This is a genomic window from Microbacterium sp., from assembly GCF_035556355.1.
Taxonomy (GTDB): Bacteria; Actinomycetota; Actinomycetes; order Actinomycetales; family Microbacteriaceae; genus Microbacterium.
Genome location: NZ_DATMFG010000023.1, coordinates 1 through 96,363, shown reverse-complemented (window position 1 = coordinate 96,363; position 96,363 = coordinate 1). Strand labels below are relative to the sequence as shown.

Below are 96,363 nucleotides of genomic sequence, written 5' to 3'. Positions count from 1 at the left end.
AGCAGCGTTAGCGTGGGACACGAAGGCCTCCTGAGTGCGTGAAGCGGTTCCTAGACAGCTCCACTCTCGCAACGGGAGGCCTTCGCCCGTCAGCAGATCACACGCGATTCACGCAACAACGTCCCTGGACATCACAACTAGGACGCGAGAGGCCGACGCCGCACGCGCGGCGCCGGCCTCTCGAGGTCACTGACCCGCGTAGGTCTCGACCTTGACGATCTCGACCGCGATCTCACGGCCGTTGGGAGCGGTGTAGGAGGTCTTGTCGCCCTCCTTGAGGCCGATGATGGCGGCGCCGAGGGGCGACGCCTCGCTGTAGACGTCGAGCTCGGAGCCCGAGGCGATCTCGCGGTTGCCGAGGAGGAACACCTCTTCGCCGCCGGCCACGATCGCCGTCACGACGGTGCCGGGCTCGACGATGCCCTTGGACTCGGGCGCCTCGCCGACCTTGGCGTTCTTGAGCAGCTGCTGGAGGGTGCGGATGCGCGCCTCCTGCTTGCCCTGCTCGTCCTTCGCGGCGTGGTAGCCGCCGTTCTCCTTCAGGTCGCCCTCTTCGCGAGCGGCCTCGATGCGCTTGGCGATCTCTTCGCGGCCGACGGTCGACAGGTGCTCGAGCTCGGCGGCGAGGCGGTCGTAAGCATCCTGGGTGAGGAACGTCACCGGTGCGTCAGTGGACACGTCGGTCTCCTTCGTTCGGGGGGTGACGTCGATAAGCCAAACGCCCCGGCTCACGGCCAGGGCGCGATCGACGTACGTTGACTCCAGGTTACGTCACCCAGCAGGAGTTGACCAAACCCGTCGTCGCCTGTGCGACCGTCGGCACGGTCTCGCTGAACGCTCGGCCGGGCTCGTCGGATGCCTCGTATTCGACGACCTTCCACCCGACGATGCCGTGCTGCTCGTCCTGCGCCTCGATCGCACACGCGATCGGGCGGCCGGTCGGCGCGGTGAGCTGGAAGTTCACGACGACGGAGTGCCGATCGACGACGCGGTACGCCGTCGTGCGGGCTTCGACGGTGTCGGCGGCGGCGGCGATCGCGATCCACGCGATCGCGGCGACGACGACGATGCCGAGCGCGATGGCGACGGCGATCGTCCACCGGCGGCGCGGGGACGGCGTGCGTCCGTAGCGGTCGTCGAGCACGTCCTGCGTCGTCATGGCTTCCCGTCGGAACTAGGCTGGACTTCAAGGCTATGCGCTCCCACGCCGGAACGAGGACACACCATGATTCGATCGCTGGCCGCGCTCGCCGCGACCCCCGCTCCGACTGACCAGGTCGACCCCGACCTCGTCACGCCGGGGCCATGGGGCTTCGCGGTCATCGTGTTCATCGCGATCGCGGTGATCCTGCTCGTGTGGGACATGATGCGCCGCATCCGTCGCGGTCGCGTCCGCGCCGACATCAACGAGCAGCTCGAGGCCGAGGAGCAGGCGGCCGCCGCGATGCGGGCGACCGAGGTCGACGACGAGTCGACGGATGCCGCGGGCGACGACCGCTCGAGCTGAGCGGATGCCGCGCCGACGCGCCGTCAGCCGGCGTGATACGCCGGGTCGAGGGCGATGAGCAGGCACGCCGTCCAGTGGCACAGGAACGCCAGGACGGTGCACACGTGGAAGATCTCGTGGAAGCCGAAGTGGCCCGGCCACGGGTTCGGCTTCTTCATCGCGTACACCACCGCGCCGACGGTGTAGAGCACGCCGCCCACGATCACGAGAGTCATCATCACCGCGTTCGCCTCGAACAGGTCGACGATGTACATGACCGCGGCCCAGCCGAGCACGAGGTACAGCGCGACGTACAGCCAGCGCGGCGCGTGGAGCCAGAAGACGCGGAACAGGATCCCGATGATCGCACCGCCCCACACGAGCGACAGCAGCAGGATCGTCTTCTGCGTCGGCAGGGCGAGCACGGCGATCGGGGTGTAGGTGCCGGCGATCAGCAGCAGGATGTTCGCGTGGTCGATGCGCTTCAGGACCGCCTTGGTCTTGGGGCTCCAGTCGAAGCGGTGGTAGAGCGCGGAGTTGCCGAACAGCAGGAGGGACGTCGCCATGAAGACCGCCGACGCCCACTTCGCGGGCCCGCCCTGCGCGAAAACGATGAGCACGATGCCTGCGGCGATGGCGACGGGGAACGTGGCGGCGTGGATCCAGCCGCGCCACGTGGGGCGGATCTCAGGTCTGGCCGCATCGACATCGGCGGCGTCCATGAGCGGGAGCACCGGAACCTCCGGGGCGGGTGGGATCACTCGGCGCTTGCGGCGGCTCATCTGTCAAGGCTAAAGCCATGCGCATGCCGGAAAGGGAACATACCGGGTGTCGCGTGTCGTGGCACCGGGTTCCAGCCTTCACTCGCGGCCCGTGAGCGGTAGCGTAGGGGAGTGGCACCGACGAGGTCGAACGAAGGGCGAGGACCCCTCTATCGCCTCTACATCAATCGCCTCCGCCGGAGCCTGACGCCCGAGGTCGTGCCGCACCACGTCGCGATGATGATCGACGGCAACCGGCGCTGGGCGCGCCAGCTCGGATACGAGTCCGCCGCGCACGGGCATCGAGCCGGCGCCGCGAAGATGCGCGAGTTCCTCGACTGGTGCGACGTCGTCGGAGTCAAGGTCGTGTCGCTGTACCTCCTCTCGAACGACAACCTCGCCAAGCGCGATTCCAAGGAGCTGTCCGACCTCATCGAGATCATCGCGGAGCTCGCCGAGGAGCTGTCGCGGGGGACCGACCGGCGCGTGCGGCACGTCGGCCGCGCCGACCTCCTGCCGAAGGAGCTCGCGGCGGTGCTGAAGGCCGCGCAGGACCGCACGCGCGACAACACCGGAATGCACGTCAACCTCGCCGTCGGATACGGCGGACGCGGCGAGATCGTCGACGCAGTGCGCAGCATCATCGCGAAGCACGACGAAGAGGGCGGGTCGCTCGAAGAGCTCGCGGCGAGCCTGACTCCCGAGCAGATCGGCGAGCATCTCTACACGGGCGGGCTCCCCGATCCCGACCTCGTCATCCGCACGTCCGGCGAGCAGCGGCTGAGCGACTTCCTGCTGTGGCAGAGCGCGCACAGCGAGTTCTACTTCGTCGAGGCGCTGGGGCCCGATCTGCGCGAGGTGGACTTTCTGCGGGCGATCCGGGATTACGCCCGCCGCGACCGCCGGTACGGGGGCTGACGGCCCCGAGATCCGCGGGATTCCGGGCGATCCCGGTGTGCGAAACCCCAGGGGCATGTGCGTGACCCCCGCATGCCAGAATGTGTCCGTGATGGATCTGGAGTCCTATCAGGCCTCGTTCGACGGCGAGCCCGGCTATCTGGATTGGGCGCGGTTCGGGCCGCTGTCGCCGTCGGTGCGATCCGAGTCCCATGCCGACGCCGAGCTGCTCGGATCGGGTCGTCGCACCGGCATCGACCTCGTCATGGAGCACGAGGCCGAGGCGCGCGAGCTGCTCGCCGAGCTGCTCGGCGCCGAGCCCTCGCACGTCACCCTCCAGCCGTCGACGACGTACGGTCTCATGCACGCGCTGTACGGCCTCGCCGAGGGCGGCGTCATGCTCGCACGCCAGGACTTCCCCAGCATCACGGTGACGGCCGCACGAGCGGCGGATGCCTTCGGCAAGGCGCACCTGCAGTGGCTCGACCCCGAGACGGGGTACGTCACGCCCGAGGTCGTCCGCGAGGCGCTCACCGACGAAACGACCGCCCTCGCGGTGAGCCTCGTCGACTACCGCACGGGCTACCGGGCCGACCTCACCGCCTTGCGCGAGGTGATCGGCGACCGGCTGCTCATCGTCGACGCGATCCAGGGCTTCGGCGTCGTCGACGCCGACTACGCCGCCGCCGACGTCGTGTGCGCGAACGGCTACAAGTGGCTGCGCGCGGGCCGAGGGACGGGCTTCGCGTGGTTCGGGGAGCGCGCCCTCGAGCGCATCGCACCGGTGCTGTCAGGGCACGCGGGAGCAGAAGGAGAGCCCACCGCCTCGGGCGTGCCGCCGGCCGCGGCATCCGCTCGCGCGTTCACCGTAAGCGCCCCCGACCACCTCGCCGTCGCACGACTGGCCACCGCCCTCCGCGACGTGCGCGACGTCGGCGTCGACGTCATCGAGCGCGAGATCGCGGAGCGCACGCGAGATGTGCTCTTCTTCGCCGATCGGTACGAGATCCCCGTGATCACGCCGCGAGAGCCCGAGCACCGCGCGGGCATCATCACCCTCGCGCCCGCGGCTCAGGATGCCGCGCCGCTCGCGGCGTCGCTCGCGAACCACGGCCTCACCGTCACCGTGCGGGCGGGGCTCATCCGCGTCTCGCCCCACGTCGGCACCGCGGCCGACACGCTGCGGCTGTTCGGCGACGCGCTCGCGGCGTTCTCCTCCGCACGCGTGTGGTGAGAATCCGCCGCGTGTCGCCGACCGGAACCGTCGCCCCGGCGCCGTACGGTCAAGGCATCGGGTAGAGCACCCGATCGAGTCGGCCGCAACGGATCGCGACTCGTGACTCAGACGGTCGACTCGTGACAGCCGGGTCTGCGAAGGCCCGGGGCAGGAGCGGGTTGTGACCTCACAAGCACCTCACCAGCAGCGGAACCGCCTCGACCGGGCGGAGCACGAGCCGATCGAACAGCAGGACGACCTGCGGACCTACGTGCTCGACACGTCGGTCCTGCTGAGCGACCCTCGCGCACTCTTCCGCTTCGCGGAGCACAACGTCGTGATCCCCGTGGTGGTGATCTCGGAGCTCGAGGGCAAGCGTCACGACCCGGAGATCGGATACTTCGCGCGCCAAGCGCTGCGGTACCTCGACGAGCTGCGAATCGAGCACGGGCGCCTCGACTTCCCGGTGCCGGTGGGCGAGGGCGGAACACTTCGGGTCGAGCTCAACAACACCGACTCGTCGGTGCTGCCGTCCGGCATCCGTCTCGCAGACAACGACTCGCGGATCCTCGCGGTCGCGATGCACCTCGCAGCCGACGGGGGTGACGTCACCATCGTCTCGAAGGACCTTCCCATGCGCGTGAAGGCCGCGTCGCTGGGCATCACGGCGGAGGAGTACCTCGCCGAGCAGGCCGTCGACTCGGGCTGGACGGGCATCGCCACGATCGACGTCTCCGGTGACGAGGTGAGCGACCTCTACGAGAGCGAGGTCGCCACGAGCGACGATGTGCGCGGCCTTCCCGTCAACACCGGACTCATCATCCACTCCGAGCGCGGGTCGGCCCTCGGCCGCGTCACGGGCGACGGCGCGTACCGGCTCGTGCGCGGAGACCGAGAGGTCTTCGGGCTGCACGGGCGCTCGGCCGAGCAGCGCATCGCGATCGACCTGCTGCTCGATCCCGACGTCGGGATCGTGTCGCTCGGCGGCCGCGCGGGTACGGGTAAGTCCGCCCTCGCGCTCTGCGCGGGCCTCGAAGCCGTGCTCGAGCGGCAGCTGCAGAAGCGTGTCGTCGTGTTCCGGCCGCTGTTCGCTGTCGGCGGGCAGGAGCTCGGATACCTCCCCGGCGATCAGCAGGAGAAGATGAACCCGTGGGGTCAGGCGGTCTTCGACACGCTCGGGTCCGTCGTCTCGGCGAACGTCGTCGAGGAGGTCATCGCCCGCGGCCTGCTCGAGGTGCTGCCGCTCACGCACATCCGCGGCCGCTCGCTCCACGACGCGTTCGTGATCGTCGACGAAGCGCAGTCGCTCGAGCGCAACGTCCTGCTCACGGTGCTCAGCCGCATCGGCCAGAACTCGCGCGTCGTGCTGACCCACGATGTCGGCCAGCGCGACAACCTCCGTGTCGGCCGCCACGACGGTGTCGCGTCGGTGATCGAGACCCTCAAGGGCCACGAGCTGTTCGGCCACGTGACCCTCGTGAGGTCGGAGCGTTCGGCGATCGCGGCGCTCGTGACGGACCTTCTGGAGGGCGGCGAAGCCCTCTGAACGATGAGAGGAGTCTCATCGCAGTCTCCTTCCAGTCTCATGAGACTCTGCGACCATTGAAGGAGGACGGATACTCCGCGCCCTTCTGATCGGGGAGAAGGACATGCAGACCCAGACACGGTTCGTCGTCGGCGGCGCCATGAGCGTCGCGGCGAGCGTGGCTGTCGCCTGCGCTGTCGCCCTCACCCACTCCGCGGCGCTGGCCGACGAGGCCGGCGTGGCGATCGGGGCAGGAGCGATCGTCGTCCCTTCGCACGCCAACGCGACGCCGCAGCCGGTCGCGACCAGCCCGTCTGCGCCGGCGAGCACGCCCGTGACGGTCCCGGCCCCCGAGCCGCGCGAGGTCACGGTCTCCCCTCAGGCCGATCAGATCCCGGACGTTCAGCCCGCGGCGCCGAGTGCCGCCGACGAGGAGGCGCTCGTCCGCGAGGTCGAGCGCACGGGCTCGTGGGAGCGGGTGCGCGAATGGGCCCGTGACCGCGGGTGGGGCGAAGAGCGTGTGCGCGAGTTCATCGATCGCCTGCGCGACCGCGGCGGAGACCGCGTCGGCTCACGCGACAAGGATTCCGCCGGAAACGGCGGGCGACCCGGAGACCGTCGAGACTGGCGGCCCGGATCGCGAGAGGATCAATCGCGCTATTCCCCAGACAGACGCGATTGACGGCCGGTGTTCCCCAGCCCCGGCCCTTCCCAGGCCCCCGGCGTTCCCCAGCGTCGGGGGCCTTCTCATGCCCGGCGCAAGGTGCGCGCGTCGCACCGCGCGGGCGGTCGGGCGCGCGATCGGCGTCATTCCCAGCGGTAGCCCACACCCCGCACGGTCGCGATGTGCTCGGGCCCGAGCTTGCCGCGCAGGTAGCGCACGTAGACGTCGACGACGTTCGATCCCGGATCGAAATCCAGTCCCCACACGCGGCTGAGCAGCTGCTCGCGCGTGAGCACTTGACCTGGATTGCGCAGGAACTGCTCGGCGAGAGAGAACTCCCGCGCGGACAGGTCGACCTCGCGGCCGCCGACCGTTGCGCGGCGCGCGAGGATGTCGAGGACGACGTCGCCGTGCGTGAGCGTCGTCGGCTGGGCGCCGGCGGTCTCACGAAGGCGTGAGCGCACGCGCGCGAGCAGCTCGTCGAAAGTGAACGGCTTCGACACGTAGTCGTTCGCGCCCGAGTCGAGCCCCTCCACGGTGTCTCGCGTGCTGGAGCGGGCCGTCAGCATGATCACGGGAATCGTCGAGCCCTGTCCGCGCAGGTTCCGCAGCACTTCGAAGCCGTCCATCGTCGGCAGCCCCACATCGAGGAGCACGAGGTCGACCTCGCCCCGCAGGATGACCTCGAGCGCCTCGGGGCCGTCGTCGACGATCGTGGTCTGGTACCCCGCCGACTCCAGCCCGCGGCTCACGAACGCGGCGATCCGCGGTTCGTCCTCGACGATGAGGATCGTCGTCATCCGGATGCCTCCCTCTGCAGCACGACGTCGCCGGCGCGCACGGGCGCCGGAAGCCCGGCGGTCGGCAGCGGCAGCCCGATCGTGAATGTAGCGCCGCCTCCCGGCGTGTCGGTGACGACGCACTGACCGTTGTGCGCCTTCGTGATCGCATCGACGATCGCGAGACCCAAGCCCGACCCGCCGACCGAGCGCTTGCCGTGCGCGCGGTCGAAGCGGCGGAAGATGCGGTGCCGCGCGGCGGGCGGGATGCCCGGCCCGTGGTCGCGCACCCACAGCCGCGCCTCGGTGTCGTCCAGTGCGCTGCCGATCTCGATCGGCGACCCCTCGGGCGTGTACTTGGCCGCGTTGTCGGCGAGCTGGAGCCACGCCTGCAGCAGGCGGTCCTGGTCGCCCATCACGTGCCCTTCGGCGCACGCCTCGACCCGCCACTCGTGCCCCGGGATCACGGCGACGAGCTCGCCGATGCGGGCGGTGAGCGCGGCGAGGTCGACCTCCTTCATGTCGAAGGCGTCGCCCTCGACGGCCGCGAGCAGGTCGATGTCCTCGACGAGGCGCGTCATGCGGTCGAGCTCGGCCATGCCGATCGCGCGCGTGCTCTCCACGTCGGCCACGTTGCGCGGGTCCATCATCTCGAGGTGCCCGCGCACGATCGTGATGGGCGTCTTGAGCTCGTGACGCACATCGTCGAGCAGCTGCCGCTGCACGTCGACGGAGCCTTCGAGCCGGTCGAGCATCGAGTTCACGGTGCGCGTGAGGTCGGCGATGTCGTCGTTGCCCTGCGTCGGAAGTCGCGGAGACAGGTCGCTGATCGTGATGGCGTCGGCCGCATCGCGCAGCTGGCGGATGGGGGACAGCAGACGACCGGCGACGAACCAGCCCACGACGCCGACGGCGGCGAGCACCGCGAGCGCCGCGATCCAGTACGTCATGATCGCGATCGTGACCGGCTGCAGCTCGGCCGCGAGATCGACCGCGCGGATGTACACGCCCTGCGCGTCGTCGTCCGGCTTCTCGACCGGGATGGCGATGTACCGCAGCGAGCCTTCGTCGGTGACCGCCGTGCCCAGGACGCCGTCACGGCTCCTCTGCGCCTCGGCGACGGCGCGTTCGATGAGCGTCTCGTTCGCCGAGATGTCGAAGCCCGAGAGCGTCGTCGGCCGGAACCTCGGTTCGCCGTCGATGACTCCGAGGCCTCCCTCGTTGCGTGCCGGCACGAGGCGTCCGACTGCCACCTTCATGAACTCCACGACACTGTCGAACTCGTCGATGTCGATCGTCTCGCGCGCGGTGGATGCGGATCCGTCCGACGTGTCTGCGTCCGTGTCCTCGGTGTCCCCGCTGATGATCTTCAGCTGCTCGACCTGGGACCTCAGGCGGTTGTCGATCTCGTTGATGACGTTCTCGCGCTGCACGAGGAACGTCACGCTTCCGACGATCGCGAGGCCCACGCATGCGACCGCGAGGATCGCACCCAGGATCCGGGCACGAGCCGAGATCGGGCGGGGAGTGCGGCTCACCCCCTGATTATCGCGCCAGGGGGCCCACTGCGGCATCCGATTCAGCCGGCGCGTGTCATAGACAGCAGATCGAGCTTCTCGTCGAGCTGCTCGAGGGTGATCTCACCGCGCTCGACGTAACCCAGGTCGATGACCGCCTCGCGGATCGTGATGCCGTTCGCGACCGCGTGCTTCGCGATCTTCGCCGCCGCCTCGTAGCCGATGACCTTGTTCAGCGGCGTCACGATCGACGGCGACATGCCCGCGTAGGCCGCCGCCCGCTCGACGTTCGCCTCGAGGCCGTCGATCGTCTTGTCGGCGAGCAGGCGCGAAGCGTTGGCGAGGAGCTCGATCGACTCGAGCAGCGCTGTGCCCATGACGGGGATCGCCACGTTGAGCTCGAAGAGGCCGGATGCGCCGCCCCACGCGATCGTCGCGTCATTGCCGATGACGCGCGCGCACACCATGAGCACGGCCTCGGGGACGACGGGGTTGACCTTGCCGGGCATGATCGACGAGCCGGGCTGCAGGTCGGGGATGCGCAGCTCGCCGAGGCCGGTGTTGGGGCCCGAGCCCATCCAGCGCAGGTCGTTGTTGATCTTCGTGAGCGACACGGCGATCGTGCGCAGGGCGCCGGATGCCTCGACGAGCGCGTCGCGGTTGGCCTGCGCCTCGAAGTGGTCCTTCGCCTCGGTGATGGGCAGCTCGGTGTCGGCGACGATGAGCTCGAGCACCTTCTGCGGGAAGCCCACCGGCGTGTTGATGCCCGTGCCGACGGCGGTGCCGCCGAGCGGGACCTCCGCGACGCGGGGGATGACCGCCTGTACGCGCTCGATGCCGAGGCGGATCTGTCGCGCGTAGCCGCCGAACTCCTGGCCGAGCGTGACCGGCGTCGCATCCATGAGGTGGGTGCGGCCGGACTTGACGACGTCCTTCCACTCGTCGGCCTTCTTCTCGAGCGACACCGCGAGGTGGTCGAGGGCGGGGATGAGGTCGTCGATGATCTCCTGCGTGACGGCGATGTGCACGGAGGTGGGGAACACGTCGTTGGACGACTGCGACGCGTTGACGTGGTCGTTCGGGTGGACGGGGCGGCCGAGGTCCTGGGTCGCGAGCGTGGCGAGGACCTCGTTCATGTTCATGTTCGACGACGTCCCGCTGCCGGTCTGGTAGACGTCGATCGGGAACTGGTCGGCGAACTCGCCGGCGATGATGCGGTCGGCGGCGCGGACGATCGCGTCGGCGATGTCGCCGTCGAGCGTGCCGAGCTCCTTGTTGGCCTGGGCGGCCGCCTTCTTGATGCGCGCGAGGGCGACGATCTGCGCCGGCTCGAGCGGGTCGCCCGAGATCGGGAAGTTCTCCACTGCACGCTGCGTCTGTGCGGCGTACAGGGCGTCCTTGGGCACGCGCACCTCGCCCATCGTGTCGTGCTCGATGCGGTACTCGATGTCGGTCACTTCGTCGTTCCTCCGGTGTTCAGGATGCGAGGGGCTCCGCGTCGGCGGGGCCCACGATGATGTCGGGCACCGCTGTGCCCTCTTCGAGTCGGTAGTTCGCCCCGACGATCGCGAGGCGGCCTTCGGCGATGGCGTCGCTGATGAGCTCGGACGAGTGCAGCAACTCCGCGACCGTGTCGCGCAGGTGTTCTCGTCCGACGTGCTCGGCGTCGATGTCGTCGACCGGGTGCCCCGCCTTCGACAGCTCGCGCTGCACGCGACGCACGGCGGGCACGATCGGCGCGATGAGCCGCCAGATGTGCGGGGGGAGAGGCGCGGCATCCGGATTCGTGCTCTCGATCGCCGCCGCCACCGCGCCGCACTCGTCGTGGCCGAGCACCACGATCAGCGGCACCTCGAGCACCGCCACCGCGTACTCGAGGCTGCCTACAACGGAGTCCGACACGACCTGCCCGGCGTTGCGCACGACGAACAGGTCGCCCAGGCCCTTGTCGAAGATGATCTCGGCGGCCAGGCGCGAGTCGGAGCAGCCGAACAGCGCGGCGCGCGGCCGCTGATGATGCGCGAGCTCGTGGCGACGATCGACGTCCTGACGCGGATGCCGCGGCTCACCGCTCACGAAGCGGGCGTTGCCGCGCCGCATCTCGTCCCACACCTTGCGCGGTGTCGGCCGCCCGTCGGTCACTCCGCGGCCTCCTGAAGCTCGCGCACCTGCCCGGAGACGGACTCGGCGGTCCGCTCGATGTCGGCCTCGGGCGCGTTCCCGTAGACGAGCACGACGTCCGGGCCGGCCTGGGCGCTGAGCGCCCGCGTCACGTTGCCGGCGGCTTCGGGGTCGGCGATGTCGTACCGCGTCCACTCGACTCCGTCGATCGTCACGGTCTCGTCGGCGTCGGCGCCGCGGAGCACGCGCGTGGTCCACGCGGCGTCGGCGTCGAAGCCCTGTGCGACCCGCACGAAGCCCTGCTCCTCGCCGGGCACGTAGACGATCGTCCACGCGCGGGTGGTGTCGCCCTCGACGCGCGCGAGGTTCACGCGCCAGTCGTCGGGGACGCCCGGCACGACGAGCGTGCGCCCCTCGTTGTCGGAGATGCGCTCCGCGACGGCGGCGACGTCGATGTCGTCCTGCGGGGCCGGCGTGCCGCGCGGCACCGCGAAGACGACGACGAGCACGACGCCGAGCGTCACGATGAGGGCCGCGATGAGGTTTCGGACGTTCTGGCTCGACCGGTACGCGGCCGAGTGGGCCGCCTTGCGCTCGGCCGCCTCCTCGGGCGTCTCAGGGCGCCCGAGCTCGGCGACGATGCGCGGCTGCTTGGCCATCACGATCCCGTTCCCGGGCCCGTCTCGGCCGACGCGCGGGCGGCGTCGAGCCGGCGCTTCGCTCCGACGAGCCATTCCTCGCAGCGGGCGGCGAGGGCCTCGCCGCGCTCCCACAGCGCGAGGGACTGCTCGAGCGTGGGAGCGCCCTGCTCGAGCTCGTGCACGACCCGCACGAGCTCGTCGCGGGCCTGCTCGAAGGAGAGCCCGGACACGTCGACGTTCTCGTTCGGCGCGGTCATGCTTCCATCCTAGGTTCCCGCTCCGCGGCATCCGTCCGGGCCGTCTCGCCGTCGCCCTCGTCGACGGGACCGTCGGATCGCGCCGAGAACGACCCCCGCCCGACGCGCACGAGCACGGTCGACCCCGCGGGCGCCTGCTCGGCGTCGCGCACGATGTCGCCGGCGGGCAGGTGGGCGATCGCGTATCCGCGAGCGAGCGTCGCGGCGGGAGAGAGGGCGCGCAGCGTCGCGCGCAGCTCGGCGGTCGCGCGCGCTTCCTGCGACAGGCGCCGCTCGATGACCTCGCGGCCGCGCGAAGTGTGCATCCACAGCTGCTGCGTGCGCGAGTCGATCATCGACTCGGGCGCGCGCAGCACGGGGCGCGAGCGCAGCTGCTCGAGCTGTGCGATGTCGTGCGACAGGCGCTGCGTGAGGCGGGTCGTCATGCGCGAGCGCAGCTGCGCGACGAGCGCGCGCTGCTCGGCCACGTCGGGGACGACGCGCTTGGCGGCATCGGTCGGCGTCGAGGCACGCAGATCGGCGACGTCGTCGAGCAGCGGGTGGTCGTTCTCGTGCCCGATCGCGCTCACGACGGGCGTCTGCGCCGCGGCGACCGCGCGCACCAGCCGCTCGTCGCTGAAGCCGAGAAGGGTCTGCGGGTCGCCGCCGCCGCGCGCGATGATGATGACGTCGACGTCGGGCGCCGCGTCGAGCGCCTTGAGCGCCGCGATCGTCTCGGGCACGCAGCGATCGCCCTGCACGGCGGCGTACTTCGTGCGGAACGTCACCTGGGGCCAGCGCAGCTCGGCGTTGCGGCGCACGTCTTTCTCGGCATCCGAGTTCTCGCCCGTGATGAGCCCGATCACATGCGGCAGGAACGGGATCGGCTTCTTCCGCGCGGCGTCGAAGAGCCCTTCGCCGCGCAGCTGGACGCGCAGCCGCTCGAGCCTCTCGAGCTGGTCGCCCAGGCCGACGTGCCGCATCGACGACACCGCGAAGCTGAACGCGCCCGTCTTCGGGTAGTAGTCGGCCTTGACGCACGCGATCACGTGATCGCCCACCTTGAGGTCGCCGGGCAGGCGCTGGCGTGTGCTCGACCAGATGCGGAACTGGATGGCCGCCTCGGTGCCGAGGTCTTTGAGACCCCCGTAGACGGCGCCGCCGCGCACGTTCCACGACGTGATCTCTCCCTCGACCCAGACCGAGCCCCACCCGTCGATGAAGCTGCGGATCGTCTCGTTGAGCCGCGAGACCGACGTCGGCGCATGCGGAGTCGAATCGCGCGGGTGCACGGAGTCGGGCGGGGGAGCCTCGCCGGGAACCTGCTGCGCCGAGAACGCGGGGCCGCCGCGCCCGTTCGACCCGGGGGGCTGGGACGTCGTCATGCGATCCTCTCGGACGTGCGGGTGTTCGCGGGGGCGGGAGCGCTCGGCCGGTGCACAGGGCCCGCCACGTAGACTCGAGGGGTGACTTCTCAGGCCGTACGGATGCCCGTTCCCCGCGTTCCGCGGCGGCGGGAGCGCCTCAAGGATATCCCGGTGGCCGGTCGCAAGCGGGTGCTGCTGGCCTCACCTCGGGGGTATTGCGCCGGTGTCGACCGCGCCGTCATCGCTGTGGAGAAGGCGTTGGAGCGCTTCGGGTCACCGGTCTACGTGCGCAAGCAGATCGTGCACAACATCCACGTGGTGACCGAGCTCGAGGCGAAGGGCGCGATCTTCGTCGACGAGGTCGACGAGGTCCCCGAGGGCTCTCACGTCGTGTTCAGCGCGCACGGCGTCTCGCCCGCGGTCGTGGCCGCGGCATCCGATCGCGGCCTTCAGGCCATCGACGCCACGTGCCCGCTCGTGACGAAGGTGCACCGCGAGGCGGTGCGCTTCGCACGTGACGACCACGAGATCCTCCTGATCGGCCACCTCGGCCACGAAGAGGTCGAAGGCACGGCGGGCGAGGCGCCCGACCACGTCACGATCGTGAACTCGCCCGACGAGGCCGACACCGTCGAGGTGCGCGACCCGTCGAGGGTCGTGTGGCTGTCGCAGACGACGCTGTCGGTCGACGAGACCATGGAGACCGTGCGGCGCCTGCGTGCCCGGTTCCCGCAGCTTCAGGACCCGCCGTCCGACGACATCTGCTACGCGACGCAGAACCGCCAGGTCGCGGTCAAGAAGGTCGCGCGCGAGGCGGATCTCGTCATCGTCGTGGGCTCGGCGAACTCGTCGAACAGCGTGCGGCTCGTCGAGGTCGCGCTCGAGAACGGCGCGAAGGCCGCATACCGGGTGGACTACGCCGACGAGGTGCAGCAGGAGTGGCTCGACGGCGTCGAGACGGTGGGTGTGACCAGCGGCGCATCCGTGCCCGAGGTGCTCGTGCAGGAGGTGCTCGCCGAGCTCGCAGGCGCCGGCTACGCCGACGTCGAAGAGGTTCGCACCGCCGAGGAGGACCTCATCTTCTCGCTGCCCAAGGAGCTGCGCCAGGACCAGTCGGGCCGCCGCGACGAGCGCGCGCTGGGCGGACGGAGCCGCTCGTGACCGACGGCTCGCACCGCGACGAGCGTCCGCGTCCGCGCTACGGCGAGTACGCGACGCCCGAGGAGCAGCGCGCGCGCATCCGCGATCCGCAGGCCGCGTGGGTGTACTCGCCCGGCGCGGATGCCGTCGCCTCGCCGCCTGCGCCGAGCGTCGCGCCCGGCGTCGATCCGCAGGGACCCGTGCTGCGCCCGCACCCGGCCGACCGCATCGCGACGATCGCCCTCCTCGTCTACGGCGCGATCAACGTCGTGCTGACCGCGATCTCGTTCCTCGACCTGCCTTCTGTCGCCGAGCGCGCGATGCAGATCATGGGGATCCCGGGCGACTTCACGAACGTGGACTCCGCCCGGTCGTGGGGCCTGATCGCCGCGATGCTGCTCGTGGTGGGCTACATCGTGACGGCACTCCTCGCCGTCCGCAGGCTCCGCAGCGGCCGCCTGACGTGGTGGATCCCCCTCGTGGGCGCTGTCGTCACCTACGCGGTCGTCTACGTGTGCATCGCGATCCCGCTGCTGGGCGACCCCGCGTTCTCGCAGTACATCTCGAACCCTCCGACGGGCTGAACCCATCCGGGCGCCGTCTCGTGAACTCAACGAGGAGGAGGTGACGGATGCCGCCCGACGACGACGCCCGCCTCACGGCGCTGTTCGAAGCCCACGCCAAGCCGGTGTGGCGCTACGTGGTGCACTTGACGGGCGACCGCGCGGGTGCCGACGACATCGTGCAGGAGACGCTGCTTCGCGCGTGGCGCACGCCTCGGATCCTCCAGCAGGACCCGTCGACGACACGCGCGTGGATGATCACGGTCGCACGTCACCTCGTCATCGACGAGGCCCGGAGCGCACGTCGCCGTCATGAGCGCGTCGTCGCCGAAGTGCCCGACAGCGAGCAGCGGGACGACACCGACGCGCTCTTCGAGACGCTCCTCATCGAGGAGGCGCTCGCCGCGTTGAGCGCCGAGCATCGGGCGGTCATCGTCAAGGCGTACTACGGCGGAATGAGCATCGCGCAGACCGCCGCCGCGCTCGACATCCCGCAGGGGACGGTCAAGTCGCGGCTCCACTACGGCCTTCGCGCGCTGCGCCTCGCGCTCCAGGAGAGGGGGGTGACCCGATGAACCCCGATCACGCGTTCTTCGCCGAGTGGGACGCCGCGTACGTGCTGGGCGCCCTGTCGTCGGCGGACCGCCGCGCGTACGAGGCGCACCTCGACGAGTGCGCGATCTGCCGGCGAGCGACGGCCGAGCTGACCCCCACGGTCGGCCTCCTGTCGCGCGTCTCGCCCGAGCGGGCCGAGCGCATCCACGAGGGGGAGGAGGCGCGAGACGCGGATGCCGGCCAAGGCCGCGGGCTCGACGACGACGCCGTGCGCGCGGGCATCGCGTCGCTGACACGGGCGCGCCGCCGGCGCCGACGCACGTGGTGGGCGGTCGGGGTCGCCGCGGCGCTCGCGCTCGTGGTCGGGATCGGCGTGCCGATCGCCGTCTCGTCGCTCACACCGCGACCGACCGCCGAGTTCGTGCTCGAAGATGTCGCAGGCGTGCCGATCGAGGCATCCGTGCGTCTGACTTCCGTCGCGTGGGGAACGCGCATCGATCTCGAGTGCAGCTACCCGGAGTCGGATGCGGGCGACGCGCCCGCGGACGGATGGGTGTACGTGCTCGCGGTCGTCGGAGCGGACGGCACCGACGAACCGGTGTCGACGTGGCGCGCGGGTCCGGGATCTTCGGCACGGCTCTCGGCGGGCACGGCGATGGACCTGGACTCGATCAGCGCGATCGAGGTGCGCGCGTCGGACGGGACGGTGCTGATGCGCTACGACGACGTCGTGGCGGGCTGACGACCACCGCGCGTGCGGGGACGAGGATGCCGCGCTCCGTCCGTGGACGGGGGGCCGCGGCATCCGTCGAGTCGGTCAGGCCGCCAGGCTCTTGCCGTGCGATCCGAGCTGCTTGGTCGCCTCGACGACGCGGGCGGCCATCGCCGATTCGGCGATCTTGCCCCACGCGCGCGGGTCGTAGGCCTTCTTGTTGCCGACCTCGCCGTCGACTTTGAGCACGCCGTCGTAGTTCTGGAACATGAAGCCGGCGACCGAGCGCGTGAACGCGTACTGCGTGTCGGTGTCGATGTTCATCTTGACGACGCCGTGAGAGACGGCGGTCGCGATCTCTTCGTCGGACGAGCCGCTGCCGCCGTGGAAGACGAGGTCGAGCGGCTTGGGTCCGGTGCCGAAGCGCTCCGCGATGCCCTGCTGGATCTCGCCGAGCAGTTCGGGGCGGAGCTTGACGTTGCCGGGCTTGTAGACGCCGTGCACGTTGCCGAACGTGAGCGCCGAGATGTAGCGGCCGTTCTCGCCGAGGCCGAGCGCCTCGACGGCCTTCGTCACGTCGGCGACCGTCGTGTAGAGCGCCTCGTTCGAGCCCTCGTGCTTGATGCCGTCCTCTTCGCCGCCGACGACGCCCACCTCGATCTCGAGGATCGCGTTGATGTTGCGCATGCGGGGGAGCAGGTCCTTCGCGATCTGGATGTTCTCGTCGAGCGGCACGGCCGAGCCGTCCCACATGTGCGACTGGAACAGCGGGCCACGACCGGCCTTGATCTCTTCCTCGGAGGCCTCGATGAGCGGAAGCACGAAGGTCGGCAGCGCCTCCTTGGGGCAGTGGTCGGTGTGCAGGGCGACGGTGATGGGGTACGACTTGGCGACCTCGGTGGCGAACTTCGCGAACGCGATCGCACCGGTCGCGCGGGCCTTGACGGTGTGGCCCGCGAAGTAGTCGGCGCCGCCCGTCGAGACCTGCAGGATGCCGTCCGAACCGGCCTCCGTGAGCCCCTGCAGCACGGCGTTGATGGTCTGCGAGCTCGAGACGTTGATCGCGGGGTACGCGAAGCCGCCTGCCTTCGCGCGGTCCAGCATGTCGGCGTACTGCTCGGGGGTGGCGACGGGCATGTGTTGCTCCTTGCTTGTCGTGCGCGCCGGGGTGCGGGGCACGGTCGTTTCGGCCTGCACGGTCACTCTAGCGAAGCGCCTTCGGCGAGGCGGATGCGGCGGCCGCCGCATCCGCGAAAGCCGACGCCCGTTCTGCCTCCGGTGAAAGAATCGGAATTCCTTCACGCGCGAACGACGATAAGCACGTGGGTTCGCGACATCCGGAGATTAGGCTGAGCCATATGGTGAGCCTGACCGCCGACATGAGTCCGCTTCGTCCCGATCGCAACCTCGCACTCGAGCTCGTGCGCGCCACGGAGGCGGCGGCGATCCGCTCCGTTCCGTGGATCGGTCGGGGTGAGAAGGAGAAGGCGGACGGCGCGGCGGTCGACGCCATGCGCGCGTTCTTCACGACGGTCAACTTCGACGGCCGGATCGTGATCGGCGAGGGCGAGAAGGACGAGGCGCCGATGCTCTTCAACGGAGAGAAGGTCGGCACCGGACGAGGTCCGCAGTGCGACGTCGCCGTCGACCCGATCGACGGCACGTCGCTGACGGCGGCCGGGCGCAACAACGCCCTGTCGGTCATCGCGGTGTCTGACCACGACACGATGCTCGACGCCTCGAGCGTCTTCTACATGGACAAGCTCGTCACGGGACCGGCGGGGGTGGGAGTCGTCGACATCCGGCTGCCGATCGGCGAGAACATCCGCCGGCTCGCGAAAGCACTCGGCAAGCCGGTCGACGAGATCGTGGTCTCGGTGCTGAACCGGCCGCGTCACGACCAGCTCATCAAAGAGATCCGCGAAGCGGGCGCGGGCACGCGCCTCATGACCGACGGCGACGTCGCGGGCGGCATCAACGCGGCGCGCCACGACGCACGCACCGACATGTGCGTCGGCATCGGCGGCAGCCCGGAGGGCATCGTCACGGCGTGCGCGATCAAGGCGCTCGGCGGTCACATCCAAGGCCGGCTGTGGCCGCGCGACGACGATGAGCGCCAGCGGGGCATCGACGCGGGACTCAAGATGGACGGCTATGTGTACGAAGCCGACGAGCTCGTGCGGGGCTCGAACACGATCTTCGTCGCGACCGGAGTCACCGACGGGCAGCTGGTCGCGGGCGTGCGTCGCGAGGGGGACTACGTCTACACCGAGAGCGTCGTGCTGCGCGGCGCATCGGGCACGCTGCGGCGCATCTCGTCGGAGCATCTCACGTCGAAGTGGCTGTGACGGGAGCCGATCGGAACGATTCGGCCGTGACCGCTTCGTGATCGGTTCGTGACTCCGGCATCCGCCAGATGTCCAGATTCGTCTGGCAAAATCGAACGAGTCGTCGGCGTTGACGCAGTCCGTTTCCGCAGGCTGGAGGAGTTAGACGATGACCGCACCGGTGAGCGAGCCCAAGCCGCAGACCGGCGCACACGCCGTCGTGGCGAATGCCATCGACCCGGCGCGTCGCCCGGACGTGTTGCTGCGCGTGCGGCGCGAAGAGGGTCAGGAGCTCTCGCCGTGGTGGATGATCGGCGCATTCGTCGTCATCTCGGGCACTGTGATCGCCCTCATGAGCCTCATCCCGGGCGGGGTCTAGCCCGAAGCCCTGCGCCCACTCGGCCCGGCATCGGCCTCACGGGCCGATGCGATGGCGCACCTCTCCGACGTCGGCCCCGATCGCGGGCGCGTCGAGCGCGGGTGGCTCATCGAGCACCGGCGGTCCTTCGAGCACGGGCGGTTCTTCGAGCACGGGCGGCTCCTCGTCGATCGCAAGCGCGTCGAGCAGCTCGGGCGCGGTGAGCCGGCGCGGCGACTTGTCGATCGTCTCGGGCTCCGCGAGGGCGTCGAGCTTCGTCTCGTCGATCCCGGGGAACCGGCGCGCGCTCACGAACACCCGCGATTCGAGCGACCCGGCGAGCTTGTTGTAACTGTCGATCGTGCGCTCGATCGCCCGCCGCAGGTCGTCGGCGTGACCTGCGAGGCTGCCGAGCCGCTGGTACAGCTCATTGCCGAGGTCGAACAGCCGGCGCGCCTCGTGCGACACATCCTGCTGCGTCCACGCGTAGGCGACGGTCTTGAGCACAGCCCACAGGTTCACGGGCGACGCGAGCGCGACGCGCTTGCCGAACGCGTAGTCCAGCAGCGCGGGATCCTCTTCGAGCGCGGCGGCGAGCAGCGATTCGCTCGGAACGAAGCACACGACGAACTCGGGGCTCGACGGCAGACCCTGCCAGTAACTCTTCTTCGCGAGCGAGTCGACGTGGGCGCGGACGGCTTTCACGTGGCGCTCGAGGAGCGCGCGGCGACGGGCGGCCTCGGCGCCGACCGCGGTGAACGGGATCGCACTCGCCTCGAGGTACGCATCGAGCGGGACCTTCGCGTCGACGGCGATCGCCTTGTCGCCGGGGAGCCGGATCACCATGTCGGGGCGGCCGGCCCCGGCATCCGTCTTCACCGTCGTCTGCAGGTCGAAGTCGACGTACCGCGTGAGACCGGCCGCTTCGACGACCCGCCGCAGCTGCGTCTCGCCCCACACGCCGCGCGTCGCTCCTGACTTCAGCGCGCTCGCGAGCGACTCGGTGGTCGCGCGAAGCGCCTCGTCGGACTCGTGCGCGCGCCGCAGCTGCTCGGCGAGCGTGCCGAACTGGGCGTGGCGCTCGCGCTCGAGCTCGTCGACCTTGAGCTGCATCGTCTGCAGCGTCTCTTGCACGGGTGCGAGCGCGCGCAGCACGGCCTGCTCGCGCCGCTCGCGCTCTTCGCGTGCGGCCTGGTCGGATCGCGTCTGCGCAGCCAGCTCGCGGTAGAGGTGCTGCTGGTGCTCGAGCTGCGCCTGGACGCCCGCCCGTGCCGCCTCGGCGGCCGCGAGTCGTGCGCGCAGATCGGCGTGCTCGCGTGCGGAGCGCGCGGCGGCGCGCGCGAGACCGGCAGCCCACCCGGCGAGCGCACCGGCGGCGAGACACGCGATCACGACCGCGACGATGACGAATGCGTCCATGCGACCAGGATGACGGAGCCTTCCGACATCGCATTCGCACGGCGCCGCGCGCCGGTGGTTCAGGCGAACTCGAAGAGCGTCTGCTGCTCCCACCGGAGGAGGGGCGCCGCGGACGGGGTCTCCGGCGCGACGGGCGCCTTCTCGACGGGCTCCGGCACGGCGATCCGCGCGACGCCCACGCGGGCGAGCTTCGCGAGCGACCGGATGTCGTGTGCGCCGACCCGCCGCGCGGCGTCGATCATGATGTGCGCGCACGCGAGGGCGTCGGCGGCCGCGTCGTGGTGGGCGAACTCCGCGAAGCCCGCCTCGGCGGCCACCGAGGGGAGCCGGTACGACTCGAGGCGGTACACGCGCCGCGCGAGCTGGAGGCTGCACACGTACTCGTACGGCGGGCAGTCGTCGCCCGTCACCTCGCACGCGCGCCGGATCACGGTCATGTCGAAGCCGGCGTTGTGTGCGACGAGCACATCCGACCCGCAGAACTCGCGGAGATCGGCGAGCTGCTCGCTCCACGTCTTCGCGCCGACGACGTCTTCGGCCGTGAGCCCGTGGATGCGCGTGTTGAGCTCGAAGAACTGGTCGTGCGGGAAGGGCGGCTGGATGAGCCAGCCCTTCGTCTCGACGACCTCGCCGCCGCGCACCCGGGCGAGGCCCACCGCGCACGCCGACGCACTGCTGGAGTTCGCCGTCTCGAAGTCGATCGCGGTGAAGTCCAGTGGCACCTGTTCAGCATCACCCGCACCTCCGACGTCGCGCGGCAGGCACGCCGGACGAGCGCCGTGTGCGCAACTCCGGAGAAGACGGATGCCGCAGCCCGCGCCGCCGCGCAGCGACGGGGTGCGCGCCCGGCGGTCGGCGCGGAACTCCGGAGAACCGCGCGTGTCGGGGCGGGGTCGTAGGGTCGAGGCATGGCCACGCGCGAAGAGATGTCGAGGTCGTTCGGGTCCGCGGCATCCGTCTATGAATCAGGACGACCCGAGTACCCGGCCGACCCGGTCGGATGGCTGCTCGCCCCCGCCCGCCGCGACGGGCACAGCCTGCGCGTCGCCGACGTCGGGGCGGGAACGGGAAAGCTGACGCGTGCGATCGTCGAGGCGGGTGCGGAGGTCGTCGCGATCGATCCGGATGCCGAGATGCTCGGCGTGCTGCGTGAGAACGTGCGCCGCGTGCCGACGTTCGTCGGGACGGCCGAGAGCCTTCCGCTGCCCGACGCGTCGCTCGATGCGGTCGTGCTGGGGCAGGCATGGCATTGGGTGGACCCCGTTCCCGCGTCGGCCGAGGTCGCGCGCGTGCTGCGCCCGGGTGGCGTGCTCGGCCTCATCTGGAACGTGCGCGACGACGACGAGCCGTGGGTGCGGCGCCTCACCGCCATCATGCACGGGAGTCGTGCCGAGGAGATGATGGCGGAAGGCGGCCCGACGGTCGCCGAGCCGTTCACTGGGGTCGAGGCGCGATCGTGGCGGTGGACGCGCCCGATGACACGGGACGCGCTCTTCGACATGGCGCGGTCGCGCAGCTACATCATCACCGCGCCGCCCGACGAGCGGGAGCGCATCGAGGCGGGGCTCGCCGAGCTCTTCGACGAGCTCGGGGCGGTGGGCGACGCGACCGTCGACCTGCCGTACGTCACGAGGGCGTACCGGGCGGTGCGACCATGAGCCCGCGCACGCTGACCGTCTGCAACTTCGTCACGGTCGACGGGCGGTACGAAGACGACACGCACGACATCGTCTCGTTCTTCGAGAACCAGCACCCCGACTACCGGGGCGCAGACACGTTCGACCACTACACGACCAGCCTCCTGCGCGAGTCCGACACGCTCCTGCTGTCGGGCCGCCGATCGTTCCTCGGCAACATGACGTACTGGAGCGGAGTGCGCGAATCGGCGGATGCCACGCCCATTCGCCGCGAGTTCGCAGACCTCATCCTCGCGGTCGAGAAGGTCGTCGTCTCCGACACTCTGACCGAGGCCGACATCGCGCCGTACGAGAACACGCGGATCGTGCGCCTCGAGCACGCGCGGCGAGAGGCCGCCGCGCTGAAGCACATGGAGGGCCGTGGCATCCTCGTGCTCTTGGGCCGCCTGCTGTGGAACGACCTCATGGAGGCGGGGCTCGTCGACGAGCTGCATCTCGTCACCTTCCCGCTCATCGCCGGCCGCGGCGTGCCGCTGTTCGACACGCGGCCGCCCGTCGCGCTCAAGCTGCTCGAGACCCGCGCGTGGGAGGAGTCGGGGAACGTCCTCATGCGGTGGCGCGTCGACCCCGTGGCGGGTAGCGATGAGTGATCCCGCGGCGTCGTTCGACTCGGTCGCGGCGGGGTACGACGCCGCGCGCCCGTCGTATCCGCGCGAGTCCGTCGATTGGCTCGTGGGCGATGACGCCGAGGTCGTCGTCGACGTAGGCGCCGGTACGGGCAAGTTCACGCGCCTGCTGGAGCGCCCGGTTCGCCGTGTGATCGCGGTCGAGCCGTCGGTGAGCATGCTCGCCGAGTTGCGGCGCGCCCTTCCGCACGTCGAGGCGATGCAGGGCGCGGGGGAGCGGATGCCGCTGCCCGCGGCATCCGTCGATGTCGTCACCTTCGCGCAGGCGTGGCATTGGGTCGATGCCGATGCCGCGTCTGCCGAGGCCGCGCGCGTGCTTCGACCCGGCGGGCGGCTGGGCCTCGTATGGAACCTGCGCGACGAGCGTGTCCCATGGGTACGCGACCTCGGCGCGGCGATGCGGGCAGATGGCGACCACTTCCGCGGCGACGTCGAGGATCCGGCGATCGGCGACGCGCTCGGGCGTGTCGAGCGCCACTTCGCGGAGTGGGTGCGACGGACGATGAAGGACGAGATCGTCGCCGACGTGCGGTCGCGCAGTTACTTCCCGCTCCTGTCGCGCGACGAGCAGGAGCGGGTGCTCGAGGCGGTGGGAGAAGTGCTCGAGCGGCCCGGGGTGTCGGATCGCGAAGGCATAGTGGAGGTGCCGTACGTCACGGCGTCCTTCCGGTACGCGCCCCGCCGAAAGGCCGATCTCACAGAGGAGACAGAATGATCCGCGGAGTCTGCTTCGACCTCGACGGCACCCTGTTGCGTGACGAGCACATGGACGACGTGCTCGTGCGCGTGGCCGCCGGTGTGGCCGAGCGGCACGGGCTGACGGCCGCCGACGTGGACGCCGTGCATCGCCGCGCGTGGACGGAGCATTGGGACGAGATCGGCGACGAGTGGATGGTCGGCCGCATCCCGACCGACGTCGTGATCGCGGGAGTCTGGCGTCGTGCGCTGTCGCAGTTCGGCGTCGACGACCTCGACGCCGCCGCGAAGGATGCGGCAGCACTGCAGTGGCGGATCGAGACCGCATCGTGGTCGCTGTACCCCGAGGCGCTCGAGGTGCTCGCGGAGTGCCGGCGGCGCGGCATCCGCACATCGATCATCACGAACGGGCCGAGCGACCTTCAGCGAGCGAAACTCGACGCGGTGGAGCTGACGCCTCATTTCGACGCGATCCTCGTGTCGGGCGAGGTGGGCGCGCAGAAGCCCGATCCGGCGATCTTCGCGGCTGCCGTGTCGGGCATGGGCGTCACGGCCGACGAAGCGATCCACATCGGCGACAACCAGCATGCCGATGTGGGCGGTGCGCGGGCGTCGGGGCTGACGGCCGTGTGGATCGACCGGCGCGGCGCCGACCTCGAGAGTGAGCCGCACCACATCGTGACGGATCTGCGCGGGCTGGTCGAGCTGCTCGGCTGAGCGGGCCCTATCGCTTCTCGGCGCGAGGGTTGAGAACGAACGTCGCCGCCTCGGGTCCGCCGAACTCGATGGAGACCGGATGCGGCTCCGCCGGTCGTCCCGTCGGGAGCCAGCCGCGCCCCGGCCGGGTCAGGATGAGGGTGCGTCCCTTCTCTCCGACGAAGCCGAGGCTGTCGACCTCGTCGATCCCGCCGGCCCAGAGCGTGAACCCGATCTCTTCGAGTTGACGCAGCAGCTCGTGCCGATCGCCGACGAGGCCGAGCTCTGAGAATCCGATGATCTCGTCCGCGTCGAAGGCCCCGGAACGCCCGTTCTCTTCGAATCCGCGGTGGGCGATGAGCTCGACGATGTTGCCCGCCGGGTCGTGGAAGTACGCTGCGCGCGCATCCCAGAACGCGAAGTCGAAGATGTCGCCGAGCAGCTCGACCCGGCCTCGCGCCCATTCGACCGCCGCGTCGAACCGGTCGCCCGGCACGAGCAGGGCGAAGTGATAGAACGCGTCGCCGTCTTCGATACGGAACGAGAGCCTCGTCTCGCCGATGACGATCGCGCCGCCGTCGATCGGGAGTCCGAGCCGACTGCCGTAGAAGTCGCGGAGGTCGAGGGGTGCTGCGAGGGTCACGTGAGCGAACCGCATCCGGCCAGCCTAGGCCTCGCCGGGGCGCGGGGCTCCGCTGCACCCCCACGTAGACTGGATGCCCGTGGCTCTCACCATCGGAATCGTCGGACTGCCCAACGTCGGCAAGTCCACCCTCTTCAACGCCCTGACCAAGAATCAGGTGCTCGCGGCGAACTACCCGTTCGCGACGATCGAGCCCAACATCGGGGTGGTGAGCCTGCCCGACCCGCGACTCGAGAAGCTCGCCGAGATCTTCGGCAGCGAGCGGATCATTCCGGCGACCGTGTCGTTCGTCGACATCGCCGGCATCGTGCGCGGCGCGAGCGAGGGGGAGGGTCTGGGCAACCAGTTCCTCGCGAACATCCGTGAGGCGGATGCGATCGCCCAGGTCGTGCGCGGTTTCGACGACGACGACGTGGTGCATGTCGAAGGGGCGGTGAACCCCAAGGGCGACATGGAGACGATCAACGCCGAACTTCAGCTCGCCGATCTCCAGACGCTCGAGAAGGCGATCCCGCGGTACGAGAAGGAGGTCAAGGGCAAGAAGATCGACCCGGTCGTGCTCTCGACCGCGCTTGCCGCGCAGGAGGCTCTGCAGCGTGGCCAGTTGCTGTCGGCATCCGGTCTCGACCTCGCCCCCATCAAGGAGCTCGGCCTGCTCACGGCCAAGCCGTTCATCTTCGTCTTCAACGTCGACGAGAGCGTGCTCACGGATGCCGCGAAGAAGGCGGCGCTCGCCGAGCTCGTCGCGCCGGCGCAGGCCGTGTTCCTCGACGCGAAGATCGAGTCCGAGCTCATCGACCTCGACCCCGAGGACGCCGCCGAGCTGCTCGCATCGACAGGCCAGGAGGAGTCGGGCCTCGACCAACTCGCGCGCATCGGCTTCGACACGCTCGGACTGCAGACGTACCTCACCGCCGGGCCCAAGGAGGCTCGCGCGTGGACGATCGGCAAGGGCTGGAAGGCTCCGCAAGCGGCGGGGGTCATCCACACCGACTTCGAGAAGGGCTTCATCAAAGCCGAGGTCATCTCGTTCGACGACCTCGTCGAGGCCGGCTCCGTCGCCGAGGCGCGTGCGCGCGGCAAGGCCCGCATCGAGGGCAAGGACTACGTCATGCAGGACGGTGACGTCGTCGAGTTCCGCTTCAACGTGTAGCGATCACGCGACTGGCTCTCACCGCCCTCAGTCGAACCGGACGAATGCACGAAGCGGGGGCTCGAGGTCACCGACCTCGGTGAAGCCCATCGCCTCGTAGAAGGCCCGCTGGGAAGGCTCGTCGTCGGTGAGGAGAACCTTCTGACGGACGTCGCGGTACGGGGCGAACGCGCGCTCGAGCAGGTCGCGACCGATGCCGCGTCGCTGGTGCTCCGGCGAGATGAGGATGTCCTGGAGGTAGACGATGGTCAGCCCGTCGCCGACGAGGCGGGCGAGGCCGACCAAACGACCGCCGTCGCGGGCCGTCGTCACGGCGAGAGACGCCGAGAGCGCCGATGCGAGGCGGTCGGGATCTCTGGTGTAGGCGGACCACCCCACGGCGCCGTAGAGCGCGAGGACCTCTTCCCGCGACGGATCATCCATGGGGTGGTACGTGATTGCCATTCCCCCACGTTGCCATGGTCGTGGCTCCTCATCCGCGCCCCGGCGTGTCGGCATCCGGCGCCACGACCTCGGAGCTGCGCGCGTCCATAGGCGCTGATCGGGGTGCTGTCGCCGTCCACGTGCCAGGAGTACGCTCGCGCCCGAGGGACGACCGAGGGAGGACGCGATGGCCGAGACACCCGCGGACCCGCCAGACCTGACCGGCACGGTGGACGAGCGCCGACGTCAACTCGACGCGCTCGCGGCGGCGGGGCCGCTGAGCGCGGAGTGGCTGCGACGCCAGCTGGAGGCCGCGCTGGACGCATGGGCGAGCGAGGAGTCCGAGCTGGATGTCGACAAGGAGCGCAAGGTCGACTTCTGACGTCGGTGCGAGGCATCCGAGGACGATTGCACGGGATAAAGTCCAGGTCAAGCGCGATAACCGGATCGGGACGCGTCGACGGTCTGGTAGATTCGATCAGCCTCGCACCCATCCCCGTCGATCGCCGCGGCATCGCCGTGCGCGCGCGGAGCGAGACACGAACTTCCCGCACGAGAGGACTCCACGCACGTGACCGACAACAGCACCGTCGACGCGGACAGCCGCCCGATTCCGTACGTCGAGGAGGGGGAGGGGCCGGTCGCGCTGGTGCTCATCGCCGACGGCGGCCTCGACGGCGATCCGCTGAGCGTCGTGTCGCACTACCTCGCCGAGGAGGCGGGCTTCCACGTCGTGCGCGTCGGCACCAGCTCCGACTCCGAGAGCTTCGACGAGCGCGTCGCCGACGTGACGTCCGTGCTCGACCGCCTCGGGCTCGAGCACACGTGGATCGGTGGACACGGATCGGGCGGCACCGTCGCGCGCGCGTTCGCCGCGTCGCACGCCGATCGCGTCAACGGCCTGCTGCTGCTCGGCGTTGAAGAGGCCGAGATCCCGCTGGCTCCGGTCATCCCCGTGCTCATCATCCAGGGCACGGAGGACGAGGTCACGCCTCCGGCCAACGGCGAAGCGCTCCGTTCTACTGCTCCCGAGCGCGCGAGCGTCAAGAACATCGAGGGCGCCGGGCACCTTTTCCCGCTGACGCACATCATGGACACCGCCGTCATCATCGAGGAGTACCTCGACTGGGACTGAAACGTGGACAAGCCCCTGGCCCTTCTGGTCTAGTCCACTAGACTTAGTCCAGGAGGTGGGTCGTGGTCATCAACATTCACGAAGCGAAGACGCACTTCTCGCGCCTCGTCGACAGGGCGGCGGCGGGCGAGACCGTGGTGGTCGGTCGTGCCGGCAAGCCCATCGCGAAGCTGACCCGCCTGGACTCTCCCGATCGGGTGCAGAGGCTGGGCTTCCTCAAGGGGCAAGCGCAGATCCCCGACGACTTCGACGACTGGGGCCGCGATGAGATCCTCGACCTCTTCGAGGTCGGAGAGTGAGGCTGCTCCTCGACACCCACCTGCTTCTGTGGGCCGCGTACGAACCCGAGAAGCTGGCTCCTGCTCTTCGGAACGAGCTGACTGATCCCTCGACAGAACTCGAGTTCAGCTCAGCGAGCATCTGGGAGGTCGCCATCAAAGTCGGGCTGCGCCGTCCGGACTTCGTCGTCGACCCGCGGGTCCTGCGCACAGGCCTGATCGACAACGGGTATCGCGAACTGCCCGTCACGAGCGCGCATGCGGCTGCCGTCGTCGACCTGCCTCCGCATCACAGCGATCCGTTCGACCGGATGCTCGTCGCCCAGAGTCGCCTCGAGGGAATCGTCCTGCTCACCCGGGACCGGCTCGTCGCTCAGTACGGACCGCCGACGAGGCTCGTGTGAGGCAGCGCGTGCGCCGCGCCGGTATCTACGTCGAGACCGTCATCCGCGCGGACATCGCCGAGGTCTGGCGGCGCACGCAGGATCCGGCCGCACACGTCCGGTGGGACATCCGGTTCTCCTCCATCGAGCCGACGGGCGAGGCGGATGCCGGCGCAACACGGTTCCGGTACACGCGACGCACTCCGTTCCACATCGTCGAGGGCACCGGGGTGAGCCTGGGCGAGGTCGAGCGCCCCGACGGCACGCGCACGTCGGCGCTGCGGTTCGCGACCGACGACGTGCTGTCGCCCATCCGATCCGGTCGCGGGTACTGGCGTTATGTGCCGACCGACGGCGGCACGGCCTTCATCACCGGGTATGACTACGAACCCGGATGGTGCGTGCTCGACGTGCTCGTGCGCCCCCTGCTGGGATGGGCGACGGCGTGGAGCTTCGACCGTCTTCGGGTGTGGATCGAGACCGGGGTGCCGCCGGAGCGGTGGCCACTGTGGAGTGTCGTGTGGTGGTGGCATTTGGATCGGCCTCGCGCGCGGCGCTGCCGCCGCAGACCCGTCTCGCGACCACGGCGCGCCGACCACCTCGTCGATGCGCCCGCGACCCTGGCACAATTGCCCGACCCGAGTCCGGAGGCGGTTCCGTGACCTCGATCTTCGAACGCGCCCTCGGCGAGGACTTCCAGCGGCTGCACCCGATGATGCGCCGCCGGTTCGGCGTCGGCCTGACGTCGGGCGAGGCGTGCGTCGGGCGAGGGGTGATGACGACGATCCGGCGCGGGCCGTGGTGGACGGTGCCGTTCCTGCAGATCGGGCGGATGCGGAACATCCTGGTGCCCGACACGGGCAGCGATGTGCCGTTCGCGATCGAGAACTACCCGTACCTCGACCCGCTCGGACGCGAGACCGTGACGTTCGTGCGTGAGTACGAGATCGCGGGCAAGCGGCGCCGGTTCGACGCGACGATGGTCCTCGATGGGGGTCGCATCCTCGACTACCTCGGCACGCACCAGCACCTGGCCGTCGACCTGGACCTGCACGTCGACGATGAGGGCGGGCTGCGGCTCACCTCGGACGCCCAGCGATTCCATGAAGGGCCGATCGCGTTCCGGTTCCCGATGCTGTTCAGCGGCCGCGCGACGCTGCACGAGTACTTCGACGACGCCGACGGCCTGTTCCACGTCGATCTGGAGGTCCACAACCACCGATTCGGCTTCCTCTTCGGGTACCGGGGGGCGTTCGAGTGCGAGTGGATCCCCGCGACGGATGCGCCCGAGAGGCTCAAGCCAGTCCGGCACGAGCGGAGGACGTGAGCGCAGGCCCACGGGTGTCCGCGGTGCGGGATACTCTCGGGCGGTGCCGACTCTCGACGACGTGCGCCGCATCGCCGGCAGGCTTCCCGGCAGTGAGGAGCGTGCGACCGCGGGCGGCGCCGCGTGGTTCGTGCGCAGCAAGCTCTACGCGTGGGAGTGTCACCCGTGGCCGAGCATCCCCGACGACATGCGCGCGATCGTGGCATCCGAGCTCGTCGTCGCCGTGAAGGTCGCCGACGAACTCGACGCTCGCGCGCTCGTCGAGATGGAGCCCGACGTGTTCTTGCGCACCACCACGCGGTGGAGCGAGCCGAAGGTGGCGTTCCGGATGGCCCGGATCGACGAGCAGCACCTCGCCGAGCTCGTGACCGAGGCGTGGCGCGTGCAGGCGCCGAGATACCTCCGCGGCGAGTTCGACACGACGTGATGTCAGGCGCCGTCGCTCTCGAGCAGGGCCCGTGCGAGCAGCGTCGACCCGGCGACGGCCGCGGGCATCGTCGCGACGGCGCCGAGCGGAACGAGGAAGCACAGCTGAGTCACGACGCCGAATCCGAGCACCCGAGCCCGGTGCGGGCGCATCACGCGTCGGCGTTCGCGGCGTGCCATGCCGCGGGACGTGAGCGCCCGCGCGGTGAGCTCGTCGGCGACGAGCCATCCCGTCGCGGCGATGCCGACGATCGCGCTCAGCACACCGCCCACGGCGGGGATGAGCCCGAGCAGCGCGGCGACGAGCGCCACCCCGATGCCTCGCACGATGAGCGAGATGCCGTCGCCGACGGAGCGCCAGAAGCCGTAGTCCTTCTCGGCGCGCGTGTCGCCGAGCTCGTCCTCGATCGCCTTCCAGATGCGCTCGTAGAAGGGGTCGCCGACCACGAGCGTGACCGCCGTGAACGACACGACGACCAGCACGAGCGCGGCTCCGAACACCGCCGTGCCCACCGCCACGCGCATGACGATCGCCCACACGCTCGGCCACCCGTCCGCGAACGGAGTGAGCGCGTCGGCGATCCCCGGCAGGAAGATCGCGAGCGCGACGAGAGCCGCCAGGAAGAGCATCCCGACGATCGCCGCAGGAACCAGCCCCAGTGCCATGAGCCCCGGTCGTCTGCCCCAGTACGCGAACCCGCGTCCGAGATACGACATCCCTCTGATGAACTCGCGCATGCGCCTCCCAGCCTAGGGGGAGGGACGACGGATGCGCTGGGCGTCAGGCATCCGTGGTCATCGGGCTGCCGACCCGCACGAGGTTGCCGCTGCGGTAGAGGACGGCGAGTTCGGCCATGGACGCAGGCTACAGCGCCCGCGAGCGCGCGATGATAGCGCCTCACGACCCCTTGTGGGTAGGGCCCGAGCAAACGAAGCCGCGATTCGTAGCCTGGTCTCCGCCCCGACTGGGGGCCGGACCGCTCGCCCGGTTTCACAAGACGAAGGAGAGAGAAATGCTCTGGACCATCCTCGGTCTCATCATCATCGGATTGATCGCGGGGCTCATCGCACGCGCCGTCATCCCCGGAAAGCAGAGCATGGGCATCCTCATGACGATCGTGCTCGGCATCGTCGGTTCGTTCGTCGGCGGCTTCCTCGGCTTCCTCATCTTCGGCGCCGACCCGGAGGGCGGCTTCCTGCAGCCGGCCGGCATCATCGGCTCGATCATCGGCGCGATCATCGTGCTCGGCCTCTACGTGTTCTTCGCCCGCCGCCGTGGGGGTACGCGCTCCGTCTGACTCGGGCGCACCGCCGCCCGCTGAGCCCCGTACGCCGACGCGGGGTGCCCGCCTCGGGGATCACGCATCACACGATGCGGGACTGCTCCCCGAGGCGGTGCCATGTGCGGTTGTGGTAGACGAGCGCGTTGCCCGCTTCGCCCGGAGCCACGTCGCGCGCGATCGTCGCCTGCACGCCCTGGGCGGCGATGATCGTCGAGTCTCCCGCGTCCATACGGCTCACGACCGCGCATCGCACCCACGCGCGCACGCCGCGGAACACGGGCTCGCCGGTCGGCAGCGGCGCCCACGCGTCGCGGTCTGCGAAGCGGTCCACGCCGCTGGCCGCTCCGAGTCGCGCGAGATCGAGGTCGTCGGCGTCGAGCAGGTGCACGACGATCGTGTCGGCCGCCGCGATCGTCGGCGTCGCCGACGACAGGGCCGAGATCGAGAAGATGAGCAGCGGCGGGTCGACGCTCACGGACGACACCGACGACGCCGTGAGCGCGACCGGCCCGCCGTCGCCGTGCGCCGTGATGACGGCGACGCCGGAGGGGTGGCCTCGGAAGAGCGCCTTGAAGGTGTCGGCAGACAGAGATGCGCCGGGTCCGTGCGCCGGCGCGGAGGCGGCGAAGTCGGGTGCCGGGCGGGCTGCCGGCTGCGGAGACGTCATGCCTTCGACGGTAGTCAGGCTGCCTGCGAGTCGGCTCGACGGGACGCAACACGGCGAAACCCGGCGTAGAGGGGCGTCACGGATGCCGCATCCGGCGCCCGTGCCGATGTCGCACACCGGTGCCAGGATGGGTCCATGCCGGAATCACCCGAGGTGCAGGCGCTCGCGGACTTCCTCGGCGAGCGGGCTGCGGGGCGCAGCATCCGCGATGTCGACGTCGTCGAGTTCCGCATCATCAAGACCCGCACCCGACCCCCGGCGAGTCTCGTGGGCGACCGTGTCGCGGGGGCCACGCGGCACGGCAAGCACGTCGACCTCGCGTTCGATGACGGGCAGCACCTCGTCGTGTCGCTCGGTCGCCACGGGTGGATCGCGTGGCATGACGACGTCGCCGCCGCGGCAGACGCGGAGCCGCCGGCGGAAGACGCACCGGCCGTGCTCGCGCGCTTCGCGCTCGACGACGGAAGCGGCTTCGAGCTGACCGACGCGGGCTCGTGGGTCTCGCTCGGCGTCTTCGTGGTCGACGACGCCTCCGAGGTTCCCGCGATCGCGAAGCTCGGGCCCGATCCCGCCGATCCGGCGTACACGCGCGCCGATTTCGACCGAGCCGTCGTGGGGCGTCGCAAGCAGATCAAGGCGATCCTGCAGGAGCAGGAGTCCATTGCGGGCATCGGCAACGCCTACTCCGACGAGATCCTGCACGCGGCGAAGGTCTCGCCGGTCGCCCACGCCGCCGCTCTCGATGCCGAGGCACTCGACCGCCTCTACACGGCGACCGTGTCCACCGTCCGAGATGCGATCGCCGCGCGGCACGGTGTGCCGATCGACCGGCTCAAGGCGGCCAAGACCGCCGCGATGCAGGTCCACGGGCGAGCGGGCGAGACCTGCCCCGTGTGCGGGGGCGAGATCCGTGAGTTCTCGTTCGGCAGTACGACAGCCGAGTACTGCCCGACGTGCCAGACCGACGGCGCGATCCTCTGACCGCACCGTCGGCCCCCGTCGCCGCCGTCAGCCCTTGGCGTAGCTCATCACGATGCGCCCGTCGATCTTCCCCTCTTCCATGCGCTCGAAGATGTCGTTGATGTCATCGAGCGTCTCGATGTGGACGGTCGGCTTGATGAGGCCTCGGGCGTAGAAGTCGAGCGCCTCCGCCATGTCCTGTCGCGTGCCGACGATCGAGCCGCGCACGGTGATGGCGCGCAGAACCGTGCTGAAGATGTCGGCGGGGAAGTCTCCCGGCGGAAGGCCGACGAAGACGACCGTTCCACGGCGGCGGGCCATGCCCGTGGACTGTGCGAACGCCATGGGGTGCACGGCCGTCACGAGAACGCCGTGCGCCCCGCCGATCTGCTCCTGGATGGCTGCGACAGGATCCGTGTCGGCGGCGTTCACGACGACCTCGGCGCCGTGCTTCCTGGCGAGCTCGAGCTTCGCGTCGTCGATGTCGACCGCCGCGACGCGCATGCCCATCGCGATCGCGTACTGCACCGCGATGTGCCCCAGGCCGCCGATGCCCGAGATGACGACCCATTCGCCCGGCTTGACCTCGGTCACCTTGAGCCCCTTGTACACGGTGACGCCCGCGCACAGGATCGGCGCGACCTCGACCGGGTCCGAGCCCTCGGGGATGCGCGCCGCGAACCGCTCGTCGACGAGCATGTACTCGCCGAAGGAGCCGTCGACGCTGTACCCGCCGTTCTTCTGCTGCTCGCAGAGCGTCTCCCAGCCGGTGCGGCAGTACTCGCACGAACCGCACGCACTCCACAGCCAGGCGTTGCCCACGAGGTCACCGACCTTGAGCGTCGTGACCCCGACGCCGAGCGCGACGACCTCGCCGTAGCCCTCGTGTCCCGGGATCAGGTCGGCCTTCGGCGGGACGGGCCAGTCGCCGCGTGCCGCATGCAGGTCGGTGTGGCACACGCCGCTCGTGATGACGCGCACGAGCACCTCGCCGGGGCCCGGCGTCGGGATCGGCACGTCCCGCACCTCGAGCGGCTTGTCGGGCGCGACCACCACGGCCGCGCGCATCGTGGACTCTGCAGGGACGGACATCTTGTTTCACTCCTTCGACGACTGCTCCCCTGAGGCTGACGCTATCGGAGCGGTCGACGCCCGTGTTGTGACGTTGGTCCCGCCGGTCTCAGGCATGCTTACGATGGAGGCATGACGACGTCGCAGCTTCCCACCCCGAGCCTTCAGCCCATCGCAGACGAGAAGAATCTCCTCGCGCCCGCCGAGTCGGGCGCATCCTGCTGCGGGGGCGGATGCTGCAGCACCGAGTGACGCCGATCGTCACCTCATCTCGACAGAGGTGACAGAAGCGCCTCCTTCACACGCGGGCTGAGCCCTGGTACGTCGTCGAGGGGCACCGCGAGCGCGAGGAGCGCGCGACTGAAGTAGTTGCGCGCAGCGGCGGCGAGCGCGATGTCGACGATCTGGCGATCGGAATAGCCGTGGTCGCGCAGGTCCTGGCTGTCGGCGTCGGTCATGGCCGCGGCATCCGTCGACACCTTCGCCGCGAACCGGACGACCGCGGCGTCGCCGGGCGCCAGCGGACCGTCGTCGTCGCCGCGTGCGATCTGCACGACCTCGTCCTCATCGAGCGCCTCGGTGCGCAGCGACCTGCGACCGTGCGCCAAAAGGCAGTGCCCGGACTTGAGGGCGGCGGCCGCGCCGAGCGTCGCGAGCTCGTACGTGCGCAATCCGATCGAGGGGACGACCGCCCCGACGAGCGCCTCGAACGCCTGCTCGGCCTCGGGATTGACGGCCATCGCGCGCGTGTGGCCGAAGACGAATCCATCGCTCTCGAGGTCTTCGCGGTACTTCTCGGCGACGATTCCCTCGGCGGTGGCGGGGTCGGGTGTCGCGACGATCATGCTCATCCTCCGTTTCGCGGGCGCGCGCCAAGAATGGCACCGCCCTCTCGATACGTCCAGAGGGCGGTGCCATCACGGCTGATACCGCTCAGTGTGCGGCGGGCGCTCCGACCGCCGCGTCGGCGGGCTTGCGGATGAGGAACGCGCCCACGATCAGCGGCAGCGACAGGATCGCGGCGATGAGGAACGCGGCCCTCGTGCCGGCGGCGCCGGCCGCGGCATCCGACAGTCCCGACTCGGCCGAGGACGCCGTGACCGCCGACATGACGGTGATCATGAGCGCGATGCCGGCCGCACCCGCGACCTGCTGGGTCGTGCCGACGACCGCCGACCCGTACGAGTAGAACTTCGGGGTCAGCGACGCGAGCGACGCCGTGAACAGCGGCGTGAACGACAGCGCGAGACCGATCGAGAGCACCGTCTGGGCGATCGCGATCGTCCAGATCGAGGTGAACTCGTCGAACGTCGTGTACAGCCACAGCATGCCGCTCGCGATGAACGCGCCCGGGATGAGGAGCACGCGCGTGCCCCAGCGGTCGTAGATGCGGCCGATCACGGGGCCGAGGAGGCCCATCGCGAGCGCACCGGGCAGCACCGTGAGGCCTGTCTCGAACGGCGAGATGTCGAGGACGCTCTGCATGTAGAGCGGCAGCGTCGTGATCGCGCCGAAGAACGCCATCGCCAGCAGCGCGATCTGCGCCATCGAGAGCGAGAAGTTCCGCGAGCGGAACACGCGCAGGTCGAGCAGCGCGTCGTCGTCGCGCTGAAGCACCAGCTGACGCCAGATGAACAGCGCGAGGGCGATGCCGCCCACCACGAACGAGACGATGAGCGACACGGTCGACAGCGTCTCGGCGGCCTGCGCCGCGGCGCCGGTCGCGCCGTGCGACGCCCCGCCGCCGATCTGGCTCAGACCGTACACGAGCCCGCCGAAGCCGAACGCCGACAGCACGACCGACAGCACGTCGATCGGGGCGCGGGTCGTCTCGCCGAGGTTGTGGATCCACCGCGCGCCCATCGCGAGCGCGACGAGCGCGATCGGCAGCACGACTCCGAAGATCCAGCGCCAGCTGAGGTTGTCGAGCAGGAAGCCGGACAGCGTCGGGCCGATCGCCGGCGCGAGCGACATCACGATGCTGACGCGCCCCATCATGCGTCCGCGCGCGTGCGGCGGTACGACGGTCATGAGCGTCGTCATGAGCAGCGGCATCATGATCGCGGTGCCGGATGCCTGGATCACACGCGCGACGACCAGGAGCGGGTACCCGGGCGACACCAGCGCGACGAGGGTTCCGAGCGAGAAGAGGCTCATCGCGGCGATGAACACGGCTCGCGTCGTGAACCGGCGCAGCAGGAAGCCCGTGATCGGGATGATCACCGCCATCGTCAGCATGAACGCGGTCGTCAGCCACTGCGCCTCGACGGCGGTGATGCCGAGGTCGCCGATGAGATGCGGGATCGCGACGCCCATCGTCGTCTCGTTGAGGATCGCGACGAACGCGGCGGCGAGCAGCAGCCACACCACGCGGCTCTGTTCGGGGGCCAGCAGCGGTCCGCGCGACGAGGCGGGGGCGCCGGTCTCGGGCACGCGGATGCTGTCGGTGCCCGGTCGGGTTTCGGTGGTGGCCATAGAGAGGTCTCCTCGATGCTCGGCGGGCGCTTCATCGAGCGCCGTGGGCCGGCGCACCCAGCGCACAACCGCGCCGGGAGCGATCACATTCCCACTCAGGGAAGAATTTCTTGTGCGGGATTCGTCCCGCGGGAAGGGGAGCCCGTGGAGCGGGCGGGGGATTCGCGCTTCTCGCCGTCAGGCGTCGCGTGGCTCGGTGTGCGGGCGAGGCGAGGGGGCGTCCCAATCCTCGGAGCCGATCGCGTCGGTCGGCTCCGGGTCCGGAATCTCTTCGGCCACCGTCTCGGGGACTCCGAGCGTGTCCTCGGTGGGCGGAAGCTTCTTGAGCTCGTCGATCTCCGCACGCAGCTCGGCCAGGTCGCTTCCGTCGTGCTGCGGTGTGTCGGGCGTCGAGTCCATGGAGGAAAGCTTAGACGGTCCGCGTGGTCGGGTCAGCCCCGATCCCGGTGTCCGCGCGTGTGGTTAGGCTGGCGCGCATGAGCATGGGCGGACGAGGGGGCGGGGCCGGGGGCGGACCCTCGTTCCGCGGCGTCGACATCGAGGCGCAGAAGAAGCTCAACGCCGAGGCGCCGAAGATCCCGAACCTGGGGCGGCGCGTCGTGTCGCTGTTCCGCCCGTACATCGGGCGCCTGGTCTTCACTGCACTGCTCGTCATCGCGGGTGCCGGCGTCGCCGTGATCCCGCCCCTCATCGTTCAGCGCATCTTCGACGACGCGCTGTTCCCGCTCGACGGCTCGGCGCCCGACATCCCGCTGCTGTGGCGGCTCGTCGTGCTCATGATCGCGCTGTTCCTGCTGTCGGCGGCACTCGGCGTCGTGCAGACGTGGCTCACGTCGACCGTCGGCAACCGGGTGACCGGCGACCTCCGCATCCGCCTCTTCGATCATCTGCAGGCGATGGAGCTCGCGTTCTTCACGCGCACGAAGACCGGGGTCATCCAGTCCCGCCTGCAGAACGACGTCGGGGGCGTGTCGGGTGTGCTCACGAACACGATGACGAGCATCCTCGGCAACGTCGTCACCGTCATCGCGTCGCTCGTGGCGATGATCATCATCGACTGGCGGCTCACGATCATCGCGGTCGTGCTCATGCCGTTCCTCATCGTCGTGCAGCGCCGGGTAGGACAGGTGCGTGCCCGGATCGCGGGCGAGACGCAGGAATCGCTGTCGGAGCTCACCGCCATCACGCAGGAGACGCTGAGCGTGTCGGGCATCCTGCTGTCCAAGTCGTTCAACCGGCAGAGCACGGAGTCCGGCCGCTACCGGGAGGAGAACGCGAACCAGGTCCGCCTCCAGGTGCGGCGCGCGATGAGCGGTCAGGGCTTCTTCGCCGTCGTGCAGGTGCTCATGGCGAGCGTCCCCGCGATCATCTACCTCGTGTCCGGCTACCTGGTGACCGGCGGCGTCGACACGATCACGGCGGGCACGATCGTCGCGTTCACGACCGTGCAAGCGCGTCTGCTCATGCCGCTCATGGGCCTCATGCGCGTCGCGCTCGACCTGCAGACTTCGGCTGCGCTTTTCGCCCGCATCTTCGAGTACCTCGACCTCGTGCCGGCGATCCGCGACGCGCCCGACGCCATCGATGTGTCGGAGGCCCCGGGTCCGCTCGGCCGCATCGAGTTCCGAGACGTCGTCTTCCGGTATCCGGATGCCGCGCCTGACACGCGCCCGACCCTCGACGGCGTCTCATTCGTCGCCGAGCCCGGACAGCACGTCGCATTCGTCGGCCCGTCCGGCGCGGGCAAGACCACGATCCTCTACCTCACGCCGCGACTGTACGAGGCATCCGGCGGCGAGGTGCTGTTCGCAGGCGCCGACGTGCGGCGGCTCAAGCACGAGTCGATCATCGACAGCGTCGGGATCGTGTCGCAGGAGACGTACCTCTTCCACGCGACGATCCGCGAGAACCTGCGCTACGCGAAGCCCGACGCGACCGACGCCGAACTCGAGGCGGCGTGCCGCGCGGCGAACATCCACCACGTCATCTCGAGTTTCGAGCAGGGGTATGACACGATCGTCGGCGAGCGCGGCTACCGCCTGTCGGGCGGTGAGAAGCAGCGCATCGCGATCGCGCGTGTGCTGCTGAAGGATCCGCCTGTGCTGCTGCTCGACGAGGCGACCTCGGCGCTCGACACGGTGTCGGAGCGCGTCGTGCAGGAGGCGCTCGATGCCGCCGCGCGCGGCCGCACGACGCTGTCGATCGCGCACCGGCTGTCGACCGTCATCGGGGCGGACGTCATCCACGTGGTCGAGGCCGGGCGCATCGTGGAATCCGGCACGCACGCCGAGCTCATCGCGCAGGGCGGCCTGTACTCCGAGCTCGCCGCAGAGCAGCTCGCGGCCTCGCGCATCCTCGAGGCCGAAGAGGCGCAGCCGCCGGCGGCGCATCCGGAGCGTCGCGCCGACCTGCCGCCGGACGATCCGCAGCTCGTCGCGGACGACGCGACGGACGGGCGCCCGTGGGCGCACCTCGGCGACGAGTTCTGATCCCGCCCGACCGTCCGCTCACCAGAGCGTCGCGGCGGCGATCTCGGTCGACGTCGTCGCTTCAGGTGCGCGGGCCACGAGGCTGCGAACGAACTCGCCGAGCACGCGGCGGTACTCGTCGTCGCGGTGATTCCGCGCGAGTCGCACGAGCGGCGGGACGTCCATCTCGAGGATCAGCCGCACGCGCGTGGCGGCGGCCGCGGTGTGGCCGCCCTCGTCGAGCACGGCGATGCCCTCGCGCATCGCCGTCAGATAGTCGGCGAGCACCGGCAGCTCGTGCTTGCGCTGCGTGATCGATGTGCCGTCGGCGCGTTCGCGCCAGTGCACGACGATGTCGGGGATGACATCGAACGCGCGCGCGAGCGAGTACATGCGCTGCGCGACGAGCTGATCCTCATAGGCGACACCCTCGCGGAACCGCAGCCCGGCGCGGCGCCAGAAGTCGGTGCGGCTCACCTTCGACCACGCGACGATGTTGCCGGATGCCGCGGGGTGCAGGTCGATCGTCGTCGCGGTGCGTGCGGGTTCGGTCGCCGCGCGCACCCAGGGCTGCACGTCGCCCGGCACGTATCCGCCCGCGCCGTCGGGCCGCAGACGCACGTAGGCGCCGAGTGCGAAGTCGCTGCCGCTCGCGGTGACCGTTCCGACGAGGCGCTCGAGCGCTCGTTCGGTGAGCACATCATCCGCGTCGAGGAATCCGACGAACGGCGTCTCGACGAGGTCGAGCCCGGTGTTGCGTGCGGCGCCGAGGCCGCGTCGCGTCTCGTGGCGCACGATACGGAACCGTGGGTCGGATGCCGCAGCCTCGGCGAACACGTCGGGTGTCGCATCCGTCGATGCGTCGTCCACCAGGATCGCGGTCCACGCGCGCAGGGTCTGGCGACGCAGCGAATCGAGGGCCTCGGCCGCGTACTCGGCGACATCGAAGCCCGGGACGACGACGGTCACGACGGGTTCGGGATCGGCTGTCACGGGGGTGATGGTACCGCCGCCGATCCCGTCGCGATCGCCTCCGGCCACCGTGCTCCCGCTCAGTGCGCGAGCACGGCCGCGACCGAGGCCGCGACGGCGTCGGCGACCGCGTCGAGCGGCTCGCGCAGGTCGTGCGAGAACGTGAAGCGCACCGCCGTCTGCGCGACCTCCGGTGCGACGCCCATCGCGACGAGCACGTGCGACGGCTCGTCGCTTCCTGCAGCGCACGCCGACCCGCTCGACGAGACGACGCCGCGACGCTCGAGCTCGAGCAGCACGGCCTCTCCGCTCGTGCCGGCGAACGTGAAGCTCGCCGTGCCCGGAAGGCGTCGCACAGGGTCGCCGGTCAGCACCGCGCCGGGCACGCTCGCGAGGACTCGCGCGATGAACGCGTCGCGCAGGGCCGAGACGCGGGCGGATGCCTCGACCCGTTCGGCCTCGGCGAGCTCGAGTGCGGTCGCGAGGGCGACGGCGCCCGCGACGTTCTCGGTGCCGCTCCGGCGCCCGCGCTCCTGCCCCCCGCCGTGGAGAAGGGGTTCGAGGGGGACGCGCCCCCGCACCGCGAGGGCGCCCGTGCCCTTCGGTGCGCCGATCTTGTGACCGGCGATCGAGATCGCGTCGACCCCGAGGTCGGCGGCCGACAGCGGCAGCCACCCCGCGGCCTGTACCGCGTCGACGTGCACCGGGATGCCGCGCTCGCGCGCGACGGCTGCGGCCGCTGCGACGTCCTGCACGGTGCCGACCTCGTTGTTCGCGTACCCGAACGAGAGGACGGCCGTATCTTCGCGCAGCGCGGCGGCGACGGCGGCGGGGTCGAGGCATCCGTTCTCATCCACCGGCACGCGCGTCACGTCGAATCCGTGCACGCGGGAGAGATACTCCGCCGACTCGAGGATCGATTCGTGCTCGATCGGCGTCGTCACGACGTGGCGCGCCCCGCGGCGCTGCGCGGCGATCGCGATGCCCTTGACGGCGAGGTTGTTCGCCTCGGTGCCGCCCGACGTGAAGACGACGTCGCCCGCGCGCATGCCGAGCACGCGCGCGACGCGGGCTCGCGCGTCGGCGAGCGCGTCCGCCGCGGCCTCGCCGACCGTGTGGTGGCTGGACGGATTGCCGAACCACCGCGTGAGGAACGGCATCATCGCCTCGAGCACCTCGCGCCGCACCGGCGTCGTAGCGGCGCTGTCGAGGTAGAGCATCGACATGATCAGTCCTCGAGCACTTCGATCCGCACGTCGAGGCCGAGGTCGAGAGCGCGCGCCGAGTGCGTGAGCGCACCGACCGAGATGACGTCGACACCGGTCTCGGCGATGGCCCGCACGGTCTCGAGCGAGACGCCGCCGGATGCCTCGACCGTCGCGCGCCCCGCGACGAGCTCGACGCCCGCGCGGAGGTCGTCGAGCGAGAAGTTGTCGAGCATGATCGTGCCGACCCCGGCTTCGAGCACGGGCTCGATCTGGTCGAGCCGGTCGACCTCGACCTCGATGTGCGTCGTGTGGGGGAGGCGTGCCTTCGCGCCTTGGATCGCCGCGGTCACCGACACGCCCTTCTGCGCGAGCACCGCGAGGTGGTTGTCCTTCGCCATGACGGCGTCCGACAGCGAGTGCCGGTGGTTGTGGCCGCCGCCGTTGACGACCGCGTGCCGCTCGAACGCGCGCAGCCCGGGCGTCGTCTTGCGCGTGTCGGCGATGCGTGCACCCGTGTGGGCGACCTCGGCGACGTAGCGCGCCGTGAGGGTCGCGACGCCCGACATGCGCTGCACGAAATTGAGCCCGACGCGCTCGGCCGTGAGCACACCACGAGCGGGACCGGTCACCGTCGCGAGGACCGTGCCCGGACGGAAGAACTCGCCGTCCTCGACGACCAGCTCGACGTCGATCGACGGGTCGGTGAGCCGGAACGCGGCCGCGAAGACCTCGCCGCCGCTGAAGACGCCTTCCTCGCGCGCCACGAGATCGGCGCGCGCGATCGCCGTCTCGACGATGAGCGACTCGCTCGTGAGGTCGCCCCACGGCGCGTCCTCTTCGAGGGCGGCGGCCACGGCGCGGTCGATCGTGGCGCGGGTCAGCATGCGACCGCCTCCTTCTCGGGCTCGGCGGCGGGGACCGGGGCCGGGCGCGCAGAGCTCCACGGATCCGCCGGAGCGTCGGACCGGAAGTGCGCGCCGACCGACTGACGCCGCGCGAGCGCCGCGGCGACGAGCAGCTGAGCGACCTGCAGCAGGTTCTCGTCTTCGAGGTCGTGTTCCGTCCGGGGGTCGCGCGGCTGCGCCCGCCACTGCGAGAGAACGGATGCCGCGTGCCGCAGGCCCTCCTCATCGCGGACGAGGCCCGCGCGCTCCCACATGAGGCGCTGCAGCGCGCGGCGCGTAAACGGCTCCGTGTGCGCGACCGCGCCCGGTCCGGGCGGCGGGGGAGGGGTGACCGCCGGGGCGGACGGCGGCCAGGCGCCGGAGGCCGCGTCATCCGCGATCGCGTCGCCGGCACGTGCGCCGAACACCGCGCCCTCGAGCAGCGAGTTCGACGCGAGGCGGTTCGCGCCGTGCACACCCGTGCGGGCCACCTCGCCGACCGCGTACAGGCCCGGCACCGTGGTGCGGCCCTCGAGGTCGGTGACGACGCCGCCCATGAGGTAGTGCGCGGCGGGCGTCACGGGGATCGGCCCGCGCGCCCAGTCGAGCCCCCGCGCGCGGACGGCGCGGTCGATCGTCGGGAAGCGCTTCGCGAGGAACTGCGTGCGCGCCTCGGGGTCGGTCGGCCCGACGACCGTGGCGTCGAGGAGGGCTGGGCGCCCGTCCTGCGCCTCCATGAGGACGGCGATCGCGCGGGCGACGACGTCGCGGGGCGCGAGCTCGCCGTCGGGGTGCGCGTCGAATGCGAAGCGCCGCCCGTGCTCGTCGACGAGGAACGCTCCCTCGCCGCGCACCGCCTCCGACACGAGGAACGCATCGGAGGCCGGCGCGTCCGCGGTCGCCGCGGCAGCCGGGAGCACGGTCGGGTGGAACTGGAAGAACTCGAGGTCGGCGACGGCCGCCCCCGCGCGTGCCGCCGCCGCGATGCCGTCGCCCGTCGCGACGGCGGGGTTCGTCGAGTGGGCGTACAGCTCGCCGGCACCGCCCGTCGCGAGCACGACGGCGTCGGCGAAGAGGGTCAGCCGCTCGCGGTCGTCCACGAGCAGCGCGGCACCGGCCACGCGGCCGTTCCGCACGATCAGGTCGACGAGGAACGCGTGCTCGACGACCTCCACGTCGCTCGCGCGCAGCCGCGCGACAAGGGCCCGCTCGATCGCGGTGCCGGTCGCGTCGCCGCCCGCGTGCAGGATGCGGGGGTAGGAGTGCGCAGCCTCGAGGCCCTTCACGAACCCGCCGTCCTCGCCGCGGTCGAACGCGACGCCGAGGTCGATGAGCTCGCGGATGCGGGCAGGCCCCTCCTCGGCGAGCACGCGCACCGCGTCGAGGTCGTTGAGTCCGCAGCCCGCGACCATCGTGTCGCGCACGTGGTCGTCGATGCGGTCGTCGTCGAACATGACACCGGCGATGCCGCCCTGCGCGAAGCGCGTGTTGGCGTGGTCGAGCACGTCCTTCGTGACGAGGGTCACGCGGCATCCGTGGTCGACCGCGTGCAGCGCCGTGAGGAGCCCCGCGATGCCCGAGCCCACGACGAGGGCGTGCGCTTCGTCTCGCTTCGCTCGCTCAGCGACCGGGGCGGGGTTGCTCTTCGCTCGCTCGGCGATCGGGGCGCGGCGGGCACGGGTCATGACGCCTGCTCCCAGTGCGCGGCCGGAGCGGCCGGGGGCTTCGCGGCGAGCATGCGCTCGAGCGCGACACGTGCGGAGTCGGCGACGTCGTCGGGCACGGTGATGCGGTTGAGCACCTCACCGCGCACGAGCGCCTCGAGCACCCACGCGAGGTAGCCGGGGTGGATGCGGTACATCGTCGAGCACGGGCACACGACGGGGTCGAGACAGAAGATCTCATGCTGCGGATGCTGCGCCGCCAGTCGCTGCACGAGGTTGACCTCGGTGCCGATCGCGAACGTCGTGGGCTCGGTCGCCGCTTCGATCGCCTTTCGGATGTAGTCGGTCGAGCCGGACTCGTCGGCCGCGTCGACGACCTCCATGGGGCACTCGGGGTGCACGATCACCCGCACGCCCGGGTGCTCCGCGCGCGCCTTCTCGATCTGGTCGACGCTGAACCGCCGGTGCACCGAGCAGAACCCGTGCCACAGGATCACGCGCGCGTCGAGGAGCTGCTCCTCGGTCGAGCCGCCGAGCGGCTTGCGCGGGTTCCACATGGGCATCTGCTCGAGCGGCACGCCCATCGCTTTGGCGGTGTTGCGACCCAGGTGCTGGTCGGGGAAGAACAGCACGCGGCGGCCGCGCGCGAACGCCCACTCGAGCACCGTGCGCGCGTTCGATGACGTGCACACGATGCCGCCGTGGCGGCCGACGAACCCCTTGATGGCGGCTGACGAGTTCATGTAGGTGACCGGGATCACCGGCACGAGGCCGTCGGCGTCGGGCGCCGAGAGGTCGCCGTACACGTCTTCGAGCTGCTCCCACGCGTCTTCCACCTGGTCGATGTCGGCCATGTCGGCCATCGAGCAGCCGGCCGCGAGGTTCGGCAGGATCACGGCCTGCTCGGGGCGTGACAGGAGGTCGGCGGTCTCGGCCATGAAGTGCACGCCGCAGAAGACGATGGCCTCGGCATCCGGATGCTCCAGCGCCGCGTTCGCGAGCTGGAAGGAGTCGCCCACGTAATCGGCGTGCTTCACGACCTCTTCGCGCTGGTAGAAGTGGCCGAGCACCACGACGCGGTCGCCGAGCGTCGCCTTCGCGGCGCGGATGCGCGCGTCGAGCTCGTCCGCCGAGGCCGAGCGGTACTCGGCGGGAAGCTCGCCCTGACGCGGTGATCCGGTCGGGATGACGTCTCCCATCGACGCTCCGGGGCCGTAGCCCGGAACGGCGTCGAAGTTCCAGGGGCCTGAGGCGAGGTCGGTGCTGCACGTCTCACCGCCCGCGCGGCCTTCGACGATCGCACGGATCTCGAGGTCGACGGACGGGTCGATGCGACGGGGCTGGAGCGAGATGTCAATGGCGGTCATGGGTCTCTCGATTCACTGGCGGGCGTCGAGCGGGCCTCGTTCGGCGAGTTCGACGTCGCGGTCGTAGCGGTACAGACGGGCGGGGCGGTGGCTTCCGGTGCGGAACGACTGGGTGGGGATGAGCGTCCCCGAGTTCTCGACCTGCCGGCGGAAGTTCGCGGGGTCGAGCTTGCGGTCGAGGATCACCTCGTACACCTCGCGGAGCTCTGCGAGGGTGAATTCGTCGGGCAGCAGGCCGTGCGCGATGCGGCTGTAGCCGACCTTGTTCCGCAGGCGCCACAGCGCGTAGTCGACGATCTGGTTGTGGTCGAACGCGAGCTTCGGGAGCGATGCGGCGTCGAACCAGGCGACGTTCTCGGGATCTTCGGGCTGAGGCGTGCGCGTCTCGTCTTCGCGGACGAGCGCCCAGTAGACGATCGACACGACGCGTGTGGGGGAGCGGTCGACGGCTCCGAATGCGTAGAGCTGCTCGAGGTAGCTCGGCGCGAGTCCCGTCGTCTCGGCGAGCGTGCGGGAGGCTGCCTCTTCGAGGCCCTCGGAGGTGCCGAGCCAGCCGCCGGGCAACGCCCACAGGCCCTCGTACGGGTCGCGCGTGCGTCGCACGAGCGGCAGCACGACGGCGGCGCGGTCGGCTCCTTCGAGCCGGCGAATCGTGAAGATCACGGTCGAGACCGCGACACGCGTGACGTCGGCGGCCGCGCCGGTCGCGGCGGCGGTGGGTGCCTCGCCAGTTCGTGTCATCATGACCATAACTCCTGCGAAGATCTTATTGTCATGCTGACTTGAAGTCAAACTCCCGGCCTCCGCCGACATCGATCGCCTACAGTGGCGACGCCGCGACTACCCAACGAGGAGGCCCGATGATCGTCGTCGACGTGATCGCGGTCCTCGCCCTCATCGCGGCCCTCGCCATCGGCGTCAGCCGGGGATTCCTCGCGACCGTGGGAACGCTCGTGGGCCTCGTCGCCGGTGCGCTCGCGGCATACTGGCTCGTGCCCGTCGCGGGCGTCTTCCTCCCCGGCGGGGCGTGGCGGGGCATCCTGCTCGCGGGCGGCGCGATCTTCCTCGTGCTCCTGGGCGCCGCGATCGGAACGGGCATCGGCACGGTCGTGCGCAAGGGCGTCGCGCGCACCCCCCTGCGCGGGGTCGACCGCGTGCTCGGCGGCGTGCTCAACGTGGTCGTGACCGCCCTCGTGCTCCTGCTCGTCGGCACGACGGTGACCGCGACGGGAACTCCTCTCGTCGCGTCCGCCGTCGGGTCGTCGCGCGTGCTGCGCATGATCGACGCGCTCACCCCGACACCCGTCGACGCGGCGCTCGCGCAGCTGCGCGGCGCAGTGCTCGCCGACGGCCTGCCGACGCTGGGCGAACTCCTCAGTCCGCAGGCGCAGCCGACGGCGCCGCCCGTCGCGCTCGACGATCCCGAGCTGCAGCGGGCAGCCGCATCCGTGGCCCGCATCAGCGGAACCGCATCGGCGTGCGGTGTCGCGATGACCGGCTCCGGATTCGTCGCCGCCGACGACCTCGTCGTCACCAACGCGCACGTGCTCGCGGGAGTCGACGTGCCTCTCGTCGAGCTGTCCGGCGGCACCGCGCGAGAGGGTCGTGTCGTGTATTTCGACCCGGTCGACGATCTCGCCGTCATCGCGGTCGCAGGCCTTCCGGTCGAGCCCCTCGCGGTCGTCGACACGATCGGCCCCGGCACGCCCGCCGTCGTGCAGGGCTACCCGCACGGCGGGCCGCTGACGAGCACGAGCGCGCATGTGCTGTCGGTCGGCTCCGTCCCGGTGCCCGACATCTACGGCGAATCCGCGGCGCTCCGCGAGATCTACTCGCTGCAGGCCGACGTGCAGCCCGGCAACTCCGGTGGGCCGCTGCTGACCGAAGACGGCGAAGTCGCAGGCGTCGTGTTCGCGCGCGGCGACGTCGGTCAGGGTCTCGGCTACGCGGTGACGCCCGTCGAGCTCGCGCCCGCGCTCGCCGCGGCATCCGCCGACAGCCCCACCGTGTCCACGGGGGCCTGCGCGAACTGATCCCGGCCCGTGTCCGGCTGGTCCGGCGGGAGTCGGCCGGATATGCTGGGCCCCGCAACTGAAGACCAGGCCGCATGACGACTGCGGGAGAGCCCCGACCACGCCGAGCGTGGCGACGGGCACCGAAGGAGCAAGCCTCCCCGCCAATCTCTCAGGTCCGTGTACCGCATCCGTCCGGCCGCTCTGGAGAGTGGTGCAGCCGCACCCGCCGAAGGAGAAAGCCCCCCTCGACGCCGTTCGTCGAGGCGGCGGCGAAGCTCTCAGGTCGAAGACAGAGGGGGAGTTCCGCGGATGCCGCCCGGCATCCACCCGCCCGACCACGGGAGAACTCATGACCCAGCTGCGCACGACCCCGTTGCATTCCCGACATGAGGCGCTCGGCGCGTCGTTCACGGACTTCGGCGGATGGCTCATGCCCGTTCGCTACACGTCCGACCTCGCCGAGCACCACGCTGTCCGCGACGCTGCGGGCCTGTTCGACATCTCGCACATGGCCGAGATCGAGGTGCGCGGCCCGGACGCCGCGGCCTTCCTCGACTTCGCGGTGTCGGGTCGCATGTCGGCGCTCGCCGTCGACCAGGCGAAGTACACGCTCCTGCTCGAGCCGTCGGGCGGGATCATCGACGACCTCATCGTGTACCGCTCCGCCGACGACCGGTACATGGTCGTCGCGAATGCGGGCAACCGCGACGCGGCTGTCGCCGCCCTCGCCGAGCGTGCGGCGGGGTTCGACGTCGTCGTCGACGACTGCACCGACCACATCGCGCTCATCGCCGTGCAGGGTCCCGCGTCGCAGGCGATCCTCGAGGCGACACCCGAGATCGAGGTGGGCGAGCACACGCCGCTGTCCGACGTGAAGTACTACCGGCGCACGCACGCCGATTTCGTGCACGGCGGCGAGTCCGTGCCGATGCATCTCGCGCGCACCGGCTACACGGGCGAGGACGGCTTCGAGCTGTTCATCCGCGCGAGCGCAGTCGGCCCGCTGTGGGACGCGGTCCTCGCAGCCGGCGAGCCGTTCGGCCTCGTCCCCGCCGGGCTCGCGGCGCGCGACACGCTGCGCCTCGAGGCGGGCATGCCTCTCTATGGACACGAGCTGTCGCGCGACACGGTGCCCTCCCAGGTGGGCCTCGCGCGCGCCGTGGCCGCCGACAAGGAGGACTTCGTCGGGCGCACCGCGATCGAGACGGTGGTCGCGACCGACGCGCCTGTGCTCGTCGGGCTCGTCGCCGAGGGACGCCGTGCCGGTCGCGCGGGCTACGCCGTGCTCGACGCCGAAGGGAACGCGGTAGGCGAGATCACGAGCGGCGCGCTGAGCCCGACCCTCGGGCATCCGATCGCCATGGCATTCGTCTCGCCCCACTTCAGCGCCCCCGACACGACCCTCTTCATCGACGTACGCGGAACCCGCATCCCGGCGACCGTCACAGCCCTGCCCTTCTACCGGAGGAAGAAATGACCGATCTCGACAACCTCAAGTACACCGCCGAGCACGAGTGGATCGCCGTCGACGGTGAAGTGGTGACCATCGGCATCACCGACTACGCCGCCGACAAGCTGGGCGATGTGGTGTACGTCGACCTCCCCGCCGCCGGGTCGTCCGTCACCGGCGGTGACGTGTGCGGCGAGATCGAGTCGACGAAATCCGTCGGCGAGCTGTACGCGCCCGTGTCGGGCGAGATCGTCGAGGTCAACGACGCCGTCGTCGGCGACCCGTCGATCGTCAACTCCGACCCGTTCGGCGACGGCTGGCTCGTCAAGCTGCGCGTCGACGCGAGCGCGCTCGACGGCCTGCTCGACCGGGCCGCGTACGTCGCGCTGACCGAGGGCGACAAGTGACGTCCGCACAGCGCCGCTTCGCGGACCGCCATATAGGAACGGATGCCGCGGCCCAGCGCACGATGCTCGACGCGCTCGGCTACGACAGCGTCGACGGTCTCGTGCGAGCCGCGGTGCCGACGTCCATCCAGACGACCGCGCGCGAGACGACCGACATCCCCCGTGCCGCCACGGAGGCCGAAGCGCTCGCGGAGCTGCGCGCGCTCGCGTCGATGAACCGCGCCGCACGGCCCATGATCGGACTGGGCTTCTACGACACGTTCACACCCTCGGTGATCGCGCGGAACGTGCTCGAGAATCCGTCCTGGTACACCGCCTACACGCCGTACCAGCCGGAGATCTCGCAGGGGCGCCTCGAGGCGCTCATCAACTTCCAGACGATGGTGTCCGACCTCACGGGTCTCGACACCGCGAACGCGTCGATGCTCGACGAGTCGACCGCCGTCGTGGAGGGCATGCTCCTCGCGCGGCGCGCGTCGAAGTCCGCGTCGAACGTGTTCGCCGTCGACGCCGACGCGCTGCCGCAGACGAAGGCGCTCCTGCGCACGCGCGCGGGGGCGGTCGGCATCACGCTCGTGGAGGTCGACTTCGCGCACGGCGGGACGATCCCCGTCGAGGTCGACGGCGAGAAGGTCGACCCGTTCGGCGTGTTCGTGCAGTACCCGGGCGCGTCCGGACGCGTGTGGGATCCGTCGGGCGTCATCGACGCGGTGCACGTCTCGGGGGGTCTCGCGATCGTCGCGGCGGACCTCCTCGCACTCACGCTCCTGCGCTCACCGGGCTCGCTGGGCGCCGACGTCGCGGTCGGCACGACGCAGCGGTTCGGCGTGCCGCTCGGCTTCGGCGGCCCCCACGCGGGCTACATGGCCGTGCGGCAGGGCCTCGAGCGGCAGCTCCCCGGGCGCCTCGTCGGGGTGTCGCAGGATGCGGAGGGCCATCCGGCCTACCGGCTCGCCCTGCAGACGCGCGAACAGCACATCCGTCGTGAGAAGGCGACCTCGAACATCTGCACCTCGCAGGTGCTGCTGGCCGTCATGGCGTCGATGTACGCCGTGTACCACGGCCCCGAGGGGCTCCGCGAGATCGCGACCGACGTCGCGAAGAAGGCCGAGGCGCTCGCCGAGCGCCTGCGTGAGTACGGGCTCTCGCTCGTGTCGGACTCGTTCTTCGACACGATCCGCGTCGTGACCCCCGGCCCCTCGAAGCGCGTGATCGACCGCGCGCGCTCGCGCGGCTACCAGCTGTTCTGGGCGGATGACGCGACCGTCGGCGTCTCGGTCGACGAGACCACGACGGCCGACGACCTCGCCGCCGTCGCGTGGGCGTTCGGGCTGCCCGACGCCGAGTTCGACGGTGCCGGCGAGGAGGGGGAGCGCGCTGTCCCGTTCGAGGAGGCCGTACCGCTCGCCGGCGTGCCCGAGGTCCTCCGTCGCGAGGACGATTACCTCACGCATCCGGTGTTCCACACCCACCGCAGCGAGACCGCGATGATGCGGTACCTCAAGACGCTCTCCGACCGGGACTACGCACTCGATCGAGGCATGATCCCGCTCGGCTCGTGCACGATGAAGCTCAACGCGGCGACCGAGATGGCTGCCGTCTCGTGGCCCGAGTTCGCGCGCGTGCACCCGTTCGCGCCCGAGGCCGACGTCCGCGGCTACCTCGCGATGATCGAGCAGCTCGAGACATGGCTCGCCGAGGTGACCGGCTACGACGCCGTGTCGCTCCAGCCGAACGCCGGGTCGCAGGGCGAGCTCGCGGGGCTGCTCGCGATCCGCGGCTACCACGACGCGAACGGCGAGCCCGAGCGGCGAGTGTGCCTCATCCCCTCGTCGGCCCACGGCACGAATGCGGCCTCCGCGGTGCTGGCGGGGCTGCGCGTCGTCGTCGTCGCGTGCGACGACCAGGGCAACGTCGACCTCGACGACCTGCGGGCCAAGGTCGACCGGCATCGCGACGAGCTCGCCGCCCTCATGATCACGTACCCGTCGACGCACGGCGTGTACGAGCACGACGTGCTCGAGATCACGAGCGCCGTGCACGACGCCGGCGGGCAGGTGTACGTCGACGGCGCGAACCTCAACGCCCTGCTGGGTTACTCCCGCTTCGGCGACCTCGGCGGCGACGTCTCGCACCTCAATCTGCACAAGACGTTCGCGATCCCCCACGGCGGCGGCGGACCGGGCGTCGGTCCGGTCGCCGCGAAGGCGCACCTCGCACCGTTCCTGCCGGGGCACCCGTTCTCGCAGCGCAAGGATCACGCGGGCGGCGTCTTCCAGGGCGGCCCCGTCTCCGCGGCGCCGCACGGCTCGGCGGGGATCCTGCCGATCTCGTGGGCGTACGTCCGCATGATGGGAACCGAGGGACTGACGGATGCGACCGCCGCGGCGGTCCTGGCCGCGAACTACCTCGCCACGCGCCTGCGCGAGCACTTCCCGGTGCTGTACACGGGCGACAACGGGCTCGTCGCGCACGAGTGCATCCTCGACCTGCGGCCGTTGAAGGAGCAGACCGGGATCACGGTCGACGATGTCGCGAAGCGGCTCATCGACTACGGCTTCCACGCGCCGACGATGTCGTTCCCCGTCGCGGGCACACTCATGGTCGAGCCGACCGAGTCGGAGGACCTCGGCGAGCTCGAGCGGTTCGTCGAGGCGATGATCGCGATCAAGAACGAGGCCCTCGCGGTCGCGGCGGGGGAGTGGCCGAAGGACGACAACCCTCTCGTGAACGCGCCGCACACGGCGGCCTCTGTCGTCGCGGACGAATGGACGCACCCGTATTCGCGCGAGCGCGCCGTCTTCCCCGTGCCGTCGCTCGTGCGGAACAAGTACTGGCCGCCCGTGCGGCGCATCGACCAGGCGTGGGGCGATCGCAACCTCGTGTGCGCGTGCCCGCCGATCGAGGCGTTCGCCTGACGACGCGCCGCGGGCGCGGCATCCGGTTCGGCCGTTTCGGCGCAGTCGACGCGCGACGGATGCCGCGCCCGGCCTCAGGCGGCCGGAGTCGACGTCGTCGTCGGCGTCGGGCTCGGCGTGGGCGTCGGGAGGGGCCCGAACACGTCCGGCCACAGCGCCGCCGCGATGGGGTAGCCGACGAAGGCCACCGTGTCGATGAGCGTGTGCGCGATCACGAGCGGCATGACGCGGCCCCAGCGGCGGTAGCACCAGCCGAACAGGACGCCCATCGCGAAGTTGCCCACGACCGCGCCCGGTCCCTGGTACGCGTGGTACGCGCCGCGGATCGCGGCCGAGGTGAGGATGATCGGCCACCACGACCACCCGAGCCGGCGCAGCCGGTCGAAGAGGTAGCCGTTGAAGATGATCTCCTCGACGAGGCCGGCCCGCACGGCCGCGAGGATGAGCACCGGGACGGTGTACCACGCGGCGTCGAGGGGTGATGCGCTCACCTGGAGCGTGATGTTGAGCGCGCGCCCGACGATGTAGAGCGCGACTCCCGGCACGCCGATCACGGCGGCGAGCAGAAGCCCGCGGGCGACGTCGCCCCCGAACCGGCGGAAGTCCAGGCCGATGCGGCGCAGCGCGTTGCCGCCGGGATCCCACAGCAGGTAGACGACGAGCGCGACGACGGCGAGCGAGAAGAAGACGTCCAGCAGCTGGTAGAGGAGGTCCCAGAAGGCCGCCGCGTCACGGGTCGGGTTCAGTTGCGTCGCCCGGTCGCCGAGGCCCTCGCCCGCCGTCAGCGCGTCGATCGCCGTGCGGATGAGCGACAGCACGGAGTACAGCGCGGAGCGTCCCACCGTGACGGCGAGGACGAGCCAGATCTCCCATGTGAGACGAGCCCGCTCGTACCGCGACAGCGGGCCTCCGACAGTGGTTTCCCTCACAACATCGGGAGGTTCTGGCGGGCTCATCTTGTCAGATTGCCACACTGCGAACGGCCCGAGTTAAGGCTCTGTAACGTTTTCGAGGATTGTTTTGACCATCTCACCTGCCGTGCTTATGGTTTTCCCATCCAGCGCCCCCGCATGGCCCCGCCTACGCGTGTGCGCTCAACCCTGCACAGGAGGAACAGTGAGAATGAAGCGCATTTCGGCTGCGGTGGCGCTCACCGCCGTCGGCGCACTTGCGATCTCGGGCTGCGCCGCCGGTGGCGGCGACAACGGTGACGACTCCGGTCTCATCGAGGGCTCGTCGATCACCGCTGCGTGGAACCAGGCGTTCTACTCGTACAACGGCCAGACGTCGTTCGGTAACGCCACGGCCAACAACAACATCACGTATCTGACGCTCGACGGCTTCAACTACTACAACAACACGCCGGAGCTCGTTCAGAACACGTCGTTCGGCACGTACGAGATGCTCAGCGAGGACCCGCTGACGATCAAGTACACCGTCAACGAGGACGTCACGTGGTCGGACGGCACGCCCGTCGACGCCGCGGACCTCATGCTGCAGTGGGCAGCCCTCTCGCGCGCGCTGGACACCCCGGACTTCGACCCGGCCGAGTTCACCGACCCCGAGACCGGTGAGTTCACCGACGCCTTCCCGACCGACGTCGTCTACTTCGACTCGGGCGCGACCCCCGACTCGGGCCTCGGCCTCGTGACGCAGACGCCTGAGATCGGCGACGACGGCCGTTCGATCACCCTGACCTACGACGCACCGTACGTCGACTGGGAGCTCTCGTTCGGCTCGCCGCTTCCGGCGCACGTCATCGCGAAGAAGGCCCTCGGCATCGAGGACAACGAGGAGGCCAAGCAGGCCGTCCTCGACGCGATCGAGAACGAGGACGACGCCGCGCTCGCGCCGCTGTCGGCCTTCTGGAACGGCGGCTTCAACTTCACCGAGCTGCCCGACGACCCGGAGCTCTACCTCGCGAGCGGCCCGTACATGATCAGCGACTTCGTGGCCGATCAGTACATCACGCTCGTGGCGAACCCCGAGTACTCGGGTGACAACCAGCCCACGATCGAAGAGATCACGATCCGCTTCATCCCCGACCCGCTCGCCGCGGTGCAGGCGCTCGAGAACGGTGAGGTCGACATCATCTCGCCGCAGGCGACCGCCGACATCAAGACGGCGCTCGACGGCATCGAGGGCATCACGGTCGTGACCGGTGTCGAGGGCACGTACGAGCACGTCGACCTGCAGTTCAACAACGGTCGCAACCCCGAGAACATCTTCTCGAACGCGAAGGTCCGTGAGGCGTTCCTCAAGACCATCCCGCGTCAGGAGATCCTCGACACGCTCATCAAGCCGATCGCCGGCGACGACGCGCTCCTGCGCTCCTCGCAGATCTTCGTGCCCGGTGCCGAGGGCTACGACGAGTCGGTCGCCGAGAACGGCTCCGAGGCGTTCGCCGAGGTCGACATCGAAGGCGCCAAGCAGCTCCTCGCCGAGTCGGGTGTGACCAACACCGAGGTCTGCCTCCTCTACGCATCGAACAACCCGCGCCGTGTCAACGAGTTCGCCCTGATCCAGGCTTCGGCCGCTCAGGCGGGCTTCAACGTGACCGACTGCGGTTCCGAGCAGTGGGGTGGCCTCCTCGGCACGCCGGGCGCCTACGACGCGTCGCTCTTCGGCTGGCAGTCGACGAGCCTCGCCGTGACGAGCTCGGGCCCGACCTTCCAGACGGGCGGCATCAACAACCTCAACTTCTACTCCAACCCGGAGGTTGACGAGCTGATCGCCCAGCTGAACGTCGAGTTCGACCCCGAGGCCCAGATCGAGATCCAGAAGCAGATCGACGCGCTGCTCTGGGGCGACTTCTACGGAGTCACGATCTTCCAGTTCCCCGGCGTCACCGCCTTCAGCGACCGTGTGGAGGGCATCGACCCGTCGATCCTCGCTCCCACGATCTTCTGGAACGCGTGGGACTGGACCGTGACCGACGGCGGCTCGGAGGAGTAATCACCGAACGCGGCTGAACCGGGCCGACCCGGCCCGGTTCAGCCAGGTGGGGTGCAGGGTTCCCTCAGGGGAAGCCTGCACCCCACACGTTAGAATCCTCCCGGTGGCAGAGGGCTGAGGCCCGGCAATCCCGGTATCCCGCTTCTCTGGCCGACTCACGGATTGGTAGGCAGCCACACCATGGCTTCATTCATCATCCGGCGACTGATCGCGTCCATCTTCGTGCTCTTCGCCGCGACATTCCTCATGTACCTGCTCACGGCCTACTCCGGCGACCCGCTGGAGGACCTCCGTCAGAGCAACGCTCCGAACAAGGCCGAGCTCATGGAAGCTCGGACCAAGCTCCTCAACCTCGACGTCCCGCCGCCGCTGCGCTACTTCCTCTGGCTCGGTGGCCTGTTCCGCGGCGACTTCGGCATCAGCATCCAAGGGCAGCCGGTCAACGCGCTGCTCGGGAACGCGATCACGGCGACGCTGACCCTCGTCACGACCGCGACCATCGTCGCGATCGTGCTCGGCATCACCGTCGGTATCGTCTCGGCCCTGCGTCAGTACACGGGCTTCGACTACACCGTCACGCTCATCTCGTTCCTGTTCTTCTCGCTGCCGATCTTCTGGGTCGCAGTGCTCCTCAAGCAGTACGGCGCGATCCAGCTCAACAACTGGCTCGGCAATCCGGTCATCGCGATACCCGTCATCATCGGGGTGTCGATCGTGAGCGGTCTCATCTGGATGTCCCTCGTCGGCGGCAAGTGGCGCCGCCGACTCACCGTGTTCGGCATCGCCGCCGTCGCAACCGGGGCCGTCCTGGCGTTCCTCTCGGCGACCCGCTGGTTCGCCGACCCGAGCATCGGGATCGTGGTGTACTCAGCACTGGCGCTGGGCACCGCCATCGGCGTGACGGCGATCTCGACGGGTCTTCGCAACCGCAAGGCGCTGTACGCGTCGCTCATCGTCGCAGTCCTGGGCATCGCCCTGTACTTCCCGATGATGAACTACATCCTCAACGGGATGACGCTGTGGTTCTTCGTGGTCCTCGCGGTGCTCGCCGTCGTCGTGAGCGGTGTGATCGGGTGGTTCATGGGAGCACCCGACCGCGCGCCGGTGGTGCGCACGACCGCCATCGTGGGCTTCATCGTCGCGGGGTTCATCGCCCTCGACAAGTACATGTCGTACTGGGCGGTGTACGCCAACTCGAGCCGCGTGCGCGGTCGCCCCATCGCGACCGTGGGCGCCTCGACACCGGGTCTCGGCGGCAACTTCTGGGTGCAGGGCATCGACCTGTACACCCACCTGCTGCTGCCGACGATCGCGATCATCCTGATCTCGTTCGCGAGCTACACCCGCTACTCGCGTGCGAGCCTGCTCGAGGTCATGAACCAGGACTACATCCGCACCGCGCGGGCGAAGGGCCTGACGCAGCGGACGGTCATCGTGCGCCACGCGTTCCGCAACGCCCTGATCCCGATCACGACCATCATCGCGTTCGACGTGGGGGCGATCGTCGGCGGCGCGGTGATCACCGAGACCGTCTTCGGATGGACCGGCATGGGCCGTCTGTTCGTCACGGCGCTGGGCGCCCACGATCCCAACCCGGTCATGGCCTTCTTCGTCGTCACGGGCACGCTCGCGGTGATCTTCAACCTGATCGCGGACCTCGTGTATGCGGCCCTCGACCCGAGAATCAAGGTGGCCTGACATGAACACCACAGTCACTGAAGAAGAATCGCTCGACACTCAGGCCCTCTCCGAGATCTCGATCGAGCAGAAGGAGACCGAGGGTCTCAGCCAGGGCCAGATCGTCCGCAGGCGGTTCTTCCGGCACCGTGCTGCGCTCGTGTCGATGATCGTCCTCGGATTCATCATCGTCCTCGCGTTCACGTCCGTGGGCGTGAGTCTGTGGGGTCTGCGGATCCCCGGCTGGTGGCAGTACAGCTGGACCGAGATCCCGCCGAAGGTCAACAACGGCGTCCCCACGTTGAGCCTGTGGCCGCTCCAGTTCGGCGACCACCCGTTCGGTCAGGACGAGGTCGGCCGCGACATCTTCGCGGTCGTCATGCGCGGCACGCAGCAGTCGATCATGGTGATGGTCATCGCCGGTGTCGTCGCGACCGTGATCGGCGTCGTGATCGGCGCCCTCGCCGGCTACTACCGCAAGTGGACCGATTCGGTGCTCATGCGCTTCACCGACATCATCATCACGATCCCGCTGATCGTGATCGGCTCGGTGCTGGGCAACACGTTCGGGAACCTCGGCGCGGCCGTGCTGGGCGTCGTGATCGGCCTGTTCGCGTGGACCACGATGGCGCGTCTCGTGCGCGGCGAGTTCCTCACGCTCCGCGAGCGCGAGTTCGTCGACGCGGCACGCGTGTCGGGTGCGCGCGACCGGCGCATCATCTTCCGCCACATCCTCCCGAACGCGGTGGGCGTCATCGTCGTGAACGCGACGCTGCTCATGGCGGGTGCGATCCTGCTCGAGTCGGCGCTGAGCTTCCTCGGCTTCGGCGTGCAGGCGCCCGACACGTCGCTCGGCAAGATCGTCTCCGACAACCAGGCGGCGTTCTCGACGCGCCCGTGGCTGTTCTGGTGGCCGGGCATCTTCATCATCGTGATCGCCCTGTGCATCAACTTCATCGGCGACGGTCTGCGCGACGCGTTCGACCCGCGCCAGAAGAAGATGCCGAGCGAGCGCGCGATGGCTCGCGCCGCGCGTGCGAAGAAGCCGCTGTCGGCGACCGCGATCGAAGAGGCGGCCCTCACGGTGTCCGACGCGCCGGACATCACCGATCTGGCTCGAGCGACCGACAACAGCCCGGTCGATCCGGACGACGTGGCGCCCGGCCCGGAGCGATGACGTGACGCTGCTAGACCAGCAGGCCGATCAGCGTCGCAGCGGCGAGGACGGCGATCACCGCGATCGTCGCCCAGTGCCACGTAACGGCGGATGCCTCGGGGTCGACACCGCTCGCGAACGCTCCCGCGTCGCGCAGGCGCTCCCAGTGTCCGCGGATCAGCTGGGCGAGATTGCCGGTCGGCGTGCTGATCGCGTCGCTGGGACGAAGGCTGCCGTACTCGCCGCGGGCCGATTCGCCCACGCCGTCGAAGTCCTTGCTCGCAAGGCCGAGTGTGCGGTGGCGCCCGGGAGCGGGCGTCGCCCACACTCGCACGACGCCGCCGCCGACGGTGCGGAGCGTGAGCGAGTACCGGGTCTCGATCGCGGTGATGTTCGGCCACGGCACGAAGTGCGTGCGGAACACGTTGACGACGGTGATGCCGTGCTCCTGCACGCGCAGGCTCGGGTGCCAGAACAGCGCCCAGGCCACGGCTGCGACGAGCAGGATCGGCCAGCTGTAGCGCAGCGCCGCCGCAGGGTCCTCCCACAGCATGAGGATCACCCCCGCGACGCACACGACGATGGTCACGACGGCGAGGACCCGGCCGAGCACCGGTCGGTAGAAGACCTCCTGAAACGGCATGACCACAAGCTTTCCAGATGGGATGACAACGAATGACTGACACCACGGGCATCGACGCCGAGATCGCGGCGTCGCACAAGGCCCTGCCCGAGACGATCCTCGAGGTCGAGAACCTGGGCGTCGACTTCTGGGTGGAGGGCCAGTTCTACCCCGCCGCGATCGACATGAGCTACGTCGTGCGACGCGGCGAGGTGCTCGCGATCGTGGGCGAGTCGGGTTCCGGCAAGAGCACGAGCTCGATGGCGCTGCTCGGCCTTCTCCCCGAGAACTCGCGTGTGACGGGCTCGATCAAGCTGCTCGGACGCGAGCTGCGCGGTGTCGACGACGCGGCGCTGCGCGCGCTGCGCGGCAACGAGATCGCCGTGATCTTCCAGGAGCCGATGACGGCTCTCAACCCGGTGTACACGATCGGGTTCCAGATCATGGAGGCCCTCCGCTCGCACGACCGCAGCCTGTCGCCGTCGGCCGCGAAGGAGCGCGCGATCGAGCTGCTCCGCATGGTCGAGATGCCGAACCCGGAGCAGTCGTTCCACAAATACCCGCACCAGCTCTCGGGAGGCCAGCGTCAGCGCGCGATGATCGCGCAGTCGATCTCGTGCGACCCGCTCCTGCTGATCGCCGACGAGCCGACGACCGCGCTCGACGTGACGGTCCAGGCCGAGATCCTCGACCTGCTGCGCAACCTGCACAAGCGCCTCGACTCGGCGATCATCCTCATCACGCACGACATGGGCGTGGTGGCCGACCTGGCCGACCGCATCATGGTGATGAAGAACGGCGTCGTGGTCGAGCAGGGCACGGTGCACGAGATCTTCAACGCGCCGAAGCATCCGTACACCCAGCAGCTCCTCGCGTCGGTGCCGCACCTCGGTCTCGGCGTGATCGAGGAGGCGCCCGAAGCCGCCCTCGGCGTCGTGGAGGCGGAGGACGCCGTCGTGCCCGCGATCGCGGCGATCCGCGAGCGCGCGACCGAGGTGGCCGAGGAGATCGTCGAGACGCGCGAGCCCGTTCTCTCCTTCCAGGACGTGGCGATCGACTACCCGAAGCGCGGGCGGATCCCTGCGTTCCGCGCCGCCGAGCACATCAACCTCGACATCTTCCCGGGTGAGATCGTGGGCCTCGTGGGCGAGTCGGGCTCGGGCAAGACGACGCTCGGTCGCGCCGCGATCGGCCTCCTCCCGATCGCGGACGGCAAGCTCATCTCGGTCGGCACCGACATCTCGCACGCGACGCAGAAGGACCTGTTCGCGATCCGTCGCAAGACCGGAATCGTGTTCCAGGACCCGGCGTCGTCGCTCAACCCGCGCATGCCGATCGGTCAGTCCATCGGCGAGCCGATCCTGCTGTCGGGCGAGGCGAAGGGCAAGGCCCTCGACCGCCGCGTCGAAGAGCTGCTGAACCAGGTCGAGCTGCCCGCGTCGTACCGCAACCGCTTCCCGCACGAGCTGTCGGGCGGTCAGCGTCAGCGCGTCGGCATCGCCCGTGCGCTCGCGCTCGCGCCGGAGCTGCTCGTCGCCGACGAGCCCACCTCGGCGCTGGACGTGTCGGTGCAGGCGCGCTTCCTCGAACTGCTGCAGGAGCTGCAGGCGCAGCTGCAGTTCGCGTGCCTGTTCATCAGCCACGACCTCGCGGTCGTCGACATCCTGGCCCACCGCATCGCGGTGATGCACCACGGGAAGCTCGTCGAGACGGGCACGCGCGACGAGATCCTGCGCGGGGCGACCGACCCCTATACGCAGCGCCTCATCGCGGCCGTCCCGGTTCCCGACCCCGACGCGCAGCGCGAGCGCCGCGAGGCGCGCGCCCTGCTGCTGCAGCGCGGCGCCGACGCGGAAGGCTGACGCTCAGGAGCGCCCGATAGACTGGAGGACGCCGGATTCCCGGTGTCCTCCAGTCTTTTCTCTTCTCCTCAAGGATCCTCCATGGCGCGCGCCTTCCGTCCGGACCTCCGCAACGTCGCGATCGTCGCGCACGTCGACCACGGCAAGACGACCCTCGTCGACGCCATGCTGCGCCAGACGGGGTCGTTCGGCGAGCACGCCCACGTCGAGGAGCGCGCGATGGACTCGAACGACCTCGAGCGCGAGAAGGGCATCACGATCCTCGCCAAGAACACGGCGATCACGTACAACGGCGCGCACACCGACCAGCCGGTGACGATCAACGTCGTCGACACCCCCGGCCACGCCGACTTCGGCGGCGAGGTCGAGCGCGGCCTGTCGATGGTCGACGGCGTCGTGCTGCTCGTCGACGCGAGCGAGGGGCCGCTGCCGCAGACGCGCTTCGTGCTGCGCAAGGCGCTCGAGGCGAAGCTTCCCGTGATCCTGCTCGTCAACAAGACCGATCGCCCCGACGCGCGCATCGCGGAGGTCGAGGAGGAGGCGCACGATCTGCTGCTGAGCCTCGCATCCGACCTGCTTGACGACGTCCCCGACCTCGACGTCGACGCGCTCCTCGACGTGCCGGTCGTGTACGCGAGCGGTCGTGCCGGCGCGGCATCGCGAAACCGCCCCGGGAACGGCGAGCTGCCCGACAACCCCGACCTCGAACCGCTCTTCGCGGCGATCCTCGAGCACGTGCCGGCGCCGTCGTACGACGACGAGGCGCCGCTGCAGGCGTGGGTCACGAACCTCGACTCGAGCCCGTTCCTGGGACGCCTCGCGCTGCTGCGCGTGTTCAACGGCACGCTCAAGAAGGGGCAGACGGTCGCGTGGGTTCGCCACGACGGGTCGCACTCGAATGCGCGCATCACGGAGCTGCTGAAGACACGCGCGCTCGAGCGCTACCCGGCCGAGTCCGCCGGTCCCGGCGACATCGTCGCGATCGCGGGCATCGACCAGATCACGATCGGCGAGACGATCGCCGACCCCGATGACGTGCGTCCGCTGCCCGCCATCACGGTCGACGACCCCGCGATCTCGATGACGATCGGCACGAACACGTCGCCGCTCGCTGGCAAGGTCAAGGGGCACAAGCTCACGGCGCGCATGGTCAAGGACCGGCTCGACCGCGAGCTCATCGGCAACGTCTCGCTCAAGGTCGTCGACATCGGGCGTCCGGATGCGTGGGAGGTTCAGGGCCGCGGCGAGCTCGCACTCGCGATCCTCGTCGAGAACATGCGCCGCGAGGGATTCGAGCTCACGGTCGGCAAGCCCCAGGTCGTGACGCGCAAGGGTCCGAACGGTCAAGTGCAGGAGCCGTTCGAGCACCTCACGATCGACGCGCCCGAGGAGCACCTCGGTGCGATCACGCAGCTCATGGCGGCGCGCAAGGGCCGCATGGAGACGATGGTCAACCACGGCACCGGGTGGGTGCGCATGGAGTTCATCGTGCCCTCGCGCGGTCTCATCGGCTTCCGCACCGAGTTCCTGTCGGTGACGCGCGGCACGGGCATCGCGAACGCGATCTCGGCCGGTTACGACGACTGGGCGGGCCACATCGTCGCGCGTGCGACGGGCTCGATCGTCGCCGATCGCGCCGGAGTCGCGACTCCGTTCGCGATGATGGCCCTCCAGGAGCGCATGAGCTTCTTCATCCAGCCCACCGACGAGGTGTACGAGGGCATGGTGGTCGGCGAGAACACGCGCTCCGAAGACATGGACGTGAACATCACGAAGGAGAAGAAGCTCACCAACATGCGGTCCTCGACCGCGGATGAGCTCGAGAGGCTGACGCCCCCGCGGCAGCTCTCGCTCGAGGAGTGCCTCGAGTTCGCGCGCGAGGACGAGTGCGTCGAGGTCACGCCCGAGGTGGTGCGCATCCGCAAGGTGATCCTCGACCAGACCGAGCGCGCTCGTGCCGCAAGCCGCCTCAAGCGACAGGACGCCGCCGCGAGCGCGTGAGCCGCGCGACCGGTCCACCGGTCATCGATCGGCCCGCGACGGCACGTCGGGAGTAGTCGGTACCATCGAGCGAGTGAGTTCAGCGCCCGACTTCGATGATGCGGATGCCGCCACCGAGGCCCGCAACGCATGGCGTCAGGCCCTCGGCGTCGCGATAGCCACGAGTGCGTACGGCATCTCGTTCGGCGCGCTCGCCGTGGCATCCGGCCTCGACGTGTGGCAGACATGCGTGCTGAGCCTGCTCATGTTCACGGGCGGCTCGCAGTTCGCCTTCGCGGGCGTCATCGGGGGCGGGGGAGTCGCCGCCGCGCCCGCGGCGATCGCGTCAGCGTCGCTCCTCGGCATCCGCAACATCGCGTACGGCATGCGCATGTCGCCGGTGATCGGCCCCGGCTTCTGGCGCCGCGCGGCCGCGGCGCAGTTCACGATCGACGAGTCGACCGCGGTGTCGCTCGCGCAGCGCACGCAGCGCGCGCGCCTCGTGGGCTTCTGGGTCACCGGCATCGGCATCTACATCGGGTGGAACCTCTCCACGCTCGCCGGCGCCCTCCTCGGCGATGTGCTCGGCGATCCGCGCGCGTACGGACTCGACGCCGCCGCCGCCGCGGCGTTCCTCGCGCTGCTGTGGCCGCGTCTGCGCCGGCTGCAGCCGATCGCGGTCGGGGCGGCGGCGGCAGTCGTCGCGGCGATCCTGACGCCCGTGCTGATGCCCGGTCTCCCGGTGCTCGTCGCGGCCGTCGTCGCGATCGTGGTCGGGTGGTTCAACTGGCTCGGGCCCGATGACTCGGCGCCCGAAGAGCCCGCCGATGTCGCCGAGCGGGAGGGACTGCCGTGACCCTGTGGACTGCGACGCTCGTCGCGGCGATCATCTGCGTCGCACTCAAGACGCTCGGCTACCTCGTGCCCCCACGCGTGCTCGAGGCGCCGCGCCCCTCACGCATCTCGGACCTGCTCACCGTGGCCCTGCTCGCGGCGCTCGTCGCGGTGCAGACGCTGGGCTCCGGGCAGGCCATCGTGGTCGATGCGCGGGTGCCGGCCGTCCTCGTGGCGGCCGGGCTCCTGCTGCTGCGTGCGCCCTTCCTCGTCGTGGTCGCCGCCGCCGCGCTCGTCGCCGCCCTCTTGCGGCTGTGGGGCTGGGCGGCCTGACAGGAGGGCCGTACTCGGGGATCTAGACTTGCCCGGTGATGTTCTCGTGGTCCCGTGTCGGCACGTGGATCGTCGCGTTCGTCGTCGGTGCCGTCTACGGGGTCGCCGGCACCATCGCGCACGCGTACACGCTCGCGTGGTTCCCGCTGGGCCTGCTCCTCGCGCTCGTCGGCTCCGCGGCGCTCCTCGCGGCCGTGCGGCTCCTCACGTCCGACCGGTGGGCGGCCCTCGGCACGGGCCTCGGCCTCATGGTCGCGACGCTCGTGTTCTCGGGCGCCGGACCGGGCGGATCCGTCGTCGTCCCGCAGACGGGCCTGGGCATCGTGTGGACGATCGCCGTTCCGCTGCTCGTGGCCGTGGTCGTCGCGTGGCCCGAGCGCCTGCCGCGTATGACGACGACAGCCGCCGAGCACGCGACCGAAGAGCCGGATGCCGCAACCGGCGCGCACACGGCGGGCGAGGCATCCGCACCCGACCGCTCGGCCTAGACTGGTTGCCGTGACTTACGTGATCGCCCTCCCGTGCGTGGACGTCAAGGACCGCGCCTGCATCGACGAATGTCCGGTCGACTGCATCTACGAGGGTGAACGCAGCCTCTATATCCACCCCGACGAGTGCGTCGACTGCGGCGCGTGCGAGCCGGTGTGCCCCGTCGAGGCGATCTACTACGAAGACGACCTGCCCGACGAGTGGCAGGACTACTACAAGGCGAACGTCGAGTTCTTCGACGACATCGGGTCTCCGGGCGGCGCCGCCAAGGTGGGCGTGATCCACAAGGACCACCCGATCATCGCCGCCCTTCCGCCGCAGGCTCCCTGATGGGGGTCGGCGACCTCGCGGACTACCCGTGGGACGCGGTCGCGCCGTATGCCGCGCGCGCCCGCGCGCACCCCGACGGGATCGTCGACCTGTCGGTCGGCTCGCCCGTCGACCCCACGCCGCCGGTCATCGCGGACGCGCTCGCGCACGCGACCGACGCGCACGCCTATCCCCAGACCATCGGCACCCCGGCGCTGCGGGAGGCGATCGTCGACTGGTACGCGCGCCGCCGCGGAGTTCCGGCGCTCGGCACCCAGAATGTGCTGCCGACGATCGGGTCGAAGGAGCTCGTGGCTCTGCTGCCGCTCCTGCTCGGCCTCGGACCCGGTGACGTCGTCGCGCATCCGCGCGCGGCCTATCCGACGTATGAAGTCGGGGCCAAGCTCGTCGGTGCGACGCCCGTCGCCGCCGACGACCCGGCCGAGTGGCCAGCCGGCACCAAGCTCGTGTGGATCAACTCGCCGGGCAACCCCGACGGGCGCGTCCTCGACGCGGCGGCGCTGCGGACGGCGGCCGAGCGGGCCCGCGAGGTCGGCGCCGTGCTGGCCTCCGACGAGTGCTACGCCGAGCTCGGCTGGGACGCGCCGTGGGACGCCGAGCCGATCCCGTCGGTGCTCGATCCCCGCGTCTCGGCGGGGGAGCTTCGCGGCCTGCTGTCGGTCTACTCGCTCAGCAAGCAGTCGAACCTCGCCGGCTATCGCGCGGCCTTCGTCGCAGGGGACCCCGACCTCGTCGCGCGACTGCTGACGGCACGAAAGCATCTCGGGCTCATGCTGCCCGCTCCGGTGCAGGCGGCGATGGCCGCGGCGCTCGCCGACGACGCCCACGTCGAGGCGCAGAAGGCGCTCTACCGTCGCAGGCGCGACGTGCTCAAGCCCGCGATCGAGACGGCGGGCTTCCGCATCGATCGCAGCGAGGCGGGGCTCTATCTGTGGGCGACCGAGGGCCGCGACGCGTGGGAGAGCCTCGGAAGGCTCGCCGACCTGGGGATCCTCGCCGGCCCCGGCCACTTCTACGGGACGCACTTCCCCGAGCACGTACGCTTCTCGCTGACCGCGACCGACGAGCGCATCGACGCGGCGGCAGCGCGTCTGCGGCACGCGTGACGGGGCATGTTCGTCGGATTCCTCCATTGAACGGGCGAAGGCGTTGGCCGTGTCCGCACTACGCCCGACGGCCAGATAGGCTGTAGAGGCGCGGCCGCGGGCCATCAGCTCGCGCCGTACGGTTCGCGGAACCCCGCCTCCCGGCGCGACCCGCACCGACCCCGGTCCGATCACACTACGCGAGGAGGCTCCGTGAGCGACGCGGTCACCCAGCCGGAGAAGGCGACTCTCACGATCGGTGAACGAACGGCAGAGTTCCCGGTGCTGCACGGCACCGACGGCGTGCCGAGCGTCGACATCTCGACCTTCACACGGCAGACCGGCCACACGGCGCTCGACTACGGGTTCGTCAACACCGCCGCGACGACGTCGGCCATCACCTACATCGACGGCGACAAGGGCATCCTGCGATATCGCGGCTACCCGATCGAGCAGCTCGCGCAGAACAGCACGTACCTCGAGGTCGCGTGGCTGCTCCTCTACGGCGAGCTTCCGACCCCCGACCAGCTCGCCGACTTCGACGACCGCATCCGGCACCACACACTGCTGCACGAAGACCTCAAGCGCTTCTTCTCAGCGCTGCCGCACACGGCGCATCCGATGTCGGTCCTGTCTTCGGCTGTGTCGGCGCTGTCGACCTACTACGAGCACGAGTCCGACCCGGGCAACCCCGAGCATGTCGAGCTCAACACGATCCGCATGCTCGCGAAGCTTCCGGTGATCGCGGCCTACGCGCACAAGAAGAGCGTCGGTCAGGCGTTCCTGTACCCCGACAACTCACTCGGCTTCGTCGACAACTTCCTCAAGCTCAACTTCGGCGTGCTCAGCGAGCCGTATGAGGTGAACCCTGTCATGTCGCGTGCGCTCGAGCGGCTCCTCATCCTCCACGAGGACCACGAGCAGAACGCGTCGACGTCGACCGTGCGCCTCGTCGGCTCGACCGGTGCGAACCAGTTCTCGTCGATCTCCGCCGGCATCAACGCCCTGTACGGTCCGCTCCACGGCGGTGCGAACGAAGCCGTGCTCGCCATGCTCGCGCGCATCCGCGACTCGGGCGAGTCCGTGCAGCGCTTCGTCGAGCGCGTCAAGAACAAGGAGGACGGCGTCAAGCTCATGGGCTTCGGCCACCGGGTGTACAAGAACTACGACCCGCGCGCGAAGCTCGTGAAGGAGTCGGCTGACGAGGTGCTGCGCGAGCTCGGCGTGCACGACCCTCTGCTCGATCTCGCCAAGGAGCTCGAAGAGATCGCCCTCGAAGACGACTATTTCAAGGAGCGGCGGCTCTATCCGAACGTCGACTTCTACACGGGTGTCATCTACAAGGCGATGGGCTTCCCGACCCGCATGTTCACGGTGCTCTTCGCGATCGGTCGTCTTCCCGGATGGCTCGCCCAGTGGCGCGAAGCGGTCAACGACCCGCACACGAAGATCGGCCGTCCGCAGCAGCTCTACATCGGGTCGCCCGAGCGGAACTACCCGGGCACGGCGTGACGGCGTGAAACGAGAGGGGGCGGATGCCGCGGCATCCGCCCCTCTCGTTCGCACAAGTGCCGCCGCGTCAGGCGTGCAGCGCCTCGTTGAGCGTCACGCCGACGCCCTCGCGCCGCACGGCCTCGACTGCTCCCGTGAGGGAGTTGCGTCGGAACAGCAGGCCGTTGCGCCCCGACAGCTCGACGGCCTTCACCGACGGAAGGGCGCCGTCGGCGGTGCGAGGCTCGTCGGGGAGGACGACCTTCGTGCCCGCCGTCACGTAGAGACCCGCCTCGACGACGCAGTCGTCGCCGAGCGAGATTCCGATGCCGGCGTTGGCGCCGAGGAGCGTGCGTGCGCCGACCGAGATCCTGTGGGTGCCGCCTCCCGACAGCGTGCCCATGATGGACGCGCCGCCGCCGATGTCGCTTCCGTCGCCGATGACGACGCCCTGCGAGATGCGTCCTTCGACCATGGAGGCGCCGAGCGTGCCGGCGTTGAAGTTGACGAATCCCTCGTGCATGACGGTCGTGCCGGGGGACAGATACGCGCCGAGGCGCACGCGCGAGGCGTCCGCGATCCGCACCCCCGCCGGGGTCAGGTAGTCGAGCAGTCGCGGGAACTTGTCGAGCCCCTGCACCTGGATGCCGTCGCGCTGCAGGAACGGCCGCAGGCGCGCGGCGTCGTCGGGGTGCATGGGCCCCGCGTTCGTCCACGCCACGGTCGGCAGGTGGCCGAAGACCCCGTCGAGGTTGACCTCGTTCGGCCGGATGAGCCGGTGCGACAGCGCGTGCAGGCGCAGGTACGCGTCGGGCGTCGAGGAGGGCGCCTCGTCGAGGTCGACCTCGACGGTGACAATGTCGACCGTGACCCCGCGTCGCGGGTCGGGCACGGCGTGGCGCTCGAGGTCCTCGGGCGGCATCGCGGGGTCGTAGCCGAGCGGAAGACGGCCGATCTTGGGCTCGGGATACCACGTGTCGAGCGTCGTCCCGTTCTCGGAGATCGTCGCGAGTCCGATTCCCCACACCCACCGCGAATCAGTCATGCCATCAACGGTAGCGCGGTACGCCGCAGGCGCCGGTTTCGGGTGACGCCGGGCGGATCGCACGGACGGATCGAGGCGCATCCGATCGATAGACTCGACGGATGCCGGTGCTCGACCTCTCCGTGTCCTCCGTCGACCTCACCCGCACGATCTGCGACATCCCGAGCGTCTCGGGGGACGAGAAGGTCCTCGCCGACGCGATCGACCACGCCGTACGGGCGCTCCCGCATCTCGACGTGTATCGCGACGGAGACACGATCGTCGCGCGCACGAACCTCGGCCGTGCGCAGCGCGTCGTGATCGCAGGGCACATCGACACCGTGCCCGTCAACCACAACCTGCCCACGCGCGAGCTCGAAGAAGAGGGCGAGCGGATGCTGTGGGGCCGCGGCACCGTCGACATGAAGGCGGGCGTCGCGGTACAGCTCAAGCTCGCCGCCGAGCTCGTCTCGCCGCGGGTCGACATCACGTGGATGTGGTACGACCACGAGGAGGTCGATGCCGACCTCAACGGGCTCACGCGACTCTCCCGCACGCGTCCCGACCTGTTCGCGGGCGACTTCGCGATCCTCGGCGAACCCAGCAACGGGCAGGTCGAGGGGGGCTGCAACGGCAACCTCCGCGCGGTGGTGCGCACGCATGGGGTCCGCGCGCACAGTGCCCGCGCGTGGATGGGCGAGAACGCGATCCATCGTGCCGCGCCGGTCCTCGGCCGCCTGGCCGACCATCGGCCGCAGGAGGTGCCGGTCGACGGGCTCGTGTATCGCGAGGGACTCAACGCCGTGCGCATCCGCGGCGGCATCGCGGGAAACGTCATCCCCGATCTGTGCGAGGTCGAGATCAACTACCGCTTCGCGCCCAGCCGCACGCCCGACGAGGCGGTCGCGCACGTGCGCGAGGTCATGGACGGCTTCGAGGTCGAGGTCGTCGACCTCGCGCCCGGTGCGCGTCCCGGCCTCGACGCGCCGCTCGCGCAGGAGTTCGTGGCCGCGGTCGGCGCCGAGCCGCGCCCCAAGTACGGCTGGACGGACGTCGCGCGGTTCTCGGCGCTCGGGGTGCCCGCCGTCAACTACGGGCCGGGCGATGCGAGCCTCGCGCACCACGACGAGGAGCGCGTGCCGCTCGCGCAGATCGAGGACGTCGAGCGCGGTCTGCGGGCGTGGCTGAGCTGAGCGCCGCGCGCCGCGCGGGGGACGCGCTGCGCAGAGGGTGGACCGCGCTGCCCGTGTCGGTGCGCGTGCTCATCGTGTACGTGCTGGCTCGCGTGGTCACGACGCTGTTCTTCGCGGCGGCGGATGCGGCATCCGGCCCCTCCTCGCGTTTCGGAGTGAACCCGGGCATCGCGGGTCTCGCGACGGGCTGGGACGGGCAGTGGTATTGGTACACCGCGCTCAACGGGTACCCGTCCGAGCTGCCGCGCACGGACGACGGGCTCGTCGCCGAGAACCCGTGGGCGTTCATGCCCGTCTACGCGTATCTGTCGCACGTGATCGGCTTCGCGTTCGGCTCGTGGCCCGCGGGGGCGATCGCGGTGTCGCTCACGGCCGGCTACCTCGCGTGCCTGGTGCTGTACCGGATGCTGCGCCTGCGCGGCGACGACGCGATGGCGATGTGGGCCGTCGTGTTCTTCGCCGCGGGGCCACTCGCCGCCCTGTTCCAGGTCGCGTACGCCGAGTCGCTGTTCCTGCTGTTCCTCTTCCTGGCCCTGTGGCTCGTGATGCGGCGCAGGTTCGCCTGGCTCTACGTGCTCGTGCCGATCATGGGGTTCACGCGGCCGGGCGTGCTGGCCTTCTCGCTCTTCCTCGCGCTGTACGGCATCGCGCGGTGGTTCGCGCGCAAGCGGCATCCGCTGCCGGTCCGCGAGATCATGCACATCGTCGCGCTCGGCCTGCTCGCGGCGGTCGTCGGCTTCTCGTGGCAGGTGATCGCGGCGGTCGTCACGGGCGACCCGATGGCGTATCTGGCGACCGAGCTCGCATGGCGCCGCAACTGGCTGCCGGGGTGGGACGGCGCGTTCGTGCCGTTCGACGGCTTCGTGCTCGGCGCGGACTTCTGGTTCAGTACGTGGGGCCTTCCGGGGTGGGTCGGTGTCGTCGCGCTCGTGGTCATCGTCGCAGGCGTCGCCGCCGTGCTGCTCTTCGAGCCGCACGTGAAGCGGCTGGGGGTGGAGCTGCGCCTGTGGACGGCGAGCTACCTCGTGTACCTGCTTGCGGTGTTCTTCCCGCAGTCGAGCCTCTTCCGCCTGCTCGTGCCGCTGTCGCCGCTGTGGGGCGCCGTCGCGATGCCCCGATCGCCGTGGTGGCGGTCCGGCGTGCTCGCCGTGTGCCTGCTCGCGCAGTGGTGGTGGATCTACAACATGTACGCCCTCGGGAATACGTACTGGCAGATCCCGTGAGGCCGGAACGTTTTCCACAGGGTGCCACGCTTTCTCCCCGTGTTGTTCCGGCAGGATAAACTTGGGAGGCAGACCTACGACGAAAGGGAGCCACCATGGCAGCGATGAAGCCGAGAACCGGAGACGGGCCGATGGAGGCCGTTAAGGAGGGGCGCCTCATCATCGTCCGTGTTCCGCTCGAGGGCGGTGGGCGCCTCGTCGTCTCGGTGAACGACGCCGAGGCCAAGGAGCTCTACGACGTGCTGGGCGGTGTCGTCAACGCCGCGTGAGTGGCGACTTTCGGAACGGCCGGTCCTGAGGGACCGGCCGTTCCGTCGTTTCGGGGCGCGATCCGCGCGGTCACTCCGATGGGCGCGTCGTGAGCTGCAGCAGCCCCTCACCGACGATCGAGAGCGCGCCGATGACGGCGGGTGAGGCCTGCGTCTCCTGGATGAGCGAGCGGTAGGCGCTGGTCACCGGATCGCGGCGCACGGGGTCGGCAACGGCGCCGCCCGCGAGCACGCGGGGCACGAGGACCGTGCCGCCCGCGCGCACGAGCCGCAGCCCGTGCTCGACGTACTCGATGACGCCCTCGGGGTCGGCGTCGACGAGCACGATGTCGTACGACGCCTCATTCATGCGCGGGAGCACCTCCGACGCGCGCCCCGTGATGAATCGGGCCCGCGCGGGCGGGATCTTCGCGTCGGCGAACGCCTTGCGCGCGGCGCCGAGGTGCTCGGGCTCCTTGTCGATGGTCGTGAGCGTCGCGCGCGGCGAGCCGTGGAGCAGCCACAGCCCCGAGACACCCGCTCCCGTGCCGATCTCCACGATGTTGAGCGCCTGGGACGCCGTTGCGATGACGGCGCATTGCGCGCCGACGGCGGGGCTCACCGGCTCCGCGCCGAGCTCGAGTGCGTGGGCTCGCGCGCGCACGATGTGGTCGGGCTCGACGGTCGCCTCGTCGGCGAAGCGGTTGTTCGCGTGCTGATCGGCCATGGTCCTCCTCTTTCGACAGCCTACGGCCCGGAATCACGCCGCCCGCACAGGCACACGGCGGTAACCTGTGTGCATGTTCTTCGGCCTCACGATCGAGAAGCTCCTGCTGATCGGCGTGATAGCCGCCTTCGTGGTCGGTCCCGAGCGGCTGCCGCGCTATGCAGAGGCACTCGCACGCGCGACGCGGCGCGTGCGCGACTACCTGCAGAACGCCAAGACGCGTGTCAAAGACGAGATGGGCGAGGACTTCGACGACATCGACTGGCGCACGCTCGATCCGCGCCAGTACGACCCGAGGCGCATCATCCGGGAGGCGCTGCTCGACGACCCGCCCATCGCCACCGTGAAGGCCGTCGGCACGGCCGCTGCGGTCACCTCGCCCCTCGCGCCGCCCGAGCCTCCGCGGCGCCTGGGCGCGGGGGAGACGCCTCCCTTCGACGCCGAGGCGACCTGACGTCCTGCGCCGGGAGGCGTGCGGGTCACGACGGCCGCAGCGGGAGGGACCGGCCGGCGAGCCCGCGCGGGCCGGAGAGCCTCTCGGCGAGACGCGTGATCGCCACGGCCGCCGGGTCGGCCGGGTGCGCGACCACGACCGGCGTCCCCGCGTCGCCGTCCGCGCGAAGCTCGGGGCTGAGCGGAATCGACGCGAGGACGGGCACCTCGTCCTCGTCGCGTGACAGCGCGGCCGCGACCTCGGCGCCGCCCCCGGACCCGAAGAGGTCGACGGTCGTTCCGTCGGGGAGCGTGAGGCCCGCCATGTTCTCGACGACACCGACGACCCGCTGGCCGGTCTGTCGCGCGACGAGGCCGCTGCGGATGGCGACATCGGATGCCGCGGCCTGCGGCGTCGTGACGACCACGACGTCGGCGTGGGGCAGGAGCTGACCGACCGAGATCGCGACGTCGCCCGTGCCGGGCGGCATGTCCAGCAGCAGCACATCGAGGTCGCCGAAGTACACGTCGGTGAGGAACTGCTGCACCGTCCGGTGCAGCATCGGACCGCGCCACGCGACCGCACCGAGCGGCTCGTCGGAGCGGCCGCGGCGCAGGAACATGCCGATCGAGATCGTCTTCACGCCGTACGCGACGGGCGGGAGCATGAGGTCGTCGAGGCGCGTCGGCTGCGGCGGCAGGCCGTCTGCGTCGAGCAGGCCGAGCAGGCCCGGAATCGAGAACCCGTGCACGTCCGCGTCGACGAGCCCCACGGCCAGACCGCGTGCGGCGAGTGCGACCGCGAGATTCGCGGTCACCGTCGACTTGCCGACGCCGCCCTTGCCGCTCGTGACGGCGATCACGCGCGTGAGCGACTCCGGTCCGAACGGCATCTGCCGTGCGGGCCGCCCCGCGCGCAGCTTCTCGGTGAGCTCGGCGCGCTCGGCGGGCGTCATGACACCGACCGCGACCTCGACGGCGTCGATGCCGGGCACCGAGGCGGCGGCCGCGCGTACGTCCTTCTCGATGCGGGTGGCGGCGGGGCATCCGACGATCGTCAGGACGATGCCGACCTTCGCCGTCCCGCCCTCGACGACGATGTCGCGCACCATGCCGAGGTCGGCGATCGGCCTTCGCAGCTCGGGATCGCTCACGGCGCCGACTGCTGCGCGCACGCGGGCGGCGAGCTCGTCGTTCACGTCGATCGACCGGCGTCGCCGGCCTCGGCGCTCGGCTGGAGCTGCTCGAGCAGCGCCTTGAGCTCGGCGCGCAGCACGTCTCGCGTGATGACCTCGTCGCTCACCTCGGTGAGAGCCATGCGCAGCGCGACGATCTCACGCGCGAGGTACTCGGTGTCGGCGAGATTGCGCTCGGCACGCTGCCGGTCCTGCTCGATCTGCACGCGGTCGCGGTCGTCCTGGCGATACTGGGCGAGCAGGATGAGGGGCGCCGCGTACGACGCCTGCAGCGACAGCATGAGCGTGAGCGCGGTGAACCCGAACTCGGCCGAGTCGAAGCGGAGATTCGGCGGGGCGAGCGTGTTCCACGCGATCCAGCTCGCGCAGAAGACGGTGAGCCCGAGCAGGAACGCGGGCGTTCCCATGTTGCGCGCGATCCACTCCGTGAAGCGGCCGAAGCGGTCGCGCGAGGGCTGCGCGATGCGCGGCCCCAGGACGCCGGACCGCCCGAGAGGGGCATCCAGCGCTGCACGGCGGGTCGGACGGGCCATCAGCGCCTCCTCGGGATGCTCGCGGTGGTCGTGGGGACTTCGTTCTTCTCCTGCGGCCGTTCGTCTTCGGCGTCATGGGATCGCCAGTCGTCGGGCAGCAGGTAGTCGAGCACGTCGTCGACGCTGACCGCGCCGACGAGGCGGTGCGCCTGGTCGACGACGGGCAGCGACACGAGGTTGTAGCTTGCGAGGAGGCGAGCGACCTCGGTCGCCGACGCGGTCGCCGGCACCGGCTCGAGCGTGTCGTCGATGATGGTGCCGAGGCGCTCGTGGGGCGGATAGCGCAGCATCCGCTGGAAGTGGACGGTGCCCAGCAGCCGGCCGGTCGGCGTCTCGTACGGCGGGAGCGTCACGAACACCGCTGCCGCGAGGGCCGGGTGCAGCTCATGACGGCGGATGAGTGCGAGCGCCTCGGCGACGGTCGCGTCGGCCGACAGCACGATCGGCTCGCTCGTCATGAGACCGCCCGCCGTGTCGGGGCCGTACTTCAGGAGGGCGCGCACATCCTCGGCCTCTTCGGGCTCCATGAGGTCGAGCAGCTCCTCGGAGCGCTCCTCCGACAGCTGGCCCAGCAGGTCGGCTGCATCGTCGGGCTCCATCGCGTCCAGGATGTCGGCCGCGCGCTCGTCGCCGAGTGCCTCGAGGATATGCACCTGTTCCTCTTCGGGCATCTCTTCGAGCGCGTCGGCGAGACGGTCGTCGGGGAGCTCTTCGGCGACCTCGATGAGGCGATCTTCGGGCAGGTCGAGCAGCGTGTTGGCGAGGTCTGCCGGCTTGAGGTCGGAGTAGGTCGCGATGAGCTGCTCGGCCGACTGGGCCTCGCCCGGAGTCTGCTGCTCGCGCACCTCGGACCAGTGGGCGAACGTCGTGGGGCCCTTCGCGAACGGCGACGCACTCGTCTTGGGCAGGCGCAGGAAGAGCTGACCGACGTCCCACTCGCCTGCGCGGTTGCGTTCGATCGCGACGTCCTCGATGATCGCCGAACCCGAACCGTCCTTGAAGTAGACGCGACGCCCGAGGAGCTCGGCCATGACCCGCACCTCGCCGCCGCGCTGTTGGAAACGGCGCACGTTGATGAGCCCCGTCGCGATGACCTGGCCGGTCGCGATCGAGGTCACGCGCCCGATCGACATGAACACGTGTCTGCGCCCGGGGATCTCGACCACGAGCCCCACGACGCGCGGCGGATCGTCCTTGCGGTAGATCACGACGACGTCCCGCACCTTGCCGAGCCGGTCGCCGGCGGGGTCGAAGACCGAGCACCCGGACAGGCGCGCGACGAATACCCTCTGCGTGCTCACCCGTCCAGCGTAGTCCGGGGTCCATGGGAGGATGAGGACATGAGCATGATGGGCGGTCGGTTTCCGCAGGGCCCTGAAGACACGGGTCAGACCGTGGCGAGCTTCCCCACCTACGAAGCGGCGCAGAAGGCCGTCTCGACGCTCATCGCCGCCGAGATCCCCGCGCGCGACATCTCGATCGTGGGCCACGACCTGCGCTCCGTGGAGCGCGTCACCGGCCGCCTCGGCTACGCGGCCGCGGCGCGCTCGGGAGCGATCAACGGCCTGCTGCTCGGCCTCCTGTTCGCGGCCATCTTCGTGCTCGGGTCGCCGACCGTGCCGATCCAGGCGTTCGTCGGCGTGCTGTTCGTGGGCATCGCGATCGGCATGCTCCTGAGCCTCGTGACGTACTCGTTCGTGCGCCGTCGCCGCGACTACGCGTCGGTCATGCAGGTCGTCGCCGAGCATTACGAAGTGCACGTCGCCGCGTCGAGCATCCATCGCGCACGACAGGTGCTCGGCCTCACCGAGACCGCGGCTCCGCCGGTCGCACCCGAGACCGATGAGCCGCCGCAGTACGGGCTGCGGGTCACGCCTGCCGCCGAGCCGCCGCAGTACGGCCAGCGCATCGTCGAAGGCGACACGGCCGACGCCGAGGAGGGCGAGGCGGATGCCGCATCGGCCGCATCCGACGAAGCGCCTGCGGGCGACGACGGCGACGCGCCGAAGGCATGACGGTGCTCGTCCCGGTGACGCTCCCAGCGGGCGTCGTCGCGGTGTCGTGCGACCTCGAGCTGCCCGACGGGCAGCCGTGGGCCGCGGTCGCGATCGCCCACGGCGCGGGCGCGGGGTTCCGGCATCCGTTCCTCGTCGGCTTCGCACGCGCCCTGCGCGACGAGGGGGTCGCGACGCTGAGGTTCAACTTCCCCTACGTCGAGTCGGGGCGACGGATGCCCGGACCCCCCGCCCACGCGATCGCGACGTGGTCGGCGGTCGAGACCGCAGCGCGCGACGCGCTTCCGGAAATCCCCTTCGTCTCCGCCGGCAAGTCGTACGGCGGGCGCATGGCGTCGATGGCCGCGGCCGAGGGCGCGATCGCGCCGGCGGCACTCGTGTACCTCGGGTATCCGCTGCATCCGCCGGGGCGGCCGGAGAAAGACCGCTCGGCTCACCTGCCGCAGATCGCCGCGCCGCAGCTGTTCGTCGAGGGCACGACCGACCCGTTCGTCGTGCCGCACGAGGGACTGGAGGCGGCGGTCGCCTCGTGCCAGGACGCGACGCTCGAGTGGATCGACGGCGGCGGCCACTCGTTCGAGGTCAAGGGCGCGAAGCGGCCCCCCGACGAGATCGGTGCGGGGCTCGCGCCGCTCGTCGCGGCGTTCGTGCGGCGCGTCGCCGCCCGGTAGCGCTCAGCGTCCCGCCGCGTACCCCTGCATGCCGCGCGGGTTCGCGGCCGCCCACAGCAGGCCGGTCGCGGCATCCGTCCCCACCGCTGACACGCGGCCGAGCGTCCAGTCGCCCACGCGGGTGACGACGTGCCCGCGCCGTTCGAGTCCCTCGATCACTGCGGCGCCGAGGCGGTCCTCGACGACGGCGCCGGCCGGAGTCCACGTGCGCGGCCAGAACGACTCGGGCAGCGCGGTCGTGTGCAGCGCGGGCGCGTCGATCGCCTCTTGCGCGCGGTAGCCGCCGACGAGCATGCGCAGCAGCACGAGAAGCTGCCACTGGTCCTGCTGGTCGCCGCCGGGCGAGCCGATCGCGAACCACGGCGCACCGTCGCGCAGCACGAGCGTCGGCGTGAGAGTCGTACGCGGGCGCTTGCCGGGGACGAGCGAGGACGGATGCCCGGGCTCCAGCCACGTCATCTGCAGTCGCGTGCCCAGGCAGAAGCCGAGCGCGGGGATCGTCGGCGACGATTGCAGCCAGCCGCCCGACGGCGTCGCCGACACGATGTTGCCCCAGCGGTCGACGACGTCGATGTGGCAGGTGTCGCCGCGCGTGCGGCCGTTCGCCTGGACGGTCGGCTCGCCCGTGCCCGCCGCGACGGCGAATGCGTCCTTCGTGCGCAGCGGTGGCCGGAAGCCGTCGTGCCCGCCGAGGGCACCGGGCCGGTGCTCCGCCGACGCGTCGTCTCGGATGAGTGCTCGGCGTTCAGCGGCGTAATCCTCCGACAGGAGCGTCGCAAGGTCGACGTCGGCGTCGCCGTACCACGCGTCGCGGTCGGCGTACGCGAGCTTCTGGGCCTCGAGGATCGTGTGCGCGCCGACGTCCTGCGACGGGTCGAGGCGGTCGTCGTCGAGCGGTTCGAGCATCCGCAGCGTCTGCAGCAGGGCCGGCCCCTGGCTCCACGCGCCGGCTTTCGCGATCGTCGCGCCGCGGAACTCGGCGGTCACAGCGGGCTCGTACGACGCATCGAACGCGGCGAAGTCGTCGGGTGTGATGACCGCCGCGTGCTCACCGCCTTCCGAGTGGCGGTGCGGAGTCGACAGGAAGGCGGATGCCTCGTGCGCCACGATCCCGGTCTTCCACTCGGTGCGCGCGGCGTCGATGCGGGCGGCGCGGCCGACGGGTCCGTCGTCGCGCACCGTGCACGATGCGTGGCACAGCGCGTCGAGCACGTCGGCATATGCCGGGTTGCGCACGACCGAGCCCGGCGCGGGCGGCTCACCGTTCGGCATCCACAGCGCCGCCGAGGTCGGCCAGTGCCTCGTGAACAGCTCGGCGAGCTGGGCGATCGCAGCCGCGGCCTGCGGAAGGAGCGGCACGCCGTTCCGTGCGTATCCGATCGCGAACGACAGCACATCGGCGAGTTCCCACGTGCCGTGGTCGCGCAGGAGCAGGAGCCATGCGTCGACGGCGCCCGGGACGGCCGCGGCGAGCCCGCCCGCGCCGGGCACGAGGTCGAGGCCTTCCGAGCGGTAATGCTCGATCGTCGCGCCTGCGGGCGCCGGCCCCTGACCCATGAGCACGGTCGGCGTCGGGTCTTCGGCGGTCGCGAAGATCCCGACGAGATCGCCGCCGGGCCCGTTGAGGTGCGGCTCGACGACGTGCAGCACGAACGCACCCGCGACCGCCGCGTCGAACGCGTTGCCCCCGCGCTCGAGCACCGACTGCGCGGCCGCCGTCGCGATCCAATGGGTCGAAGCCGCCATGCCGAACGTGCCCGACAGCGTCGGCCGCGTCGTGAACGACGGGGGAGCGGTGTAGGTCACGGCCGTGAGTCTCGCCGGACTCGGTCAGCGACCGGTCGACAGTCGCGCGACCCACTCCTCGACCTCGTCGGCCGTGCGCGGGATCGCGGAGGACAGGTTCACGGGGCCGTCCTCGGTGATGAGGATGTCGTCCTCGATCCGCACCCCGATGCCGCGGTACTCCTCGGGCACCGTGAGGTCGTCGATCTGGAAGTACAGGCCGGGCTCGATCGTGAACACCATTCCCGGCTCGAGCACGCCGTCGTAGTACATCTCACGCCGCGCCTGTGCGCAGTCGTGCACGTCGATGCCGAGGTGGTGGCTCGTGCCGTGCACCATGTAGCGCCGGTGCTGGCCGCCCTTGTCGGCGTCGAGCGCCTCCTCGGCGGTCACGGGGAGGAGCCCCCACTCGGCGACGCGACGCGCGATCACGCCCATCGCGGTCTCGTGCACCGTGCGGAAGGTCACTCCCGGGCGCGCAGCCGCGAACGCGGCATCCGCCGCCTCTCGCACCGTCTCGTACACCTTGCGCTGGATGTCGGTGAAGCGTCCGCTCACCGGGATCGTGCGCGTGATGTCGGCCGTGTAGAGGCTGTCCACCTCGACGCCGGCGTCGATGAGGATGAGGTCGCCCGGCACGACGGCGCCGTCGTTGCGGGTCCAGTGCAGGTAGCACGCGTGCGGACCCGATGCCGCGATCGTGTCGTAGCCCTCCCAGTTGCCCTCGCTGCGCGCGCGCAGGTGGAACACGCCCTCGACGACGCGCTCGCCGCGCGGGTGCTCGACGATGCGGGGCAGGTTCGCGACGATGTCGTCGAAGCCGCGCGCCGTGACGTCGACCGCGAGGCGCATCTGCTCGATCTCGTACTCGTCCTTGACGAGGCGCAGCTCCGACACGAAGCGCGTGAGCTCCTCGTCCTCCTCGAGCACGACATCGGCGTCGCTCGACTCGAAGTCGTCGACGTGGGCGGTCGCGATGCCGAGGTCGGATGCGACGCCCGCCAGCGCGGGGCGAGGGCCGATCCAGAACTCGCCGATCGAGGCATCCGAATAGAACTCGGCCGTCGTGCGGTCGGCGCGCTCGCGGAAGTAGAGCGTGGCGTCGTGGCCGCCTTCGTCGCGCGGGTCGAACACGAGCACCGAGCCCGGCTCGGCATCGGAGCCCCAGCCGGTGAGGTGCGTGAACGCCGAGTGCGCGCGGAACGGATAGTCGGTGTCGTTGCTGCGCTGCTTGAGATCGCCCGCCGGGATGACGAGGCGCTTGCCCGGGAACGCCGCGGACACCGCGTCGCGACGCCTCGCCGCGTAGGGCGCCTGCTCGCGCTGCGGCGGCAGCGATTCGGGTCGGTCGGCCCATCCGGTCGAGATCGTGTCGAGGAACCCGCGCCCGAACGGCTGCCGCCGGTTGGTGGTGACCTTCTCCTCGGCCTGGGGTTCGGCCGTCGGCTCGGTGGTCGCGGGGTCTGTCTTCAGGAGGTCGGTCCCTGAGCCCGTCGAAGGGTCGCCTGTCGTGCTCATTCGTCCAGTCTCGCACGGACCCCGGCGAGCCGTGAGGACGATCAGTCCGCGGGCTCCAGCTGCACGATGAGCGGCCGGTGGTCGCTGCCGGATTCGTCCATCGAGCCGAGCACGAGCGAGCCGGTCGCCGTCCAATCGTCGGTCGCCATGACGTGGTCGATCGGCGCCGAGAGCAGCGGCGGCATCTCGGTCGTCCACGTGCCGACCGCCCCGTTGCCGCTCGCGGCGGCCGCATCGTGGCAGCGACCGAGGGTTCCACCGTCGACGCCGAGGTCGGACATGTGGTCGACCGTCGCGTTGAAGTCGCCCGCGAGGATGACGTTCTCGACCGCGCACTGGTCGGCGAGCCACTGCAGGTCGTCGCGCCAGTGCTGCATGTAGCTCGGCCGCGGCGCGACCGCGTGGGCGGCGACGACGATCGGGCCGTCGCCGGAGATCGGCATCGCCACGGCGCTCGGGACGGTCGACGTGTTGCTCGTGCCGTTGCTCGAGGACTGGATGATCGAGTATTCGCCGAGCTCGGGCGAGATGAGCAGCGTCGTCGACCCCGCGTCCCACTCGGTCGCGGGGTTCTCCGTGTGATGCGCCCACATGCGGTGGCCGAGGTCGCGCATGATGAGGGCGACCTGCTCGCCGGTCTCGATCGTCGTCTCGGGCAGCGCGACGATGTCGGCGTCCATAGCGACCGCGATCCGTGCGATCGTCTCGGGCGGAGTAGCGGCACCCGCGGTGTTCCACGTCATGACGCGCACGCTCGACGCGGTCTTCTCGGGGAGCGTCTCGGTGCCGGTTCCGCGCGAGGCGAGGATCGCGACGTTGGCCACGACGGCGACCACCGCGATGGTCGCGATCGCGAGGGCGAAGCGGCGAACCGGGCGGGCGAGCGCGAGAAGCAGCGCGAGCGCGACGGCGACCACGAACGCCACCAGGATCACGCTGCGGAACGAGATCAGCTGCGCGATCGGGTACACGCGCTCGAGCCGGAAGAACGCCGGCCAGGTCAGGACCGCCGCGCCGATCGCGCACAGCACGGCGACGAGGATCCCGAGGAGTCGGAGCACCCGGCGACTCTATGCGAGCAGGCTGGGAAATCTCGAAACGGCGCACATGTCCCCGCCGTGCGCGCGGCGCTGTCGGGGCCCCCGCTACGCTCGGAGCATGGCGGTGAATCGGCGCTTCGAGGGCCCCAGCGACCTTCACCTCCACTCCACCCATTCCGACGGCACCGAGTCGCCCGCGCTCGTGCTCGCGGCGGCGCACCGCCATGGCCTGCGCACGGCGGCGCTGACCGACCACGACACGACGGGGGGCTGGGCCGAGGCGGCCGAGGCCGCCGTGTCACTCGGGATGACGTTCATCCCCGGGATCGAGCTCTCGGCGAGGCACCAGTACCGCAGCGTGCACGTGCTCGGGTACCTCTTCGATCCCGACGACGCCGGACTCGTCGCGATGATGGACCGCATCCGCTCGTCGCGCCTCGATCGCGTGCGCCTCATGGCCGAGCGGATCTCGCGGGACTACGACGTCGCGTGGGACGACATCGTCGCCCAGACCACCGACGGGGCGACCGTCGGCCGCCCGCACATCGCCGACGCGCTCGTCGCGCGAGGACTCGTGCGCGACCGCGCCGAGGCGTTCTCGAGCATCCTGAGCCCGCGCGGCGAGTACTACGTCGCCCTGTACGCACCGGATCCGGTGACGGCGGTGGGCCTCATCGCGGATGCCGGGGGCGTGCCGATCATCGCCCACCCGGCCGGCCGCGCGGGAGTCCTGCCGATGCCCGTCCTCGACGCGATGCTCGATGCGGGTCTGGGCGGGTTCGAGCTCGGTCACCGCGAGAACCTGGAGAGCGGCATCCGGACCCTTCGTCGTCTGTGCGAGGAACGCGACCTCATCGTCACGGGCTCGAGCGACTATCACGGGCTCGGCAAGCCGAATCAGCCGGGCGAGAACACGACCAGCGACGACATGGTCGCGCGGATCATCGAACGCGGACGCGGAAGCGCCCCCGTCTATCCGTGACGGGGGCGCTCGTGCTCGGGGCCCGCGACGTCAGTGGGCGAGGGCCCTGGCCTTCAGGTGCTCGTACTCCTCCTGGGTGATCGTTCCGGCGTCGAGCAGGCTCTTCGCCTTGGCGATCTCTTCGGCAGGGCTCGATCCCGCGACCTGCTTGATGTACGAGTCGGCCGCGGCCTGGGCCGCCTGCGCCTCCTTCTGGCTGCGCTCCGCCATTCCCTGGCCGCGCGCGATGAGGTACACGAGTGCGGTGAGGAACGGGACGAAGACCAGGAAGATGATCCACACCGCCTTCCACCACCCGTTGAGCTTGTGGTCGCGGAAGAGGTCTCCGATGATCGCGAACAGAGCCATCAGGTAGGCGATGAAGACGAACGCCCACAGGAACCACCAGATGAGGCTCCAGAAGTTGGACCAGAAGTCCATGGATTCTCCTTGAGTAGAAGGACGCTGCGAGCAGCGCGACGGCGGCGAGCTCCGTCGTCTGATGCCGATTATGGCGGGGGAGTGCGCCCGACGGAATGACCTCCGCGCGAGCGTCGGGGACGAGTCCTGGCGACGGCGGGTTAGCGTGGGCGGATGCGGCAGTCCACCGCGCTCGAGCGGCGCATCGATGCGGCGGCGCATCGGCTGCTGCGGAATGCGCCGGATCGCGGCATCCGTTCGACCCTCGTCGAGGTCGCGGTGTTCGTGCTCAAGCAGACGTGGGCGTGCGTGTTCGGCGCCGCGCTGCTCGCCGCCATCGTCGCGGTGCGGCTGTGGTACCCGGACGACGCGGCGCTCGCGCGCAACGACTTCCTGACGATCGCGGCGGTCGCGATCCAGGTCGTGATGGTCGCGGCGCGCCTCGAGACGGGGCGCGAGCTGTGGGTGATCGTGGCCTTCCACGTCACGGGCACCGTCATGGAGGTCTTCAAGACCGACGTCGGCTCATGGGCGTATGTCGCCGACGGCGTGCTGCGGATCGCCGGCGTGCCCCTGTTCAGGCCGCGGCGCCGAGAACAGGACCGATTCCTGAGACCCCGTCCTGATCCGGATGCGTCAGCCCGACCTCATCGCGGGGCTGCTCGTCGCCCACACCGTGCGAAATCAGGACATCTGGCGGATTCAGGATGATTCAGGCGCGATCGTCCTGCGTCGACCGGATGTCCTGAACTGGGCGACCGCGCCGCGGTGCCGCGAAGCGCACCACACCGCCGAAGCGTCAGGACGCGGCGGGAGTGCTCGAACGGGGGCCGCGGCGACGGCGGCGGCGCCGCGCGGGGGCGGGCTTGCCGTCGTGGTGCTCCTTGCCGCCTCCGTCGTGCGTGCCGCCGCCTTCGGTGCGCTCGCCGCGCTGCGAGGACGTGTGGTCGCCGTCGCGCGAGGGCGCGGCATCCGTCGATTCCTCGGCGAACGTGGTTCCGACGCGCTCACTCGACGAGCGGCGACGGCGACGGCGGCGGGTCGTTCCGGCGTCCTCACCCTGCGCGGCGGCGTCGGCCGCGCGCTCGGGGCGGCGCTGCGTCTTGACGGCCTGCGTCTTCGGGGCGGTCGCGATGCGGCCCTTCGTGCCCTCGGGGATGTCGAGGTCGGTGTAGAGGTGGGGGCTCGACGAGTACGTCTCGACGGGCTCGGGCTGGCCGAACTCGAGGGCGCGGTTGATGAGGGCCCACTTGTGCAGGTCCTCCCAGTCGACGAACGTGACCGCGATGCCGGTCTTACCCGCACGACCCGTGCGGCCGGCGCGGTGCAGGTACGTCTTCTCGTCGTCGGGGATCGTGTGGTTGATCACGTGGGTGACGTCGTCGACGTCGATTCCGCGGGCTGCGACATCCGTCGCGATCAGCACGTCCTTCTTGCCGGCCTTGAACGCCGCCATCGAGCGCTCGCGCGCCTCCTGGCTCATGTCGCCGTGGACGGCGCCCGCGTTGAAGCCGCGGTCGTTGAGCTCGTCGACGAGCTTCTGCGCGGCGCGCTTCGTGCGCGTGAAGATCACCGTCTTTCCGCGGCCCTCCGCCTGGAGGATGCGGGCGATGACCTCGTCCTTGTCGAGCGCGTGCGTGCGGTAGACGAGATGACGGATGTTCGCCTGCGTGAGGCCTTCGTCGGGGTCGTTCGCGCGGATGTGGATCGGGTTGGACATGAACCGGCGCGCGAGTGCGACGATCGGGCCCGGCATCGTCGCCGAGAAGAGCTGCGTGTGGCGGACGGCCGGAAGCTTCTGGAAGATCTTCTCGATGTCGGGGAGGAACCCGAGGTCGAGCATCTTGTCGGCCTCGTCGAGAACCACCTCGGTGGCGTTCGAGAGGTCGAGCAGTCGCTGGTTGTTGAGGTCGATGAGGCGCCCGGGGGTGCCGACGACGATCTGCGCGCCGGCCTTGAGCTGGTCGATCTGGCCCTCGTAGGCCTTGCCGCCGTAGATGGCGACGACGCTCGTCGAGCGGTTCGAGGTGAGCATGTCCATGTCTTCGTAGACCTGCACCGCGAGCTCGCGCGTCGGCACGACGATGAGCGCCTTGACGCCGGGCTCGGGATCGAGGCCGAGGCGCTGGACCACCGGGATTCCGAAGCCGAACGTCTTTCCCGTTCCGGTCTTGGCCTGGCCGATGATGTCCTGCCCCGGAAGCCCGAGGGGGATGGTCTGCTCCTGGATCGGGAACGCGTCCACGATGCCGCGAGCCGAGAGGGCGTCGACGATGTCCTGATCGACGCCGAGTTCGACGAAGGTCGTCACGATACTGTCGCCTGTCCGGCAGTCAGAAGCTGCCTGAGTCCGTGCCCTGGCGCTACAGGTCTCCCCGGCGCGGGCTGTGGTGCGGTCCACGCCCATTCTCTGCCACAGGCGCGGGAGCCCCGATCCATCGCCGGGGACCCGTCCAGGATACCGGACAGCCCCGTGTGTCAGCCGAACGCCGGTTAGGGTGGAGGCTGTGGTGAGGTGGTTCTGGCAGCGCCGCGAGCCCGGAAGACGGCTGCAGCTGCGCGCACGAGGCGACCTCGGCGACGCCCACCGCGTGGCTTTCGAGCAGCTCGCGCCCGACATCGACACGTTCCTCGGGCAGGCTGCGTACCTGCAGCTGGGCTACTTCGAGACGCTGAGCGAGCTCATCGCCTCCACGCCCGCGCTCGCCGAGAAGGAGGCGCTGTCGCGTGCCGCCGGCGCCGCTCTCACGAAGCACGAGGAGCTCGTCGCGCTCATCCGCGAGCGCGGCGACGACCCGACCGAGATCATGCTCCCGTTCCGCGAGCAGCTCGACGCGTTCCGCGCCGCGACGCACGGCGTGCGCCCGCAGGAGACGATGCTGTCCGTGCACATCACGGCGGGCATGCTCGACGACTTCTACCTCGCCCTGTCGGCGAGCTACGGAGAGACCGGTCGGCGTGTCGCGCGCATCCTGCAGGCCGACGACGACCGGGAGGCGATCGTCGACCTCCTCGGCGCCGCGATCGAGAGCGACCCCGAGTGGCGTTCGCTGCTCGCGATGTGGGGCCGTCGACTGGTCGGCGACACGCTCCTCATCGCCCGCGCGGCACTGCGTCCCGGCTCCCTCGATCCGGCCGGAGAGCAGAAGGTCGAACCCGTCTTCACCGAGCTCATGGCCGCTCACTCGCGACGCATGGACGCGATGGGGCTCGCCGCGTAGATCGCCCGCCGGGGGACGGCGTCAGGCGATGCGCAGGCGCTCGCGTTCGCGCTCGTCGTGAGCGTCGCGGATGCGCTTGAGCACGACGAGCGTCGGCCACACCACGGCGGCTGGGGCGACGAACGCCGCGAGCCAGATCCACGGGCTGTCGACGCCCTGACCGGCCCACGTGAGGAGCATCCACGCGAGCCCGGCGACGAACGTGCCCAGGATCGGGGCCAGCGCGACGCCTCGTGTCGAACGGCCGGGAACGGCGAAGTGCAGCGCGACGCCGATGCACGCACCGACGATGAGGCCGAGGAGGATCTGCATGTCAGGCGACGAACCCGACGCGGCGCGACTCCTCGGTGCCGATCTCGACGTAGGCGAGGCTCGCCGTCGGCACGATGAAGGAGTTCCCCTTGTTGTCGGTGAAGGTGACGTGGGTCGCGCCCGAGTCGAGGGCGCTCGCGACGGACTTCTTGACGTCGGCGGCGGCTTCGTCTGTCTCGAAGCCGAGCTCGCGGCCGGTGTTCGTGATGCCGATGCGGATCTCCACGTGACTGCCTTTCCTTCCGCGCCCCGGGTCGGACGCATGGCAACTCTATGACAGAAGCGGATGCCGCGGCCCGAGCACGGACGCCTCCGCGAACGCTCTCGGCGAACGCCCGCGAGGCGACTCCCGGCGGGTGGGGCGGGCGACACCGCCGCGATCCGGTGATGTCGTCGCCGCCGACTACTGTGCTTCACATGAACCCCGGCCATCGCGCGTCCGCGACCCTCGATGAGGGGCAGCGCGTGGTCGTGGGGCTCGGGGTCGGGGCATCCGGTGTGGTCATCGGCGGACCGGGCACGGGCAAGACCGAGGCGCTGGTCGCGCGCGCGGCGCGGCTTCTGCGCGAGGGGGAGGTCGCCCCCGAGGAGCTGCTCGTCCTCACGCCGACGCGGCAGACGGCGACGGCGCTGCGCGACCGCGTGGCGGCCGGTCTCGACGTCGCGACTCCGGGCCCGCTCGCGCGCTCCGTCGCGTCGTTCGCGTTCCAGCTCGTGCGCGCGGCGGCCGTCGCCGGCGGGGCACCGCCGCCCCAGCTGCTGACCGCCGGGGACCAGGACCGCATCATCGCCGAGCTGCTCGTCGGCGACGAAGACGACGCCGCTGCGGGGCGCGACCGCTGGCCCGAGAGCCTGGGAACGGGCGTGCGGCGCTCGCGTCCGTTCCGCTCCGAGCTGCGGGCCCTGTTCGCGCAGTGCTCCGACCTCGGACTGCGCCCGGCTGAGCTCCGCGCGCTCGGCCAGGCGGCCGGGCGCGAGACGTGGGTCGCAGCCGCCGGGTTCCTCGAGGACTACCGCTACACGCTGTCGCGCATGCGGAGTGCGCATCGGGATCCGGCGGAGCTCGTGCATGAGGCCGCCGACCTTCTCGCCGAGGCGGGTCCCGAGCGGATCGGTCCCGCAGCCGGACTTCGCGTGCTGCTCGTCGACGACGCGCAGGAGCTCACGCGAGGCGGCATCGCGCTGCTCGAGGCCGCACGTCGTCGGGGCATCGCGGTGGTCGCGTTCGGCGACCCCGACATCGGATCGGGGGCGTTCCGCGGGGCCGGTCCCGAGTTGTTCGAGCGGCTCGTGGCGCTGCTCGAGAAGGTCCACGTGCTCGACGGGTCGCACCGGGGCTCGCGAGCCATCACCCACCTCACCCGCACCATCACGGCGTCCATCGGCGCGAGCGGCCGCGTCGAGCATCGCCGCGCGCCGGGTGAGCCGGTCGCCGACGAGCGCATACAGGCCGTGCACGCGTCATCGCCGTTCGAAGAGGTCGACCGCATCGCGCGGCTCCTGCGCACGTGGCATGTCATGGACGGCATCCCATGGGACGAGCTGGCCGTCATCGCGCACGACACGCGTCAGGTGGCGCACCTCGAGGCCGAGCTCGCGGCGCGCGAGGTGCCCGTCCGCGCGGGCAGCGCCCCGCGGCCGCTGGGCCGAGAGCCGGTGGTGCGCGACATCGCGTCACTCGTGCGGCTCGGGCTCGAAGACCCGGCCGAGCGCGATCCCGAGGCTCTCGCCGACGCCCTGCTGACGCCCTTCGGCGGGCTCGACGCGGTGGGCCTGCGCCGCGTGCGGGCACGTCTGCGCACGATCGAGCTCGCCGCCGGCGGCTCCCGCTCCGCGAAGGAGCTGCTCGCCGAGGCGATGGCCGAGCCCGCCGTGCTGGCCCTGATCGACGCGCCCGACGCGCATCGCGCGGAGCGCCTGGCCACGACGCTGCGGCTCGTGCACGAGGCGGGCGAGCGAGGCGCGACGGTGCACGAGCTGCTGTGGCTCGTGTGGGAGCGCTCGGGCCTCGAGCGCGAGTGGGCGCGCCGCGCGTCGGGCACGGGCCCTCTCGCGGCCGAGGCGGGCCGCGCGCTCGACGCGCTCGTCGCCCTCTTCGGCGCCGCCAAGCGCTACGTCGAACGGTCGGGTGCCGATGCATCCGCAGACCCCGGCCCCGCCCCGTTCCTGCGCGACATCCTCGACAGCGAAGTGCCCGAAGACCTCCTCACCGTGCCGGAGCGCCCGGGCGCGGTCTCGCTCCTCACGCCAGCGGCCGCGCTCGGCACGGAGTTCGAGGCGGTCGTCGTCGCCGGCGTCCAGGAGGGCGTGTGGCCGAACACGCGCCTGCGCGGCGGGCTCCTCGACGTGTGGCGCCTCGCCGACGACATCGACGCGTGGCGTGCCGGACGGCCGTCCGTCGAACCGGCCGTGCTCGACCGACGCCGCGGGGTGCTGCACGAAGAGCTGCGACTCTTCGCGCGAGCCGTCTCCCGCGCTCGCACGCGCCTCGTCGTGACCGCTGTCGACGACGACGATCTCGGCCCGAGCCCGCTCTTCTCGTACCTGCCTCCGCCCTCCGACGACGAGGGTGCGCGCGACGAGCATCCGCTCACGCTCCGGGGGCTCGTGGCCCTGCACCGCCGCACGCTCACGACGTCGCGCGACTCCGCCGCCAGGGTTGCTGCGGCCGACCAGCTCGTGTTGCTCGCTGAGGCCGGAGTGCCGGGGGCGCGGCCCGACGAGTGGTACGGCATCGCGCCGCCGACCTCGACCGCACCGGTCCACGACCTGCAGCGCGCGCCAGTTCGCGTGTCGCCCTCGCGCCTCGAGGGCTTCGAGAAGTGCGGGCTCGACTGGGTCATCCGCACGCTCGGCGGCGACACGCGGTCGTTCTCGGCGGGGCTCGGCACGATCCTCCACGCTGCGATGGAGCGCGGGGGCGGGATCGACGAGCTCCGCGCGGTGGTCGATGAGCGCTGGGGCGAGCTCGATTTCGAGGCGCCGTGGCTCGAGCGGCAGGAGCGCACGTGGGCAGACACCCTCGTGCGTCGCCTCGACGCGTACCTGCGTCGCTTCGAGAACGAGGGCGGCGAGCCGATCGGCGCCGAGACGCGGTTCCGTCTCGAGATCGACGCGCCGGAAGAGCCGGATGCCACGCCCCGCGTGCGCCCGTACATCGAGCGCGACCCGGCGACCGACTCCCTCCTCGACGCGTCCGCCGAAGCGGCGGAGCGCCCGATCGCGACGGCGGTGCTGAGCGGCTCGATCGACCGTGTCGAGCTGTACCCGCCTGACCGGGGCGAGGCCGTGCCGCTCGGCTCCGGAGCGCGTCGGGTGGTCGTCGTCGACCTGAAGACCGGTCGATCGGAGGATCGCGTGAGCGATGCGAAGGTCGTCGACGACGCGCAGCTCGCCGCATACCAGCTCGCGATCGACTCCGGCCTCGTCGAGATTCCGCCCGACGCCGAGAACGCGGGGGCGCGCCTGCTCGTGCTCTCGCGCAAGCTGAAGGACACGCACTACCGCATCGCGCATCAGAAGCCCCTGACGCCTGAGACCCGCGCGCAGTTCCTGCGGCGGGTCATCGCCGACGCCCAGGGCATGGCGGCCTCTTCCTTCATCGCGAACGTCGATCAGCACTGCACGACCGACCGCTTCGGCGTGTGCCGCCTGCACACCGTGAAGGCGGTGAGCTCGGCGTGACGTCCATCGCGACCGAGGCCGCACCCGTGCGCTGGGGCGGACCGCTCGAACTCTCCGCGTCGGTCGTCGCCGCCGCGCTGGGGCTTCCCGAGCCGACGCCCGACCAGCGGCGCGTGATCGAGGCACCGCCGGCGCCCGCCCTCGTCATCGCGGGCGCCGGCAGCGGCAAGACCGAGACGATGGCCGGCCGGGTCGTGTGGCTCGTCGCGAACGGGCATGTCCGGCGCGACGAGGTGCTGGGCCTCACGTTCACGCGCAAGGCGGCGGGCGAGCTGGCCGAGCGAATCGAGGCGCGCCTCGCCCGCATCGACGAGTACGGCCGGCGCGGCCTTCTTCCGCACCTGCCGCGGCTCGCGGCATCCGGTGAGCTCGCCGCGATGTGGGACCGCATCGCGATCCTGCCCGAGCGGCACCGCCGCACGGCTCTCGCCGCGGCGCTCGACCGCCTGTGCGTGCAGCTCAAGACGGGATGGGAACCGGATGCCGCGACCGCCCGTCCCGCCGAGGACGTGCTCCTGCGCCCGCGCGTCTCGACGTACAACGCGTTCGCCGACGCGATCGTGCGGGAGCACAGTGCGCGGATCGGACGCGACGCGGACGCGGCCCTTCTCAGCCAGTCGGGCTCGTGGCTCATGGCCCGCCGTGTCGTCGTCGCCTCGACCGACGAGCGCCTCTCCGAGCGGGAGGACCGGTTCGGCACGGTCGTCGACGCGGTGCAGCGACTCGCGGGTGAGGTGCTCGACAATCGCGCCGACCTCGACGAGGTCTCCGAGTTCGCGCGGAGAGTCGAGGCATCCGTCGCGCCCCACATCAAGCCCGACCTGGCGTCTCCCGGCGACATCGAGAAGCTCCACAATGCGATGGGCGGGCTCCCCGTGCTCGCGGGGCTCGTGCGCGACTACGCCGCCGCGAAGGAAGCGCAGGGGTCGCTCGACTTCGCCGACCAGGTCGCGGGCGCGCTCGACATCGTGACGCGGGCGCCTGAGGTCGCACGCGAGCTGCGCGAGCAGTTCCGCGTCGTGCTGCTGGACGAATATCAGGACACGTCGGTCATCCAGACCGAACTGCTGTCGGCGATCTTCCGCGACACCCCCGTGATGGCGGTCGGCGACCCGCACCAGTCGATCTACGGGTGGCGCGGCGCGAGCGCCGACAACCTCGGCGCGTTCGCGCGCGCGTTCGCCCACGAGACACGCTGCGAGACCTTCCAGCTCATGGTGAGCTGGCGCAACGACCGGCGCATCCTCGACGCGGCGAACACCCTCATCGCACACGCGGCGCCGATCGGCGTTCCGGTCGCCGAACTGAGCGCGCGGCCCGGCGCTGGTGTCGGGATGGTGGAGCACCGATTCACCTCGACGATCGAGCAGGAGGCCGAAGAGGTCGCCTCGTGGTTCGCGCTCGTGCGCGACGAGCACGAACGCGACAATCCGGGCGGGCGGCCGCATGCGGGGGCGATCCTGTTCCGCGCGAAGCGCCACATGTCGACGTTCGCCGATGCGCTCGCGCGGCACGGGGTCCCGCACCGCATCCTCGGGCTTGGCGGACTCCTGTCGACGCCCGAGGTGGTCGACGTCGTCGCGACGCTGCGTGTGCTGAGCGACCCGACGCAGGGCTCGTCGCTCATCAGGCTCCTCGTGGGGCCGCGGTTCGGCGTGGGGGTGGCTGACATGGCGGCGCTGCACGATCTCGCTGTGACGCTGTCTCAGCGCGATGAGACGCTCACCCGCCATGACGACGAGCTCCTCGCACGGATTCGCGGCTCGGTCGGCGCGGACGAGCAGGCGTCGATCGTCGACGCCGTCGACTTCGTGCGCTCGGTCTCGCCCGAGCACGGGCTGCTGTCGCGATTCACCGCCGAGGGAGTGCGGCGCATCCGCGACGCCGGCGCGATGTTCCAGCGGCTGCGCTCGGCGGTCGGTCAGCCGATCCCCGAGCTGATCCGCGCGATCGAGCTCGAGCTCGGCCTCGACGTCGAGCTCGCCGCGAACGAGACGCGCGGTCCCGCGCGCCTCGCGTCGGCGCAGCTGCGCTCGTTCGTCGACGAGGTGCGGTCGTTCCTCGCAGCGGACGAGCGCGGTTCGATCTCGAGCCTGCTCGCGTGGCTCGACCACGCCGAGGAGACCGACGAGCTCATGCCGCGGCCCGAGCCGCCCGAGCCGGGCGTCGTGCAGCTTCTCACGATCCACGGCGCGAAGGGACTCGAGTGGGACGCCGTCGCCGTCGTGCGCCTCGTCAAGGACGAGCTGCCCAAGCGGCCGCAGTCGACCCTCGGATGGCTGGGCTTCGGTGTGCTGCCGTACCCGTTCCGCGGCGACCGTGACGCGCTTCCGGTATTCGATTGGGATCCGGATGCGCCGGGCGATCGCAAAGCGCTGCAGAAGGCCGTCACCGACTTCAAGGCGGGCGTCAAGGCGCACCTGGAGCATGAAGAGCGCCGCCTCGCGTACGTCGCGGTCACACGTGCGCGCACGCGACTGCTGCTCACGGGGTCGCAGTGGGGCGGGCAGAAGGACGCGCGGCATCCGAGCCCCTACCTCGAAGAGATCGTCAGTGCGCTCGGCCTCGACCCGATCGAGGTCGGCGATCCGACCGAGAACCCGTACGCGAACCACGCGGGTGCCACGCTCAAATGGCCCCTCGACCCGTTGGGCGAGCGTCGCGCGGTCGTGCTCGACGCGGCGGCGCTCGTACGCGACCGCGCGGCGGGCTCCGAGCGGGCTGAGCCCGAGCCTGAGCTCGACCGGCTGTTGCGCGAGCGAGCCGCACGCGAACGGCGCCCGTGGGCGGATGCACCACCGCGCGTCGCGGCGTCGCGCTTCAAGGAGTTCGTCGAGGACTTCGGCGGAACCGTCGATGCGATCGCCCGCCCGCTGCCGGAACGCCCGTATCGGCAGACCCGCCTCGGAACCCTCTTCCACGCGTGGGTCGAGCAGCGGTCCGAACTCGTCGGGCCGGGACCGTCGATCGACGACGGGCTGTGGGAGCTCGACGGCGAAGACGCCCCCGAGACCGAGGCGTCGCGCGAGGACGCCGCCGAGCTCGAGCGCCTCCAGCAGATCTTCGAGCGCTCGGAGTGGGCCGATCTGCGCCCCATCGAGGTCGAGACCGAGATCGACATCCTGCTCGCAGGAGCCGAGGGGCTGGGCCGCGTCGTATGCAAGCTCGACGCCGTGTACCGCCGCCCCGATCGCGGCGGCCGCATCGAGATCGTCGACTGGAAGACGGGGAAGCCTCCGCGCACGGCGGCCGAGAAGGACGAGCGGATGCTGCAGCTCGCCCTCTACCGCCTCGCGTACCACAAGCGGCACGGCGTGCCGCTCGACGAGATCGACGTCGCGCTGTACTACGTGTCGGACGACCTCGTCATCCGCTCGGACCGCGTCTACTCGGAAGCGGAGCTCGTCCAGCGCTGGAACGCCGCACGCGAGGCGCGCTCCGCTTCGGCGGCCTCCGCCGCCGCGACGTCGTCGGCCGGGCTCGAGGGGCCGGACGCCGGCGCATCCGCCTGATCGTGTTCGCGGAGCGCCGACACGTCGATCGGCGCCGTGGACGTGTCATCGGGCGACGGCTCGACCTCGTCGAACAGTGTCTCGGGCTCGGATCGATGGGACGCGTCGCGTCCGTCCGGGGCGTCCTCGAGCTCGTCCGGTCCGGTGGCCTCGCGCTCCTCGTCCTGCACCCACGACGCGAGCTCCTCGGGGTCGTAGGTGTCGGTCTGCATCGACGTGTCGACCTCGGCGGGAGCCTGTTCCGGCGTACGACCGAGCAGCGCGATCGCGTCGTCGACGTCGAGCGCGGCATCCGGCACCAGCTCGTCGCCGCGCACGCCCTCGGCGAGCGACTCGAGCAGCCGTACGGCATCGGTGACGATGTCGTCACGCCCCGTGTCGTCGCCGTGCAGAAGCCACTTCGCGAACTCGAGCTCGGCGTACAGGCGCGATCGCGCGCGCACGAGGGCGTCGGGTGCACGGTGGCTGTGCGAGGCGTACGCCGCGAACACGTCGTCGGCGGCCTTCGGAGCCGACGCGAGCCACTGCAGGTCCGTTGCGGGGTCGCCCACCGACAGCCCGTGCCAGTCGAGCAGTCCGGTCACCACGGGGACGCCGTCGATGTCTTCGAAGAGGAACGAGGCCGCGCCGATGCCGCCGAGGACGACGGCCGACTCGTAGCGCCACAGGTCGTCGGCGGCCGTCGCGCGGCGCCAGCGGAGGATGAGATCCTCGGGAACCCGCCGCGTCGCCTCGGCGCGGTCGATCAGGCGCGCGGTCTCCTGGCGTGCCTGTGCGGGCGTGCGGATCGGCAGCCCCTCGGCGCGCACGATCGACACGGGAAGCGCGTGGAGCGCCGCGAGCGCCTCTCCGACCGACGTCGCGGCCCCGCGGCCCGCCGGCAGGTGCGCGGCGTCGACGCGATATCCGGGCAGGAACGAGACGACGATCGCGCGCGTCTCGCCGACCCCGGTCTCGCCGAGCAGCTCGGGTGCGCGGAACGGCAGGAGCTCGCGCACGCCCGGCGTGAGCGCGCGCAGCGCGCGGGCCTCGGCGGCCAGCTCGGCCGCGGCATCCGGCTCGGCAGGAGCCCGAACGACGACCCGCCGGCCGTCTTCGAGATCGGCGACCGCGGTGTCGTAGCGACCGGCGGCGCCTTCGGTGAGCAGACCTGCCCCGACGACGCCTACCCGCGGAAGAGCCGAGGTCACCGACGCGGCTAGAGTGAGGGGTGAGCGTGCCATGTGCCCAGGGTAGGTCGCCCGGCGCCGGTCCGCCCTCGCGCCACGCCCTTGGCCGCCGACCAGCGCAGAGAGGTCCTCGATGACGGCGTCCCCTCGCCCGCAGCAGCCGCCGTTGGCCCGCGCCGCCCTCGATCGCGCGGGCGATGAGCGCATGAACCCCGGTCTGATCGAGGAGAGCAGGGCGGATGCGGCGACCCGCGTCCTCGTGCTGCACGGCGACTCCGCGCCGCTCGACGACGGCGGTGCGGCACTTCACTGGGTGACGCCCGGCGCCGTCCCGGAAGGAGCCCAGTGGGCCTTCCTGGGTCGTGCCGACGAGGCCGACGGGGGAGCGGCGGTGCTCGCCGCGGTCTTTCCTCGCGAAGCGGATGCCCCGCTCGACCCGCCCGCGGGGTGGGGGCCGCTGCGCGTCGTGGGCGGCGGGCTCTCGGCGTTCGACGCGGGCGCGTTCGTCGAGGCGCTGAGCCTCGGCCGTTGGCTTCTCGAAGCGCCGCACTGCCCGGCGTGCGGGGCCCTCACACTGGTGACGACATCGGGGTGGGCGCGGTCGTGTCCGTCGTGCGGGCGCGAGCACTTCCCCCGCACGGATCCGGCCGTGATCGTCGCCGTCACGAGCGCGACCGACCCCGACAGACTGCTCCTCGGCTCGAACGCCCTGTGGGGGGCCAACCGCTTCTCGTGCTTCGCGGGCTTCGTCGAGGCCGGCGAGTCGCTCGAGGCCACCGTGCAGCGCGAGCTGCGCGAAGAGGCGGGCGTCGACGTCGTCGACCTGCGTTACCGCGGTTCGCAGGCATGGCCCTACCCCCGCAGCCTCATGCTCGGGTTCCTCGCGACGGCGGCCGACGACGACGCCGCGCGCCCCGACGGCGAGGAGATCGTCGAGGTGCGGTGGTTCCATCGCGACGAGATCGGCGAGGGGCTCCGCGGCGAGAGCGGCATCCTGCTGCCGGGGCCGGCGTCGATCGCGCACCGGCTGATCTCGGACTGGTACGCGGGACTCGCATGAGCGGCGGAGCACTCGCCGGTCTCGACGACCGCCAACTCGAGGCAGTCACGACCCTGCGAGGACCCGTCGTGGTGCTCGCGGGTGCCGGCACCGGCAAGACCCGGGTCATCACGCACCGCATCGCGCACGGCGTCGACACGGGCGCGTACTCGCCGGGACGCGTCATGGCTGTGACGTTCACCGCGAAGGCGGCGGGCGAGATGCGCGGCCGTCTGCGCGCCCTCGGGGTCGAAGGTGTGGCGGCTCGCACCTTCCACGCGGCCGCGCTCGCTCAGCTCAATTACTTCTGGCCGACCCTCGCGGGCGACCGGCCGCCGACGATCGTCGACAACAAGGTCCGGCTGCTCGCGCACGCCGCCGACTCGATCGGGCTCGATCTCGACGTCGCGACGCTGCGCGACGTCGCGTCGGGCATCGAGTGGCGGAAGGTCACGATGCGCACGATCGACGAGTACGTCGCGGCGCGGCCGGGAGGCGTCGGGCACCTCGACGTCTCGCGCGTCGCCGACCTGCAGCGCGCGTACGAGAAGCTCAAGGATGAGCGTCGTCAGCTCGACTTCGAAGACGTCCTCCTCGCGTGCGCGGGGATGCTCGAGGCCGAGCCGACCGTCGTCAAGGCGGTCCGCGAGCAGTACCGGCACTTCACCGTCGACGAGTTCCAAGACGTCTCGCCCCTGCAGCACCACCTGCTCGAGCTGTGGCTGGGCGATCGTCGCGACGTGTGCGTCGTCGGCGATGCGAGCCAGACGATCTACTCGTTCGCGGGTGCCGACGCACGCTTCCTCCTCGACTTCGAGCGTCGGCACGAGGGGACGAAGGTGGTGCGGCTCGAGACGAACTACCGGTCGGATGCCTCGATCCTCGCCGTCGCGAACGAGCTCATGCGCGGTCGCCCCGGCGCCCTCCATCTCGAGGCGGCCGGCGACGACGAGCCAGGTCCGACGCCGACGGTCACCGCCTACGAGGACGATGAGGCCGAGGCGCGCGGCACGGCGGCCGCGATCTCGGCGCGGATCGCGGCGGGCGTGGATCCGCGCAGCATCGCGGTGCTGTACCGGTCGCACGCGCAGTCCGTCGAGATCTCGCGCGCGCTCGCCGATGCGGGCATCGCCGCGACGGTGCTGGGCGGCAAGCGCTACTTCGACCTCCCCGAAGTGCGTCAGGCGATCATGGCGCTGCGCGGGGCATCCGTCGCCCCCACCGAGTCGGGCCTCGTCGACACGGTGCGCGACGTCCTGCGCTCGCTCGGGCTCACCGACGAGCCTCCCGCGGCGGGCGGCGCCCTGCGCGACGCGTGGGAGGCGCGCGCGGCCCTCCTGCGGCTCGCCGAAGAGGCACCCGCGGGCACGGGCCTGCGCGCGTTCACCGACGACCTGCTCGCGCGTGCGAAATCGCACCACGAACCGGCGCTGCGCACCGTCACCCTCTCGACGCTGCACGCCGCCAAGGGCCTCGAGTGGGACCACGTGCATCTCATCGGCTTCGCGGAGGGCGTGCTGCCGATCGGGTACGCGACGACGTTCGAGCAGATCGACGAGGAGCGCCGGCTCGCGTACGTCGGAATCACGCGGGCTGCGCGAACGCTCGAACTGTCGTGGTCTCGCGGCGGACGGGATCGGCGGCCGTCGAGGTTCCTGCAGGAGATCGGCACCCGCAGTCTGCGTGAGGCACGTGCGACCGCAGCGACCGCAGGGGCGACGCGGCGTGCAGGATCACCGACGAGGACTCCGACGACACGTTCGGCGCCGCGCTGACGCCGAGCACCTGGTCGAGCAGGCGCGTCGCCGTGAGCCCTGCTTCCCAAGCCTCGGCGGGATCGACCGGGACGCTCCGCCGCCCGACGAGCTGTGCCGCCAGCTGCGGCCACGCCGGATCGGCGTCGCGCCGGTGCGCCGCCTCGCACGCCAGGCACGGGGTGACGCCGGGCACGACGACGGGTCCGACCTCGGTGCGCGACCCCGAGAACACGATCGGCACGTGCACCGCGTCGGATCGCATGAGCGCGGCCGCGTCGCGCGGATGCACGACG

The 96,363-nt window shown here is 70.7% G+C and carries 94 protein-coding genes, 2 pseudogenes and 2 riboswitches; of the genes and pseudogenes, 54 read left to right on the top strand and 42 right to left on the bottom strand.

Annotation, left to right across the window (positions count from 1 at the left end):
- Nucleotides 1–186: 186 nt before the first annotated feature.
- Both greA and VNR19_RS06390 read right to left on the bottom strand, forming a co-directional pair.
- Entirely contained in the window at nt 187–678 is a 492-nt protein-coding gene (greA, locus tag VNR19_RS06395; protein WP_325725006.1) for a transcription elongation factor GreA, read from the bottom strand.
- 88 nt (nt 679–766) lie between these two features.
- Nucleotides 767–1,159: a DUF4307 domain-containing protein gene (locus VNR19_RS06390; protein ID WP_325725004.1), complete on the bottom strand. Its 393-nt coding sequence runs from the start codon at nt 1,157–1,159 to the stop codon at nt 767–769.
- 66 nt (nt 1,160–1,225) lie between these two features.
- On the opposite strand from VNR19_RS06390, the gene VNR19_RS06385 reads away from it, so the two are divergent.
- On the top strand, nt 1,226–1,507 hold the full coding sequence (locus VNR19_RS06385) for a hypothetical protein (protein ID WP_325725002.1): 282 nt from the start codon (nt 1,226–1,228) through the stop codon (nt 1,505–1,507).
- A 23-nt stretch (nt 1,508–1,530) separates the two neighbouring features.
- On the opposite strand, the gene trhA is transcribed toward VNR19_RS06385, so the two are convergent.
- Nucleotides 1,531–2,268, bottom strand: a complete 738-nt coding sequence (gene trhA, locus VNR19_RS06380) for a PAQR family membrane homeostasis protein TrhA (RefSeq protein WP_325725000.1) — start codon at nt 2,266–2,268, stop codon at nt 1,531–1,533.
- Between the two features lie 111 nt (nt 2,269–2,379).
- On the opposite strand from trhA, the gene VNR19_RS06375 reads away from it, so the two are divergent.
- The 4 genes from VNR19_RS06375 to VNR19_RS06360 all read left to right on the top strand — a co-directional run bounded on the left by VNR19_RS06375 (nt 2,380) and on the right by VNR19_RS06360 (nt 6,567).
- Complete coding sequence (locus VNR19_RS06375) at nt 2,380–3,165, top strand: isoprenyl transferase (protein WP_325724998.1); 786 nt, start codon at nt 2,380–2,382, stop codon at nt 3,163–3,165.
- A gap of 91 nt (nt 3,166–3,256) precedes the next feature.
- Nucleotides 3,257–4,378: an aminotransferase class V-fold PLP-dependent enzyme gene (locus VNR19_RS06370; protein WP_325724996.1), complete on the top strand. Its 1,122-nt coding sequence runs from the start codon at nt 3,257–3,259 to the stop codon at nt 4,376–4,378.
- Nucleotides 4,379–4,601: 223 nt separating this feature from the next.
- On the top strand, nt 4,602–5,906 hold the full coding sequence (gene phoH2, locus VNR19_RS06365) for an RNA 5'-3' helicase PhoH2 (protein WP_414684124.1): 1,305 nt from the start codon (nt 4,602–4,604) through the stop codon (nt 5,904–5,906).
- A 103-nt stretch (nt 5,907–6,009) separates the two neighbouring features.
- Complete coding sequence (locus VNR19_RS06360) at nt 6,010–6,567, top strand: hypothetical protein (protein ID WP_325724993.1); 558 nt, start codon at nt 6,010–6,012, stop codon at nt 6,565–6,567.
- 125 nt (nt 6,568–6,692) lie between these two features.
- Here VNR19_RS06360 and VNR19_RS06355 read toward each other — a convergent pair whose 3' ends face one another.
- From VNR19_RS06355 to xseA, 7 genes are read right to left on the bottom strand one after another with little or no spacing between them, the layout of a single operon-like run.
- The gene (locus tag VNR19_RS06355) at nt 6,693–7,349 is read right to left on the bottom strand and encodes a response regulator transcription factor (protein WP_325724992.1); all 657 of its coding nucleotides are present in this window, start codon (nt 7,347–7,349) and stop codon (nt 6,693–6,695) included.
- Entirely contained in the window at nt 7,346–8,866 is a 1,521-nt protein-coding gene (locus VNR19_RS06350; protein ID WP_325724991.1) for a sensor histidine kinase, read from the bottom strand. Before VNR19_RS06350 ends, VNR19_RS06355 begins: the two co-directional genes overlap by 4 nt.
- A 41-nt stretch (nt 8,867–8,907) precedes the next feature.
- Nucleotides 8,908–10,302: a class II fumarate hydratase gene (locus VNR19_RS06345; RefSeq protein ID WP_325724989.1), complete on the bottom strand. Its 1,395-nt coding sequence runs from the start codon at nt 10,300–10,302 to the stop codon at nt 8,908–8,910.
- A 19-nt stretch (nt 10,303–10,321) separates the two neighbouring features.
- Nucleotides 10,322–10,945 (bottom strand): carbonic anhydrase, encoded by a 624-nt coding sequence (locus VNR19_RS06340; RefSeq protein ID WP_325725020.1) that lies wholly within the window; start codon nt 10,943–10,945, stop codon nt 10,322–10,324.
- Between the two features lie 38 nt (nt 10,946–10,983).
- Nucleotides 10,984–11,625 carry a DUF4245 family protein gene (locus VNR19_RS06335; protein WP_325724987.1) on the bottom strand — a complete coding sequence of 214 codons (642 nt, stop codon included), beginning with the start codon at nt 11,623–11,625 and terminating at the stop codon, nt 10,984–10,986.
- On the bottom strand, nt 11,625–11,864 hold the full coding sequence (locus VNR19_RS06330; RefSeq protein ID WP_325724985.1) for an exodeoxyribonuclease VII small subunit: 240 nt from the start codon (nt 11,862–11,864) through the stop codon (nt 11,625–11,627). Before VNR19_RS06330 ends, VNR19_RS06335 begins: the two co-directional genes overlap by 1 nt.
- Nucleotides 11,861–13,228: an exodeoxyribonuclease VII large subunit gene (xseA, locus tag VNR19_RS06325; protein WP_325724983.1), complete on the bottom strand. Its 1,368-nt coding sequence runs from the start codon at nt 13,226–13,228 to the stop codon at nt 11,861–11,863. The genes VNR19_RS06330 and xseA overlap by 4 nt, the downstream gene beginning before the upstream one ends.
- Nucleotides 13,229–13,330: 102 nt before the next feature.
- Between xseA and VNR19_RS06320 the strand changes: the two genes are divergently transcribed.
- From VNR19_RS06320 to VNR19_RS06305, 4 genes are read left to right on the top strand one after another with little or no spacing between them, the layout of a single operon-like run.
- On the top strand, nt 13,331–14,371 hold the full coding sequence (locus VNR19_RS06320; RefSeq protein ID WP_325725018.1) for a 4-hydroxy-3-methylbut-2-enyl diphosphate reductase: 1,041 nt from the start codon (nt 13,331–13,333) through the stop codon (nt 14,369–14,371).
- Nucleotides 14,368–14,934: a DUF6264 family protein gene (locus VNR19_RS06315; RefSeq protein WP_325724981.1), complete on the top strand. Its 567-nt coding sequence runs from the start codon at nt 14,368–14,370 to the stop codon at nt 14,932–14,934. The genes VNR19_RS06320 and VNR19_RS06315 overlap by 4 nt, the downstream gene beginning before the upstream one ends.
- 47 nt (nt 14,935–14,981) lie before the next feature.
- Complete coding sequence (locus tag VNR19_RS06310) at nt 14,982–15,488, top strand: sigma-70 family RNA polymerase sigma factor (protein WP_325724979.1); 507 nt, start codon at nt 14,982–14,984, stop codon at nt 15,486–15,488.
- Nucleotides 15,485–16,210 (top strand): anti-sigma factor family protein, encoded by a 726-nt coding sequence (locus tag VNR19_RS06305; RefSeq protein WP_325724977.1) that lies wholly within the window; start codon nt 15,485–15,487, stop codon nt 16,208–16,210. Before VNR19_RS06310 ends, VNR19_RS06305 begins: the two co-directional genes overlap by 4 nt.
- 75 nt (nt 16,211–16,285) lie before the next feature.
- Here VNR19_RS06305 and fbaA read toward each other — a convergent pair whose 3' ends face one another.
- Nucleotides 16,286–17,317 (bottom strand): class II fructose-bisphosphate aldolase, encoded by a 1,032-nt coding sequence (fbaA, locus tag VNR19_RS06300; RefSeq protein ID WP_325724976.1) that lies wholly within the window; start codon nt 17,315–17,317, stop codon nt 16,286–16,288.
- Nucleotides 17,318–17,538: 221 nt separating this feature from the next.
- Between fbaA and glpX the strand changes: the two genes are divergently transcribed.
- Both glpX and VNR19_RS06290 read left to right on the top strand, forming a co-directional pair.
- On the top strand, nt 17,539–18,528 hold the full coding sequence (gene glpX, locus VNR19_RS06295; RefSeq protein WP_325724975.1) for a class II fructose-bisphosphatase: 990 nt from the start codon (nt 17,539–17,541) through the stop codon (nt 18,526–18,528).
- Nucleotides 18,529–18,676: 148 nt separating this feature from the next.
- Entirely contained in the window at nt 18,677–18,886 is a 210-nt protein-coding gene (locus tag VNR19_RS06290; RefSeq protein WP_325724973.1) for a UDP-N-acetylmuramyl pentapeptide phosphotransferase, read from the top strand.
- A gap of 36 nt (nt 18,887–18,922) precedes the next feature.
- On the opposite strand, the gene VNR19_RS06285 is transcribed toward VNR19_RS06290, so the two are convergent.
- Both VNR19_RS06285 and VNR19_RS06280 read right to left on the bottom strand, forming a co-directional pair.
- A complete protein-coding gene (locus tag VNR19_RS06285) occupies nt 18,923–20,284 on the bottom strand; it encodes a DNA recombination protein RmuC (protein ID WP_325724971.1) in 1,362 nt (453 codons plus the stop codon).
- Between the two features lie 59 nt (nt 20,285–20,343).
- Nucleotides 20,344–21,006, bottom strand: coding sequence for an exonuclease domain-containing protein (locus tag VNR19_RS06280; RefSeq protein ID WP_325724969.1), 663 nt, complete (start codon nt 21,004–21,006; stop codon nt 20,344–20,346).
- 186 nt (nt 21,007–21,192) lie between these two features.
- Here VNR19_RS06280 and VNR19_RS06275 point away from each other — a divergent pair, with 186 nt between their 5' ends.
- Genes VNR19_RS06275 through VNR19_RS06260 form a run of 4 tightly spaced genes read left to right on the top strand, consistent with a single transcriptional unit; the run spans nt 21,193 to nt 24,020 of the window.
- A complete protein-coding gene (locus VNR19_RS06275) occupies nt 21,193–21,942 on the top strand; it encodes a class I SAM-dependent methyltransferase (protein ID WP_325724967.1) in 750 nt (249 codons plus the stop codon).
- Nucleotides 21,939–22,571, top strand: coding sequence for a dihydrofolate reductase family protein (locus tag VNR19_RS06270; protein ID WP_325724965.1), 633 nt, complete (start codon nt 21,939–21,941; stop codon nt 22,569–22,571). Before VNR19_RS06275 ends, VNR19_RS06270 begins: the two co-directional genes overlap by 4 nt.
- Complete coding sequence (locus VNR19_RS06265) at nt 22,564–23,322, top strand: class I SAM-dependent methyltransferase (protein WP_325724963.1); 759 nt, start codon at nt 22,564–22,566, stop codon at nt 23,320–23,322. Before VNR19_RS06270 ends, VNR19_RS06265 begins: the two co-directional genes overlap by 8 nt.
- Entirely contained in the window at nt 23,319–24,020 is a 702-nt protein-coding gene (locus VNR19_RS06260) for an HAD family hydrolase (protein ID WP_325724961.1), read from the top strand. Before VNR19_RS06265 ends, VNR19_RS06260 begins: the two co-directional genes overlap by 4 nt.
- A gap of 7 nt (nt 24,021–24,027) precedes the next feature.
- Here VNR19_RS06260 and VNR19_RS06255 read toward each other — a convergent pair whose 3' ends face one another.
- Nucleotides 24,028–24,657 carry a VOC family protein gene (locus VNR19_RS06255; protein ID WP_325724959.1) on the bottom strand — a complete coding sequence of 210 codons (630 nt, stop codon included), beginning with the start codon at nt 24,655–24,657 and terminating at the stop codon, nt 24,028–24,030.
- Nucleotides 24,658–24,721: 64 nt separating this feature from the next.
- Between VNR19_RS06255 and ychF the strand changes: the two genes are divergently transcribed.
- Complete coding sequence (gene ychF, locus VNR19_RS06250) at nt 24,722–25,795, top strand: redox-regulated ATPase YchF (protein ID WP_325724957.1); 1,074 nt, start codon at nt 24,722–24,724, stop codon at nt 25,793–25,795.
- Nucleotides 25,796–25,822: 27 nt separating this feature from the next.
- On the opposite strand, the gene VNR19_RS06245 is transcribed toward ychF, so the two are convergent.
- Nucleotides 25,823–26,239 carry a GNAT family N-acetyltransferase gene (locus VNR19_RS06245; RefSeq protein ID WP_325724955.1) on the bottom strand — a complete coding sequence of 139 codons (417 nt, stop codon included), beginning with the start codon at nt 26,237–26,239 and terminating at the stop codon, nt 25,823–25,825.
- Nucleotides 26,240–26,405: 166 nt separating this feature from the next.
- Here VNR19_RS06245 and VNR19_RS06240 point away from each other — a divergent pair, with 166 nt between their 5' ends.
- The 7 genes from VNR19_RS06240 (at nt 26,406) to VNR19_RS06210 (ending at nt 29,768) form a co-directional block, all read left to right on the top strand.
- A complete protein-coding gene (locus VNR19_RS06240; RefSeq protein WP_325033445.1) occupies nt 26,406–26,600 on the top strand; it encodes a hypothetical protein in 195 nt (64 codons plus the stop codon).
- Nucleotides 26,601–26,789: 189 nt separating this feature from the next.
- On the top strand, nt 26,790–27,353 hold the full coding sequence (locus VNR19_RS06235; RefSeq protein ID WP_325033446.1) for an alpha/beta fold hydrolase: 564 nt from the start codon (nt 26,790–26,792) through the stop codon (nt 27,351–27,353).
- A 62-nt stretch (nt 27,354–27,415) separates the two neighbouring features.
- Nucleotides 27,416–27,652, top strand: coding sequence for a type II toxin-antitoxin system Phd/YefM family antitoxin (locus VNR19_RS06230; protein ID WP_325033447.1), 237 nt, complete (start codon nt 27,416–27,418; stop codon nt 27,650–27,652).
- Complete coding sequence (locus VNR19_RS06225) at nt 27,649–28,035, top strand: type II toxin-antitoxin system VapC family toxin (RefSeq protein ID WP_325033448.1); 387 nt, start codon at nt 27,649–27,651, stop codon at nt 28,033–28,035. Before VNR19_RS06230 ends, VNR19_RS06225 begins: the two co-directional genes overlap by 4 nt.
- Complete coding sequence (locus tag VNR19_RS06220) at nt 28,032–28,676, top strand: SRPBCC family protein (protein WP_325724952.1); 645 nt, start codon at nt 28,032–28,034, stop codon at nt 28,674–28,676. Before VNR19_RS06225 ends, VNR19_RS06220 begins: the two co-directional genes overlap by 4 nt.
- Complete coding sequence (locus tag VNR19_RS06215; RefSeq protein ID WP_325724950.1) at nt 28,673–29,341, top strand: DUF4166 domain-containing protein; 669 nt, start codon at nt 28,673–28,675, stop codon at nt 29,339–29,341. The genes VNR19_RS06220 and VNR19_RS06215 overlap by 4 nt, the downstream gene beginning before the upstream one ends.
- Before the next feature lie 43 nt (nt 29,342–29,384).
- Nucleotides 29,385–29,768, top strand: a complete 384-nt coding sequence (locus tag VNR19_RS06210) for an MmcQ/YjbR family DNA-binding protein (RefSeq protein WP_325724948.1) — start codon at nt 29,385–29,387, stop codon at nt 29,766–29,768.
- A 2-nt stretch (nt 29,769–29,770) separates the two neighbouring features.
- Here the strand turns inward: VNR19_RS06210 and VNR19_RS06205 are convergent, their stop codons facing one another.
- Nucleotides 29,771–30,505, bottom strand: a complete 735-nt coding sequence (locus VNR19_RS06205; RefSeq protein WP_325724946.1) for an EI24 domain-containing protein — start codon at nt 30,503–30,505, stop codon at nt 29,771–29,773.
- Nucleotides 30,506–30,780: 275 nt separating this feature from the next.
- On the opposite strand from VNR19_RS06205, the gene VNR19_RS06200 reads away from it, so the two are divergent.
- The gene (locus VNR19_RS06200) at nt 30,781–31,065 is read left to right on the top strand and encodes a GlsB/YeaQ/YmgE family stress response membrane protein (protein WP_325724944.1); all 285 of its coding nucleotides are present in this window, start codon (nt 30,781–30,783) and stop codon (nt 31,063–31,065) included.
- 67 nt (nt 31,066–31,132) lie between these two features.
- Here VNR19_RS06200 and VNR19_RS06195 read toward each other — a convergent pair whose 3' ends face one another.
- The gene (locus tag VNR19_RS06195; protein WP_325724942.1) at nt 31,133–31,717 is read right to left on the bottom strand and encodes a flavin reductase family protein; all 585 of its coding nucleotides are present in this window, start codon (nt 31,715–31,717) and stop codon (nt 31,133–31,135) included.
- Between the two features lie 135 nt (nt 31,718–31,852).
- Here VNR19_RS06195 and VNR19_RS06190 point away from each other — a divergent pair, with 135 nt between their 5' ends.
- Nucleotides 31,853–32,698 (top strand): DNA-formamidopyrimidine glycosylase family protein, encoded by an 846-nt coding sequence (locus VNR19_RS06190; RefSeq protein ID WP_325724939.1) that lies wholly within the window; start codon nt 31,853–31,855, stop codon nt 32,696–32,698.
- A 27-nt stretch (nt 32,699–32,725) separates the two neighbouring features.
- Here VNR19_RS06190 and adhP read toward each other — a convergent pair whose 3' ends face one another.
- From adhP to VNR19_RS06170, 4 genes are all read right to left on the bottom strand, one after another.
- The gene (gene adhP, locus VNR19_RS06185) at nt 32,726–33,745 is read right to left on the bottom strand and encodes an alcohol dehydrogenase AdhP (protein ID WP_325725016.1); all 1,020 of its coding nucleotides are present in this window, start codon (nt 33,743–33,745) and stop codon (nt 32,726–32,728) included.
- Between the two features lie 269 nt (nt 33,746–34,014).
- Complete coding sequence (locus VNR19_RS06180; protein WP_325724937.1) at nt 34,015–34,593, bottom strand: carboxymuconolactone decarboxylase family protein; 579 nt, start codon at nt 34,591–34,593, stop codon at nt 34,015–34,017.
- A gap of 88 nt (nt 34,594–34,681) precedes the next feature.
- A complete protein-coding gene (locus VNR19_RS06175) occupies nt 34,682–36,223 on the bottom strand; it encodes a DHA2 family efflux MFS transporter permease subunit (RefSeq protein WP_325724935.1) in 1,542 nt (513 codons plus the stop codon).
- A gap of 177 nt (nt 36,224–36,400) precedes the next feature.
- On the bottom strand, nt 36,401–36,622 hold the full coding sequence (locus VNR19_RS06170) for a hypothetical protein (protein ID WP_325724933.1): 222 nt from the start codon (nt 36,620–36,622) through the stop codon (nt 36,401–36,403).
- An 83-nt stretch (nt 36,623–36,705) separates the two neighbouring features.
- Here VNR19_RS06170 and VNR19_RS06165 point away from each other — a divergent pair, with 83 nt between their 5' ends.
- Nucleotides 36,706–38,712, top strand: coding sequence for an ABC transporter ATP-binding protein (locus VNR19_RS06165; protein WP_325725014.1), 2,007 nt, complete (start codon nt 36,706–36,708; stop codon nt 38,710–38,712).
- A gap of 18 nt (nt 38,713–38,730) precedes the next feature.
- Here VNR19_RS06165 and VNR19_RS06160 read toward each other — a convergent pair whose 3' ends face one another.
- The 6 genes from VNR19_RS06160 to VNR19_RS06135 are packed head-to-tail and all read right to left on the bottom strand — an operon-like array spanning nt 38,731 to nt 45,527.
- Nucleotides 38,731–39,684 carry a glycosyltransferase family 2 protein gene (locus VNR19_RS06160; protein WP_325724931.1) on the bottom strand — a complete coding sequence of 318 codons (954 nt, stop codon included), beginning with the start codon at nt 39,682–39,684 and terminating at the stop codon, nt 38,731–38,733.
- A 59-nt stretch (nt 39,685–39,743) separates the two neighbouring features.
- Nucleotides 39,744–40,883, bottom strand: a complete 1,140-nt coding sequence (locus VNR19_RS06155) for a cysteine desulfurase family protein (RefSeq protein WP_325725012.1) — start codon at nt 40,881–40,883, stop codon at nt 39,744–39,746.
- 8 nt (nt 40,884–40,891) lie between these two features.
- The gene (gene nadC, locus VNR19_RS06150; protein ID WP_325724929.1) at nt 40,892–41,755 is read right to left on the bottom strand and encodes a carboxylating nicotinate-nucleotide diphosphorylase; all 864 of its coding nucleotides are present in this window, start codon (nt 41,753–41,755) and stop codon (nt 40,892–40,894) included.
- Nucleotides 41,749–43,440 carry an L-aspartate oxidase gene (gene nadB, locus VNR19_RS06145; RefSeq protein WP_325724926.1) on the bottom strand — a complete coding sequence of 564 codons (1,692 nt, stop codon included), beginning with the start codon at nt 43,438–43,440 and terminating at the stop codon, nt 41,749–41,751. Before nadB ends, nadC begins: the two co-directional genes overlap by 7 nt.
- A complete protein-coding gene (gene nadA / locus VNR19_RS06140) occupies nt 43,437–44,786 on the bottom strand; it encodes a quinolinate synthase NadA (RefSeq protein WP_325724924.1) in 1,350 nt (449 codons plus the stop codon). Before nadA ends, nadB begins: the two co-directional genes overlap by 4 nt.
- 12 nt (nt 44,787–44,798) lie before the next feature.
- Nucleotides 44,799–45,527, bottom strand: coding sequence for an NUDIX hydrolase (locus VNR19_RS06135; protein WP_325725010.1), 729 nt, complete (start codon nt 45,525–45,527; stop codon nt 44,799–44,801).
- A gap of 119 nt (nt 45,528–45,646) precedes the next feature.
- Between VNR19_RS06135 and VNR19_RS06130 the strand changes: the two genes are divergently transcribed.
- The 4 genes from VNR19_RS06130 to gcvP all read left to right on the top strand — a co-directional run bounded on the left by VNR19_RS06130 (nt 45,647) and on the right by gcvP (nt 51,576).
- Nucleotides 45,647–46,819: a MarP family serine protease gene (locus VNR19_RS06130; protein WP_325724922.1), complete on the top strand. Its 1,173-nt coding sequence runs from the start codon at nt 45,647–45,649 to the stop codon at nt 46,817–46,819.
- A gap of 74 nt (nt 46,820–46,893) precedes the next feature.
- A riboswitch (glycine riboswitch) is annotated at nt 46,894–46,996 on the top strand.
- Between the two features lies 1 nt (nt 46,997).
- Nucleotides 46,998–47,101: riboswitch (glycine riboswitch) on the top strand.
- Nucleotides 47,102–47,150: 49 nt separating this feature from the next.
- The gene (gcvT, locus tag VNR19_RS06125; protein ID WP_325724920.1) at nt 47,151–48,278 is read left to right on the top strand and encodes a glycine cleavage system aminomethyltransferase GcvT; all 1,128 of its coding nucleotides are present in this window, start codon (nt 47,151–47,153) and stop codon (nt 48,276–48,278) included.
- Complete coding sequence (gene gcvH / locus VNR19_RS06120) at nt 48,275–48,658, top strand: glycine cleavage system protein GcvH (protein WP_325724916.1); 384 nt, start codon at nt 48,275–48,277, stop codon at nt 48,656–48,658. Before gcvT ends, gcvH begins: the two co-directional genes overlap by 4 nt.
- Before the next feature lie 62 nt (nt 48,659–48,720).
- The gene (gcvP, locus tag VNR19_RS06115; RefSeq protein ID WP_414684123.1) at nt 48,721–51,576 is read left to right on the top strand and encodes an aminomethyl-transferring glycine dehydrogenase; all 2,856 of its coding nucleotides are present in this window, start codon (nt 48,721–48,723) and stop codon (nt 51,574–51,576) included.
- A 74-nt stretch (nt 51,577–51,650) separates the two neighbouring features.
- On the opposite strand, the gene VNR19_RS06110 is transcribed toward gcvP, so the two are convergent.
- Complete coding sequence (locus VNR19_RS06110; RefSeq protein ID WP_325724912.1) at nt 51,651–52,532, bottom strand: CPBP family intramembrane glutamic endopeptidase; 882 nt, start codon at nt 52,530–52,532, stop codon at nt 51,651–51,653.
- A gap of 166 nt (nt 52,533–52,698) precedes the next feature.
- Here VNR19_RS06110 and VNR19_RS06105 point away from each other — a divergent pair, with 166 nt between their 5' ends.
- The 3 genes from VNR19_RS06105 to VNR19_RS06095 all read left to right on the top strand — a co-directional run bounded on the left by VNR19_RS06105 (nt 52,699) and on the right by VNR19_RS06095 (nt 57,385).
- Nucleotides 52,699–54,531 (top strand): ABC transporter family substrate-binding protein, encoded by a 1,833-nt coding sequence (locus VNR19_RS06105; protein WP_325724910.1) that lies wholly within the window; start codon nt 52,699–52,701, stop codon nt 54,529–54,531.
- 180 nt (nt 54,532–54,711) lie between these two features.
- Nucleotides 54,712–56,229 (top strand): ABC transporter permease, encoded by a 1,518-nt coding sequence (locus tag VNR19_RS06100; RefSeq protein ID WP_325724908.1) that lies wholly within the window; start codon nt 54,712–54,714, stop codon nt 56,227–56,229.
- Between the two features lies 1 nt (nt 56,230).
- A complete protein-coding gene (locus tag VNR19_RS06095) occupies nt 56,231–57,385 on the top strand; it encodes an ABC transporter permease (protein ID WP_325724906.1) in 1,155 nt (384 codons plus the stop codon).
- A gap of 10 nt (nt 57,386–57,395) precedes the next feature.
- On the opposite strand, the gene VNR19_RS06090 is transcribed toward VNR19_RS06095, so the two are convergent.
- Nucleotides 57,396–58,007, bottom strand: a complete 612-nt coding sequence (locus tag VNR19_RS06090; RefSeq protein WP_325724904.1) for a PH domain-containing protein — start codon at nt 58,005–58,007, stop codon at nt 57,396–57,398.
- A gap of 32 nt (nt 58,008–58,039) precedes the next feature.
- On the opposite strand from VNR19_RS06090, the gene VNR19_RS06085 reads away from it, so the two are divergent.
- From VNR19_RS06085 to VNR19_RS06050, 8 genes are all read left to right on the top strand, one after another.
- Nucleotides 58,040–59,848, top strand: a complete 1,809-nt coding sequence (locus VNR19_RS06085; protein ID WP_325724902.1) for an ABC transporter ATP-binding protein — start codon at nt 58,040–58,042, stop codon at nt 59,846–59,848.
- An 81-nt stretch (nt 59,849–59,929) separates the two neighbouring features.
- On the top strand, nt 59,930–61,849 hold the full coding sequence (typA, locus tag VNR19_RS06080) for a translational GTPase TypA (RefSeq protein ID WP_325724899.1): 1,920 nt from the start codon (nt 59,930–59,932) through the stop codon (nt 61,847–61,849).
- Between the two features lie 73 nt (nt 61,850–61,922).
- Complete coding sequence (locus VNR19_RS06075) at nt 61,923–62,684, top strand: AzlC family ABC transporter permease (protein ID WP_325724897.1); 762 nt, start codon at nt 61,923–61,925, stop codon at nt 62,682–62,684.
- The gene (locus VNR19_RS06070) at nt 62,681–62,995 is read left to right on the top strand and encodes an AzlD domain-containing protein (protein WP_325724895.1); all 315 of its coding nucleotides are present in this window, start codon (nt 62,681–62,683) and stop codon (nt 62,993–62,995) included. Before VNR19_RS06075 ends, VNR19_RS06070 begins: the two co-directional genes overlap by 4 nt.
- A 38-nt stretch (nt 62,996–63,033) precedes the next feature.
- Nucleotides 63,034–63,483, top strand: a complete 450-nt coding sequence (locus tag VNR19_RS06065) for a DUF6113 family protein (RefSeq protein ID WP_325724893.1) — start codon at nt 63,034–63,036, stop codon at nt 63,481–63,483.
- 10 nt (nt 63,484–63,493) lie between these two features.
- Nucleotides 63,494–63,814: a ferredoxin gene (fdxA, locus tag VNR19_RS06060; RefSeq protein ID WP_179489533.1), complete on the top strand. Its 321-nt coding sequence runs from the start codon at nt 63,494–63,496 to the stop codon at nt 63,812–63,814.
- On the top strand, nt 63,814–64,920 hold the full coding sequence (gene dapC, locus VNR19_RS06055; RefSeq protein WP_325724891.1) for a succinyldiaminopimelate transaminase: 1,107 nt from the start codon (nt 63,814–63,816) through the stop codon (nt 64,918–64,920). The genes fdxA and dapC overlap by 1 nt, the downstream gene beginning before the upstream one ends.
- Before the next feature lie 192 nt (nt 64,921–65,112).
- Nucleotides 65,113–66,411 carry a citrate synthase gene (locus VNR19_RS06050; protein ID WP_325724889.1) on the top strand — a complete coding sequence of 433 codons (1,299 nt, stop codon included), beginning with the start codon at nt 65,113–65,115 and terminating at the stop codon, nt 66,409–66,411.
- Nucleotides 66,412–66,478: 67 nt separating this feature from the next.
- Here VNR19_RS06050 and dapD read toward each other — a convergent pair whose 3' ends face one another.
- Nucleotides 66,479–67,435 carry a 2,3,4,5-tetrahydropyridine-2,6-dicarboxylate N-succinyltransferase gene (dapD, locus tag VNR19_RS06045; RefSeq protein ID WP_325724887.1) on the bottom strand — a complete coding sequence of 319 codons (957 nt, stop codon included), beginning with the start codon at nt 67,433–67,435 and terminating at the stop codon, nt 66,479–66,481.
- A gap of 101 nt (nt 67,436–67,536) precedes the next feature.
- Here dapD and dapE point away from each other — a divergent pair, with 101 nt between their 5' ends.
- From dapE to VNR19_RS06030, 3 genes are all read left to right on the top strand, one after another.
- Nucleotides 67,537–68,607: a succinyl-diaminopimelate desuccinylase gene (gene dapE / locus VNR19_RS06040; protein WP_325724885.1), complete on the top strand. Its 1,071-nt coding sequence runs from the start codon at nt 67,537–67,539 to the stop codon at nt 68,605–68,607.
- On the top strand, nt 68,595–69,830 hold the full coding sequence (locus VNR19_RS06035) for a hypothetical protein (RefSeq protein ID WP_325724883.1): 1,236 nt from the start codon (nt 68,595–68,597) through the stop codon (nt 69,828–69,830). Before dapE ends, VNR19_RS06035 begins: the two co-directional genes overlap by 13 nt.
- A gap of 95 nt (nt 69,831–69,925) precedes the next feature.
- Nucleotides 69,926–70,099, top strand: coding sequence for a DUF3117 domain-containing protein (locus tag VNR19_RS06030; protein ID WP_019179788.1), 174 nt, complete (start codon nt 69,926–69,928; stop codon nt 70,097–70,099).
- 70 nt (nt 70,100–70,169) lie between these two features.
- On the opposite strand, the gene VNR19_RS06025 is transcribed toward VNR19_RS06030, so the two are convergent.
- Nucleotides 70,170–70,805 (bottom strand): O-methyltransferase, encoded by a 636-nt coding sequence (locus VNR19_RS06025; RefSeq protein WP_325724880.1) that lies wholly within the window; start codon nt 70,803–70,805, stop codon nt 70,170–70,172.
- A 73-nt stretch (nt 70,806–70,878) separates the two neighbouring features.
- On the opposite strand from VNR19_RS06025, the gene VNR19_RS06020 reads away from it, so the two are divergent.
- Nucleotides 70,879–71,259, top strand: a complete 381-nt coding sequence (locus VNR19_RS06020) for a twin-arginine translocase TatA/TatE family subunit (protein WP_325724878.1) — start codon at nt 70,879–70,881, stop codon at nt 71,257–71,259.
- A gap of 25 nt (nt 71,260–71,284) precedes the next feature.
- Here the strand turns inward: VNR19_RS06020 and VNR19_RS06015 are convergent, their stop codons facing one another.
- Genes VNR19_RS06015 through VNR19_RS06005 form a run of 3 tightly spaced genes read right to left on the bottom strand, consistent with a single transcriptional unit; the run spans nt 71,285 to nt 74,267 of the window.
- Nucleotides 71,285–72,436: an Mrp/NBP35 family ATP-binding protein gene (locus VNR19_RS06015; RefSeq protein ID WP_325724876.1), complete on the bottom strand. Its 1,152-nt coding sequence runs from the start codon at nt 72,434–72,436 to the stop codon at nt 71,285–71,287.
- The gene (locus tag VNR19_RS06010; RefSeq protein WP_325724873.1) at nt 72,433–72,966 is read right to left on the bottom strand and encodes a DUF1003 domain-containing protein; all 534 of its coding nucleotides are present in this window, start codon (nt 72,964–72,966) and stop codon (nt 72,433–72,435) included. The genes VNR19_RS06015 and VNR19_RS06010 overlap by 4 nt, the downstream gene beginning before the upstream one ends.
- Nucleotides 72,966–74,267 (bottom strand): magnesium transporter MgtE N-terminal domain-containing protein, encoded by a 1,302-nt coding sequence (locus VNR19_RS06005; protein WP_325724871.1) that lies wholly within the window; start codon nt 74,265–74,267, stop codon nt 72,966–72,968. Before VNR19_RS06005 ends, VNR19_RS06010 begins: the two co-directional genes overlap by 1 nt.
- 39 nt (nt 74,268–74,306) lie before the next feature.
- Between VNR19_RS06005 and VNR19_RS06000 the strand changes: the two genes are divergently transcribed.
- Together VNR19_RS06000 and VNR19_RS05995 are read left to right on the top strand one after the other, a co-directional pair.
- Complete coding sequence (locus VNR19_RS06000) at nt 74,307–74,981, top strand: YflT domain-containing protein (RefSeq protein ID WP_325724869.1); 675 nt, start codon at nt 74,307–74,309, stop codon at nt 74,979–74,981.
- A complete protein-coding gene (locus VNR19_RS05995) occupies nt 74,978–75,652 on the top strand; it encodes an alpha/beta hydrolase family protein (RefSeq protein WP_325724868.1) in 675 nt (224 codons plus the stop codon). The genes VNR19_RS06000 and VNR19_RS05995 overlap by 4 nt, the downstream gene beginning before the upstream one ends.
- Nucleotides 75,653–75,655: 3 nt before the next feature.
- Here VNR19_RS05995 and VNR19_RS05990 read toward each other — a convergent pair whose 3' ends face one another.
- Genes VNR19_RS05990 through VNR19_RS05980 form a run of 3 tightly spaced genes read right to left on the bottom strand, consistent with a single transcriptional unit; the run spans nt 75,656 to nt 80,016 of the window.
- Nucleotides 75,656–77,458, bottom strand: a complete 1,803-nt coding sequence (locus VNR19_RS05990) for a gamma-glutamyltransferase family protein (RefSeq protein WP_325724867.1) — start codon at nt 77,456–77,458, stop codon at nt 75,656–75,658.
- A 24-nt stretch (nt 77,459–77,482) separates the two neighbouring features.
- A complete protein-coding gene (locus VNR19_RS05985; protein ID WP_325724865.1) occupies nt 77,483–78,955 on the bottom strand; it encodes an aminopeptidase P family protein in 1,473 nt (490 codons plus the stop codon).
- A gap of 41 nt (nt 78,956–78,996) precedes the next feature.
- Nucleotides 78,997–80,016, bottom strand: a complete 1,020-nt coding sequence (locus VNR19_RS05980; RefSeq protein WP_325724863.1) for an endonuclease/exonuclease/phosphatase family protein — start codon at nt 80,014–80,016, stop codon at nt 78,997–78,999.
- Nucleotides 80,017–80,113: 97 nt separating this feature from the next.
- On the opposite strand from VNR19_RS05980, the gene VNR19_RS05975 reads away from it, so the two are divergent.
- Entirely contained in the window at nt 80,114–80,977 is an 864-nt protein-coding gene (locus tag VNR19_RS05975; RefSeq protein ID WP_325724861.1) for a PHP domain-containing protein, read from the top strand.
- Nucleotides 80,978–81,007: 30 nt separating this feature from the next.
- Here the strand turns inward: VNR19_RS05975 and VNR19_RS05970 are convergent, their stop codons facing one another.
- Nucleotides 81,008–81,397: an SHOCT domain-containing protein gene (locus VNR19_RS05970; protein WP_325724859.1), complete on the bottom strand. Its 390-nt coding sequence runs from the start codon at nt 81,395–81,397 to the stop codon at nt 81,008–81,010.
- Between the two features lie 153 nt (nt 81,398–81,550).
- Between VNR19_RS05970 and VNR19_RS05965 the strand changes: the two are divergent.
- Nucleotides 81,551–81,955: pseudogene (locus tag VNR19_RS05965) on the top strand (DUF817 family protein); the annotation flags it as partial.
- Nucleotides 81,956–82,175: 220 nt separating this feature from the next.
- On the opposite strand, the gene VNR19_RS05960 reads toward VNR19_RS05965, so the two are convergent.
- A complete protein-coding gene (locus VNR19_RS05960; RefSeq protein WP_325724857.1) occupies nt 82,176–83,687 on the bottom strand; it encodes a DEAD/DEAH box helicase in 1,512 nt (503 codons plus the stop codon).
- A gap of 196 nt (nt 83,688–83,883) precedes the next feature.
- On the opposite strand from VNR19_RS05960, the gene VNR19_RS05955 reads away from it, so the two are divergent.
- Nucleotides 83,884–84,597 (top strand): ferritin-like fold-containing protein, encoded by a 714-nt coding sequence (locus tag VNR19_RS05955; protein ID WP_325724855.1) that lies wholly within the window; start codon nt 83,884–83,886, stop codon nt 84,595–84,597.
- A gap of 21 nt (nt 84,598–84,618) precedes the next feature.
- Here the strand turns inward: VNR19_RS05955 and VNR19_RS05950 are convergent, their stop codons facing one another.
- Nucleotides 84,619–84,909, bottom strand: coding sequence for a hypothetical protein (locus tag VNR19_RS05950; protein WP_325724853.1), 291 nt, complete (start codon nt 84,907–84,909; stop codon nt 84,619–84,621).
- A 1-nt stretch (nt 84,910) separates the two neighbouring features.
- Nucleotides 84,911–85,135 (bottom strand): DUF3107 domain-containing protein, encoded by a 225-nt coding sequence (locus tag VNR19_RS05945; protein ID WP_325724852.1) that lies wholly within the window; start codon nt 85,133–85,135, stop codon nt 84,911–84,913.
- A gap of 191 nt (nt 85,136–85,326) precedes the next feature.
- Between VNR19_RS05945 and VNR19_RS05940 the strand changes: the two genes are divergently transcribed.
- Both VNR19_RS05940 and VNR19_RS05935 read left to right on the top strand, forming a co-directional pair.
- Nucleotides 85,327–88,593, top strand: coding sequence for an ATP-dependent helicase (locus VNR19_RS05940; protein ID WP_325724851.1), 3,267 nt, complete (start codon nt 85,327–85,329; stop codon nt 88,591–88,593).
- Nucleotides 88,590–92,105, top strand: a complete 3,516-nt coding sequence (locus VNR19_RS05935) for an ATP-dependent helicase (RefSeq protein WP_414684122.1) — start codon at nt 88,590–88,592, stop codon at nt 92,103–92,105. The genes VNR19_RS05940 and VNR19_RS05935 overlap by 4 nt, the downstream gene beginning before the upstream one ends.
- A 527-nt stretch (nt 92,106–92,632) precedes the next feature.
- Here VNR19_RS05935 and VNR19_RS05930 read toward each other — a convergent pair.
- Nucleotides 92,633–93,328 (bottom strand): annotated as a pseudogene (locus VNR19_RS05930) (phosphotransferase); the annotation flags it as partial.
- A 79-nt stretch (nt 93,329–93,407) separates the two neighbouring features.
- Between VNR19_RS05930 and nudC the strand changes: the two are divergent.
- A complete protein-coding gene (nudC, locus tag VNR19_RS05925) occupies nt 93,408–94,334 on the top strand; it encodes an NAD(+) diphosphatase (RefSeq protein ID WP_325724849.1) in 927 nt (308 codons plus the stop codon).
- Nucleotides 94,331–96,088 carry an ATP-dependent helicase gene (locus tag VNR19_RS05920; protein WP_325724847.1) on the top strand — a complete coding sequence of 586 codons (1,758 nt, stop codon included), beginning with the start codon at nt 94,331–94,333 and terminating at the stop codon, nt 96,086–96,088. The genes nudC and VNR19_RS05920 overlap by 4 nt, the downstream gene beginning before the upstream one ends.
- The last annotated feature ends 275 nt before the right edge of the window (nt 96,089–96,363 follow it).

Bases quoted from the DNA above. Each gene is read 5' to 3' on its own strand.
- VNR19_RS06340 (WP_325725020.1), bottom strand. From the start codon at position 10,945: ATGCGGCGCGGCAACGCCCGCTTCGTGAGCGGTGAGCCGCGGCATCCG.
- xseA (WP_325724983.1), bottom strand. From the start codon at position 13,228: ATGACGACGTCCCAGCCCCCCGGGTCGAACGGGCGCGGCGGCCCCGCG.
- VNR19_RS06000 (WP_325724869.1), top strand. From the start codon at position 74,307: ATGAGCATGATGGGCGGTCGGTTTCCGCAGGGCCCTGAAGACACGGGT.
- nadC (WP_325724929.1), bottom strand. From the start codon at position 41,755: ATGCTGACCCGCGCCACGATCGACCGCGCCGTGGCCGCCGCCCTCGAA.
- VNR19_RS06310 (WP_325724979.1), top strand. From the start codon at position 14,982: ATGCCGCCCGACGACGACGCCCGCCTCACGGCGCTGTTCGAAGCCCAC.
- VNR19_RS06305 (WP_325724977.1), top strand. From the start codon at position 15,485: ATGAACCCCGATCACGCGTTCTTCGCCGAGTGGGACGCCGCGTACGTG.
- trhA (WP_325725000.1), bottom strand. From the start codon at position 2,268: ATGAGCCGCCGCAAGCGCCGAGTGATCCCACCCGCCCCGGAGGTTCCG.
- VNR19_RS05950 (WP_325724853.1), bottom strand. From the start codon at position 84,909: ATGCAGATCCTCCTCGGCCTCATCGTCGGTGCGTGCATCGGCGTCGCG.
- VNR19_RS06255 (WP_325724959.1), bottom strand. From the start codon at position 24,657: ATGCGGTTCGCTCACGTGACCCTCGCAGCACCCCTCGACCTCCGCGAC.
- VNR19_RS06335 (WP_325724987.1), bottom strand. From the start codon at position 11,625: ATGGCCAAGCAGCCGCGCATCGTCGCCGAGCTCGGGCGCCCTGAGACG.
- VNR19_RS06385 (WP_325725002.1), top strand. From the start codon at position 1,226: ATGATTCGATCGCTGGCCGCGCTCGCCGCGACCCCCGCTCCGACTGAC.
- VNR19_RS06175 (WP_325724935.1), bottom strand. From the start codon at position 36,223: ATGGCCACCACCGAAACCCGACCGGGCACCGACAGCATCCGCGTGCCC.
- VNR19_RS06205 (WP_325724946.1), bottom strand. From the start codon at position 30,505: ATGCGCGAGTTCATCAGAGGGATGTCGTATCTCGGACGCGGGTTCGCG.
- VNR19_RS06025 (WP_325724880.1), bottom strand. From the start codon at position 70,805: ATGGCCGATCAGCACGCGAACAACCGCTTCGCCGACGAGGCGACCGTC.
- adhP (WP_325725016.1), bottom strand. From the start codon at position 33,745: ATGCGCGCGGCCGTGGTGGTCGCGCCCGACAAGCCGCTCGAGGTGCGG.
- VNR19_RS06330 (WP_325724985.1), bottom strand. From the start codon at position 11,864: ATGACCGCGCCGAACGAGAACGTCGACGTGTCCGGGCTCTCCTTCGAG.
- VNR19_RS06180 (WP_325724937.1), bottom strand. From the start codon at position 34,593: ATGATCGTCGCGACACCCGACCCCGCCACCGCCGAGGGAATCGTCGCC.
- dapC (WP_325724891.1), top strand. From the start codon at position 63,814: ATGGGGGTCGGCGACCTCGCGGACTACCCGTGGGACGCGGTCGCGCCG.
- VNR19_RS06240 (WP_325033445.1), top strand. From the start codon at position 26,406: ATGGCCGAGACACCCGCGGACCCGCCAGACCTGACCGGCACGGTGGAC.
- VNR19_RS06165 (WP_325725014.1), top strand. From the start codon at position 36,706: ATGGGCGGACGAGGGGGCGGGGCCGGGGGCGGACCCTCGTTCCGCGGC.
- VNR19_RS06320 (WP_325725018.1), top strand. From the start codon at position 13,331: ATGCCCGTTCCCCGCGTTCCGCGGCGGCGGGAGCGCCTCAAGGATATC.
- VNR19_RS06360 (WP_325724993.1), top strand. From the start codon at position 6,010: ATGCAGACCCAGACACGGTTCGTCGTCGGCGGCGCCATGAGCGTCGCG.
- dapE (WP_325724885.1), top strand. From the start codon at position 67,537: ATGCCGGTGCTCGACCTCTCCGTGTCCTCCGTCGACCTCACCCGCACG.
- VNR19_RS06010 (WP_325724873.1), bottom strand. From the start codon at position 72,966: ATGGCCCGTCCGACCCGCCGTGCAGCGCTGGATGCCCCTCTCGGGCGG.
- VNR19_RS06370 (WP_325724996.1), top strand. From the start codon at position 3,257: ATGGATCTGGAGTCCTATCAGGCCTCGTTCGACGGCGAGCCCGGCTAT.
- VNR19_RS06090 (WP_325724904.1), bottom strand. From the start codon at position 58,007: ATGCCGTTTCAGGAGGTCTTCTACCGACCGGTGCTCGGCCGGGTCCTC.
- VNR19_RS06095 (WP_325724906.1), top strand. From the start codon at position 56,231: ATGAACACCACAGTCACTGAAGAAGAATCGCTCGACACTCAGGCCCTC.
- VNR19_RS06105 (WP_325724910.1), top strand. From the start codon at position 52,699: ATGAAGCGCATTTCGGCTGCGGTGGCGCTCACCGCCGTCGGCGCACTT.
- VNR19_RS06265 (WP_325724963.1), top strand. From the start codon at position 22,564: ATGAGTGATCCCGCGGCGTCGTTCGACTCGGTCGCGGCGGGGTACGAC.
- VNR19_RS06110 (WP_325724912.1), bottom strand. From the start codon at position 52,532: ATGAGCCCGCCAGAACCTCCCGATGTTGTGAGGGAAACCACTGTCGGA.
- VNR19_RS06135 (WP_325725010.1), bottom strand. From the start codon at position 45,527: ATGACACGAACTGGCGAGGCACCCACCGCCGCCGCGACCGGCGCGGCC.
- VNR19_RS06260 (WP_325724961.1), top strand. From the start codon at position 23,319: ATGATCCGCGGAGTCTGCTTCGACCTCGACGGCACCCTGTTGCGTGAC.
- VNR19_RS06355 (WP_325724992.1), bottom strand. From the start codon at position 7,349: ATGACGACGATCCTCATCGTCGAGGACGAACCGCGGATCGCCGCGTTC.
- VNR19_RS06020 (WP_325724878.1), top strand. From the start codon at position 70,879: ATGTTCTTCGGCCTCACGATCGAGAAGCTCCTGCTGATCGGCGTGATA.
- VNR19_RS06390 (WP_325725004.1), bottom strand. From the start codon at position 1,159: ATGACGACGCAGGACGTGCTCGACGACCGCTACGGACGCACGCCGTCC.
- VNR19_RS05975 (WP_325724861.1), top strand. From the start codon at position 80,114: ATGGCGGTGAATCGGCGCTTCGAGGGCCCCAGCGACCTTCACCTCCAC.
- VNR19_RS06245 (WP_325724955.1), bottom strand. From the start codon at position 26,239: ATGGCAATCACGTACCACCCCATGGATGATCCGTCGCGGGAAGAGGTC.
- VNR19_RS05995 (WP_325724868.1), top strand. From the start codon at position 74,978: ATGACGGTGCTCGTCCCGGTGACGCTCCCAGCGGGCGTCGTCGCGGTG.
- fbaA (WP_325724976.1), bottom strand. From the start codon at position 17,317: ATGCCCGTCGCCACCCCCGAGCAGTACGCCGACATGCTGGACCGCGCG.
- VNR19_RS06030 (WP_019179788.1), top strand. From the start codon at position 69,926: ATGGCAGCGATGAAGCCGAGAACCGGAGACGGGCCGATGGAGGCCGTT.
- VNR19_RS06100 (WP_325724908.1), top strand. From the start codon at position 54,712: ATGGCTTCATTCATCATCCGGCGACTGATCGCGTCCATCTTCGTGCTC.
- VNR19_RS05920 (WP_325724847.1), top strand. From the start codon at position 94,331: ATGAGCGGCGGAGCACTCGCCGGTCTCGACGACCGCCAACTCGAGGCA.
- VNR19_RS06195 (WP_325724942.1), bottom strand. From the start codon at position 31,717: ATGACGTCTCCGCAGCCGGCAGCCCGCCCGGCACCCGACTTCGCCGCC.
- glpX (WP_325724975.1), top strand. From the start codon at position 17,539: ATGGTGAGCCTGACCGCCGACATGAGTCCGCTTCGTCCCGATCGCAAC.
- VNR19_RS06200 (WP_325724944.1), top strand. From the start codon at position 30,781: ATGCTCTGGACCATCCTCGGTCTCATCATCATCGGATTGATCGCGGGG.
- VNR19_RS06275 (WP_325724967.1), top strand. From the start codon at position 21,193: ATGGCCACGCGCGAAGAGATGTCGAGGTCGTTCGGGTCCGCGGCATCC.
- gcvP (WP_414684123.1), top strand. From the start codon at position 48,721: ATGCTCGACGCGCTCGGCTACGACAGCGTCGACGGTCTCGTGCGAGCC.
- VNR19_RS06065 (WP_325724893.1), top strand. From the start codon at position 63,034: ATGTTCTCGTGGTCCCGTGTCGGCACGTGGATCGTCGCGTTCGTCGTC.
- typA (WP_325724899.1), top strand. From the start codon at position 59,930: ATGGCGCGCGCCTTCCGTCCGGACCTCCGCAACGTCGCGATCGTCGCG.
- nadA (WP_325724924.1), bottom strand. From the start codon at position 44,786: ATGACCGCCATTGACATCTCGCTCCAGCCCCGTCGCATCGACCCGTCC.
- nudC (WP_325724849.1), top strand. From the start codon at position 93,408: ATGACGGCGTCCCCTCGCCCGCAGCAGCCGCCGTTGGCCCGCGCCGCC.
- gcvH (WP_325724916.1), top strand. From the start codon at position 48,275: ATGACCGATCTCGACAACCTCAAGTACACCGCCGAGCACGAGTGGATC.
- nadB (WP_325724926.1), bottom strand. From the start codon at position 43,440: ATGACCCGTGCCCGCCGCGCCCCGATCGCCGAGCGAGCGAAGAGCAAC.
- VNR19_RS06170 (WP_325724933.1), bottom strand. From the start codon at position 36,622: ATGGACTCGACGCCCGACACACCGCAGCACGACGGAAGCGACCTGGCC.
- VNR19_RS06270 (WP_325724965.1), top strand. From the start codon at position 21,939: ATGAGCCCGCGCACGCTGACCGTCTGCAACTTCGTCACGGTCGACGGG.
- VNR19_RS05985 (WP_325724865.1), bottom strand. From the start codon at position 78,955: ATGAGCACGACAGGCGACCCTTCGACGGGCTCAGGGACCGACCTCCTG.
- dapD (WP_325724887.1), bottom strand. From the start codon at position 67,435: ATGACTGATTCGCGGTGGGTGTGGGGAATCGGACTCGCGACGATCTCC.
- VNR19_RS06190 (WP_325724939.1), top strand. From the start codon at position 31,853: ATGCCGGAATCACCCGAGGTGCAGGCGCTCGCGGACTTCCTCGGCGAG.
- VNR19_RS05940 (WP_325724851.1), top strand. From the start codon at position 85,327: ATGAACCCCGGCCATCGCGCGTCCGCGACCCTCGATGAGGGGCAGCGC.
- VNR19_RS06290 (WP_325724973.1), top strand. From the start codon at position 18,677: ATGACCGCACCGGTGAGCGAGCCCAAGCCGCAGACCGGCGCACACGCC.
- VNR19_RS06085 (WP_325724902.1), top strand. From the start codon at position 58,040: ATGACTGACACCACGGGCATCGACGCCGAGATCGCGGCGTCGCACAAG.
- VNR19_RS06130 (WP_325724922.1), top strand. From the start codon at position 45,647: ATGATCGTCGTCGACGTGATCGCGGTCCTCGCCCTCATCGCGGCCCTC.
- VNR19_RS06155 (WP_325725012.1), bottom strand. From the start codon at position 40,883: ATGCTCTACCTCGACAGCGCCGCTACGACGCCGGTGCGGCGCGAGGTG.
- gcvT (WP_325724920.1), top strand. From the start codon at position 47,151: ATGACCCAGCTGCGCACGACCCCGTTGCATTCCCGACATGAGGCGCTC.
- VNR19_RS05970 (WP_325724859.1), bottom strand. From the start codon at position 81,397: ATGGACTTCTGGTCCAACTTCTGGAGCCTCATCTGGTGGTTCCTGTGG.
- VNR19_RS06285 (WP_325724971.1), bottom strand. From the start codon at position 20,284: ATGGACGCATTCGTCATCGTCGCGGTCGTGATCGCGTGTCTCGCCGCC.